Here is a 115,343-nt window from a genome sequence, read left to right on the forward strand (position 1 = left end):
GATCTTCTTGGAAAGGTCACCGTTGGCGACCGCGGTGGCGACCTGGGCGATGTTCCGCACCTGCGACGTCAGGTTCGACGCCATGAAGTTGACGTTGTCCGTCAGGTCCTTCCACACCCCCGACACGCCGTGTACCTGGGCCCGGCCGCCGAGCTTTCCCTCCGTGCCGACCTCGCGGGCCACCCGGGTGACCTCGTCCGCGAAGTCCCGAAGCTGCTGCACCATGCTGTTCACGGTGGTCTTGAGTTCCAGGATCTCGCCGCGCGCGTCGACGTCGATCTTCTTGGAAAGGTCACCGTTGGCGACCGCGGTGGTCACCAGGGCGATGTTCCGCACCTGCGACGTCAGGTTCGACGCCATGAAGTTGACGTTGTCCGTCAGGTCCTTCCACACCCCCGACACATCCCTGACCTGCGCCTGACCGCCGAGGTTGCCGTCGGTGCCGACCTCGCGGGCCACGCGGGTCACCTCGGAGGAGAACGCCGAGAGCTGATCCACCATGGTGTTGAGGGTGGTCTTGAGTTCCAGGATCTCGCCGCGCGCGTCGACGTCGATCTTCTTGGAAAGGTCACCGTTGGCGACCGCGGTGGCGACCTGGGCGATGTTCCGCACCTGCGACGTCAGGTTCGACGCCATGAAGTTGACGTTGTCCGTCAGGTCCTTCCACACCCCCGACACGTTCTTCACCTGCGCCTGACCGCCGAGCATGCCGTCGGTGCCGACCTCCCGGGCGACGCGGGTGACCTCGTCGGCGAACGCCGAGAGCTGATCCACCATCGCGTTCACCGTGCTCATGAGCTGGCGGATCTCACCGCGCGCGTCCGCCGTGATCTTCTGGCTGAGGTCGCCGCGCACCACGGCCGTGGTCACCTGGGCGATGTTGCGGACCTGGGAGGTGAGGTTGGACGCCATCAGGTTGACGTTGTTCGTCAGGTCCTTCCACACCCCCGACACGTCCCTGACGTGCGCCTGACCGCCGAGCATGCCGTCGGTGCCGACCTCCCGGGCGACGCGGGTGACCTCGTCGGCGAACGCCGAGAGCTGATCGACCATCGTGTTCACCGTGAGCTTCAGCTCCAGCAGTTCCCCCGCGGTCTCCACCGTCACCTTGCGGGTCAGGTCGCCGCTGGCCACCGCGGTGGTCACGGCCGCGATGTCGCGCACCTGCTGGGTCAGCCGGGAGGCCATGGTGTTGACCGCCTCGGTCACCGCGCGCCACGAGCCGGACAGCCCCCGCACACTGGCGCGGCCGCCGAGGCGGCCCTCGGTGCCCACCTCGTGCGCCACCCGCATCACCTCGCCGGTGAAGGTGGACAGGTGGTCCACCACACGGTTGAGCCCCACCCCCAGGCTGCGCAGGTCGCCGTGGAGCTGCCGGGTGCCCACCCGCAGCTCCATGTGCTGGTTCAGGTCCCCCTCCGCCACCGCCTCCAGCACCCGGGTGGCGTTCGTCATCGGCAGGGCCAGCGCGTCGAGCAGGTCGTTCGTGTCGTGCACGACCTGGGCCCAGTCGCCCAGCCCGGTGCTGGCGGAGATGCGCTCGTCCAGTACGCCTTTCCGTGTCACCACCCCCCGTACCCGGCGCACCTCCGACGCCAGGTGTTCGTTGCGGGCGGCCGTCCGGTTGAACGCCTCGGCCACCTCGCCCAGCACGCCGTCGGCGCCCTCCGGCAGGCGCGCCGAGAAGTCACCGTCGCGCAGCGACCTGAGCGCGGTCAGCAGCGGGCGCAGCTCGGCAGTGGGTACCGACTGCTTCTCACGGTCGTCCATCGCGCCCATCCCTGCACGTCCATGGCCCTGCAGCCGGTGGGCCCTCCGGGCCGCCTCTTACCCTGAAGTGGCTTTTGTCTACTATATTAGATTTTGTCACGATGAGGACGTGGAGGGCGTCGCGGGTCCCGCACCCGGGCCCCGGCAGCCACCCGGTCAGGAGCCATCAGTGCAGGCCGTCTCCGAGGACAGGCCCGGCGCGCAGGACGGGCCTGGCGTACGTACCAGACTCCCGGCAAACCGGCAGTCGCCGGCGCGGGCTCGCGCATTCGTGCGAGCCGTGATCACCGAGCGGGCGCTGGCGACCTCCTCGCCGGGCCCGCGCACCGAGGAGCTGGCGGACGACGCCGCACTGCTCACCGGCGAGCTGGTCACCAACGCGCTCATCCACGCCGGCACCTCGATGGAGCTGATCTGCCTGGTGGAGACGGACCCGGAATCGGACACCCCGCTGACCGGCGCCCGGATCGAGGTCTACGACCGGCAGCCGACCGCCACCGTGCCGGGCGCCGCGGACGGCACGGGCACCGGCCGCGGTCTGGGACTCCAGATCGTGTCGACCCTTGCCGACTCGTGGGGGGTCATCTACCGGCACACCGAGAAGGCGGTGTGGTGCCGTCTCGCCCTCCCCACGCCGGGTGAGACGAAGGTGCCGGTCGGCTCGCTCAACCCGGTGCTCTACCAGCAACTGCAGGCCACGGAGCTGGCCCACCCTCTCGCCCGCACCGAGTACCGCGGCCAGGCCGGCGGGGGCGGCCGCGGCGGGACGCTGCTCGCCGAGGCCAGCGAGCTGCTGGCCGGACAACTCGACGAGAACATGGTCGCCGCCCTCGCCACCCAGCTCATGGTGCCCCGACTCGCCGACTGGTGCGCCGTCTGGCTGCTCGGTGAGGACGGCGGCATGCGGCTCACGAACGTCTGGCACGTGGACGAGCAGCGCATCGGCCCGCTCCGCGGCGACCTGGAGCCCGAGGCACCGCCGCCGAAGCTGTGGACCACGGGGACCCCCTGGCCGTGGCCGCAGAGCGCCGGCACGGACGACGGCGGGTCGGCACTGGCGTTCTCCCTGGTCTCCGGCGGAACGTACCGGGGCACCCTGCTGATCGGGCAGGCCGGCCCGCCCGAGATCACCGATCCCGTGGCGCACATCGTGGAGGACGTCTCCCGCCAGGTCGCCCAGGCCCTTGCCACCGCGCGCCAGTACACCCGCCAGACGAGCATCAGCCGGGCCCTCCAGCGCCGGCAGCTCCCGTCCACACTGGGCAGGCTGCCCGGCATGGAATCGGCGATCGTCTATGAGCCCCACGCCAGCGGGCAGACCGTCGGGGGCGACTTCTACGACCTCTTCCCCACCGGCGACGGCCGCTGGTGCTTCCTCCTGGGCGATGTGCAGGGCAAGGACGTCGAGGCGATGTCGGTGACCGGTCTGACCCGCCACCTGGTGAGGCTGCTCGCCCGGGAGGGCCACGGCGTGGAGTCCGTGCTGCGCTGGCTGAACGCGATGATGGCGGAGGACGCCGCGGAAGCGGTGAGCGCCAGGGGGGAGGGGGCCCGGCCCCGCTTCCTCAGCATGGTCTACGGGGAGCTGACCCCCGACCCGCGCGCGGGCGGCGCCCAGTGCCGCCTCGCCAGCGCCGGCCATCCCCTGCCGCTGCGGATGACCGCCGAAGGGGAAGTGGGCTCCGTGGTCCGCTCCCAACTGCTGCTCGGCATCGACGAGGACGCCGAGTTCAGCGCCGACACCTTCCGGCTCGCCCCCGGCGAAACCCTGCTGTGCGTCACCGACGGCGTGACCGAACGCCGCGACGGTCAGCGGCTCCTCGACGACGGGAACGGCCTTGCCGACATTCTGCGCGAGTGCGCGGGCATGGGCGCGATGGCCGTGGCCGAGCGGGTCCGCCAGGCCACCCACGACTTCAGCCCCGAACCGGTGGAGGACGACCTCGCCGTGGTGGTGCTGCACGCGGAGGCACCGGCGTGGTGAGGCGCGATCCACGCCCCGGTTGAGGGCTGTTCGGCCGAAACCTTCACCGGACCCACGGGGCGTGTCCGAAGGCGGTTAGGGTCGCCGGAGAGGGTCGGGCCCGACTGGGCTTCGTCGGCGGGGGGTTGGGGCGGGCGGTGAAACGCCGGGTGGGGACGGAGTCGGGAGTGGGTGACGTCTGCCGGTTCTTCCGGGGTCGCTCGGGGGTCCTTTTCCGCTTCCCTCACTTCTTACCGGAGCGCCGCATGCCGATCCCGGCCGGAGTGGGCGGGTGACCGGCCGGGCCGCGTCCGCGGTGCTCCACCCGTCGATGCGTGCGTGGCTGGGGGTGATCGCGGGCCTTTCCGCGCTGGTGGTCGCGGCGATCGGGGTGCTGGTCGCCGGCGGCGGTGAGGCCGGTGCGGTGGACCGGTGGGTGCAGTCCGCCGTGGGGGATGCGGCGGCACCGTGGCGGAGTGTCGCGCTGGCCGTGGACTTCTGGGGGGAGCCCGCCGGGGCGGCGACGTTGGTCGTGGTCGCCATGAGCTGGTGTCTGGCGGCCGGACAACGGCGCGCCGCGGTGGTCACCGTGGCCGGCGGTGCCGTCACCGTGGGGGCGACGACGCTGCTCAAGCCCCTGGTGGGGCGCACCATCCACGGGGGGAACCTGTCCTACCCGAGCGGGCACACCGCGTTCTTCACCGCGATCGCCCTCGCGGTGGCGCTGCTCGTCACCTCCCGCCGTCGCGGCGGGAGCGCCGGCACGCTGCTCGTACTCGGCGCGGCACTGGTCGCCGGCACCGCGATGGGCTGGGCGCAGGTCGCCCTGGGTGCGCACTACCCGACCGACGTCGTCGGCGGCCTGTTCGCCGCCCTGGCGGTGGTACCGGTGACCGCCCACCTGGTCGACCTGGCCGCCGACCGGATGGGTGCCGGACGCGCCGGCGGCGGCCGCGCCGCGCGCCGCTGACGGCACGTCACGCCCGGCGGCGGAAGACCGGCCGCACCGGCCGGCCGCCCAGCCAGGGCGTCGGGTCGGCGGCGTCCAGCGCCTTGCGGTACACCGCACACGCCCGGCCCACCACGTCGACGGTGCGCTCGATGGCGGCGTCGTCCAGCGCGCTGCTCACCACGAACGACGGCGCCAGCACCCCGCCCGCCAGGAGCTGACGCAGGAACAGGGTGCGGTACGGCTGCGACGGCTGCCCGTTCTCGTCGAGCGTGGCGAAGACCAGGTTGCTGGCCCGGCCCCGTACGACGACGTGGTCGCCGACGCCCGCGCCGGCCGCGGCGTCGCGGACGCCCGCGGCCAGCCGCTCGCCGAGGGCGTGCAGCCGTGCGGTGGCGCCCTCTTCGACGTAGACCCTCTGCACGGCCATCGCCGCGGCCAGCGCGTGCGTCTCCGCGCCGTGCGTGGTGGACAGCAGGAACACCCGGTCGCCGGAGTGCCGCAGTCCGCCCCGCTCCATCAGCTCGCGGCGCCCGGCCAGCGCGGAGACGGCGAAGCCGTTGCCCAGCGCCTTGCCGAACGTGGAGAGGTCGGGGACCACGCCGTACAGGCCCTGGGCGCCCGCCTCGGACCAGCGGAAGCCGGTGATCATCTCGTCGAAGACGAGGACGCATCCGTACCGGTCGGCGAGTCGGCGCAGACCCGCGAGGTACCCGGGGGGCGGCTCGGTGTGGCCGGCGGGTTCGAGGACCAGGCAGGCCACCTCGTCCGGGTACCGGGTGAGAAGTTCCTCGGTGGCGGCCAGATCGCCGTACGGGAACGCCACGGTCAGCTCGGTGGTCGCCGCCGGCACACCGGCCGACAGCGGTGTGGTGCCGATGAACCAGTCGTCGACGGAGAAGAACGGATGGTCGGCGCAGATCGCCACCCGCGGGCGCCCGGTGACGGCGCGGGCCAGGCGCACCGCGGCGGTGGTGGCGTCGGAGCCGTTCTTCGCGAACTTCACCATCTCGGCGGTCGGCACCGTGGCCAGGAAGCGTTCCGCGGCCTCGGCCTCCAGGATCGAGGGCCGGACGAAGTTGCTCCCGCGGTCGAGTTCGCGCCGCACCGCCTCGGTCACCCGCGGGTGGGCGTGGCCGAGGCTGACCGACCGCAGCCCGGAGCCGTACTCGATGTAGCGGTTGCCGTCGACGTCCCACACGTGGGCGCCGCGGCCCCGGCTGATGACCGGGGCCAGGTCTTCCGGGTACTGGTCGTCGCCCTTGGCGTAGGTGTGCGCGCCCCCCGGGATCACGGCGTGCAGCCGCTCGTTCGCCAGCCGGGACCGGGGCAGTTTCCCCTCTTCCGTGTGCATGCCTACCTCACCCTTCCCGTTGCTTCAGAACGTCGGCCAGCCGCGGCGCCTCCCGGTCCCGCCGGGACATCGACGTGACGGGCAAGGGCCAGGGAATGGCGAGTTCCGGGTCGTCGAAGACGATCGTCACGTCCTCCGCCGGATCGTGCGGCCGGTCGATCCGGTACGCGGTGTCGGCGGTCCCGGTCAGCGCCTGGAAGCCGTGCGCGCACCCCGCCGGGACGTACAGCGTCCGCTGCGTCTCTCCGGACAGTTCGAAGAAGGCCAGGCCGAGGTAGGTCGGCGAGTCCGCCCGCAGGTCCACGACGACGTCGAAGATCCGCCCGTACGAGCACCGCACGAGCTTCGCCTCCCCCGCGCCGGAGCGCAGGTGGAGGCCGCGCAGGACGCCCCGGGCCGAGCGGGAGACGCTGTCCTGGACGAAGGCACCGGGGTCGAGGCCCACCGAGCGGACCACGTCGGCGTCGAAGGTGCGGCAGAAGAAGCCGCGTTCGTCGGCGTACGGAGTGGGCTCGAAGAGGTAGGCGCCGGCGATCTCCGGGACCTCGGTCGCTTTCATGAAGCCTCCCGCGGGGCGTGGTCGGTCGTCGGGAACAAGACCGCCGTCAGGGCGGTGAACTGGTCCTCCAGGCGCCGGGCGACGGCCGCGTTCCGGAGCGCGAGCGTGCGCCGCACCTCCGCCGACCGCCGCTCCAGCTCCCGGAACCGGCCGAGCAGCCGGTCGGCGTCGACCTCGCGCGCCGGGTGGCAGAACGCGCCCAGGCCCATCAGGTCCATGAGCGCGGCGCTCTTCGCCGCGTAGCCGAGCGCGAGGGTGGGCGTGCCGGTCCTCAGCGCGCAGACGAGATTGTGGTAGCGGGTGGCCACGACGGCATCGGCGGCGGCCGTCTCCTTCATCAGGTCGGCCAGCGAGGCCGCTTCTGCGGCGGTGACCAGCGGCGAGTCCACGGCGTCCAGGATCGCGGCGACCACGGGGGCGTCGACGTCGTCGCCGGTGAGGAGCCGGACCTGCCGGCCGTCCTCGACGAGAGCACGGACGAACCGGGTCGTGCCGTCGAGGTAGCGCCGGTGGATCTCCTCCGCCCGGGCGCGGTCGTCGTTGCCGCCGTGGAAGGCCATGACGCCGACGCAGACCGGGCCGGGTGGTGCGAAGGGCACTGCCCCGGGCTCGGCGGCGGACTCCGCGCGGGGAACGCCCCGTTCCGGCGGTGCGGGCAGGGCGAAGGCGAGGTCCGGGTAGACCTCGTCGCGCGCGGTGTCCACGCCCATCGACCGCATCGCGTCGCGCGACTGCTCATCGCGGTACGAGCGGTACACCGCCAGCCGCGCCGACCAGCGCACCAGGGCCCGGGTCGGCCGTGCGCCGATCGCGCCGGCGCCGACGCCGACCAGCGCGACCGGGGTGCCGACCAGCCGGCCGGTCGCGCAGAGCAGGAACAGCGAGTAGGGGAAACCCCACGGCCGCAGCGGCAGCGTGGCCTCCAGGACGCCCATGCCCGGCACGACCACCAGGTCGTGCCGGCGCACCCAGGCGGCGGTGCGGACGGCGTCGACGAGCTTGCCCAGGCCCTTCCCCGCGATCGCACCCGCGCGCGACGCGGTCCGGTACTCCCCGCGGTACCAGTGCAGCCGCGTCGCGGGGATCCCGTACCGGGTCGTGACGGCCTCGGGGCCGCCGCACAGTGCGTCGACGACCGCCTCCGGGTGCGCGGCGCGGAGGTAGCCGAGCAGGGCCTCCAGCGACCCGTCGTTGCCGAGGTTGCCGGAGCCGAGCAGGCCGAACACCCCGACGCGCAGCGGGGGTTCGGACACGGGGGTCACGCGGGCCGCCCGTCGGGGCGATCATGTCCTTCGCGCCCGTCGTGTCCTTCGCGCCCGGCGACGAGGGCGTCGACGGAGACGGCGAGCCGGCCGGGGTCGACCGGGGCCCGGTCCTCGACCCGCTCGCCGGCGCCCGGCCGGGCCCGGCCGGCCATCCAGGCCGCCAGGTGGCGGTAGCACGCGCGCCGGTCGGCAGACGACAACGGCGCCCGCCGGATCGCCGCGACGAAGCCCGCCACGTACTCGGCGAGCAGCCGGGGCGTCGGGTGCAGCGGGCCCGCCCGGCGCGGGTCGAGGTTGACGCACCGGGAGCGCTTGGACGGATTCGCCCGCTCGGCCCGGGTGGGGTGGTCGCGGCGGAAGTACAGCAGCTCCGGCACCTGGTGGAACGGCCCGTGCAGGCCGATCTCGGCGACGAACGTGCGGTCTGCGTGGTGATAGCTGTCGTGCGGCTTCACGCGGCGCAGCACATCGGCCCGCATCACGCCGTAGAAGTCGTCGCCGCCGGGCTCGAAGAGCATGCTGCGGAACCGCTCCGGCGGATGGGGGGAGGCGGTGGCGAGCCCGTACTCGTACGGGACCTTCACCCGTCCTTCGGCGTCGACGACCGCCTGGTCTGCGTGCGCGAGGATCACGTCCGGCCGTGCGTCCAGCGCCTCGACGCAGCGCCGCAGCAGGTCCCGGGCGTACAGGTCGTCGTGCGAGGCCCATTTGAAGAGTTCGCCCCGGCACTCGGTGAACACGTGGTTGTGGTTCGGCGCGGCGCCGATGTTCCGGGGCAGCCGGAGGTAGCGGATACGTGAGTCCCGCGCGGCGTACCGGCGGCAGATGTCCTGCGTCGCGTCGGTCGAGGCGTTGTCGGAGACGACCAGTTCGAAGTCCTCGTAGGTCTGGCCGAGCAGGGCGTCGAGCGCCTCGGCGAGGTATTCCTCGCCGTTGTGGACGGGCAGGCCGATGCTCAGCCGGGGTCGGGCGGTCATGGCGTCCTCACTTCGGGGATCGGGTTGCGATGGCGCGCGCGCAGCGCGGACCGCAGGTGCAGCCACCACAGCGCGGAGCCGCTGACGGTTGCGGCGGCGACGCCCCAGGCCGAGCCGACCGCGCCGGCCGCGGCCGCCCCGCCGAGTCCGCCGCCCGCGTAGCACACGGAGGCGAACAACTGGGCGCGCAGGCTGCGCCGGGCCGCGGCGAGCGCGCGCAGCCCGGCCGCCGCGCCGGCGCCGAGGCCCGCGCCCGCGACGCCGAGGGTGGCCGGGACGATCAGCTCCGAGGCCGGGTACCAGACGGTGCCGAGGACGTGTTCGCCGAGATGGTCGGGGACCAGCAGCAGGGCCGCGCCCCAGAGCAGCGCGGCCGCGGCCTGCCCCGCGCCGAGCAGGAGGCAGAACCCGGCGAGCCGGTGCGGGGCCTGCCGCAGCACCCGGGCCGCCTCCGCGACGGTGACCAGCGAAAGCCCCATGAGCACCGCGAGAAAGGGGCCGAGCAGGAGTTCGGCACCGCGGACCACGCCCACCGCGCCGACCCCGACGATCGCGCCGAGCCCGTACATCCGCAGTTGGGCCGCGCCGCTGACGCCGACGTTCTCGACCAGATACCGGTAGCCGAGGTCGCGGTGCGCGCGCAGCCACGCGCGCACGCCGGCCGGGCGGGGCCGGATGCCGGACTGGAGGCAGCCGTACGCCGCGGCCACCGTCGCCGACCCGCCCCAGGCGAGCACGAATCCGGCCACGCTGCCCGCGCGGGCCGCCAGCACCAGGCCCGGGACGCACGCGACGCCCCAGACCACGTCGTTGACGAACGCCTTGCGCCCGGTGCCGGCGGCGAAGAACGCGAACCGCCAGGCGTCCTGGAGCAACAGCCCCGGCAGCACGACGCCGAGGCAGACGAACGCGGTGCCCAGGTGGCCGCCGGCACACGCCCCGGCCACCAGGCACGCGGTGCCGAACACCGCACCGACGCCGAGCGCGGTGCCCGCCGACCGGGCCGTCGCCGTGCGCCAGGACGCCTCCGGCGCCCCGCTGAAGCGCACCACGAGCGGGTCGGTGGCCAGCCCGCGGGAGACGCCGAGCACCACGCCGTACGTCACCCAGGCCAGGCTGAACACGCCGAAGGCGGCCGGCCCGAGCGAGCGGGCGACGTACATGCCCACCAGGAAGTTGGACGCGCTGGAGGCCGCCTGGTCGGCCAGTCCCCAGGACAGCCGCCCGGCCATGCCCCGCTTGGCGGCCCGCCGGGCGGGGCTGCCCCGGGCGGGCGGTGCCGTCTTCTCCCCCTCGGTGGTCACCGACGTCACGCCTTGATCAGCCCGGCGCCCTCCAGGGCGCGGGCCGCGTCGGCGACGGTGTCGAACGGCAGCCCGGAGCGCTCGGCGACATCCAGCAGGCTGTGCTCCCCGCAGGAGAGGTTGAGCACCCAGAGCATGGCCGTCTGGGCCTGCTTGGCGTCGCTGCGCCCACCGAGGGAGTCGTACAGCCCGCGCCGGCCCAACTGCGGCTCGCCGTAGGGGCTGAGGTTGCGGTACCGCCGGTTGCGGTCCAGCACGGCGAACGCCTCGCGGCAGACGGCGAGCGTGTCCGCCATCGCCTCGGCGGAGACGAAGTCGAGGTTGTCCGCCGAGGTGTGGTACTCGGGGTAGCCGGCGTACGGGGTCCGGGTCAGCGAGCCCACGCCGAGGTCGAACCCGGGCGAGCAGAACTGCCGCTCGTCGTAACCGTAGGGGGTGAACTCGGTGATGCGGTGCGGGCGTTCAGAGGCGGCCAGCACATGCCGCAGCACCCGGTCGATCTCCGCGTCGCCGCGCCTGCTCCGCTTGTACGTCAGCGGGCCCGGGTCACCCGCGCAGGCCAGCACCAGCCCGTGCTTGACCCGCTCCACCCGGTCCGCGTTGCGGGCCAGCCAGGTGATCGCCCCGATGGTGCCGGGCGCGAAGAGGAACCGGTACGTGTAGTACGGCGTGCTCTCGCCCAGCGCGCGGGCCAGGTGGGTCGCCACCGCGATGCCGGCCAGGTTGTCGTTGGCCAGCGACGGGTGGCAGACGTGGCAGGAGACGATCACCTCGTCGGCGACCTGCCCGGGGACCACGTGCTCGGCGTAGGTGAGGTGGCCGTCGGCGAGTGTGGAGTCGACGAGGACCTCGTACTCGCCGTCCGGCAGCGCGTCCAGGGTCTCCTGGGCGAGGCAGAATCCCCACTGCGGCTCGTAGTAGCTGGTGCGGTACGGCACCCAGGACGGGTGCTCCGGCAGGGTGTGCAGGTGTCCGCGCAGCTCGGCCAGCGGCAGGGTCGCCGACACCGGCACGCTGTAGCCGAGCACGTGCAGGCTGGACGCGGCGAAGTCGACGACCCGGCGGCCGTCGGCGTCCGCGATGTACGCGTCCCGGACGTTCCACTCCTGCGGCACCGTCCAGTCGAGCACCTGCGTCCCGGTCGGCACCTCGTGCACCCGTAACGGGACGTACTCGCCGACGATCTCCAGGGTGGCGCGGACCCCGTCGCCCGTGATGCTCCGGCACAGCGGGTACAGCCGCTCCACCAGGGCGTACATCGCGTCGCCCGCCGCGGTCACGGGCGCCGCCGCAGGGTGTCGTCGACGGCACCGGCCCCGGTCGCCGCGCGCAGCACGGCCAGGCGGGTGAAGCGCCGGTCGAAGTCCGCCCGGGTCAGCCCGTGTTCCCGGTAGGCGTCGGCGAGTTCGAGCGCGCCCTGCTTGACCGTCCAGTCGCAGTCGAAGCCCGGTACGGCGGCGCGGAAGGCGGAGAAGTCCACCCGGTACGAGCGCGGATCGGCTCCGGTCTCGCCGGTGATCACCACGCGCGAGCCGGACACCGCCGCGGCGACCTGCTCGGCGATCTCGGCGACCGTGACGTTGTTGATCTCGCTGCCGATGTTGAACGCCCGGTCGTGCACCGCCGCCCGCGGCGCCGTCAGCGCGGCGGTGAAGGCCCGGGCGATGTCGGCGGCGTGCACCAGCGGGCGCCAGGGGGTGCCGTCGGAGAGCACCAGCACCTCGCCGGACAGCAGCGCGTGGCCCACCAGGTTGTTCAGGACGATGTCGGCGCGCAGCCGCGGCGAGAAGCCGAAGGCGGTGGCGTTGCGCAGGAACACCGGGCTGAAGTCGGCGTCGGCCAGCGCGTGCAGGTCGTCCTCGACCCGCACCTTGGACTCCGCGTACGGCGTCACGGGGCGCAGCGGGGCGTCCTCGCCCACCAGTTCGCCGCCGCCCGCCGCGCCGTAGACCGAGCAGGTCGAGGCGTACAGGAAGCGCTTCACCCCGGCGTCACGGGCGAGCCGGGCCAGCCGCACCGAGGCGTGGTGGTTGATGTCGTAGGTGAGCTGCGGTGCCAGCGACCCCAGCGGGTCGTTGGAGAGCGCAGCCAGATGGATCACGGCGTCCACCCCGGCCACGTGCTCGGCGCTCACGTCGCGCAGGTCCACCCGCCGCCCCGGCGGGTCCGCGGGCGGCGGGCCCAGCACGCAGTCGGCGAACAGGCCGGCGTCGAGGCCGGCGACCTCGTGTCCGGCGGCCGCGAGTACCGGAGCCATCACGGTGCCCAGATAGCCCTGGTGTCCGGTCAGCAGTACGCGCACGGTTCAACCCCCCAGGTTGAGAGTGAGTTTGGTGACGGCGAACGCCTCGGCGTAGCGCTCGTGGCATTCGATGCCGCGGATCCGCGCAAGGCCGAGGAAGGCTTCCCGGTCGTACCAGGGGCGGTGGTGCTGCGAGGGGTAGTGCTCCTCCAGCAGCCGCGCCTTGCGCTCCGCGGTCTCCGGTGACAGCGGCTGGTACGCGACCGGCCGGCCGAGGTCGCCGTCCCACTTGGCGATCTCGTAGCCGAGGACGAGGTGGTCGCGAAACGCGGTGGTGACCAACCGCGCCAGCCCGCGGTGGTCCTGGTGCGCGTCGTCGGTACGGGGAGCGAGCACCAGCTCCGGCTCGATCCGGCCGCGCAGCTCCTCGACCGCGGCCTTGGCCTCCGCCCAGTGCGCGGGCAGCCGGCCGTCCGGCAGCCCTCGCACGGCCGGCCGCAGGTCGGCCCCCGGGCAGAAGGCGGCGAGCGCGGCCCGCTCCTCCTGCTCCCGCTCACCGCCGGCGCCGGAGAGCACCAGGGCGTCGACCCGGATACCCGGATGAGCCTGACACAGCGTCAGCAGCGTGCCGCCGGCGCCGATGGCGATGTCGTCGCAGTGCGCGCCCACGGCGGCGATCCGGTCCGGGCGCCCGGCCCCGAGCCGGATCACGCGGTCCCCGCGCCGGCGCCGACCCCGCCGCCGGTCACGCCTGCGCCCTGGCCGTCCCGTTCCCACACGGCCCACGGACGGTCGCCGCGGGCGTAGGCGGCGTCGAGCGCGGCCCGTTCCTTCACGGTGTCGGTCGGCTTCCAGAAGCCGCGGTGGCGGTACGCCACCAGCCGGCCGTCCTTGGCCAGCCGGGCGCAGCCGTCCGCGACCAGGTCGCCGTTCTCCGGGATGTGGTCGAAGACCTCCTGGCGGAGCACGAAGTAGCCGCCGTTCTCCCACAGCGGCAGTTCGCTCACCGCGGTGATGCCCCCCACCAGGCCGTCCTCCCCCAGGTCCACGCAGTGGAACGAGGACTGCGGCGGCACCACCATCATCGACGCACCGGCGTCGCGCCGGGCGAACCGGTCGGTCATCTCCCGCAGCGGGGCGTCGGTGAGCACGTCGGCGTAGTTGGCGAGGAACATCTCGTCGCCGTCCAGGAGATGCCGTACCCGGCGCAGCCGCTCCCCGATGGGCGACTCGATGCCGGTCTGCGCGAACGTGATCGTCCAGGAGGCGATGTCGGTGGACAGCAGTTCGGCCCGGCCGTTGCGCAGCACGAAGTCGTTGGACGCCGTCTCCTCGTAGTTGAGGAAGAAGTCCTTGATGTGGTGCGCCCCGTAGCCGAGACACAGGATGAACTCCGTGTGCCCGTAGTGCGCGTAGTAGCGCATGACATGCCAGATCAGCGGCCGGGGACCGACCATCGCCATCGGCTTGGGCATGTCGTCGGCGGCGCCGCTGCGCATACGCAGCCCGTAGCCGCCGCAGAACAGTACGACCTTCATGGCTTGACCTCGACAATGCTCAGTTCCGGGATGGGAAAGACCAGCCGGGCGCCCCAGTCGTGCACGAAGGAGAGCTGCCCGACCAGTTCCTCCCGCAGGTTCCACGGGAGGACGAGCACGTAGTCGGGCCGGTCGGCGGCTATCCGCTCGGGCGGCAGGATCGGTATGCGGGTGCCGGGGGTGAACCGGCCGTGTTTGTAGGGGTTGCGGTCGACCGTGTACGGGAGCAGGTCGGGCCGGATGCCGCAGTGGTTGAGCAGGGTGTTGCCCTTGCCGGGCGCGCCGTAGCCGACGACCGTCTCGCCGCGCTCGGCCGCGTCGACGAGGAACCGCAGGAGGTCCCGGCGCACCCGGGCCACCCGGGCGGAGAACGCGGCGTACCCGGACAGCTCCTGGAGTCCGGCGGCCTTCTCCCGGGCCAGCACGTCGGCCACCCGGGGGGTCGGCTCGCCGGCCGCGTCGGCCGGCCGGGCCCACAGCCGGATGGAGCCGCCGTGCGTCGGCAGCAGTTCGACGTCCACGAGCGCGAGTCCGCCGCTCGCCAGCGCCCGGATCGCGGAGGCGACCGTGTAGTACTGGAAGTGCTCGTGGTAGATCGTGTCGTACTGGTTCTCGGCGATCAGGGTCAGCAGGTGCTGCACCTCGATGGAGACCCAGCCGTCGTCGGCGACCAGGGCGCGCAGCCCCCGGGTGAACCCGACCACGTCGGGGATGTGCGCGTACACGTTGTTGGCCACGACCAGCTCGGCCGGGCCGTGCTCGGCGCGGACGGCCGAACCGGTGGCCTGATCCAGGAATGCGGTGAGGGTGGGCACACCGGCGTCCCGCGCCGCGGCGCCGACGTTGACCGACGGCTCGATGCCCAGGCAGCGGATCCCGCGGTCCACCACGTGCCGCAGCAGATACCCGTCGTTGCTGGCGACCTCGACCACGAAGGCGCCCTTCTCGCCGCCGCGGAGGTCGAGACGCCGTACGGCGTCGGCGACGAACGTGCGCGCGTGCTCCACCCAGGAGGTCGAGTACGACGAGAAGTACGCGTACTCCCTGAACGTGTCCTCCGGCGTGATCAGCGGCGGGATCTGCGCCAGCCAGCAGTCGGTGCAGACCCGCAGGTGCAGCGGGTACGCCGGTTCCGGCAGGTCGAGTTGGTCCGCGGCGAGAAAGCTCTCGCACGGTGGTGTCGCGCCGAGATCGACGACGCTCTCCATCGCTTCCGAGCCGCAGAGTCGGCATCGTGTCATCTGCTCTCCCCATCCCCCCTGCCCGGGCGGGTGTCCCCGCCGCGAGTCAGCGCTGACCGGCCCGCGATCGCGGTGCGGTACTCCTCCACCAGTCGCTCCAGCCCGACTTCGGGGCTGAAGCCCTGCTCGTAGCGGCGCCGGGCCGCCCGGCCCATCTCCCGGTTGCGGTCGGCATCGTCGGCGATACGGCGCACGCAGGACGCGAGCGAGGCGGAATCGCCCGGCCGGTGCAGCAGCCCCGTCACCCCGTCCTCGACGAGTTCGACGAAGGAGGCGTGACCGGCGGCCACCGCCGGGACTCCCGCGGCCATCGCCTCCACGACCACCAGACCGAACGTCTCCAGGGCCAGCGAGGGCGCCACCACGGCGACCGACCGTGCCACGGCCCGCCGGCACTCCTGCGGGTCGTACAGACCGACGTACCGCACGTCCTTGCGGCCCGCCGCCCAGGCGGTCACCTCCCCCTCCAGCGGTCCCGAGCCGGCGATGACGAGCGGCACGCCCACACCGCCGCTCGCGGCGATCTCGTCCCACGCGGTCATGAGCAGCCGTATGCCCTTGGCCTCCGCGAGCCGGCCGAGGAAGAGCAGATGCTCGCCCGCTCCGGCCCTGCGGGCACCGGGGTCGGGGACGAAGTTGTGCTTCACCGCCAGCCGCCCGGGGGGCATGCCGGAGCGCACCAGGACGTCGCGCTGCGCCGCGGAGATGCAGAAGAACCGCTCCACGCCCGACCACCACCGGCGCCGGTTGACCGACAGACTGACCGCGAGCGGCACCGTCGCCAGCCGGGAGTTGCGGTAGCAGCCGTGCCGGACGGCGGGCAGCGGCGTCGATGCGACGCACTCGGTGCACAGCCGGCCGTCCCGCCGCAGTGTGCCGGGCGGGCAGATCTGGGTGTAGTTGTGCAGCGTGGCGACGGCGGGCACGCCCGCGGCGGCGCAGGCGGCCAGCACCGCGGGCGACAGGAGCGGGAAGACGTTGTGGACGTGCACCACGTCCGGCCGCTCGGCACGCAGCCGGTCGGTCAGCTCCGCGCGGACCGCCGGGTTCCACGGCACCAGCAGCGGCACCGCGGCCTTGCCCAGCAGGGACCGGGAGGCGATGTCGTCGCTGCGCCGCTCGAACACCTCGACCCGGTGGCCGGCCGCGCGCAGCAGCCCCACCTCCTGGTCGACGACCCGGTTCTCCCCGCTCGGCTGCGCCGAGACGTAGCGGTTGTGCACCACGAAGACATGCATGGTCATCTCCGCTCCCGGGCCCAGCGCGGGACCCGACGTCGGGACACGGGGTCCGCAGGAAGGGGCGTTGCCGCGGGGGGTGCCGCCAGCAGCGAGGCGGCCACGGCCAGGTGCAGCAGGTACGGCGAGGCGTCCCCGAGACCGGCCTCGGTGTACGACGAGATCGCGCAGTAACTGATCAGGAAGATCGCGCAGGCCCTCGGCAGCGACGGCGGCCGCAGCAGCGCGACGCCGCCGAGCACCGCGATGATCGCCGCCACGATGGCGGTGCCGGTCAGACCCTGCTCGTGGTAGACGGCGAGCCAGCTGTTGTCGATCGGCAGCCCGTCGTACGACTTGTCGCCCAGGCCCGTGCCGAACAGCCGCTCCGAGGTCGTCCGGGGCGCCGCCAGCAGGGCGTCCCAGACCTTGGCCCGGCCGGTGAGGCTGGAGAAGTTCTCCTGGCTCTGGCCGCGCAGGAACCACGACTGCACCGCCGAGGCGAGCCACACCGTTGCCACCGCGGCGCACAGCACCGTCCAGGCGAAGAACCGGCGGGCGGCGGCGCTGGTCAGGAGGAGCGAGCCGATCGCCAGGGTCAGCCCGACGAGCAGGCCGACCGTCGCCGTCCGGGTGTGGCTGAGCGCCAGCAGGACGCCCGCGGGCACGATGACCACCGCCGCGCCCGCCCCGGTGGTCCTGCGGCCCAGCGCGAGCAGCGCGGTCAGCCCGATGATCACCGCGGCGTACTGTCCGATCTGCGGCGGGGTGAGCGGCCACCACGCGCCGACCAGCCGCCCGCCGTAGAGGTCGGGCATGGCCGTCCCCGGCGAGACGGCCAGACCTGCGGCGACCGACCCGAGCACCGCGTAGTACATCCGGATGTGGCTCCGGACGAACGTGAAGCCGCCGTCCCACCAGCGGCTGAGCAGCCACAGCGTGCCGACGAAGAGAGCCAGCCGGGAGCAGCGGAACAGCGCGCCGAACCCGGACTCCAGGTCCACGCTGGAAATCACGCTGGGAACCAGCAGCAGGGTGAGCAGCGACACGAAGGCGCTGGGCCGGATACGCAGCCGGAGGTTGACCGCCAGCGCCAGCGCGAACGCGGCGACCAGCGCGCCCATGGTGACCATCTGGATGAGGGAGCGGGGCAGGGAGACGATGGTCTCGGCCCCGGCGGAGCCCAGGGTGTTGAGGCCCAGCAGCCCCCAGGCGATCCCGACGGTCCTCGGTGTACGGGCGGGACGCGGTGCGGCGCCGGGCGGCGTGCCCGTCGCGTCCGGCCCGCCCGGCGGCCCCCCGTACGTCACGTCCCCGCTCATCTCAGCCACCGGCCCGCGGGTCGAGGGTGCTGCCCGTGTCCTGCCGGTACGGCATGCCCTGCCACTGCACGAAGTCGAGCACCCGGCCCTGGTCCCCGGCGACGAAGCTCCACGGCCCGCGGTAGGTGTTGCCGTGCCAGCGGTTGTGCTGCTTGCCGGTGATCGCCTCGGCCACCCGCCGGCCCTTGTACGGCGACCAGTCCGGGTAGGTGCCGTAGTTGGCGAGCACCGCCATGCGCCCGCACGCCTCCGTGCACTCGACGACCGACGGGTCCAGCACGAAGCGGTTGTCGTGGATATCGACCCGCTGGGTCTTCCACCGGCAGTCGGCGTAGAGCGGTGCGGTGGCGATCGCCGGCCGTTCGCAGCGGTCGGTGTCCGGCACCAGCAACGTGCATTCACCGGTCGAGGTGTTGGCCGGGCTGTTGCAGAACCGGTCGGCGTTCTCCCACAGGGTGATCCCGGACCAGTTGTCCTCCAGCACGTTCCGGTAGATCTCGATCTTGTCGGTACGGGCCGGGATCCGTGGTTCGCCCCCGGACTCGGACACGTAGACGGCGGCGTACGGGAAGTCGTCGCCGCGGTCGGCGTTCTTGCGGCCCTCGGCCCAGTTGTTCCGCCGGATCACGTTGTTCCTGATGACCGCGTTGTAGCTGGTCTCGTACATCAGCGCGGCACCGTCGTTGGCCTCCAGCACGTTGTCCTCGATGCGGAAGTCGTTGTTGTTGTTGTCCGCCCACAACCCGGTGCCGCGGTTGTCGTGCACCCAGTTGCCGCGTATGTCGGCGCCGTCGACGGCCCAGAACTTCACCCCTCCGGTGCAGCCGCAGCCCGGCCTGCGCCGCTCCCAGTCGCCGGTGTTGTTGCCCGTGATCTCGTTGCCCTCGACCACCAGGTCGCGGATGCCGTCGCCGGCCTGGTAGGCGTTCATGCCGTACTGGCCGTTGTCGCGCAGGCAACTGGCGCGGACCTGCTGGCGGGCACCGGCCATCAGCCCGGCGCCTGAGTTGTTCCGTATCGTCGCGTGCTCGATCACCCACCCGTCGGCCGAGTCGTGGTTGACCACGCCCTCGTTGTGCGGCGCGACGAAGCCCCGCACGGTCAGGTGGCGGATGGTGACGTCGGGGGCCTCACCGCCGAAGGCGTACTGGTTGGTCCTGCGGCCGTCGAGCACCGCGCCCGGCGCACCGAGGTAGGTGTTTCCCTCCTTGGGGACGACCTGGGCGTAGCGGTCCGGCTCCAGCCGGTGCGCGCCCGGTCGCAGCCAGAAAGTGGTGTCCGGAGGGCTGCTCGCGGTCTTCGCCGCCAGCTCACCGACCACCGCGGGGTCGACCGTCACCGCGCCCGCCGGCGCCCGTTCGGGTCCGGGCGCGGGCCTGGCGCACACCCGGGCCACGGACGTGGACGACGGCGCGGCGCTCGGCTCCTCCCGGGCGTCCGGGCTCTCCTCGCAGCCCGACGCCAGCAGGACCAGCGCCAGCGGCGCCACCGACCACGCCCGTGCCCGCCACTTGATCACCGCGCGTCCTCCCTAGCCGCGGAACGTGAGTACGGTGGTGAACTCCCCCGCCGGCGCGGTGCCGTCGGCGGGGTCGGAGCCGACCAGGGTGGTGGTGGGCTCCTTGCGCCCGAAGCCGGCCGAGTACCAGCCGAGCGGCGGTTCCGTCTCGCCGCGATGCGCGCGCCAGCGCAGTCGCCCGGGCAGATCGAGCACCGCGGAGCGGTCCTCGCCGTCCCGGGTCCAGGTGAGTACCGCCCTGCTCCCCACCAGGTCCGCGGTGATCGCCGGGCCGAGATGGAACGCCAACTGCACGGCCCGGCGCGGGCCGTACACCTCGTCGACCACCCGCAGCTCCCGGCTCGCGCCGGTCAGCTCCACCCGGCGGCGGTGGACGGAGCGCCCGTAGCCGTCGTGCTCGGCGCACCAGCGGGCCGTCCCCGTACCGGAGGCGTCCGCGACCAGGACGCGGGTGCGGGCATGCCGGGTCCACAGGAACGGGCCGCCGGAGACGGACTGGTCGGCGCCGCCCATCCGCAGGGTGTTGTGGGCGAGGGTGGACCGGAAGTACTGCCGCCACTCGGGCTGTCCGTGGTAGCAGAACGTCCCCGGGTCGGCGAGCACGTCGACCCCGTCGTGCCGGACCTCCACGGACAGGGCGTCCGCGTGGGCGTGCGCGGCGATGGACAGGAAGCCGTGCGGGCCGCCGTCGCAGCGGCACCAGATCCCGCCGGGACCGCGCAGGACGGTGAGCCCCGCGTCGGCGAGGTGCGCCGGCCGGCTCGCCGGGCGGGCCGCTTCCGGTGCGGCCTCCTTCCGGAGGAGCGCGGCCAGCAGCGGGGTACGGACGTCGGTTGCCGGCACCGCCGGCCACCAGGCGAGCCGGCCGAACACGGCGTCCCCGGTGGCCAGCAGCGAGGCCCAGCGGTCGGTGCCCGCCCCGTCGACGACCAGTCCGTGCCCGTCGTCCGCATCCCCCTGGCGCGGCGGCCGCAGCCGGTCGTCCACGACGGCCGCGAGCGCGTCGGTCATCCGCAGCAGCACCAGCCGGAGGGGCGCGGGTACGTGCACGCCCGCGGCATCCGCCTCGGCCACCGCGGCCAGGCCGAGTTCCAGTACCAGTCCGTGGTATTCGGTGGCCAGCTCGCGGTTGAGGCCGGAGTCGAAGGTGTTGGCGCGCAGCCCGCGCTCCAGCGAGGTGAGCGCGCCGGCCCGCCAGCGCGCCGAGGCGGGGAACCACCCGAAGGCGCAGGCCGCGGCGAACTGCCCGGCGGCCTCCGCGATGGCGTGGTTGTTCGCCGAGGACCCCCGGCTGGGGAAGCCGGCCAGCCAGCGCTGGTGGTGCCAGATCTGGTGCAGCGCCGCCGGGTCCTCCTCGAACAGCCCGGCCGCGCCCGGCCAGCCGTCGAGCAGCCGGCGTATCCACACCCAGGACAGCAGCCGGATGCCCAGCTCGATGCCGCTGGTCCAGTGCACGCCGATGAGCGGCGGGTTGGCCGCCCACCACGACCGCAGATGTGCCGCGACCCGCTCGGCGTACCGGTCGTTCCCGGTGATCGCGTACGCGGCGGCCAGCACGGTGAGGTACTGGTGCCGGGACGGCTCCCAGATCTGCTTGATGTCCCCGACTTCCGCCTCGTCCCGGTACGGCACGTCGAAGGCGTGACGCGACGGAGCCCGGCGCCCGGTCCTCGGGTCGTACCACCAGTCCGGGTCGGCGAGGTCGTCGCGGGCCACCCCGAAGAACTCGGCGCGCCCGTCCATCAGCCGGTCCGCCTCGGCGAGGAGACGTTTCACGGCGTCCGGGGGCACGGCGGCGAGCGTCCCGGCGGGCAGTACGGCGGTGAACCGGGCCCCCGTCACCCGCGGCGGCTCCGGCGGCGCCGACCGCCACCGCCGTCTGCGTACCGCGTCGCCCACCCGGCCGCCGACCTCCCGCGGCCCCATCCGGGACAGCCGCCGGAGATACCAGCCCGCACCGCCCGCGATCCCCGTCATCGCGCCCTCGCCAGCGTCACCGGGGCGCCGCCGGCGAGGCCGGCCGGCACGGCGAGAGTGGCCGCCGTGGTGGCGACCAGCGAGTCGAGCGGCACCGGCATCGGGCCGCCGGTCCGTACGGCGGTGAGGAACGCGTCCAGTTCTGCCCGCTGGCCCTTGTCCCGGGCCCGCGGCAACCGGGAGCCGACCCACCGCTTGCGGCGTCCGTCGTAGACCGCGGCGCGGACGAAGTCGTCGAGCCGCAGCACCTTGCCGTCGGCGACCAGGTCCAGCGTCTCCTTGGGGAAGCCGGGCGGGCCTGTGGTGACGTAGCTGAGGGTGGCGGTGGATCCGTCCGGGTAGCGCAGCACGGCCTGGAGGTGTTCGCCGCCGGGCGGGGTGTCCGCGTGCACCGAGACGGGATCGGCGCCGAGCAGCCAGCTCGCCGTGTCGATGAAGTGTCCGCCCTCGCCGGCGAACCGCGAGCCCTCGGTCTCCTGCCGGAGGTACCAACTGCCCTTCTCCAGCCGGCCCGCGTTGACCAGGTAGCGAAGGCTCGCGGGGCCGCTGCGGACGCCGAACTGCTTCCGGGCCTCGCGCAGCAGCGGCGCGAACCTGCGGTTGAAGCCCACCTGGAGCCGGTCGTTGCCGGACTCGTCCACCGCCGCGAGCACAGCGGCCAGCTCGTCCTCGGTCAGGGCCAGCGGCTTCTCGACGAACACCGCCTTGCCGGCGAGCAGCGCCCTCACGGTCAGGTCGGCGTGCGAGCTGTGCCGGGTGACGACGAACACCGCGTCGACGGAGGGGTCTTCGAGCACGGCGTCGAGATCGGTGGTCGCCTCGGCGAAGCCGAACTTCCGCTGCGCGTTGACCGCGGACAGCGCCGTCGTGGTGACGACCGAGGACAGCTCGACGCCGTCGCGCCGCGCCAGGTGCGGCAGCAGCATCGACGTCGCGTAGTTCCCCGCGCCGACGAACGCGAGCCGCACGGGCGTTCCGGCGGGCCGGGCGGGGGCGGGCACCGCGCCGTCGCGTCGTGCGCGCACCGCGGGCACGGCCGGCGCCGGTGGCGCCGTGTCGCCCGCATGCCCGGGGTAGCGGAACAGCACGGCCACGGCCTTGAGGCCGCCGTCCTTCAGGCGCCGGTACGTCTCGACGGCGTCACCGAAGTCGGCGACGTGGGAGACCAGGGGCTCCACGTCGACGCGACCGCGGGCGAGGAGATCGAGGAAGCAGGCCAGGTTGCGGCGCTCGGTCCAGCGCACGTAGCCGATCGGGTAGTCCCGTCCCTCCAGTTCGTACTCCGGGTCGTATCGCCCCGGTCCGTACGAGCGGGAGAACCGGACGTCCAGCTCCTTCTCGTAGTACGCGTTCCACGGCAGGTCCAGGCGGCACTTGCCGATGTCGACCACCCGGCCGCGGTCCCGGCTCAGCCGGGCGGCCAGCTCGACGGGCTGGTTACCGCCGCCGGCGGCGGCCAGGTACACCTGGTCCACACCGTGACCGCCGGTGAGTTCGGCGACGGCGGCGTCCAGGGCGGCGGACCCGGGATCGCCGCAGGCCGCGGCGCCCAGCCGGGCGGCGAGGTCGCGGCGCACCGGATCGGGGTCCGCCCCCACCACGCGGACCCCCGTGGCGGCCAGCAACTGCACCACGAGCTGCCCGATCAGCCCGAGGCCGACGACCAGCGCCACGTCGCCGAGCTGCGGTTCGCCGCGGCGGACGCCCTGCAGCGCGATCGACCCGACGGTACCGAAGGCCGCGTGCCGCGGCGCGAGACCGCCGGGCACGGGGGCGTAGAGGTTCTTCGGCACCCAGTTCAGCTCGGCGTGCAGCGCGTGCTCGTTGCCGGCGCAGGCCACGAGGTCGCCGGGCTTGACCTCGTCGATCCCGGCACCGGCCTGCTCGACGACCCCGCACAGCGAATAGCCCAGCGGCGTGTACGAGTCCAGCTTGCCCATCACCTTGCGGTACGTCGCGGGCACCCCGTTGGCGGCCACGCTCTGCACCACCTTGGCCACCTGGTCCGGCCGGGAACGGGCCTTGCCCAGCATCGACATGCCGGCCTCGGACACCTTCATCAGCTCGGTCCCGGTGGAGATCAGCGAGTAGGCGGTCCGTACCAGCACCCCGCCCGGTCTGCATCCGGGCGCCGGCACGTCCAGCAGCGCCAGCTCACCGCTCTTGTAGTTCTGAACAACCTGTTTCACCCGAACTCCCCAGAGGTCGCGCCGCGATACCAGTACTCGAGTGTCAGCACGTGCCACAGATGCTTGGAGAAGTCCCGCCGCCCGGCGGCGTCCTCCGCGACGAGCCGCGCCAGCGCGTCACGGCGCAGGAACCCGGAACGGACGAGCACGCCGTCGTGCACCACCTCGCGCACGAGCGGTGCCAGGTCCCGGCTCATCCAGGCCCGCAGCGGGGCGCTGAAGAGCCCCTTGGGCCGGTAGACGACCTCCCGGGGCAGGACCGTGGCGGCGGCCTCCTTGAGGACGGCCTTGCCCTGCCGTCCGACGATCTTGCGGTCGCCGGGCACGGTGAACGCCGCCTCGACCACGTCGACGTCCACGTACGGCACCCGCACCTCGGTGGACGCGGCCATGCTCGACCGGTCCGTGTAGGCGAGGTTCAGGCCCGGCAGGAACATCCGGGCGTCGCCCAGGCACATGCGGTTGACGAAGTCGTCGAGGTCGTTGTCCCGGTAGACGTCCGCGTGCTCGGTGAGCACGTCCTCGACCGTCCCGGCCAGGTCCGGATCGATCAGGGCGAGCAGTTCGTCCCGGTCGTACATGGTGTAGCTGCGCCGGAACGCGGTCTCTTCCGGCAGCTCGGCGAAGGAGAGGAACCGCTGCGCGAAGCGCACCGACCGGTAGCCGCGGCGGGCCGTCGCGACCGGCAGCCGGTTCACGGCCGCGGCCACCCCGCGCCGCAGGGGCGCCGGGACGCGCTGGTAGCGCAGCGCGATCAGGTTGGCGAGGTGCTTGCGGTAACCGGCGAACAGTTCGTCGGCGCCCATCCCCGAGAGCATCACCTTGACCCCGGCCTCCCGGGCGGCCGAGCAGATCAGGAAGGTGTTGATCGCGGCCGGGTCGCCGATCGGCTCGTCGAGGTGGTACGTCATCCGCGGCAGCAGGTCGAGTACGTCCGGGGCGATCTCGATCTCGTGCAGGTCGACGCCGAACCGCCGGGCCACCGCCCGGGCGTGGCGCAGGTCGTCCGGCATCGCCTCGAACCTGGCGTCCTCGGCGCGGAACCCGATCGTGTACGCGGAGATCCCGGGCCGGTGCCGGGCCGCCAGCGCGGTCAGGAAGCTGGAGTCGAGACCGCCGGAGAGGAAGGTCGCCACGGGCACGTCGGAGAGCAGATGCCGCCGGGTCGACTCCTCGACGATCGCGGCCAGATCGGGCCGCTCACCGCTGCGGGCCCGCTCCCGGCCCTCGGCGGCGACGTCCTTCAGATGCCAGAACCGGCCGCGCTGCACCCGGCCGTCCGGCCGGCACCTGAGCCAGCTCCCCGGCGGCAGCTTCTCCGCTTCGCGGAAGGCGCAGCGCGAGTCCGGCACCCAGTAGTACAGCAGCGAGGCGACCAGCGCCGCGGGGTCCACCTGGAGCGAGCCGCCGGTCACGGCCGCCAGTGCCTTCAGTTCCGAGGCGAACACCAGGCCCGTACCGCGGCGGAGCAGGAACAGCGGCTTGATGCCGAGCTGGTCGCGGGCGAGCACCAGGTCGCCGCTGCGCTCGTCGAAGATCCCGAACGCGAACATGCCGCGCAGCCGGGGCAGGCAGTCGGTGCCCCAGTGCCGCCAGGCCGCCAGCAGCACCTCGGTGTCCGAGGTGCCGCGGAAGCGCGCCCCGGCGGCGGCCAGTTCGGCACGCAGCTCGGGCGCGTTGTACAGCTCGCCGTTGTACGTCAGGGCGAGACCGTCCGAGACCATCGGCTGGGCCCCGGTCCCGGACAGGTCGACGATGGCCAGCCGGCGGTGTCCGAGGTGCACTTCGCCGTCCCCCACGGGGCGGCTGTACCGGCCGCTCCCGTCCGGACCGCGGTGGGCGAGGGTCTCGGTGAGCCGGTCGGTGACGGCCTTCCCGTCCGGCCACCGGTACGTGCCTGCGATGCCACACATGTCCTACCACGCCTCCTGGCCGCTGTCCGGGAACCGTGCGGCCGGTATCGACCGCCGCTCCGCCTGCCGCCCGCCCGCTCCGTTCCGGGGGGCCGGCCGCGGGTACGTGCCGCGCAGGGCGGTCTGCCGTCCGTCCCACAGCGTGCCGTCGGTCCTGTCCCCCGGATCGGGGTCGATGAGCACCACGCCGATCACCGGGATGTGCAGGTCCGCGAGCTGCCGCGCCACGGTGTGCAGCCACGCGGCGCTGCCGTGCCCGGCGCGTACGACGAGCACGCTCCGGGCGCCCAGGTGCCGGAGATCCGTCCACGCCGTGCCGGGCGCGACCGAGCCGACGCCGATCCTGCGCTCCTCGGGCGGCGCGGCGCCGGCCCGCTCGCCGCCGACCACGGGCGGGTCCCCGGGCCGCGGGCTGCGGGCGGCGAGCTGCCCGCGGGGCAGGCCGTCGACGATCACCACCGGCCCCTCCTCCGCCAGTGCCCTGGCGACGTCCAGCGCGATCGCGATCGCGCTGCGCGCACAGCCCAGTTCCAGCAGCGACACCGGCTCCGCCGAACCCCGCACGGTGCGGGACAGCGTCGTGGTGAGCCGTGCGCGTGCCGCCCGGGTCCGCCGGCGCTCCCACCGGCTCAGCGGCCGGCGGCGGGTACGGGGCAGCTCCGCGATGACCGAGGCGCCCAGGTTCGCCGCGATCTCCCGGCGCAGCACGGGGCGGTCGGCCACCACGGAGCCGACGGCGGCCAGCGCGAGTCCGAGGACGAGCCCGAGCACGAGACCGATCCCGGCATTGGTGGCGGCCGACCGGAGCGGGGAGTGCCGTACCGCGCGGGCGGCGTCCACGATCTGCGTGCCGGCGACGAGTTGCGGGGTTCCGATGTGCGCCTCCGCGGCGCGCTGGTCGAAGTCGTCGATCCGCGAGGTGAGTTCGGCCCGGCGGGCGAAGAGCGACTCCATGGCCGCCGACGTCTCGGGGGCGCTCTGCGCCGGTTGCTCCCCGATCTCCTCGTTGACCTCGGCGAGTTGGTCCCGCAGCTTGTCGCGCTCGTCGAGCAGGGTCTTGGCCTCGGCGTTCGCGGCCTCGCGCAGCCGTCTGACATGGTCCGCGACGAACGCGTCCGCCAGCGCCTCGGCCCGGGCCACCGCGTCGGCGTCGCTGTCGCCCGTCACGTCGATCCGCAGCAGGTTGTTGGTCAGGCCGGCACCCCGGTAGTCCTGCATGAAGTCTTCCGGGCGTGCCGCCGAGCCGAGTGTGCCCAGGGCCTTCTCGGCGATCCGGGTGGTCTGCAGCAGCGCGACGTCGGTACGGATCAGCGTGCCGGGATCGGTCGGCTGATCCTGCTTGTGTGCGACCAGCACCGTGGTCACCGCGGTCGGCGGCGGGGGCAGCAGGACCGCCGACGCCGCGCCCGCGAGGAGCCCCAGCAGCGCCAGGGCACCCCAAAGGCGGCGGCGCCTGCGCACCGCCACCACCAGCGCGTGCAGATCCAGCAGCGGAGCGGGCGCCGCCTGCTCCGCGGGCGTGCTCTCCGTCACCCCTGACCCCCCATGGCGCTCTCGCCCACCGCGACCGGCGTGGGTACGTCCGCGTGCCGCGCGGCGGAACGGGCCGGCCGGACCCGGACCGCGCCGGCGACGACGACGCCGACGACCTCGTGCCCCGCGTCGGCGCACGCCTCGGCGATGCCGGTCAGCTCAGCCGCGGTCCGGTTGCCCGCGCCGAGCACGACCAGGGCACCGGACTCGGTCGTGCGGTCCGGCACGGTCGGCCGGGCCACCGAGACCTCCACCAGGTGCGGCACGGGACCGCCCTCGTCCGCCGAGTCCGGGGAAGGACCGCCCGCGCCCCCGGTGACGAACCGCTCGGCGGCCCGGCGGGCGATCTCGTCGTCGTCGGGGACCACGACCAGCAACTGCCGGCCGGCGGGCAGCCGGTCCCGTAGCCGGGTCCGCACCCGCCGGTAGCGGATCTGCCTGCTGTGCTCGTCGCCGGACGTCTGCGGGAGCGGTATGTCCCAGCGGGTGTCGGTGCCCAGCAGCCGGCGGATCCCGGCCCGCGCGCCACGGTCTTCCGGCCTGCGCCGCGCGGCCTGTTCACCGGGTACGTCGACGGTGCCCAGCAGCTCCGCGCCGAGGGCCGCGGCGATCTCCGGTGCGGTACGCAGCCGGCGGCTGGCCCGTGCGGCGGCGAGATGGCCGACGACCGCGGCCAGGACGAACAGCAGCGCCCCGGCGCCGACGAGGTGCGTCCTCGTCGGCGGTGCCGCGGCGGTCGGCCGGGCCGCAGGGCCCATGACGACCATGGTGGCCCGGTCGGTCTTCGAGCCGGACTGCTCCAGCTTGAACATCGCCTCCTCAAGCGACGCACGCAGCCGCTCGAGTTCGGTGCGGGCCTGGGCACTCTCCACGGTCTGCCCCGGGTCGGTCGCCTCGGCCAGTTCGGTGATGCGGCGGCTGGTCCGCACCACCAGGTCCCGCAACTCCTCGGGCTGCTGCGCCGCGGCGGAGCCGGTGCCGTCGCCCGCGATCCGCGCCGCGTACGCGACGAACTGCTGCGCCACCTCGTCGGCGAGGCGCTGGGCGCGCTCCGGGGATTCGGCCGTACCCGAGACCTCGATGATGTTCCCCTCCGCGGTCCGGGCACTCACCCGGTCCCGCAGGTCGGTGCCGCTGACGCCGGACCAGTCGAGCGCGCCGGCCGCGCGGTCGACCACGACGGAGCTGGTCGCGATCTCCGCCTGCGTCAGCAGTTCGCGCTCCTCCCACTGCCCCGGCAGCAGCACGGACGCCGACGTCGCGTAGCGCGGCGGAAACAGCAGCGAGACGCCCAAGCCGACGAGGGCGCCCGCCGCGGCGAGGACGACGAGCAGCCGTCCTCGCCGGCGGAGGATCCGCCCGATCGTGGCCAGACGTATCGTGTCCTCGCTCAACGGCGCGGCCTCCTCCCGGCCGCCGGCGAGTCGCCCTCCGGCACCGGAGCGCGGTCGCGGCAGGCGGCGGCGTAGGCGGCGAGCAGCGCCTGCTGGGAGTTCCGCCAGGAGAGCGGCCCGCTGATCCGCTCCCGGCCGGCCTCGCCCATACGGACCCGCCGCCGGGGATCGTCCAGTAACTCCGCGACGAGCCCGGCGAACGCGGACTCGTCGTCCCCGGGCGCGTAGAGGGCGGCGTCACCGGCGGAGACGCGCGCCTCCCGCAGGTCGAAGGAGACGATCGGCCGGCCCATCACCATGTACTCCAGGACCTTGTTCATGGTCGACACGTCGTTGAGCGGATTGCACGGGTCGGGCGAGAGGCACACGTCCGCGGTGGACAGGTAGCGCACCAGGTCGGCGTCCGGCACCCGCCCGGTGAACTGCACCTGTTCCGACAGCCCGAGCCGCCGGGACAGCGCCACCATCGCGTCGAAGGTGTCGCCGCCGCCGACGAACACCGCGTGCCAGTCGGTCCGCCCCTGCTCGTCGCGCAGCTTCGCCAGCGCCCGCAGGGCGTAGTCGACGCCGTCCTGCGGGCCCATCACGCCGAGGTAGCACAGCAGATGGGGCCTGCCGCGCTTCAGCTCCGGCTCGGGCGGCACCGGGTGGAACCGCTCGACGTCGGGCGCGCTGCGGACGACGAAGACGTCCTCCGGCCGCAGGCCGCCGCGGCGCAGGGCGACGTCGCGGTAGCTCTCGTTCGTGGCGAGCACGACGTCCGCGGCGCGGTAGGTCCGCCGTTCCAGCGCGCACACGGCGCGGTAGAGCCGGTCTTCGCCGCGGCCGAACCGGGAGAGGTACAGCTCGGGCACCAGGTCGTGCTGGTCGAAGACGAACCGCGCGCCGCGCCGCTTCAGCCACAGCGCGGGCAGGAACAGCAGGTCGGGCGGGTTGCAGGCGTGGACGACGTCGACCGGGCCGACCTTGCGGGCCAGCCGGAGCGTATGCCACAACGCCGTTCCGTACTCCCGCAGATAGCCGGCCGGACCGCCGGTGGCCGCGCGCAGCGGGTAGCGATGGATCCGCACCCCGTCGATCTCCGCCTCCGCCTCGGTGTCCCGGCCGCTCCCCCGCGGACAGATGACGTGCACCTCCCAGCCCGCGTCGCGCAGCGTCGTGCACTCCTGCCACACCCGCCGGTCGAAGGGCACCGAAAGGTTCTCCACGAGGATCAGCGCGCGACGGCCCTTCCCGTCGCCGCCGGTTGCGTCACCAGGCAAGGCCCACGTACTCCGGTTCGGCCCGGCGCTCTTCGGCGTCGGGGAGGCGGACGAGGTCGATGAGCACCGGTCCTTCGCCGCGGGGCAGCGCCGACAGCACGGCCGGGTCCCTGGTCCCGACCAGGCACACCTCGGCGTGGTCGAGCACCTCGCCGACGGAGTCGGCGAGCAACTGCGCGAGATGCGGCAGCCGGGTCTCGATGTACTCGCGGTTCGCGCCGAGCAGCCGGGAGAGGTTCACGTTGGCGTCGTAGATCCGCAGGTCGTAGCCCTTGCCGAAGAGTCTCTCCGCCAGCTCGACCAGCGGACTCTCGCGCAGGTCGTCGGTGCCGGGTTTGAAGGACAGCCCGAACAGGCCCGCCCGGCGCTTGCCGGTGCGCTCGACCAGCTCCACCGCGCGCTGCAGATGGTCGGAGTTGGAGGGCAGCACGTGGGCGAGGATGGGGACCGAGACGTCGGCCCGCTGCGCCGCGTACACCAGGCTGCGCAAGTCCTTGGGCAGGCAGGAGCCGCCGAAGGCGAAGCCGGGCCGCAGGTAGGCCGGGCTGATGTTCAGCTTGCGGTCGGCGAGGAACACGTCCATCACCTGGTGCGAGTCCACTCCGAGCGCCTGGCAGACCGCGCCCAGCTCGTTGGCGAAGCCGATCTTGAGTCCGTGGAACGCGTTGTCCGCGTACTTGATCGCCTCGGCCGTCGGGATCTGCACCCGGAACACCTCGCCGGGCAAGCCGTCGTACAGCGCGGCCACCACGTCGCCGCTCGCCCGGTCCAGCTCGCCGATGACGGTCTTGGGCGGGTCGAAGTAGTCCCGCACGCTCGTACCCTCGCGCAGGAACTCCGGGTTGACCGCGACCCCGAAGTCCGCCCCGGCCGTACCGCCGACGTACTTCTCCAGGATCGGCACCAGCAGGTTCAGGCAGGTGCCCGGGAGCATGGTGCTGCGGAACACGACGGTGTGCCGCCCGCGCCGCCCGGCGAGAGCGGCGCCGATCTGTTCGGTGACCCGCTCCAGATACGTGGTGCACAGGCTCCCGTTGGGCTCAGACGGCGTGCCCACGCAGACGAGCGACACCTCGCTTTCCATGATCGCTTCGCGGACGTCGACGGTGGCGCGCAACGCCCCGCTGCGGACGACGTCGGCGACGAGATCACCGATCCGCTCCTCGACCACCGGGGCTGTGCCGTCGTTCACCAGGTCGACCTTCGCCTGGTTCACGTCCACCCCGATGACCTCGTGACCCTGGCCCGCCAGGCAGGCGGCCGACACGCAGCCCACGTAGCCGAGCCCCAGGACGCTCACCCTCATGACTCGTTCCTCCCGCCGGGCAGGCCCTTCGGGCCCGCGGTCCGGGCAACCACCGGACGACCACCCCCGCGCATCAGTAGGCCCCCTGTCCCTGGAGCACCGCACGCAGCGTCTTCCACAAGATCACCGTGTCGAGCGCGAGCGACCAGTCCTCCACGTACCGGAGGTCCAGCCGGACGGCCTCCTCCCACGGCAGGTCGCTGCGTCCGCTGATCTGCCACAGGCCGGTGAGCCCGGGCTTGACCAGGAGCCGCCTGCGGATGTCCGGGCCGTACGCGGCCGACTCCTCCGGCAGTCCCGGCCGCGGGCCGACGAGCGACATCGAGCCGCCCAGCACGTTGAACAACTGCGGCAGCTCGTCGAGCGAGTACCGGCGCAGCACCATGCCCACCCGGGTCACCCGCGGATCACGGCGGAGCTTGAACAGCAGGCCGGCGCCCTCGTTGCGGTCGGCCAGCCCGGCACGTGCCCCGTGGGCGCCGGCGACCATGGTGCGGAACTTGTAGATGGTGAACTCGCGGCCGTCCTTGCCGACTCTGCGCTGGCGGTAGAAGACTCCGCCCCGGCTGTCCATCAGCACGAGCAGCCCGACGAGCACCATCAGCGGCGCGAAGAGCATCAGCAGGGCCACCGCGCCCAACCGGTCGACGACCACCTTGACCGCCCGGCGGCCTCCGGTGAAGGCCGGCATGCTGACCCGCAGCAGCGGGATCCCGAGCACCGCGTCGACGTGCAGCCGCGGGCCGGCCACCTCCATCAGCACAGGGGCCACCACCATCTCGGCGTCGCTGCCTTCGAGATCCCAGGCCAGCCGCTGCAGCCTGTCCGGCGACCAGTGCGGGTCCGGTGTGACCGCCACGACGCGGTAGCCGCCGTTGCGGACGTGCTCGGCGACCTCGGTCAGCCGGCCGACGACCGGCACGCCCTCCAGCCGGTCACCGTCGAGCCCGAGTCCGTCGGGCGTGCACACCGCGTCCACCCGCCAGCCGAGGTGCGGGAACTTGCGGACGCGGGTGATCAGGTCGGTCACGGTGGCCTGGCTCCCGGCGGCGAGCACCGGTCGCAGGCAGCGCCCTGCCTTTCGCTGTTTGTACAGCCACAGGCGCAGCAGATAGCGCTGGGTCAGGGTCGTGAGCGCGATCGCCGGGATCGCGACGAAGATCCAGAGCTTGATGTTGCGCGACGTGAGGGCGATCCCGCCGAGCGCCAGCACGACCACCGCCGTGGACAGTGCGCGGCCGAGCCGGCGGAACTCCTCGGCGCCCTGGCCGAGTACGGCCGGGGCCCATGCCCTGCCGACCGCGAGCGCTCCCAGCACCAGTAATTCGGTGCCGAAGGCGAGAACCACCCATTTCTCGTGCCAGTCGGCCGCGTCCCGCACTCCGAATAAGCCGCCGATCGCCGCCACCACGAATGCGGTGGCCACGGTATCGCCGGTGATCACGGCACGGCGGTAACGCTGTTCCCAGTGGATCGCGGGCCGGTTCCCTTTTCCCGTCGCCGGGCGCCCGCGCGCCGACGGAAAAGGGCTGACGAATTCGACCCCCCGGCTGGACCCTTCCAGATCGCCGGCGGGTTCCACGTGTTCGTTCAACACTGATACCCCCCCGGGGAGGCTTGTCTGCCTCCCGCGATGGTTCTCCCCCCGGAAGCCTTCGCTCCCCACGAAGGACATCCCGGTATTTCAGCGCTACTTGAACAACTCACCCGGGCGGCGGACGTGCGTGTCCCACCGGACTCCCGGGGCATCCGGAAACCCGTCGAAGCCCTGGGTGTTCCCCCCACCCCAGGCCCCTCTCGGGCCCCAGAACTGATCACCTCCCCGGCATACGCCGGAGACGCAACTGCCGGCCGGCCGCGGCACGGGGCAGATGGATCGACATTGCCCGCTTCGCGTCCAACCGGTTGAAGCATCGTTAATCTAGACCATCGAGACCAGTATGCGGAGAGGTTGTATGAAATATGTGCTCAGACTTTGAGTAACCGTCAGGTGCCCGATGCCCGCCCTCAGGGCGATGACGGCGAGGAAGCGCGCGGTGACCTGCGGTGACGGGCCCTCTCCAGGCTTCCGGCCGCCAACGGGCCCGGGCGTACGGATCCCGGAGCCGCCGCCGGGTCGTTGCGGCGTTCCGGTGGGAGGTGGCGGGCGGGGCCCGTCAGTTGGCCGCTGCGGCGACCGGACGGCGGCGCTCACTCCGCGGGCACCGGAGGGGGCCGGACGCGGGGCCCCGGCTCTCCGTCCGCCCCGCGCGCCCCAGGGGCGACAGGCGTCGATGAGCAGGGCCAGATGCTTGCCCGCGACCAGCAGCGGGGTCTCGGTCCGGAAGACCTGGGCGGTGAGTTCGGCGCCTTCGAGGGTGTTGATGACGGTGATCGCCAGCTCGCGCGCGTTGTCCTCGTCGAACCCGGCGGCACGCAGGGTGTCGGCGACCAGGTCCTGCCCATGCCGGAAGACCTGCGCGACCGCGTCCTCGATCGCGGGGACCCTGCCCGTGGTCTCCAGTGCGGTGGCGCTGATCGGGCAGCCGCTCACCCAGCCGGACGCCTCCAGGTGGTCGGCGAGCGCGCGGGCGCAGGCGTCGACGGCCCTGGCCGGGTCGGCGTCGCCCGCCATCGACGTCGCCAGGTACTCACCGGGCAGGTCCCGGCGGTTCATCGCCGCCGGCGGGGAAATCCCGAGCACGGGCAGCATGACACCGTTGGGCCGTACGCCAGGACGAGAATCCGGATCGCGCGGTCGCGTCACGACCGCAGGTCCTGCCCCCACCCGAGCGTGGTGGACAGCGTGCTCGGCCGGCCGGACCGGCTCCCGGACCCGGGGTGCCACGGACCCCGTGGGCACCGTCCCGCCGTGACCGCCCGCGCGGCGGTCACGCCTCAACCTGCACGCCGGCGGGCGCGGCCTCAGGGGTGGCCGGGGGGATGTTCTGGTTGAGGTGGAAGACGTTGTGCGGGTCCCAGACCCCCTTCAGCGCGGCCAGCCGGGCCAGCTTGGCGGCCGGAAAGGCGCGGCGGATGCCGCGGTGGCCGTCGTGGGCCGTGAGGGAGTTGACGTAGACGCCGTGCGCGTACGGGGCGAGCGCCGAGCCCGCGGCGCGGGCGGCGGTCATCCGGGCGTCGTCCTCGGCCGGGTCGGTCCAGCGCGACCCGGCGCCGAACTCGAACATCGTGCCGCGGTGGCCGAACGCCGCGTCGGCGTCGGGGACGTCGGCGATGGCCCCGCCGTGCGCCTGCAGCCCGACCCCGGGCAGACCGGCACCGGAGCCGGCGGCCCGCAGGTCCGTTGCGCCGCGCAGCAGGAACTGCTCGACCGCCGAGGTCGGGAAGCCGCGCAGATAGTGGGCGGCGGAGTAGCGGCGGTAGGCGTGGCCGCCGCTGGAATCGTCCCTGCACTGCAGTTCCAGGTACGACGGCGTGGTGATCCGCGTCGCGACCGGCCGGCCCAGCGCGCGCAAGGCCGGCAGCAGCCGGCGCCCCCGCTCCGGGTCGCCGACCCACACGAACCCGACGGTGGCCACCGGACCACCGCCCGCCGGGCCGTCGGCGACGGACGCCGAGAAACTCGCCTCGCGCGGTGCGACGGCGTTCAGATCCCGCCAGCCCTCCAGCACCGGCACGGCGTCCTCGGCGGGGAAGTCGAACTCGGCGACCAGCGTCCGCGTGCCCGTCCGGTGCAGCCGGAACTCGAACTCGGTGACGACGCCGAAGTTGCCGCCGCCCCCGCGAAGTCCCCAGAACAGCTCCGGGTGCTCGGTCCTGCTCACCGTCACGACCTCGCCGTCCGCGGTGACCATCGTGTACGACTCGACGTTGTCGCACGCGAGCCCGTACTGCCGGGCCAGCCACCCCATGCCGCCGCCGAGGGTGAGCCCGCCGACGCCGGTGTGCGAGACGTTGCCCGCGGTGGTGGCCAGGCCGTACGGCTGCGTGGCCCGGTCCAGCGCGCCGAGCAGCGCGCCGCCCTGGACGCGGGCCCGCCGCCGCACCGGGTCGACGCGCACGCCGCCCAGGGGGGTCAGGTCGATCATCAGGCCGTCGTCGGGGACGGCGAAGCCGGCCACGTTGTGCCCGCCGCAGCGGATGCCTGTCTCCAGGTCGTGGTCGCGGGCGAAGCGCACCGCGGCCTGGACGTCGGCGGTGCTCGCGGCCCGGACGATCATCCGGGGGCGGCGGTCGACCATGGCGTTCCAGACGGTACGGGCGGGGTCGTACCCGGCGTCGCCGGGAAAGAGGAGCCGGCCGTCGAGGCGGGCGGCGAGGCGTGAGGCGGAGTGGCCGGTGCGGGTGTGTGTCTCTGTCGTCATGCTCAGAGCCTGACGCGGATCGGTACCCGCGGTAAGGTCCGATTCCATGCCCCGTATACGGACCAATTCCAGCACCGCCGAGGACCTGCTCATCGAGCTGGACCGGGACCGCACCCGCGCCGAACCGCTGCACCGGCAGGTCGCGGCGTCGATCCGGGAGAGCGTGCGGGCCGGCCGGCTGCGGCACGGCGCGTCGCTGCCGCCCACCCGGACGCTGGCCGCCGGCCTCGGGGTGTCGCGCGGGGTGGTGGTCGAGGCGTACCAGCAGCTCGTCGCCGAGGGCTACCTGACGAGCCGCGCCGGCGGCTACACCCAGGTCGCGCTGGAGCAGGGCGGCAAGGCGGGCGCCGCGGCCCCGGCCGCCCCCGCGCGGGCGCACGGCGCGGCGCCGGCCGTCGACTTCGGCTACGGCCACACCGACGTCTCCACGTTCCCCCGCGCCGCCTGGCTGCGCTCGGTGCGTACCGTCTTCGCCGCCACGCCCAACGAGCGGTTCGCCTACCTCGACGGCCGCGGCGTCCCCGAGCTCCACCAGGCCCTCGCCGACTACCTCAACCGCGTCCGCGGCACCTCGGCCCGCCCTCGGCACACCGTGGTCTGCAACGGGTTCGGCCAGGGCGTCTCGCTGCTCATCCAGGTCCTCGCCGCCCGGGGCGCCCGCCGGCTGGCCGTCGAGGACCCGTCGCCCGACGACGATGCCCGCCCTCTGGCCGCCGCGGCCGGGCTGGACGTCGTCGGCATCCCGGTCGGTCCCGAGGGCATCCTCGTCGAGGAGCTGGAGAAGGCCGACGCCGACGCCGTCGTGCTGACGCCGTCGCACCAGTGGCCCACAGGCGGGGTGCTGTCCGCGGCGGCCCGCGCCCGGGTGATCCGCTGGGCGCAGCGGCGCGGGGCGCTGGTGATCGAAGACGACTACGACGCGGAGTACCGCTACGACCGCGCGCCCGTCGGCGCCATCCAGGGCCTGGCGCCCGACCGTGTCGTCTACTGCGGCACGGCCAGCAAGACCCTCGTACCCGGGCTGCGCCTGGGCTGGATGCTGGTGCCGCCGCACCTCGTGGACGACGTCGCGCAGGCCAAGCTCCTCGCCGACCGCGGCTCGGGGGTCATCGACCAGTTGACGTTCGCCGACTTCCTCGCCCGCGGCGAGTTCGACCGTCATCTGCGCCGCATGCGGCCCGTCTACCGCCGCCGCCGCGACGCCCTGCTGGCGGCGCTCGACGCCCATCTGCCGGAGCTGGTCCCCACCGGGGTCGCGGCGGGACAGCACGTGGTGGCCTGGCTGCCGCCGGACCTCGACGAGGCGGCGGTCGTCGCCGCGGCCGCCCGCAGGGGCGTCGCACTGCGCGGCGTCGCCCGCTACCGCCTCGACCCGGCGGGTCCCGGCGGCCTGATCTTCGGCTACGCGACCCTCTCCGAACGCGCCGTCGCCGCAGGCATCGCCACCCTGGCCCACGCGGTCGCGGACGTCCGCGCCGCGTAGACCGCCCCGGTCCGCGTGTTTGACCTTGCCGCGACGTCAACGTCTCTACTGGTCACAGGCAGCCGGCACGTCCGGCCACCTCTCTCAGAAGGGACGCACACTTTTGTCAGGGGAGCATCGATGGCCAAGCGGAGTTATATCTGCGGACTCGACGCCGCCATCGCGGTCATGGGCGGCAAAGGGAAAGGGCTGATCCTGTTCTCCCTCGGCGAAGACGGGCCACTGCGCTTCGGGGAGTTGCGGAGGTCCGTGCCGAGCATCAGCGAGCGGATGCTGATCCTTCAGTTCCGGGAGATGGAAGCCAGTGCCCTGGTGCACCGCGAGGTCTATCACCAGGTTCCGCCCAAGGTGGAGTACTCGCTGACCGAGTTCGGCAGGTCCCTCAACGCGGCGCTCGCACCGCTCGGAGAATGGGGTGAGGAGCACATGGAACGCATCGAGGCCATCCCCTAGCGGGCGCCCGGCGGATACTCCGTGATCCGGCGCCACACGCCGCCCGACAACGAACCGGCTGTCCCGGGCCGCTCTGCGGAACCGGTCGCGTCACAGGTATCCGGAGCGTCGGTCCGGGTCGGCACCGCGGCCGCAATGACGGCATCCAGGGTGTCCCGTGCGGCCAGCAGGCCCGCCACGGCCGCGTTGATGCGGTCACGCCCCGGTTCGGCTCGGGCAGCATGCCGGGACGGCTGCAACAGTTACCTGGCCGTGTTCGAAGTCTTCAGGAACGCGACGCGGCTCCGTGACCCGACCCGCCGGCCGGCGCCCCGCCGCCCGGCGTCGGAACGCTCCTCGGTGGCACCACACCGGCTTCGACCGCTCCCGCCCACGGAGCCACGGCCTGCGCGGGCCGTCGCTCCCTCGCGGCAGTGCTCCGGGTCGACGTCGCCCGCCACGCCTCGCACGCATGCGCACCCTGCTGCCCCGCCGGCCCGAGGCGACCCGGCCGGCCGGAGACATCCGGTGGCCGCCCCCCTCCGCTCACCCCCGAACGCTGCGCATCGACGGGCGCAAGTACTGGGTGAGAACGCCAAACAGGGAGGCGACGTGGAATCCGATGAAGAGCTGCTGAGCCGGGCGGCGGATGACCCCGGGGCTTTCGAGCCGCTCGTCGCCCGGCACGCGAAGGCGCTGCACGGCTACTTCGCCCGGCGGGCGTCCGATGCGGCGGACGACCGGCTCGCCGAGACGTGGCTGCGGGCGTACTCCGCACGGGCCGGCTTCGACGCCGCCCGGGGCAGCGCCCGCGTGGCTGTTCGGGGTCGCCAGGCACGTGCCGGCGCACCACTGGCGGACGCCGGGGCCGCACCGGCCACCGGCGGCGGACCAGGCGACATGGGACACGGACACGACGATCGCCCCCTGGCATGCGGTGGACCAGCGCCTCGACGCCATGGCCGTCGCCTGGTCGCTACGGGCCCGGCTGGCCGCCCTGCCGACGGCGGAGCGCGAGCTGTTGCTGCTCGTCGCCTGGGAGCAGCTCACCCCGGGGGGAGGCCGCGGCCGTGGTCGGCATCCCGGCGGGCACGGCCCTCTCCCGGCTGCACCGTGCCCGGACCCGGATGCGCGCCACGCTCAGCAACTCGCAGAGACCCCCGCGCCCGGCGTGCGATGCACGTGCCCGTTCGGCCCTCGAAGGCGATCACGTCCCGGTACACGACGACGAACAGGAGACCCCGTATGAACACCCACGACGAACCGCTCGACTTCCCCGGCGCCGACGAACTGGTGGGCCGCCGGCCGGGTGGCCCCGCCCGGTGCCGATGCCGTCGCCGCGGCACGGACGGCCCTCCGCGAAGCGGTCCGGCATGACATCGGTCTGCGGTCGGCGGGGGCACCTGCGGTCGGCAGGCGCCGCCCCGCCCGGCGCCGGGGGCTCTTCCTCGCGGCCGGCGCCGTCGCCGCCGCCACCGCGACGGCCGTGGTCCTCCCGGTCGTCGCGCTCGACGGTGGCGCCCCGCCGGCGCACGCCTCGGCCGCCGGATTCCTCACCACCATGGCGGACCAGTCCGCCGCCGACGGCGCAGGTACGGCCGACTACTGGAAGATCGCGTCGAAGTACGTACGCTACGACGGCTCGGGGGGCGAGGACTCGGTGGTCCTCAGCCCCGCCCCCGTGGGCGAGAAGCCCCTGCAGATGACCTGGCTGGTCGGCGAGGAGCGCGTCGACTGGGCGGGCCTGGCCGGCCCGCCCACGGATCCGGCGGCGCTGCGTGCCGAACTCGCCGAGGGCGCCTCGGGGGACGGGGCCGAGAGGCAGGTCGTCACCCAGGCGGGCAACATGCTGACCTTCTCGCCCGCGTCCGCCGAACTGCGTGCCGCGCTCCACCAGGTCCTGGCGGACTCTCCCGGACTGCGGCTCGCCGGTCCGGCAGAGGACGGCGAGGGCCGTACCGGGATGCAGGTCCTCTTCAGGCCCGACGGCGGATTCCCGGCGACACAGACCCACTGGATCGTCGACGGGGACGACGGCCAGGTTCTGGAGACGGCGCCGCTCACCACGGAGGACTTCCCCGGAGACCCGGACTGCAAGCCGATGGACGACGTCGACACCGAGTGCCACCCCGCGTACGACGAGAGCGGCATCGTCGACCGCGAGACGTACGTCTTCAACGGCCCGGTCCCGGGGCCGGACGCGAGCGGGTCCGCCGACTGACCCGTCGTGACCACGGCTCACGCCGGGCAGGGCCGCCGGGGCCCCCTCGGCGGCCCTGCCCTGTCCCGTGGTCCCTCCCCTAGGATGACGGGCGTGGGACCTGCGGAGATGCCCGGGGATGCGCCCCGTCGGCCGCTACACCAGGACGGGGATCCCGACCGGTACGAGCCGGAGACGCTGGGAGTCTCGGCGGACGGCAGGGTCGAGACCGCGCTGCGCGTCGCCCAGCAGTACTACCTCCAGCGCGCGACCATGGGAGCCATCGCCAAGGAGCTGGGGACCTCGCGTTCCACGGTGTCCAGGCTCCTCAGCTACGCCAGGGACACCGGGCTGGTGGAGATCCACATTCACCGTCCCCAGCCCCGGGTGAGCGTGGTGGAGCGGCGGTTGCGGGAGCAGTTCGGCGTCCGGGCCCACGTGGCCCGTGTCCCCGCCGCGGCCACCAACGTCGAGCGACTGGAGCTGACGGCCCTCCAGGCCGCCCGGGTGATCAACTCCGTCTTCGACTCCGACATGGTCATCGGCCTGTCCTGGGGCACCATGGTCAACGCCATCAGCCGGTGCCTGATCCCGAAGCCGGTCCACAACTGCCAGTTCGTGCAGTTGAACGGGGCCGGCAACTCGCGTGCCACCGGCACCCACTACTCCCACCAGATGTTCTCGGCGTTCGGGGCGGCCTTCGACGCCGTCGTCCAGCAGTTGCCGGTGCCGCTGTTCTTCGACTCCGCGGAGACCAAGCGGGCGCTGTTCCGTGAGCGCGTGGTGCGCAGGGTCACCGAGCTTCAGCAGACCGCCGACGCGGCCCTGTTCAGCGTGGGAACGGTGGCCGACGGGATGCCCAGCAGCCCGTACATGGCGGGCTACTTCCTGGACGAGTCCGACTTCGCCTCCCTCACCGAGGACGAGGTGGTCGGCGACATCGCCACGGTCTTCATGCGCGCCGACGGGAGCCATCACGGGGTGCGCCTCAACGAGCGTACGAGCGGCCCCGATCTCGACCGGCTCCGGGACGTGGGCCACCGGATCTGCGCCGTCTCCGGCGACCACAAGATCGGTGCCCTGCGCGCCGCCCTGGCCGGGGACTACATCACCCAGTTGGTGATCGACGAGCGCACCGCCGTCCTTCTGCTCGACGGCCTCGCCGCGCCGTCCGCCTGACCGCACCGCTCCCAACTCCCCGCCCGCCCACCGCTGGTGGCCGTACGCGCTGGTCAGACGCACAATCGACTCACGGTGCACATGTGTGCACCGCCCTGGTGAAACGTGCACGGAAGCAGGCATGGTGGCGGGCACCACCGGGCCCGTGAGCCGCAAAAGAAGCGGGCCCCTCTCCCGTACCCCCTGTCACGGAGGTCTGTTCACCATGCCCAGCCACACGTACACCCGTCAGCTCCCGGTGGGTGAGCCCACCGACGTCCTCGTCGTGGGGAGCGGGCCCTCCGGACTGGGCGCGGCGCTGGCAGCCGCCCGCAACGGGGCCTCGGTCCGTCTCGTGGAGCGGTTCGGGTTCCTCGGGGGCAATCTGACCGCCGGTCTCGTCGGTCCCTGCATGACCTCCTTCTCGCTCGACGGCACGACCCAGCTCGTCCGCGGGATCTTCGACGAGTTCGTCCAGCGCATGGTCAAGGTGGGCGGCGCGGTGCACCCCTCCGAGACCCGTTCCGGCAGCCCGTACTCGGGATTCATGGTCTACGGGCACGAGGCCGTGACCCCCTTCGACCCGGAGGCGGCCAAGGTGGTCGCGCTCGACATGTGCCAGGAGGCCGGGGTCGAACTGCTGCTGCACACCTTCGTCGCCGACGCCCTCACCGACGAGCGCCGGGTGACCGGTGTGGTGGTGGGCAACAAGAGCGGCCTCGGCGTGCTCCCCGCCACCACGGTCATCGACTGCACGGGGGACGGGGACGTCGCCGCCCGCGCGGGGGCGGGCTTCGATCTGGGCCGGGACGGGGACGGCCAGATGCAGCCGATGACCCTGTTCTTCCGGGTGGGGGACGTCGACGACGACGCGGTACGGGCCTATCAGGAGGCGCACCCCGACGAGCGGTTCCCCTTCCAGGGGCTGGTGGAGCAGGCGAGCGCGGACGGCTCCTTCACACTCCCCCGCCGGGGCGTCCAGTTGTTCAAGACCCTGGAGCCGGGGGTCTGGCGCATCAACACCACGCGGGTCCTGGGCCTGGACGGCACGGACGCAGGCGACCTCACCACCGGTGAGATCACGGCCCGCCGCCAGGTCGTCGAGCTGATGCGGTTCTTCCGCGAGCGGCTGCCCGGCATGCGGAACTGCAAGCTGCTCGACACGGCCGCCACCATCGGAGTCCGCGAGACCCGGCGCGTACAGGGCGAGCATCTGCTCACCCTCGACGAACTGACCTCGGGGCAGGCCTTCGAAGACACCATCGCGGTGGCCGGCTATCCCGTCGACATCCACAGTCCGACCGGGCCGAACGGCCCCTTCGACGACGGCATCCCGCCCACCGCCAACATCTACGAGATCCCCTACCGCAGCCTCGTTCCCCGGGACCTGGACAACCTGCTGCTGTCCGGGCGGTGCGTCTCGGCGACCCACGAGGCACTCGCCGCGATCCGCGTCATGCCCCCGTCCTTCGCGATGGGCGAGGCCGCGGGGGTCGCGGCCGCTCTCGCCCAGCACGACGGGGTGCTCCCCCGCGCCGTCGACGTACCCGCGCTCCAGCGCCGGCTCCTCGCTCAGGGCGCCTACCTGGGCCCCCGTTTCGAGTCCGCCCCCCTCAGCTGACCGTGCCGCTCCGGCCGGCACACCCTCAACGAAGGGACACGCCATGATTCGTCGCGTTGTGAGCGCCAGCACCGTGGGCACCGCCCTGGAGTGGTACGACTTCATGCTCTTCGGGACCGCCGCCGCGCTGGTCTTCGACGAGGTCTTCTTCCCGGGCCACGACCCGATGGTGGGGACGTTGTCCGCTCTCGCCACGTTCGCCGTCGGCTTCTTCGCCCGGCCCTTCGGCGGCCTCCTCTTCGGGCACTACGGGGACCGGATCGGCCGGAAGAAGGTCCTGGTGATCACGCTCTGCCTGATGGCGGTGGCCTCCACTCTCATGGGCCTGATCCCCGGTTACGCCAGCATCGGCGTCGCCGCCCCGGCGCTGCTGGTGTTCCTGCGCATCCTCCAGGGACTCGGCGCCGGGGCGGAGTACGCCGGCGGCGCGCTGATGGCGGCCGAGCACGCACCGCCCCGCAAGCGCGGTCTGTACGCGGCCATTCCGCCCACGGGCAACGGGGTCGGCGTCATTCTGGCCGCCGCCGTCTTCACCCCGTTCACCATGCTCCCGGACGACCAGTTCACCACCTGGGGCTGGCGGATCCCCTTCCTGCTCAGCATCCTGATCCTGCCGGTGGGCCTGTACATCCGTATGCGCGTGTCCGAGACACCTGCGTTCGACCGGACCAGGGAGCAGGGCGAGCGGACGTCGACGCCGGCCCTGGACCTGGCCAGGAACGAGCCGAGGACGCTGCTGCGGTGTCTGCTCGCCAACATCGGCCCGAACGTCGCGACCTACGTGCCCAGCGTCTACGCCCTCACCTACATCGAGGACGACCTGGGCATGGCAGCCAGCGTCGGCACCATCGGGCTCCTGATCGCCAACTCCGTCAAAGTGGTCACCCTTCCGCTGTCCGGAGCGCTCTCGGACAGATGGGGCCGGAAGCCGGTCTTCGCATCGGGGGCCGTGCTGTGCGCCCTTCTCGCGTTTCCCTTCTTCTGGCTGCTCGACACCGGCCACTCGTGGGTGGTGTGGATCGCGATGACCCTGATGCTCACCTTCGCCAACGACCTGATGCTCGGTGCCCAGGCGGCGATGCTCCCCGAGCAGTTCGACACCCACGTGCGGTACACGGGTGTGGCGGTGAGCCGGGAGTTCGCCGCCGCGATCGCGGGAGGCACCCTGCCGTTCATCGCGGCCGCCCTGACCGCGGTCACCGGCGGCACGTGGGCACTGTCCACGCTGATGATCTTCATGTGCGTGCTCTCCCTCATCGGGGTGTCCGGCCTCCGGGACGGCCGGGAACTTTCCTTCGTCGAGGAAGGCCCCCGACCGGACAAGGAGACCGCCTCCGCGCCCTAGCCCGGCCTTGAAACCGGGAGTCGCATACGGCCTGATCTCCACGTGCAAGAGGCTGAATCCCCACTGGATCAAGCCCCGCAGTGCACGTTTGCCTGCCCCGCTCAGGGCCCGATAGCTTGTCGGCGACGGAGCGCACCGAACCGACATTCGGAGATCACTCCGCGTTCATCAAGACATCGGGGGATTCATGCAGAGGAATTGGCGTTTCGCCCTGCCCGTAGCCGCTGTGCTGGCCACGTTGGCGTTAGCCGGATGCGGCGACGAGGACAAGGACGCGGGGGCCGAACAGGACCCCGCGGCCCCGGCCACCTTGGTCCCGTCCAAGGAGGGGACCAAGGAGCCCGACCCGGGCACCTCCCCCTCGGACACCAGCCCCCCGGACGGCGGCGACGTGGGCGACCTGCCCGTCATCGGAGGCGAACTTGAGGGCACCTGGGCCGCCGGCGACACCTCGCTGACGTCCAAGTCGGCACAACTGACGTACCGCAGCGCGGAGACCGGGGAGTGCACCGGCGTGGCCACCGACCGCGACATCGCGCTGACCTCCTGCGACGCGCTCGACATGGCCGACCCGAACGCGTTCGGCGCGATGAACGCGGTCTGGTCGGTGAAGGGCGACACGGTCACCGTCAAGTGGATGAACGGAAAGTCCCAGGAGCTCACCCGTCAGTAGCCTGACCTGAGCACCTCCGCCGACGACGCACGCGCAATCGCACCGAAATCGCGGCCCGGCCGCAGCCCTGCGGGGCTGGGGCCGGGCCTGCGACCGGCACCCCGACGTGGGCGACGATGCACCTTAGAGTGGTCCGGTGCAGTGCCGGGAGCAGGTGTCCGCGCGGGAGGCGGAGGTGCTGGCGGCGATCCGCGGCCACCAGTCCAACGCCCGGATAGCAGCGCGCCTTCACCTGTCCGTCCGCACCGTGGAGAGCCACGTGTCCTCCTTGCTGCGCAAGGCCGGCGTGCCCGACCGCCGGTCCCTGGCGGCCCTCGCGGACGCTTCGGCCGGAGACCGCGGGCTGCCGGCATACCCGACGTCGTTCGTGGGGCGCGCACATGAGCGAGCCGAGGTGTCCGCCGCACTGCGCGACTCGCGGCTGGTGAGCTTGGTCGGGCCGGTCGGGGTGGGCAAGACCCGGCTGGCCGTGGAGATCGCCGCCGACCTGGACGGCGGCGCCGCGTTCGTCGCTCTCGTTCCGGTGCGCGCCGGTGAGGTGGCGCGGACGGTGGCCCAGGTGCTCGGCGTCACCGAACGGCCGCCGGGCACGCCCGCCGACGCGGTGATCGACCGACTGCGTTCGGCCCCCGCGATGCTGGTGCTGGACAACTGCGAGCACGTCATCGACGAGGCCGGCGCGCTGATCGCGCGGATTCTCCGGTCGTGCCCGCACACGACGATCCTGGCCACCAGCCGGGAACGGCTGGCCGTGCCCGGGGAGCGGTTGCTGGTGGTGCCGCCGTGGGGGAGCGAGGCGCAGCGGCTCTTTCTGGACCGTGCTCGTGCGGTCGGTCCCGATCTCCTCGCCGAACGGGCGGTGGTGGCGCGCTTGTGCACCGCGCTCGACGGGATGCCGTTGGCGATCGAGTGGGTGGCCGCCCGAACGGCGTCGTTGGGCGTGGACGGTGTGCACGCGGCGCCGGACGACCGGTTGCGGCTGGTCTCCGGCGGTCGCGGTCCTGATCAGCGGCACCATTCGCTGGCAACGGTGATCGGCTGGAGCCTGGATCTGCTGGACGACGAGGAGCGCGTGCTTTTCCGTCGGCTGGGCATGTTCGTCGGCGGGTTCGACCTGGACGCCGTCACCGCCCTCGACCCGGAATGCGGTGTCGGCGCGATCGCCGACCTGGTCGGCAGGCTGGTCGACCGGAGCCTCGTGGTGCCCGGGCGGCCCGGCGCGGGTGCGCGCTGGTCCTTGCCGGCGACGGTTCGCGCGGTCGCCCGGCGGGAGCTGGCGGCCGGCGGCGAGGACATCCGGCCGCGGTACGTGCGCTGGGCCGCGGATACCGCCGCCCGGATGGAAACGCGGATCGGCCGGCTCATGTCTGCCGAGTTCGACGCCGTCGCCGACGACCTGCGGCACGCACGCGCCTCGGCGACCGAGGGGGACACCGCGTACCGGCTGGCGAAGTCCCTGGCACGCCTCAGTTTCGGCCGGGGACATGTGGTGGCCGCACGCGTGCACTACCGCACGGCCGCCGACCTGGCGCCGGACCCGGCCGCCGCGGCCGGGGATCTCGGTACGGCCGCCGCCGTCGCGCTGACCGTCGCCGACGGGGAGACCGCCTTCGGTTTGCTGCTGGCAACTGCCGACCGGGCCGGGCAGGCGGGCGAGAACGCAGCGCGGGCCGTGCCCCTCGGTTCTGCGGTGATCACGGCCACCCGGTTCGCGATGTGCTTCACCGAACAGGTTCCGCGTGATCGCGTGGTGGCGCTGCTGGAGGAGGCGACCGCCCTGACCGACCCGGCCGATGAGCGGGCCCCCGCCGTGGTCGCGACGGCGCGGGCGTGGGCGGCGGGACGACGACCGCTGGAACCGGATCTGGAGTTGTCGCGGGCGGCGGTGGCGGCTGCGCGGCGGACAGGGGACGCCGCGCTCGTTCTGGGCGCGCTGGACGCGCTGGGCACCGCACTGGCCAACGCCGGACGCTTGCGCCGGGCCCACCGGCTGTCGGACGAACTGGCGGTGGTAGCCGGGCTGCCCGATGCCGCCCGGCGGCTCGCCGACGCCGAACCCGCGGCGGCCGAGAACGACTGGGCTGCGGCCTGCCTGGCCCGCGCGACCGCACGGCACACCGGTGACCGGCGGCTGCTGACCGAGTCGGTGGCTCGGTGGGAGCGTATCGATGCCCGGTTCGAACGCGCCGTCACGCTGGTGCTGATGCCGGACCGGGCCGCCGAGGGACACGCGGAACCGGCCGACCTGAAGGCCACGCCGCCGGCCCCTTCGTCGGTTCAGCGGTGACCACGGATGTCACAGGGGCGGGCCCCGAGAAGACTCGTGGTCACCGGAAACAACCTTGAGGAGCAGTCATGGGGAAAGTCGCGTCGAGCATGTCAATGTCGCTGGACGGATACGTCACCGGACCGCACGACAGCCGGGAACAGCCGCTGGGCGAAGGCGGTGAGGTCCTGCACCGGTGGCTCGGACCGGCGGGGACCGAAGCCGACCGGGCGGTGCTGCAGGAGATGCTGGACGGCGCCGGCGCGGTCCTCATGGGCCGCCGCTCCTACGACTTCTGCGTCGGCGACGGCGGCTGGGGCGACGGCGGCCCCGTAGGCGACACGCCGTGCTTCGTGCTCACCCACCACGCCCCGGACCCCGCGGGGGTTCCGGAGGTGTTCACGTTCGTCACCGACGGTGTCGAAAGCGCGATCGCGCAGGCGAAGGCCGCCGCGGGTGACCGTGTCGTCGGCGTGCACGGAGCGACCGCGGCCCAGCAGGCACTCGCCGCCGGGCTGCTCGACGAGATCCAGGTGCACCTGGTGCCGGTGTTGCTCGGTGGCGGAGTCCGGCTGTTCGACCTGCTCGGGGCCGACCCGGTCGACCTGGTGCGCGATCGCGTCATCGAAGCCGGCAGCGGCGTCACCCACCTGCGCTTCCGCGTAAGCCGGCCGTGAGCGGCAGCACGGCGGCCACCGTCACCCTCCGTCCGTGAGGAACCGGCGGCCGTCGGGCCGGCGGTGGGTGTGGCCGGTCTCGTCGAGGGTTTCCAGGAGCGGGATCGCGACGCGGCGGCTGATGGCGAGGGCACGCGCGGCCTCGCCGACCGTGAACGGCTGGGGCAACCCGGCGAGTTCACGGGCCGCACGGACCACGGACCCGGCGGGGAGGTAGACCGCGCCCACGCGCTCCAAAGCGCCGCGGCGCACCAGCAGGGTCAACGCCTCGGCGGTGAGGCCCAGTTCGTCCAGACGCCGCCGGGTGGGGGCCTGGAACGGGGCGGACCGCAGATCGTCGAGCAGCCCCGTCAGCCCGGCGGCGACCGCCGCGGGGAGCCGGTCCGCCTCGTCCGCGCGATACAGCCTTTCGTCGCGCAGGATCAGGTCAACGCCGGACGCGGCGGCCAGGCCGTCCCAGGCGGTGTCCGGCGGCAGCGCGAGGAGTCGACGGGCCTGGGCGAGCGGCAGTCCCGGGTCGGCGGGGTGGGCCTCGGCGTGTTCCCGCACCGCCGCGGCCAGGGTGGCGCCCAGCCGCTCTGCGTGCCCTCGGTCGAACAGCCAGCGTTCGCCGCCCGCTTCCACGGCGTACCCCTGGGCGGCAAGCCGGCCGCGTTCGCCCAGGCCGGCGGTGGCCAGACGGACGGCGGGGTCGGTCGGCTCGGCGATGTCGGCCAGTCGGCGTGCACGGATGGCGGCGGCTCCGCGGCCGGTCAGCGGCGGCGGCTCCGGGTCCAGCACCGTTGCGCCGACCAGCAGCCGGGACCCCGGGTCGCGTAGCAGCAGCCGGTCACCGACGTGGAGCGGCAGCGGAGTGCGCAGCGTGAGGCGTGCGGCGTCCCTGCCCAGTGGCCGCAGCCGTGCGCTGGTTGCGGCGGTGCCACAGTGGACCAGAGGCTCGGCCGGCAGGCGCGGAGGTCTGCCGCCGTCGTCCGTCCCGCCCGTGGGTTCGTAGCGGACGTCCACGCGGTCCGTGGTCCACCACCGCCCGGGGGTGAGCAGCGCGTCGCCCCTTCCGACCTGGTCGGCGGCGATGCGGCGGAGGTTGACGGCGACGCGGGCGGGGCCGGTCACCCGGGGAACGGCGTGGCCGAGGCTGTGAAGGCCGCGTACCTGCACCGTGCGGCCGGCGGGGGCGAGGTGCAGGGTGTCGCCCTCGGCGAGGGTGCCGGCGGCGAGGGTGCCGGTGACGACCGTGCCGACGCCCGCCATGGTGAACGACCGGTCCAGCCACAGCCGGACGGGGGCCGCCGGATCGGGCGACGGCCGGTCGGCGGCCAACGCGTCGAGTTCACCCAGGAGGAGGTCGAGCCCTTCTCCGGTGCGAGCGCTGACGGCGACGGCCGGCGCGCCGGCGAGGCCGGTGCCGCAGGCCCGTTCCACCGCCTTTGCGAGGGCCGGCGCGGGGTCGGCGAGATCGGCGCGGGTGACGACCAGAAGCCCGGTGCGCACGCCGAACGCGTCGAGCGCGACGAGGTGTTCTTCGGTCTGCCGACGCCAGCCCTCCTCGGCGGAGACCACCAGCAGCACGGCGGGCGCGGTGGCGATCCCGGCGAAGGTGGTGGCCAGATAGCGGTGGTGGCCGGGCACGTCGACGAAGGCGAGGGCGCGCCCGCCGGGTGCGGTGGTCCAGGCGAAGCCGAGGTCGAGGGTGAGGCCGCGCCGCCGCTCCTCGGCGAGCCGGTCGGGGTCGGTGCCGGTCAGGGCGCGCACCAGCGTCGACTTGCCGTGGTCGACATGGCCGGCCGTCGCGATCACCAGGCCGGGGGCCGCGATCACGCCTCCCCCGGCGCCGCGGTGACCGTGGCGAGAACGGCGGCGAGCAGTCTCGCGTCGTCCTCCTCGGGTACGGTCCGCAGGTCGAGCAGCAGCCGGTCGCCGTGGACGCGGCCGACCACGGCCGGATCGCCGGCGCGTAGCGGCCCGGCGAGGGCGGCGGGCAGCGCGACGGCGGCGCTGGGCAGGGTGACGCCGGGCGCTCCCCCGCCGCCGACCCGGGCCTCGCTGGGCACCGCCTCGGCGGCAACGCCCCGTTCGGTGAGCCCGGCCGCCAATGTCCCGGCGCGGGAGGCGAGTTCGGCTTCGCGGGCCGCCAGGGCGCGTTCCACCGGGGGCCGGGGGCCGAGAACGGTGGCCTCCAGGGCCGCGAGGGTCAGTTTGTCGACGCGCATCGCGCGGGCCAGGGGGTGGGTGCGGAGCCGTTCGACGAGGTCGCGCCGGCCGAGCAGCAGGCCCGCCTGAGGGCCGCCGAGCAGCTTGTCCGCGCTGGCGGTGACCAGGTCGGCGCCCTGGTCGAGGGAGGTCGCGGCGTCGGGCTCGTCCGGCAGCGCGGGGTGGGGCCGCAACAGCCCGGAGCCGATGTCGTGGACCAAAGGGATGCCCAGCGTGGCGAGTTCGCCGATCGGGACGGATGAAACGAAGCCGGTGGTGAGGAAGTTGGAGGGGTGCACCTTGAGGACGAGGCCGGTGTCGGGGCCGATGGCGCGCGCGTAGTCGTCGAGGTGGGTGCGGTTTGTGGCACCGACCTCGACCAGCCGGGCGCCGGTGCTCTCGACCAGCTCGGGGAGACGGAACCCGTCGCCGATCTCGACCAGTTCCCCCCGGCTGATGAGGATCTCGCGCCCTGCGGCGAGGGCGGTGGCGGCCAGCACCAGTGCGGCGGCGTTGTTGTTGACCAGATGGACGGCCTCCGCGCTCGGGACGGCTCCGGCGAGGGCGGCCAACGCGCCCCTCCCCCGCCGGGCCCGGCGCCCGTCGCTCAGGTCGAACTCGACGTCCGTGGGGCCGGACGCGGCCCGCAGCGCCTCGACGGCGGCCGAGGAGAGCGGCGCGCGGCCGAGGTTGGTGTGCACGACGACACCGGTGGCGTTCACCACCGTGCGCAGTGAGGTGGCGTTCCGCGGCAGGGCGGCGACGGCCGCGTCGGCGGCCTCTTCGGGGGCCAGCACGCCGGCTCGTACCCGATGTTGGGCCTCGGCGACCGCGCGACGGACCAGGGTGCGCCCCAGCCGCCGTGCGGCGTCGGCCAGCCGGGTGTCGGTGAGCAGGGCGTCGGTGCGGGGTACGCGGCGTCTGGCGTCCGTCAACGCCGGCCTCCCCGGTGGCCTCGGAACAGCGTCGGAACTTCGTGGGGGCGTGTGCTCCCGCGGTCGCCCGCCCGTTCACCTGCGGCGACGCGACGGGAGGGCCGGGCTCAACCTACGTGAGAACGACGCCTGTCGCCAGGGCAGCCGCCCGAAGCCGCAGCGGCGGGCGGGATCCGCCTTCTCGCGCCGGTTGGGAGGCGGCGTCCGCCCGTTCGGCCACGTTCTGGACGCCGGGGCACAGGCGGCCGGACGCTCGGGCGTCCCCGCGGGCACCACGTACCGCGTGCGGGGCTTGCTGGCGGAGGCGTATGGGAATCGAACCCACCCGGCCGGGGTTCCCGACCGCATCGGTGTTGAAGACCGTGGGGGCCACCAGGCACCCGCCCGCCTCCGGCACGGAGTCTACGACCCCGTTCGAGGCACCCGTCCCCCTGTCGGAGCAAGGGGGTTCGGGCGTACCGTCCCGCGGATGACCGTTCGACTGACCCAGTACGCGGGCGGCGGTGGCTGCGCCTGCAAGATTCCCCCCGGCGAACTCGACGCCCTGGTCTCCTCCCTGGCCGGGACGAGCAGCCATCCGAAGGATCCGGCCGCGGAGGTGCTGGTCGGCCTTGAGGGCGGCGGGGACGACGCGGCCGTGGTCCGCCTCGACGGCGAGCGCGCGGTCGTCACCACGGCCGACTTCTTCACTCCGGTCGTGGACGACGCCTACGACTGGGGGCGGATCGCGGCGGCCAACGCGCTCTCCGACGTCTACGCGATGGGCGGCACCCCGTGGGCGGCGATCAACCTCCTCGCCTGGCCCGGGGACACGCTGCCGATGGAGCTGGCCGCCGAGGTGCTGCGGGGCGGCCGTGACATGGCGCACGCGGCGGGCTGCCAGGTCTCGGGCGGCCACAGCGTGACCGATCCGGAGCCCAAGTACGGGATGTCGGTGGTGGGGATGGTCCACCCCGAGCGGATGCTGCGACAGGACGCGGCCGAGCCGGGGCGGGCGTTGACCCTCACGAAGCCGCTGGGCAGCGGGGTGCTCAACGCCCGGCACAAGGCGACCGGGGAGGTCTTTCCGGAGGCGGTGGCCGTGATGGCCGCGCTGAACCGGGACGCCTCGGTCGCGGCGGTGGCCGCGGGCATCCGGGCGGGTACGGATGTCACGGGGTTCGGACTGCTGGGCCACGCCTACAAGGTGGCGCGCGCCTCCGGTGTGACGCTGGCGATCCACGCGGCGGCGGTTCCGTTGCTGGCGGAGGCGGGGCCTGCGGCGGTGGAGGGCTTCGTCAGCGGAGGCACCCGGCGCAATCTGGCGTGGGTCGAGCCCTGGGTGGATTTCGGCGGCCTCCCCGAGGTCGAAAGGCTGCTGCTGGCCGACGCGCAGACCTCGGGAGGGTTGCTGCTGGCCGGCGAGGTGCCGGGGCACCCGGTGATCGGCGAGGTGCTGCCGCCCGGCGAGGCGCCCGTGGTGGTACGCGGCTGAACGGTGCCGCCCCGGGGCGGGGCCGGTGCCGGTGCCGGGCGACCGAGGCGCGCGGACCCCCGGAAAGGCGATCGGCTTGTATGTACACCGTCATTCTATGCGGGTAGAGTTAACCGCCGTTCAGCGCACCAGGTTCGGGACACCGTTCTCAGGAGGACCACGTGGCGTCATCCACTGCCGTTGAGCACCGCGCGTTGGACGGTAGCGCGTACCGCCTCGCCGCCGACCTCGACCTGACACGGCCCGCGACCTCCGTCGTCGAGGTGATCGCCGACGGCCGCCTCCACGAGCTCACCGCCGGGCCGGCCGACCTGGCCGAGTCGGTGGCGGCATCCCTGGGGATCACCGGCTTCGACAGCGAACTCTCCTTCCAGGGCGGCACGTTGCGGACCGCCACCACCAGCGACTACGACGCGCAGTCGCAGCAGGTGGAGAACCCGACGCTGGTGGTCTGGCAGGGCCGGCGGTTCAGCCTGATCACCCGGCTCTACCGGGCCGCGCTCAGCGACGTGTTGCTGCTCCTGCGCACCCTCGGCATCGCCGAGCACGCCGACGGCATCACGCTCACCCCGGACGCCTCCGCCGGCACCCGCCTGGCCCGGCCGGCCACGGTGCTCAAGGAAGTGCCGACGCTCGGCCTGGTCGAGATGAGCCGGCCCACCCGCGAGCACACCGTTCAGCTCCCGCCCTGGCAGGGTGCGCCGGTGTCCTCGGGCGAGCTGTTCCGCGACTCGCTCTCCGACGGGCGCCCGTTCTTCGTGCTCTCCGGCGAGGACGTGTGGGCGACCATCGTTCCGCTGGCCGACACCTCCGCCGACCGCGTGCCCACGCTGGTCGACGCGCTCGACCTGCGGGCCGTGGGGTGACGTCCCTGATCGCCGCCACGGCGACGGGCGTGGTGCTGCTGGCCCTCGTCGCGGGCGGCGCCGCGCACCTGAGCCGACCCGCCGCACTGCCCGACGCGCTGACCACCCACCGGCTGCTGCCTCGGCGCGCCGTGGCGCCGGTCGCGCGAGCGGCCACGGCTGCCGAGATCCTGCTCGCCGTCGCCGGTGTCGCCGCGCTGCTCGCCGGCCACCGCGCCGCGCTCGCCGCCGCGCTCGGCGCTGCGGCGCTGATGTTCGCCTGCTACGCCCTCTACACCGGATACGCCCTGGCCGCCGGACACGGCGGCCCCTGCGGCTGCTCGCGCACCGACGTCCCGTTGAGTTCCTGGGTCGCCGGCCGGGCCTGGGCGTTCGCGGGGCTGGCCGCCATCGGCGCCACGCTGGCCGCGGGTACCGGCAACCCGCCCGGGGGCGCGGCCGAGTGGACCACGGCGGCGCTGGCCGCCGTGACCCTGGCGGCCCTGCTCTGGGTGCTGCCGGCCGCCATGGGCCGACCCGTCGCCACAGCACGGCCGCCGGCCCACACCGGCGCCGTACCCGCCGTCGAAGGAGGCCACTGAAAGTGGACTTCACCACCAGCGCCCTGATCCTGTCCTGGGTCGCCATCGCCCTGCTCGCCCTGGTGGTGTCCGGGCTGGTACGGCAGGTCCACCAGCTCTCCCGGGGCGCGGTGGTCCGCTCGCCCGGGCGGCTGGGCGTCACGCCCGGCAGCGCCGCGCCGCACGCGGACGAGTTGCTGGCCGAGGACCGCGAGACGCTGCTGCTCTTCCTGAGCGCCGAATGCCGCACCTGCGCCGAGGTGCTGGCGGCGGCCGGCCGCCTCGACGGGCCGCCCGCGGTACGCGCCGTCTACGCCGGCGACGCACCCCCCGCCACGGAGGCCGGCGTGCCGGTCACCGGGAACCGGCCCGACCTCTTCACCGCGTACGACGCGATCGCGACCCCGTTCGCCGTGCTCGTCAGCACCACCGGGCGCGTCGTGCGCAGCGAACCGCTCGGCTCCGCCGACGCGTTGGGCGACCTGGTCGCCGCAGCCCCCCACCACACCAGTCAGCCGAGGAGCGCGTGATGACCACCCTCGACGAGGTTCCCCAGCTTCGCCGTTCCGGCGCCGCCGACCGGCCCACCCGCCGCCGCAGCACCTCCTCGCTGCCGAGCCTGGCGCCCCGGCGGCGCACCGTACTCCAATCGGCGACGGTCGTGGGCTTCGCCGCCCTCGGCGTCTTCGGGGCCGCCAGGGAGGCGTACGCGGACGGCTACGACATCTGGGAGGGCGCCTGCCCCTCCTACGCCTCGACGCACGACTGCTCCCCCGGCTGCGGCCCGAGCACGGTGCACGCCGCCGCCTGTGAGACGAGCGGCCCGCACGAGGGCTTCCACCGCAACGACGGCGTGACCTGGACCCTGCGGCCCAACCAGTGCTACTCCGGCTCCTACGACGGCTGGCTGTGGGCGTTCAGCGGCGCGTGCGGCGCCTGCGGCTGCGGCATCGAGCGGCGTTGCCACGACGGCTACTTCAACTCCGGCTCCGGCTGGGTGCGGTCCATCTGCCGCTGGACCACCGACTGCGGCTGCGAGGGCGCGATCACCTGGCCCACGCTGCGGGACGGCTCGCGTGGCCCGGACGTGTCCACGGCCCAGCACCTCCTGGGCCACCACCAGTTCGCCACCGAGCCGGACGGGATCTTCGGGCCCAACACCGCGACCGCGGTCACCGGCTTCCAGGAGGCCAAGGGTCTGCCGGCGACGGGCACGGTCAACGCGACCACCTGGACCCACCTGGTGGTCACCGTCCGGCAGGGCGACGCCGGCGACGCCGTCAGCGCCGCCCAGGTCCAACTCGTCAAGCACGGCTACCCGTTGACCGTGGACGGCAAGTTCGGAACGCTCACGGCGAACGCGACCCGGGAGTTCCAGCGCGGCGCCGGGCTGACCGTCGACGGCATCGTCGGCCAGCAGACCTGGCGCACCCTCGTCGGCGGGGCGTGACTTGGGGCAGCTCGGTACGGGACCGGCCAGGCCGGCGTGGCGCGGTCGGCTGACCGACCCGGCGGTGCCGATGCTCGTGCTGAGCTGCGGTGCGGTGGCGGCCAGTTGGTACGGTCCGCTGCTCACCTGGACGGTCCTCGGCGGTCTGGCCGGCTACTCGCTCTCCGGCTCCGTTTGAACGCGGAACAGCGCGCACGCGCTTGCCTCGCCAGGTTGGCGGGCCGTTCATCGACAGACCACCGTGCTGGGGGTCTTCTCCACCGGGCTGCTGCTCGGCGCCCTGCTGTCGGCCACCGTGCTGTGGCTTGCCTCCGGGCTGGTCGCACCGGTCCCGGCGGACTGGCGCGCGGGGGCGACGGTCGCCCTCGGGCTGCTCGCCGTCGCACGTGACGCCGGGGTGCTGCGCCTGCGGCTGCCGCAGAACGCGCGGCAGGTCCCGCAGGACGTACTGCAACGGCATCTGGCCCGTGGCGCACTCCAGTTCGGGTTCGAGATGGGCACCGGGGTGCGGACCTACGTGTCGGCGAGCCTGCCGTACGCCCTCGCGCTGGGAGTGCTGCTGGGCAACGACGCGGGCGTGGCGCTGGCGGCCGGCCTCGGCTTCGCACTGGGCCGCGCGGCCACCCCGGCCCTGCGGTTCGCCTCCGGCACCGGCGAGGAGTGGGACGACCGCCTGCTGACCCGCCTCACCCTCCTCAAACTCGGCGCCGCGACGGTGGCGACGGCCGCCTGGACGGTGCTGTCCCTGCGGGCGTAGACACCGATACCCCGGGGCAGCCGGCGGCGGGCAGAACCGCACCACTCACCAAGCGGGGCGAGCGCCCTACGCCGACGCGGGCAGCGCAGGGAACACGACCACCGAGCCGTCCTTGTTGCGGGCGATCTCAATCGCCACGTCCGTCGTGGCCTCGGTGAGCCCCATCGTCGAGGAAATCGTCGCCGCCTCGGGCGGCACCGGCGAGGCCGGAATGCTGTGGTGGGCGTTCGCCCTGGGGGCCGACCTCGGCGGCAACGCCACCGTCATCGCTTCCTCGGCGAACGTCGTCGTCATCGGCATCGCCGAGCGCGAAGGCCACCACATCTCGTTCTGGAAGTTCAGCCGCTACGGCCTCGTCGTCACCGCCCTCACCGTCTCCATCGCGGGTCTGTACGTGTGGCTGCGCTATTTCGCCCTGGCCTGAGGCCGACGGGGAGGCCCGGACCGTCCTGTCCGCCGTCGGGTGGACAGGACGGTCCGGCTTCAGAAGTGGTTCGGATGCTGCTCGTGGCGCTTCAGGGGGCGATGGCCATGGCGAAGACGTGGATGCCGCCCTGCCCCGGCAGCACCACCAAGTCCACCGTCCTGCCCGCCTGGAGCGGCACGGAATGGGCGAAGACGCTGTACGTGACGCCTGCGTTGCCGTAACCGTCCTGGCGGTTGCGGCCGTTCGAAGCGGCTATCTGGGTCGCGCCGTGGTCGGTGACGTTCTGGAACGACCAGTTGGGGAAGCCGAAGCTGCCACTGCTGCTCGTGCCGTCGGAGTAGAAGACCCGGGCGCTGCCCACTGCATTGTTGCCGACCCCCGAGCCGAGGAAGACCAGCCTGCTGCCGGATCCTCTGAGGGAGATCGCCTGGCCGCCGCTGGACACGTTGTCCCTGGCCCCCGGCGTGACGTCCGGCCAGGTCAGATCGGCGCCGAGAGCGGTGACGGACGCGCCCGGGACCAGGCCCACGTCGGCGAGCTTCTGGGCTGAGAAGCTGTTGCCGCCGCCGTCGAAGTCGCCTGGCGTGGTGTTCGATTCATCGGTGATGCCGACGTTGTTGTACGCCGCCGCGAGCGTGGGCAGCGGCTCACCGCGTCGCTCCGTGCGAGTGACGGTGGCGGAGGCGAGGCCGTCGCCGCCTTCGTAGCACGCGGTCGCGGTGAAGTTGAGCAGTTGGAAGCCGGAACTCGGTGCCGGGACCAGCAGTTCGAAGGTCACGGTGGCGGAGGCGTTCGGGGCGATGCCGCCCTTGACGGTCCGTAGCTCCGGCTCCACCACCCAGCCGACCGGCCCGGAGAAGCTCACCCGCAGGTCACGCACTCGCTGGGGAGAGGTGTTGCGGACGGTGACGGTGACGGTGGTGACGGCCGGTCCGTCGAGGTCGAGGGGAGAGACGGTGACCTCGGTCTGCGCGGCGTCGGCGGCGCGGGCGGCGCCCGCGAGGACGGTCGCGGGCAGCAGCACGGCCCCCGCTCCGGCCACGGCGAAGGATCTTCGGGACAGGGCGGCGCGGGATGGCTCAATCGGCATGAGCGTTTCCTCTCCTCCGGGGAGACTGGGCCGATGGGCGGCCTGAGGTTGAGTGGGATCGATCCGGGGCGACGTGAGCGAGCACTGCTCAGGGCACGGGCGGCATGTCCGAGTCGCGCGTGTCGAGACCGAGACGGATGTTCACCCAGGATCCGCGGGTGAAGTCCGGCACCGGGACCGGACGCCCCTTGTTCTCCAGCGACATCACGCTGAGCGGCACCGGTGAGCACCACACCGCCGCGTCGTACACGTCCATGTCCGGCACCAGGCCGGCGCGCATGCACTGGACCGTGCGCCACTGCAGCACATAGTCCATGCCGCCGTGCCCGCCGTTGTTGGCGGCGTCGTCGCCGATCTTCTTCCACAGCCAGTGGTCGTACTCGTCCCGCATCGCCTTGAAGTCCCGCCAGGAATGGCCGCCGTGGTCGGGCTCGACGTAGACCCGGCCACCGGTCGGAGACGGACCGGCGTAGTCCTCGAAGATGCCGCGGCTGCCGGCGATCGTGTTGATCCTGCTGTAGGGCCGAGGCGAGCTGACATCGTGCTCGGCCCGGATGATGCGGCCGTCGGCGGTGTCGATCAAGCAGGTGACGAGATCGCCGTTGACGTACGTCTCCTTCCACGCCGGGTGGCCCTCGGGCACGAACCGGGCTCGGTAGTCGGCCAGTCCCTTGGGCTCGGTGGCCGTGGCGCGCAGGGTGACCATCCGGTCCCCGCGGTTGATGTCCATCGCGGCAGCGATGGGGGCCAGGCCGTGCATCGGGTAGAAGGAGGCGACGGAGCGCGTGTGCCACAGCCGCCGCCAGGAGTCGGTGTAGTACGTGGTGGAGAACAGCAGTTCCCGCAGGTCGTGGAGGTATCCGCCGTGGCCGTTGGTGATGTCGCCGAACACGCCGTCGTGGGCCATACGTAGCATTGCCAGTTCGTTGCGGCCGTAGGAGACGTTCTCCGAGAGCAGCAGATGGCGACGGGTCCGCTCCGAGGTGTCGACCAGATCCCACAGCTCGTCCAGCTCGGTGGCGATCGGCAACTCGACCAGCACGTGCTTGCCGGCGAGCAGCGCGGCCTTGCCCTGCTCGTAGTGGAACTCCCAGGGGGTGGCTATGTAGACGAGGTCGATGTCGTCGCGCTTGAGCATCTCCTTGTACGCATCCTGCGAACCGCCGAACTCCAGGGGCCGCGGCTTGCCGTCCGCCACGAGCTGATCGGCCTTGGCCTTCGCGCGTGGGGCCCGCACATCACAGACCGCGCGCACCACGCATCCGGGTACGGCGGCCCACCCGTCGGCCATCCCGCTTCCGCGGTTGCCGATTCCTATCACCCCGACCCGCACGGTCGGGTACACGTCGAAGGGCTGCTTCACCATCGAGGTCTGCCCCGCGGGCCGACCGGGCGTCCCGGCCGTTCCGGCCGTTTCGGCGGCCCTCGCGGTGCCCGCAGTCCCCAGGGCGGCCATGGCTCCCGTGGCCGCCGCTCCGCCCAGTACTGCCCGTCTTGAGACTCCAGATGCTTCCTGCATGCGTTGCTCCCCGGCTTGGACATCGCTGGTGCCCAAGAATCTCCCGGAGGCGGAACAGCGTGTCAAGATGTGCGCGAAAGCTGCTGCTTTCAAGCAACTTCAAGCAAAGCGGGGGTGCGGGGTGCGGGACACGCCTCGGCCACGGCCGGCGGAGACCAGTGCAGTTGTGCACGCACCTGCACCGGCGTCTGTGCCGGTGGTGCGGCGACTGAGCCGACGTGCTCCTGGAGGCGTATCCGGAGGGCGCGAGCAAGCCGGGCCGGCGCCCCACGCAGGGGCGCCGACCGTCGTTGTCCGCGCAGCCGCTTCTACCGGCAGATGCGGACTTCACTGCTGGGCTGGCTGGCCTGCTGCCACCTGCTGCTGGTACTCGACCAGGTGTAGCCGATGGAGGTGGCGCCGATCGTGATGCCGGTCACGTTGGTGGAGTTCCACGTGTGGCCGTACTTCGAGAACCCCTGAATGGTCGTGCAGCCGGTCGATGCCTTCCTGAAGGTGATACCGAGTTCACCCGTCAAGCCCTGCATGTCCGCGATGACGGGCCCGGTGATCCTCGGTCCTTCGTTGAAGATGAATCCCGACCCGCGGGTGTGGGAGGTCTCTGCCTGACTGGTCGACTTCCAGCCGAGGTTCTTGCCCCGGTAGCGGAGGACGTGGGACACGGGGGCGACCTTTTTGCTGAACCTGAGGCTGAAGCCGTCGTACCCCTTGACCTTGTCGGGAACCTTCATCCACTTCCAGGCGGCGCGGCTGAAGTACTTGTTCGTCCCACTGACCTTGTAGAAGACCGGCTTCGAGATGGTGATCTCGTCGTCCGGGTTGGCGCGGGTGCCGACCTCTCCGCCCTGGTCAACTCGCTCCAGGCAGTCGTCCTCGGCCAGCTTCGCGTCGATCCGGGCCTGCGTCAGGCCCTGGCTCTCCAGCGTGTGGATGCGGGTCAGGAAGTGATTCGTCGCCGCTGTGGGATCGTCCGGGAGGTCTGCGGAGCAGGTCCGAGTGGCCTCCGCGGCCGATCCCGTCGACGCGGATTCACCGAAGGCGGTGGACGCCCCGACGGGCAGCAGAACGGCCCCCGCCATGGCGGCACCTGCCACTCGTGTCTTCATGCGCATGTACGTGTCCCCCTCGTTGGTGATGAACGCTGTGATGTGCCCGGTCGGCAGGATGCCGATCAGCGTTCGGGCTGCGTCGAATGTGCCACCAAGTACTGGTACGTGACCTTGCAGGAATCTGACGGCCGGCCTGAGCATCGTGCACAACCGGAGCCCGGATTTGAGCACCGTGCACATTGCCCGATGGATGGGGCGTCTCCTACGGTGACGGTCCATCTGTTGCACGGTGAGCGGTGGTCCCCGTCCGGCGAGTGGGGTCTGTCCATCGAAACGAAGAGTGAACTGGTCGGCGTACACCGTGTTCAAGCAGCTTTCGCGACGAACCCTCGACCTCGAAACCTTCCACCGTGCCGCGCATTCTTCTTTGGTCGCGGCTTCCTCGTACCCGGGTGCGTCTCGACCCGGGTACGGATTTCACGGGTGACCCCCGCGCCCGACCTTTCCCCTCCGTTCACCGCCGTGACCCGATGAGTCGTAGCAGAACAAGTGGAGGATCGACGGAGTGAGCGAGTTACGACTGCTGGGCCCGGTGGAACTTCGCGGGGCGGACGGTCGGCAGTACCCGCTGGGGCCGCCGCAGCAGCGGAGTGTGCTGGCGGTGCTGGCGATGGCGCCCGGCAGACCGGTCATGGTCGAGACGTTGATGAGGCATGTCTGGCGCGACGAGTCGTCCGGCGCCCCGCGTGACGTGCTGTACACCTACGTCTCCCGGCTGCGCCGGCTGCTTCGGGAGGCGGCGCAGGACCGTCCGCACGCTCCGGTGCTGCGCCGCGGCAACGGCGGATACGTGCTGGACATCGCCCCTGAAAGCGTCGATCTGCAACGTGCTCGCGCACTGGCGGGTCAGGGAAGGACGGAGCGGGCCGACGATCCGGAGCGGGCCGCCAAGCTGTTCGGCGAGGCGAGCGCGCTGTGGCGCGGCACACCGCTGGCCGGGCTGCGCGGTGAGTGGGCGGAGCAGGTGCGGGCCGGATTGGAGCGTGAGCGGGTCACGCTGCTGACCGAGTGGTACGACCTGGAGCTGGAGCTGGGCCGGCATGCGGAGTCGGTGGCGGGTCTGTCGGCGGAGGTGGTGGAGCACCCGTTGGCGGAGCCGCTGGCAGGGCAGTTGATGCTCGCGCTGTACCGTTCCGGGCGGCAGTCCGACGCCCTGGAGGTGTACGCCCGTGCACGCGCGTCCCTCATCGAGGAGATCGGTGAGGAACCGGGGCCGGAGCTGCGCCGGCTGCACGAGCGGATTCTGCGTCGGAGCCGCGATCTGAACCGGCGTCAGGAGCCGCACAAGCCCGGCGCGGGACAGTCCGAGGCCCCGCCCGGCGATGCCCCGCAAGCCGTACGGCCCGCGCAACTGCCGCCCGGTGTCGCCGGGTTCACCGGGCGGGAGGCGTATCTGCGCCGGTTGGACCGGTTGTTGCCGGAAGCGGACGGAGACTCGCCGGAGGCGACGATCTGTGCCGTGGTCGGCACCGCCGGGGTGGGGAAGACCGCGCTGGCGATGCACTGGGCCCACCGGGCGGCGGAGCGGTTTCCCGACGGGCAGTTGTACGTGAACCTGCGCGGGTTCGCCGCGGCGGACCGTCCCACCGAGCCGGCCGAGGCATTGAGGGCCTTTCTGCAGGCCCTGCGGATCCCGGACAGCCAGATCCCCGAGGGCACCGACGCCCGCACGGGTCTGTTCCGCAGCCTGCTGACGGGCAGGCGGGTACTGGTGGTTCTCGACAATGCCCGCGACGACGGTCAGGTGCTACCGCTGCTGCCCGGCGCGCCGGGATGCGCCACCCTGATCACCAGCCGGCACCGGCTTCCCGGTCTCATTGCCGCGACCGGTGCGGACCAGATCGTGCTGGAGCCGTTCAGTACCGAAGAGGCACGGCAACTGCTCATCGGGCGCCTGACAGCCGAGCAGTTGGAGGGCCGGCGGGGTGCGGTGACGGACCTCGTGAACGGATGCGTGCGGCTGCCCCTGGCCCTGGCCCTGGCTGCGGCCCACCTCGCCGCCCGCCCTGGCATCACGCTCACCGCGCTGGCCGACCGGACGCCCGATTCCGGTGGGTGCGAGCTCATGGCGGACGTACGGACGGTGTTCTCCTGGTCGTACCGCGTCCTCAGCCCTGCCGCCGCCCGGCTGTTCCGCATGCTCGGTCTCCACCCGGGGCCGGAGTTCCGCACCGGCGCGGCGGCCGCCCTGGGCGGTATCGGGCCGCCGCAGGCCCGCGCCCTGCTACGAGAGTTGACCTGGGCCAGCGTGCTCGACGAGCGGGCGCCCGGCAGATTTGCCATGCACGATCTGCTGCGCGACTACGCCGCCGAACTGTCGCGCGAACAGGATGACGAAGAGCAACGGCAGGCAGCCGTGTGCCGCACGCTCGACTACTACCTGCACTCGGCCCACGCCGCGTGCCGGACCCTGTGGGCACACCGCGACCGGCTCACGGACCTGGGCCCACCGCCGTCCGGCATCACCCCCGAGGCCTTCGAGGAGGCGGCACCGGCCTACACCTGGTTCGCCACCGAGCGGCGTGCCCTCGCCGAGGCCGTACGACTCGCCGTGACGTCCGGCCTCGACGGGCACGTCGTCCGACTGGGCCGCAGGCTGGGCGCCTACCTCGACCGCGATGGGCGCTGGATCGAGCAGAACCGGCTGCTGCAAACGGTCCTCGCGGCAGCGCTCCGGACGGCCGACGACCCCGCAGGCGACCCCGAGCTGGCTGCCGCCCTGTGCGACCAGGCCCGCTCCGCCTTCCGCCTGGGCGGCATCGAGCAGGCCCGCGAGCATCTGGAAACCGCCTACGAGCTGTGCCGTAGCCATGGCGACCTCGCCGGTCAGGCGGAGGTCCACCACTACATGGCCGTCCTGCACGAGGTACGCGACGAGCCGGAGCCGGCCCTGAAGCACGCGCGCGAGTCCCTCGCCCTCTACCGTCAGGCCGGTGACCGCCGCGGCGAGGGCCGCGAGCTGAACATCATCGGCTGGATCCACGGCCTGCTCGGCAGGCCCGAGTCGTCGCTGGCGCTCTCCCGGCAGGCGCTGGCCGTGCAGGAGAGCGTGGGCGACCGGTACTTCATGGGCATCACCTGGGACAGCCTCGGCCGCGCCCACCACCGCCTGGGCGATCCGCACGAGGCGATCCGCTGCTTCCGGCGCGCGATCGAGCTGCTGGAGTCCCCCGATGCGGCAGATCTGCTGAACGCCGCCAAGGCCCACACCGCTCTCGGCGACGCGCAGGACGGCATAGGCGACGCCGAGGCCGCCCGGGCGTCGTGGACGCGGGCGCTGCGCATCTTCGAGGACCTCCGCCACCCGGCCGCCGCCGAACCCCGCTCCCGGCTGCACGTCGCGTAGAGGGCCTCTCTGCCGTCCGGGCCCCGGACCCGGTCATGTCCAGGTTCCGTCAAGACGCTCCCGCCAGAATGCCGGTACCGCTTCCGCCCGGCAGGGTGGGGCGCGAATATGGCTGTGCGGACCGCCGCGGGCCGGGTGCGAGCGGTGGCCGGCCGTTCGCAGGCCGGCGGTGTCCTGGCGAAAGCGGAGTTCAGGGGCCGGTAGAGGCGGGTGGGGGCCGGGTGGACGCGGCAGAGGTGCGTGGGGACACTGCAGGGCTCGAAGGGCTGCTGCGTGAGGTGAGACGCCAGGCATCACGCCCGGACGGGCCGGATGCGCGGGAGGTCCTTCACTGGCTGCACCGGCACACCGGCGCGGACTTCGCGCTGGTCACGGAGGACGGGGACACGGTGGAGTCGTCCACCGCGGGCTTTCCCCGGGAGATTCTGCGTTCGCTCGCTCCGCTGCTCGCGCGCATGTCCGGCGGGCAGTTGGCCGCGGCCGCGACCCAGGCCGACGAGTGGAACGTACGCTGTGAGGTTCTCGGTGTGCACGATTCGCGCCCTGTACTGGTGGCTGCCGCTCGGTCGGCGCTGAGCCCGGAGGCGGTTGCGCTGATCCCGCACGCCGGCAGCGTCATCACACTGCTCCGCCGCGCCATGGACGGCGATCGGGCCTGGCGCGGCTTCCAGTACAAGGCGCGCCAGGTGAGGTTCGGCGTGCTCTCGGCACTGCTCGTCGCGGGGCCCGTGCTGGCCCGCCGCATGACGACCGGCGCCGTTCCACCGTTGCTGGAGGCCGACCGGCTGCGTGTCCATCTGCTGCATTGCCTGCCTGCCGACCGCGACAGGATCGTGCGGGCCTACCAGGATCCCTCCGGCTACCACGGTCCCGATCTGCTGGTGCACTGCCCGGTCTTCAAGGAGCACGTGATCTGTCTCATCGCGGACGACGCCGGTACCCGGGACGGGTACGGCTCCGGCGGGCACGCCGGTGGCCTGGGCGCAGAGCTGCACCGCCTGGTACGGGACAACCCCGGTTATGCGATGGGTGTCAGCGATCCGCATCCGCTCAGCTCCACGGCTGAGGCGTACGGGCAGGCCGCCCACGCCCTGGCCGCCGCCCGGGCCACCCCCGGGCGCGTGGTCTCTCACCGGGGGCAGACGCCGTTGGGCGAGGTCCTGCCACGCCGGCCCGCTCTCGCCTGGGCCCGTGCGCTCCTGCACCCGCTGGACTCCCTTCCGAAGACCACCGTCGACATCACCCGCCTCGTGACGAGCATGCCCCGAGCGGCTGTGGCACGCCTGCTCGACCTCAGCCGCAACACCGTCACCGCCCACATCAAGCGTGCGGAAGCGGCCCTCGGCCTGGATCTCGCCGATGCCCGCTCCCGCGCGGCCGTCCACCTCGCCCTCGCCCTCACCAGCGGCTGCACCACGATCGAACCCGACGAGCCCCCAACGCCTCCCAGCCTGGCGGACTTGCTGGATTCCGAACCCGCCGCCGCCTGGGCCCGCACTTTCCTGCTGCCTCTGCAGGCCCCGCAGCGCCGCACCCTTCAGGCGTGGATCGACGCCAACACCGACGGCCAGCAGGCCGCCCGCCGCCTCGGCATCAGCCGCAACACCGTCCGTGCCCACCTGCGCACCGCCGAAGCCCTCCTCCGCCGTGACCTGCTGACCGCCGGCACCGGCGTTCACGACGTCGTCCACGCTCTCCACATCGCAGGCCAGTTACCCGTGGGACTCGACCTGCCCGACAGCCCGGCGTCGATCCCGACGGCACGCACTCCTTGAGAGGGGAGCACCAAGTCGCCGAATGAACGCCCCGCGCCCCGGTCAGCTCCCGGGTCGGCGGCCCGTCCACGGCTCGCTGGGGCACCCCGCCGGCGGTGGGACTCTACGGGGTCGCCGGCTTGCCGAGGGCGACGCCGTTCCGCAACACCTTGATGCGTACAGGCGCCCGCAGCTCCCACTCGTCGGTGCTCACCACTCCCCTGATCGTGTGGGTGCCGTCGGATGCGTTCTCCGGGATGGTGACGACGAAGTCGGCGGTGGCCGACCGCCCCGGGCGGGACGGCCTGAGCCGTACGCTGCCGGGGTCGGCAGACCAGCCTTCGGGAAGCTCGACGGCCGCGCGGGACGCGGGCATCGGGGTGCGGTCCGCCGCAGCGAGGGTGACGGAGAGCGGTATGCGGGCACCGGGGCGCTGCACCTCGTCGGTGACATCGAGCGTCACTGCGGCCTGCGGAACGATGCGGTACTTCGCCCCGGCCCCCGTCGGGAGCGTGAGTGCGTCGCCGTCGGTGGAGAAGTCGGCGGGCCTGCCGTTGTCACGGTAGACCCGGACCTTTCCGCGGAACGCCTCGTGCCGCAGCACGGCGTCCCCGCCCTTGGCCGAGGCGAGCCGGATCTCGGTGGGGTTGCCCGAGCGCCAGGTCGCGCCCACGGTGAACGCGCCACGGGCCTTCAGCCCGTCCACGCTCCCGTCCTCCCAGGCGCTCGGCAGGGCGGGCAGGACGTCGATCGTGCCGAGGTGGCTCTGCAGCAGCATTTCGGCGATCCCGGCGGTGGCGCCGAAGTTGCCGTCGATCTGGTACGGGGGATGCGTGTCCCAGAGGTTGGGGAGAGTGCTGTGCTCAAGCTGCTGGGTGAGCAGCTTGTGCGCGCGGTCGCCGTCGAGGAGCCGCGCCCAGAAGTTGATCTTCCATGCCTTGCTCCAACCCGTGCCGTCGTCCCCGCGGGCGTTCAGCGAGACCTTGGCGGCTTCGGCGAGCCCCGGCGTGGTGGTCGGGGAGATCTGCCGGCCGGGGTGGACGGAGAACAGATGCGAGACGTGCCGGTGGTGCTCGTCCGGGTCGTCCCGGTCGGCTTTCCACTCCTGCAACTGCCCCCACGAGCCGACCCGCAGCCCCGGGTCCAGCTTGTCCAGGACGGTGGCCGCCCGCTTGGCGAAGGCCTTGTCGCCGGTCTTGGCGGCGGCTTCGGCGGTGTCCGTGAAGAGGTGCCAGAGGATCTGCTGGGACATCGACGCGCCGGCGGTCGCCGGACCGATCTCCGGGGAGCGGCTGGGGGTGGCGACCAGGGTGCCGTCGGACGGGTCGGTGCGCAGGTTCCCGATCCAGAACTGCGCCGCCTCCTTCATCACCGGGTAGGCGACCTCGGTGAGGTAGTCCTCGTCGAGGGTGAAGCGGTAGTGATCGTAGAGCTGGTCCGCGAGCCAGGCACCGGACTCGGGGAAGAAGTACGCCGGGTGGTCCCAGGCGCCGGTGTGCCCGTAGATGTTGGAGGCGTGGTGGGCGACCCACCCCTGCCCGACCCCGAACATCTGCTTCGCCGTCACCCGTCCCGGCTCCCGCAGACCGTCGACGTAGGCGGACAACGGCTCGGCCGTCTCGGACAGATTGGCGACGTCGGCCGGCCAGTAGTTCATCTGCAGGTTGATGTTGAGGTGGTAGTCGGCCTGCCAGGGCGGGGCCTCCATGTCGTTCCACACCCCCTGCAGGTTCGCCGGCAGCGAGCCCGGGCGGGAGGAGGCGGCCAGCAGATAGCGGCCGTACCGGAAGAACAGTTCCTCCAGCGCGCGGTCGGCCGCCTCCGGCCCTTCGCCGTACCGGCTCAGCAACTCGTCGGTCGGCACATCGGGCATCTCTCCGCCGAGGTCGAGCGCGACGCGGTCGAACAGCTCGGCGTGGTCGGCCTCGTGGTCGCGCAGGAGTGCGCCGTAGCCTTTGGCCGCCGCGTCGTCGACCAGCGAGGTCACCCGGGCGTGCGGGTCCTCGCCCCGGTAGTCGGGGTAGTCGGCGGCGTAGTCGGTCCCGGCCGCGAGAACGAGTGTCACCTCGTCGGCATCCCGTACGTGCACCGTGCCGTCGTCTCCGTCGGTGCGCGAGCCGCCGTCGTTGAGCACCTGAAGCTGGGCCTCGTACGCCAGGCCGTTGCTGTCGAGCGCGCCGCTCACGGTGATCCTCCCGTCGTCGGCCCCGGCCGCGCTCGTCCGGTTGGGCGGGACGCCGATCCGGGAGGTGAGGTCCACCTGACCGGGCCGGTCGGCGCTGATGCGGGCGGCGATGACGCCGTCCGCCGCGGTGGCGAAGTACTCGCGGGTGAACCGGACGTCGCCGGACCGGTAGGAGACCCCCGCGACGCCCCGGCCGATGTCCAGGTCCCTGCGGTATCCGGTGACCGGTGCCGCCTGATCGGGGAAGTCGAGCCGCAGGTCGCCGAAGCTCTGGTAGGCCCCGAAGCGGCGGTGCCGGGGCGAGTCGGAGGCGTGGCCGAGCTTGTCCCGCACGTACTCCGGGGTCACCTGACCCTCGTCCTGGATCCGCTGCCGGACCTCCTCCAGCGCGCCCGGCCGGGGCTCGTCCCAGTTGCCGAAGTTGTAGTCGGCCACGCCCGGCCCGCCGGTCCACAGCGTCTTCTCGTTGAACTGGAGGCGCTCGGCCTCGACACCGCCGAACACCGACGCACCCATCGCACCGTTGCCGATCGGCAACGACCGCTGCTCCCAGCCGTCATGCGTATCCGGGGCGGGCTCGTCATACCAGAGAACGGAACCGGGGTCGGACCCGGCCGCCGCGGCATGCGCAGCCGGGAGATCGGATGACGGTGAGGTATCGACTGCGGCTGAGGGGATGGTGAGTGCCGCGCACAGCGCAAGCATGCTCAGCCCGGTCATGGTGCGTCTGCCCATCTGACTGCTCCCCACACCCGGATACATCGGAGGTGTTTCGGGAGTGTAGCCAGCAGTTGACGGATCGAACAGCCTTGGCGCGGATGAGATCGGATGTCTGTGAGGCTCCACTCTCGCTGAACGTCGGCGGGCTGCTGCCGGCGCGGGGCGGCGGATCAGCGCAGCGCGTGCAGCCGCCGGGCGAACTCCACCGCCCGCGCCGCCCGTGCTCGCGGGGTGGCGAACGAGGTGAGGTCCGCGTACGGGTGGAAGCGGCGTACGGTGACCGACGCGGGCGCGGCGAGCGCGCGCAGCCCTTCGGCGCCGTGGATGCGCCCGTACCCGGACAGCCCGCTGCCGCCGAAGGGCAGCGCGGGGACGGCGGCATAGCCGAGCACCGAGCCGACCGAGACCGCGCCGGCGCGCAGCCCGGCCGCCACCGCCAGGCCCTCGCGGCGGGTGCGCGTGAAGACGGCGGCGCCGAGAGCGTACGGGGAGTCGTTGGCGCGCAGGACGGCCTCGTCCAGGTCGGCCACGGCGTTGACCGCGACGACCGGGCCGAAGGTCTCCTCGCGCATGGCGGGTGAGTCCTCCGGCACGTCGACGAGCACGACGGGGCGGACGTAGGGCCGCTGGGCGGACCCGGGGCCGCCCAGGAGCGCGCGGGCCCCCGCGGTCACGGCCTCCTTGACGTGGTACTCGACCGTGCCGAGCTGCGAGGGAAGCGTCATGGCGCTGTAGTCGGCGGCCTTTTCACGGCCGGAGGTGCCTGGTTCGAGCCGGCGGGCGCGGCGAATGATGGCTGTACCAGCCGTTCGTGCACGTCCTTGACCGCGTACACCCGCTCGACGCCGGCGCAGGTCTGCCCGGCGTTGGCCATGGCGCCCCACACGATCGCCTCCGCGGCCCGCTCCAGCGCGGCCCGGCCGAGACGGGGACCCACGATCGCCGCGTCCTTGCCACCGCCCTCGACGAGGACCGGCGTGAGGGTCTCGGCGCACACGGCGGCGACCTTGCGGGCGGTGTCCGGCGAGCCGGTGAAGGCGACCTTGTCCACTCCGGCGCGGGCCAGCGACTCAGCGGCAGGCGAGGCTCTTGATCCGCGTGGCGGCGCGCTACGTTGATTGCACGTCCTTGCCGGTCAGCCCTTCCGCGGGGGATGGTGAGCAGGTCACTTCCCGAGACGGGAACCACACATTGTTTCGCTCCTCTCGCACGGTGTGCTTGCGACTCCTGACGACCACCGCGTGCACGTCGCGACAGCTCGCGATGGTCGCGGTCGCTGTCGAGAGGAGGTGCCGATGTGCCAGGTCCCCCGATCGGACGATCCGAGCGAGAACGCGGAGGGCGACCGACCCGATGCGTCCGGACGACGGTCGGCCGAGAGGTGGCACCCGCGAAAGAGCGACTCGTGGTGGTCGGGAGTGCGCGCCATGCTGCAAGCCGTAGAGGCGATGGCGGGCCTGAGACACGACGAGACCCTTGCCGTGTGGGCAAGGGCTCTCATCGCGGTCGGTGACATGATCGTCGACGCTGGCGAGCCCGAGCGGTCGTGACACCCGAGGGGCCTGGCCGTCGAGAGACGGCCAGGTCTCTCCAACCAGGAGAACATGGGCTGTCGGCGGCGGCCAAGGGGCACTCACGGAATCGCACCCGCCGGGTCGACACGAAAGTGGTTTCGTGCCCGGATCGCCGCGTATCGAAGGAAGGGGCCGTGAGTGGGGGCGACAGTCGCCGACTGCCAAGGGTGCGGCGGGCCGTTGCCGCCGACTGCACGCACGGGACGGCCGCGCCGATACTGCTCGGATGCCTGTCGGTCGGCGGCTCGGCGGGTCCGGCAGCGTGACTTGGCGTCCGCCGCCGCGGCGGCGTCTCACGTGTGCTCGACAGCCATCGCCGACCGATCGTGCGGCCGGCGTGCGCGGTACGTCCTGTTGGTGGAAGGCAGGGAGGTGCGCGCCTGCACCGCGTGCTACGAGATGACCGTTTCGTTCCTGATCGACCGCGGCGTGACCGCAACTGCGGTCGAGGTACGCCGCTTACCCGACGAGGCCGGTGAGGGCGAGCACGACGACAAGGCAGGAGAGAACGTGTCGCCCCGCAACAGCGTGCAGCCGTCCGCCGCACCGGGGTCGGTCGCTCCCCCTCGCAAGAATCGGCTTCTCCTCATCGAGGACGATGAGAACGTATCCCAGCTCTTGTGCATGGTCCTGAACAGGAAGGGCTACGCCGCCACCTACGAGCGCGACGGGCAGGCCGGGCTGCGTGAGGCGTACGCTCAGCGACCTGACGTGGTATTGCTCGACCTGGGTCTCCCCGACATGGACGGCAGTCAACTCCTCCACCGCCTGCGAGCAGTCAGTGATGTCCCCGTGATCGTCGTGACGGCCCGCAACGATGTCCAGACGCGTGTGCATCTGCTGAACACCGGTGCAGACGACTACCTGGTCAAGCCGTTCCACGCCGAGGAGCTCATCGCCCGAATCGAGAGAGTGCTCCACCGGCACGCCGCACCCGGCAAGTGGGCGGATCAGATCTATGACGACGGCCTGTTGCGGCTGGATTCCCTGCGCAGGGAAGCAAGCGTGGCCGGCGTGCCCCTGATGCTCACGCCCACCGAATTCCGCGTACTCGACCTCCTCGTGCGCAACACGGGCGTCGTCCAGTCCTTGGCCAAGCTGCTGTCGAGGGCTTGGGACGAGCCCGTCAAACAGGACACCGCCAAGGTCAAGTTCGCGATCTCACGGCTGCGCCGCAAGCTGGACTCCACCGCCCTGGGCAGCGAGTCGATCGTCTCGGCACGCGGCGTCGGCTATTTCTTCCGTGCACCGGCCGAACCCACGCCGGCGCCTTCGACGACAGACGGTCCGCGACCGCCTCGGTCGGGTTACGGACACGCAGGCAACGTCCTGCGCATTCTGGAGTCCCGGGACCAAGAGGGCTCCGGGTGAGTCCGGGACCGAGGCATCCCCGGAGCGGGCTCCCCTTCTCGCCCAGCGGGGTGGAAAGGCGCATCACTGCGCTGCCTGGAGCCGTGAGCCGCCGCCCTACCGCTGATGCAGCACTTGCACCACGGGGGTGTCGCCGCCGCCGATCAGGGGGATGAACAGCGCGGTGTCGCGCAGGGGGCGGAACGGGAGGTCGGTGCCGGCGGGCAGCGCCTCGGGCTCGCCGCCGGCGAGGTCGACCTGGACCCCGGTCTGGGGGCCCTCGGTCTCCTCGGTCACGTACCCGTAGCCGATCCCGTCGTTGGTGACGGACAGCAGGTGCATCTCCTTGCGGTCGCCGTCACCGGCCACGCAGACACCCTCGCCGGTCTCCAGATCGAACGCCGCCGGACCCGCCGTCGCGTAGCGGCCGTCGGGCGACACGGACAGCTCCGGCGTCCCGCCGGCCCCCCGCTCCCGCAGGCTCCCCTGCTCTGCGACATCCTCCGCGTCGCAGTCCACCTGTGCCTGGAGTTCCCCCGTCCGCGCGTCGTGCACCGACCACTTCCACCGGGCATCGAACCCGGCCTCACCCACCCGCCACACCGCGGCCACATGCGCGGGGGACGCGGCCGTCACCCGGCCGTTGATCTCGTCGCCGTACGGGTCCTTCCACACCCCTTCGGGCGCGAAGTCCTCGTTGAACCAGCGCCCCGGGATGCCGAAGCCGCCGGTCTCCATGCTCACCACGGGACCCTCGTCGCCCGCCCCGACGACCTTCCCGCCGCCGATGCACGACGCCGGGCCGCACTGCGGCATCTCCAGGTCCTCGTAGCCGAATGCGGTGCGCTTGCCGGTCGTCAGGTCCACGGACACGCCGTAGGTGTCCGAGCCGACGGGATCCCAGGTGACCAGCGCCCCGTCACCGCCGTCACGCACCTGCACGCCTGACGGGGCGTCCACCGGCACGGAGACCTGCCGCGCGGGCGCCTTCCCGTCGCCGGAGCCGTCCGCGGGAAAGACCGCCAGGCGCACGACCTCCTTGCCGTCGTGCAGTTCGTCCTTGCCCTCCATGCCGTGGGCCCACACGACGACGTACTCGCGGCCGTCCTGCTCCACCGTCGCCACACTCGGAGGCTCCGCCACCCCGTCCGCCGACGGCTCCTCGACCGGCGGCGGGGTCCACGACTTGCTCGACCAGCGCAACTCGCCGGAGCCGGCGGCGCGGGCCTCGACGGTATAGCCGCCGGAGGAGCCGAGGAGATACGCCACGGTGTCAGCCCGCGGCGCCACGGTCACCGGCATCGCCTCGGCAGTCGACCCGGACATCCACTCCAGCGGCTGCGACCAGCCCCTGGCCTTGTCATAGGCCTGCGGCACCGGCGACTCTCCCACCGGCCCGGCCGCCTGCCCGCCTTCCGCCCCCGCCTTGCCCGAACCGCCGGGGCCGTCCTCGTCGCCCCCGGAACCGGAACTGGACCCGCAGCCCATCATCAGACCCAGCACCGCCACGGCCCCGACCGCCGACACAACTCGCATAAGCGCCCCCATGATTCGTCGATCCCACCGGTCCAGCGGGCCACCCTACAGATGACGAACGGCAGCCGCTCAGAGGATGATCAGCGCCGCCGCGGCGATGAACACCACCTGCAGTACGGTGCGCCGGCCGATCGGATCGCCCTGCGCGGTGTGGCGCCGGGCTGCCGACACGTTCGCCGGGAACATGACCACCATCAGGGCGATCAGGCATCCGGCCGCAAGGGGCACCGTGGCGGGGACGAGGACGCCGACGGCACCCGCGGCCTCAAGGATTCCCGTGAGCGTGACCAGCATGCCGGGACGGGGAAGCGCCGGCGGGACCATGGCGATCAGGTCCCCGCGGAGCTTCGGGAAGGAGTGGGCGAACGCAGTGGGGGTCCCAGTAGTTCTCGCCGAAAAAACAACGGAGTAGCCCTTGACCTGGCCCGTTGCTGTGGAGCCGGTGGCTCGTTGGGCTGATCGGGTGAGTGGTCTTGGTCCCCCGCTGAGGCCGCTCACTCGTTGGTGATCCAGGCGAGGGAGAGGCAGGCGGATGGCGACGCGGGTGTTCTCGGATGAGGAGTTGGAGGCGCTGCGGTCGTTCCCGGCGATCGGGAAGGACGAGTTGATCCGCTACTTCACCCTCACCTCGGCGGATGAGGCGTTCCTGCGGACGTTCCTGCGTCCGCAGACGGTGCTGGGGGCTGCTGTGCAGTTGTGCACGCTGCCGTGGCTGGGTTTCGTGCCGGACGAGGTGTCGGCGGCTCCGTCGCTGCAGGTCGGGCTGTTCATCGGGGGCCTGCTCGTGTCGGCCAGCATCGATCGGGCCGACTGGCCGCTCGACCCCTACCGGATCTGGCTGGTGGCGGGCACGGCCGCCGTCGCCGTGGGCCTGGCGTCGCCCGCCTTCCGCCTGCCACCGTCGAGCAACTGGGCCGTCCGACCGCGCAGTTCATCGACCTTCTGTGAGGCCGCAGCTCTCCGTCACCCGAGAAGGACAGTCTCGGAAGGAGGTGGACGTCGACTCGGCCGCCCCTCTGTCGCGTCGGCATCCTGGCTGCGGTTGAGGTGTCCTTCGACGGCCGACGTCCCAAGGTGGGGCGGGGCGGCGTGGGCCGGGGTCACGAGGTCGGGGTGGGGGAGGCCGTTCGAAGCTGGTTCCTGAGGCGGTAGGCGATGCGCACGCGCTCGTAATCCACTCCTTCCGATACCGGGCTGGGAAGGTTTGTGCGGCTGCTGCTCGTCGATGACCGGCTGCCCGGGGCGCCGCTGAAGCGGACCTCGGTGTGCGGCGGCGCGCGGAAGCGCAGGCGGTCCGCCTCGACGGTGGAGCTGAACGCGATGTCCGCAGGCGCGACTAACGCGGACTCTTCCTCGGTACCGCCCTCGCCCTCCCCTTCGCGGCACCGGTGGCCGGAACCCTCGGCATCCGACGGTGACCCGCCTGGCTCCTCGACCCCGCTGGGGAGTGCCTTACCGACCTTGTCCGCCGCCTTCCGGGTGCGCCCGCCGGCGTCCTTGGCCGTCGCTTCCGCGCCGTGACCCAGTTCGCCCGCCAGGCGGCCCGCTTCGCCGGCCACGTCCTCCGTCGCTCCTCCGACTCCGGAGGCGACCTGCTCCAGGATCTGCGGATTGTGGTCAATCGTCGTCAGTACCCTGCCGATGATCTCCGCGACATTGTCCAGCCGGACCTTCAGCAGGGCCTGCGCCTCGACGCCGTGGATGTCCAGGTGGACACCGCCGAGGCTTACGTCCGCACCCACGTTGAGCCCCATCAGGCTGAGTACCTCCGCCCGCAGCGACACCCGGGCCCGCAGGTTCTCGACGTCGAGGGTGATCTGGTCGACCTTGAGCTGCGGCACGTCGAGCAGGACGTCAGGGTCCGCCGACGATCGCTCCGGCGGCCCGCTGCCGCCGTCCTCGGCATACGCGTCATCGTCATAGTCCTCGTCGTTTACCTCGTCCGACGTTTCTTCGTCGTCCACGTCGTCTCCCGAACGCGCTGGCGAACTCACTCTCCCATTTCTCACTTTTTATCACATTGCGGAATTGATTGGTTTGTTCTTGTGGCGTTCTGTCAGCGCTTGTGTCATCAGCCGCCAGGTCGGAGGACATCCCCACCCTGATGGGGGAGTATGGCCCTGCCCGGCACACAGTGCGGGAGAGGCGTGCACGCTCAGGAGACCACGTTCAAAGAGCTCGTTCAGAGGGGGTCGTCGGTGGTTGCGCCCTCGTCGAGAACTACTGGGACCCCTTTCACGGGGGGCAGGGCGACGCCGAGTCGTTGACCAGGTGGCTGCGACCGCCGCGTTCAGCCGTTGACGAAGGTGAGGCTGGTCGCGTCGTAGCGGTCGCCGGCGATCTGTCCGGTCGGTGCGGCGGCCTCGACGGCGGCGAAGTCCTCGGGGGTCAGCTCGACGTCCAGGGCCGCGAGGTTCTCCTCCAGGTAGCGCCGGCGCCGGGTGCCGGGGATGGGGACCACGTCCTCGCCCCGGTGCTGCACCCAGGCCAGGGCGAGCTGGCCGGCGGTGATGCCCTTGGCGGCGGCCAGTTCTTCCAGCCTGCCGACGATCGCCAGATTGCGTTCAAGATTGCCGTCGGTGAACCGCGGCTGGCTGCGCCGTACATCGTTGTCCGCCATGGTCTCGACCGAGGAGTAGCGCCCGGTCAGAAAGCCCCGGCCGAGCGGGGAGAACGGGACGATGCCGATACCGAGTTCGCGGCAGACAGCGGCGCTCTCCGCCTCCAGGTCGCGGGTCCACAGCGACCATTCGCTCTGCAGCGCGGCGATGGGGTGCACGGCGTGGGCCCGGCGGATGGTCCGCGCGCCCGCTTCCGACAGGCCGAGGTGGCGGACCTTGCCCTCGCGTACCAGCTCGGCCATGGCGCCGACGGTCTCCTCGATCGGCACCTGCGGATCGACCCGATGCTGGTAGTACAGGTCGATGTGGTCGACGCCGAGGCGCCGCAGCGACGCCTCGCAGGCCTGGCGCACGTAGGCGGCGTCCCCCCGGACCCGGGTGGGCTCACCCAGGCGGTTGGCGAACCCGAACTTCGTGGCCAGCACCACCTCGTCGCGCCGCCCGGCGACGGCCCGCCCGATCAACTCCTCGTTGTGTCCTGAGCCGTAGAAGTCGGCGGTGTCCAGGAGTGTGACACCGAGGTCGAGGGCCCGGCCCAGCGTCGCGATCGACTGTGCGTCGTCCGTGGCGCCGTAACCGTGGCTCATTCCCATGCACCCCAGTCCCTGCGCGGAAACCGCCAGTGCGCCGAGGTGCCGGGTGGGGATATCCGTCATGATTCCTTCTCATCGGTCGGAGGGACTTTCTGATCACGACGCTAAGAACTGGAGTGCGCTCCAGGTCAAGCAGCTGTGAACGGCATCACAGATTCCGTGTTGCCATCGAGGACCTCCAGAAGTTCAAGGGCGGTAGGACCGGGATTTGACCTGGAGTGAGCTCCAGGTTCTACGGTTCTTGTATGACGGAGAACAGTGCTCCCGAGCCCAGAGAACCGACCCTGACGATCGCCCAGGTCGCAGAGACGACCGGGCTCTCGCCCGACACCCTGCGTTACTACGAGCGCTCCGGCCTCATTCAGCGGGTCGGGCGTACCACCGGCAATCAGCGCCGCTATGCGGCAGCGGACCTTGCCTGGCTGGAGTTTCTGCTGCGGCTACGGGAGACCGGCATGTCCATCGCCGACATGCAACACTTCGCCCGGCTACGGGCAGCCGGTGGCGGCACGATCGCCGACCGCCTTTCCATGCTGCGCGTACATCGCAGCGATCTCGCCACGCGTATCAGCCGCCTTCGCGCCAACGCCGCCGCGCTGGACGAGAAGATCCACCACTACGAGCAGGTGCTCGCTGAGCAGCCGGAAAAGGACGGATCCGGGTACCCCAAACCCTCGACCGCCTGACCGGTGATGGGTTCCGCCCGCTTTCACTCCTCGCGCATAGGCCCATTTGCCGAACTTTCGAGGGGTCAGGAAGCGCGCCGCAGGTCGTAACCGTCGATCTCGATACGGTCGTCGCCGATCGTCCCCTCGACCGTGATCCCCGAGGTGGTGTTCAGGCAGAGCATGGAACCTTCGACGGTATAGCTTCCCTCGTACGCGGCCTTCTGCCCGTTGAAATCCTCGACGAACGTTCCGTCAGCCCTCAGCCCTCTCCGCAATTGCCCGTCGTCGGTCGCCCACACTCCGGTTACCGCCTCCGCCCCGGAGCTCTCCTTCGGCGCCTGCGATGACATCGGCGTATCGGCGGAAGAGGAGGGATCAGCGGACGACGAGGACAATTTGTCGACAGAGGAAGAAGTGGTGGATGTCGGCGCGGTGTCCGATGACGAGCATGCGGTCAAGGCGAGCACCATACCCAGCAGTGCCACCGGCAGCCTGGCGTAATTTGCTTTCATACCGGCCACATTGCCACGCGTACGCGCTTCCACCCAGAGTCCTGATTTTCCTAGGCGTGAGTAACCTATGCATGCCAAGACCACCATGGACACCGGCACGATCGGAATGACCCGAACAGACAACCGTGCCGCGCTTACCGGCTTTCTTCGCAGCCGCCGCGCTCGGCTCAAGCCCGAGGACGTCGGCCTGACACAGGTCACGGGCCGCCGGCGAGTGGCCGGGTTGCGCCGCGAGGAGCTGGCCCGGCTTGCCGGGATCAGCGTCGACTACTACGTCCGGCTGGAGCAGGACCGCACCCTCAACGTCTCGGCCGAGGTGCTCGACGCGGTCGCCGGCGCCCTGCGGCTGGACCGGCACGAGCGGAACTACCTGCTCAACCTCGCCCGACCCACGCGGTCTCGTCCCCGGACCACGGGCAGGCAGGAGCAGGCATCCTGGCCTGGAACCGGCTCGCCTGCGCACTGTTCACCGACTTCGGCCGGCTGCCGGTCGAGGAACGCAACTGGGCGCGGCTGATCTTCCTCGACGAGGAGATGCGGTCCCTCTTCGCCGACTGGTCGGGCAAGGCCCGCGACACGCTCGCTCATCTGCGCGCGAACGCCGCCGACCAGATCGCGGCTCTGGTCGATGAGCTCTACGTCCGAAGCGAGCACTTCGGCCGGTGGTGGGCGGACCATGAGGTACGGGAGCGAAGCCATGGGCGCAAGACCTTCCATCACCCGGTGGCCGGCGAGCTGGAGCTCGATTTCGAATCACTCAGGATCCCGGAGGAGCAGGGCCAGACCCTGATCATGTACACCGTGGAGCCCGGCTCGGCCTCCGAAACGGCACTCCGCAGCCTGGGCACATAGAGCTCAGCCGACTCCGGGCCGGTTCCTTCCGTCGGGGCACGTGGAGTCCGTGAGGACCATGGCCTTCACCGCGCGTTCTGCTTGGTCTTGCCGGAGACGAATTGGTCCCGGTCCTTGCGGCCCGCGGCCGGACGTCGCACACGGATCTCCGTGCCGTCGGCGACAATCCGGAGTTCCTGATCACGGAAGGTCACCAGTGGGCTGGACCCTCCGGGGAACTGGCGACGGTCGAACACGCGAGCCCACCAGTATCAGCATCGTGCCGGCCGCACACGCCTGGGCCCGCAAGATCGCCCTCTGCAGCGGCGCACCCAAGCAGCACGGGCTGGTGGCCGTCCGTCTGTCTGGCGAGATCGTGCGCGACCGCCAGGAAATAGCGCGCGGATTGCTCCGTATAGGTGAAATCCGCGGATTCACCGGCGCGTCGAACCCGAATTACCCTGCATTTCGGGTGAGGAATAGAAAGTTCCGTTGCTTTCTGATCGAGGAGGGTGTCCATGGCTGAACGCATCGTTCGTCGACGCGGGTATCGAGAAGGACTCGGCGGCGAGATGGCTGCCGAGTTCCTGGGCACGTTCGTCCTGATTCTGCTGGGTGTCGGGTCGGTGGCTGTCGCAGTCGCCGGTCTGCCGGGATCAGGCCGGCAGACCGGGGACTTCGGGCCCGCCAACTGGCTCATCATCTCGTGGGGATGGGGCCTCGCCGTGGTATTCGGCGTGTATGTGGCAGGAGGTGTCAGTGGAGCCCACATCAATCCCGCAGTGACCCTCAGCTTCGCGGCTCGACGGGATTTCCCCTGGAGGAAGGTCCTGCCCTACTGGCTGGCGCAGGTCCTGGGCGCCTTCGTCGCCGCCGCGCTCATCTACGCGACCTACAGATGGGCCATCGACGCGGCCATCAAGAAGGAGGGTGTCCCGCGAGACGAATCGCTGCCCACATTCTCGATCTTCGCCACGTTCCCCGCCGAATACTTCGGAGACTCCTGGTGGGGTCCCTTGCTCGACCAGATCGTGGGGACCGGCATCCTGCTTCTACTGATCTGCGCACTCATCGACAAGCGCAATACTGCTCCGATGTCCAATCTCCATCCGTTCCTCATCGGTTTGGTGGTCGTCGCGATCGGTTTGTCCTTCGGCACAAACGCAGGGTACGCAATCAATCCCGCACGCGACCTCGGCCCCCGATTGTTGACGTACTTCGAAGGCTGGGGATCTATTGCTCTCCCCGGTACGTTCGACTGGTTCAGCGGCTATTGGTGGATCCCCATTGTCGGCCCGCTCATCGGCGGACTCGCCGGTGTCGCGGTGTACGACCTGCTGATCTCTCCGCTGATCAGGGCCAGGGGTGTAGAGCCCGAAGAAGGTCCCGCCACCGAGGAGCCGTAGAACACGGAGCAGGCTCCGTCCGGCAGTGAGGGCACTCGCCATGGGAACGACGCTCACTCCGCGCCTCGGTCGCTGGATGAACGTACTCCACAGGTGCGCGCATCGGAATCATTCGATAAGCCCTCCGACGACTTCAGCGTCACCACCAATCGCCGGGCAGCGCCGTACGGTGCAACGAGCGCGGTGGTGCCGCGGAGCGGTTCGGCGCGAGCCGGGCTTTCTACCACGGTGAGTGCTCCTTGTCCGGGGTAGGACCGGCAGGGTTTCGCGAGAACTCCTGCTGGGGTGTCCAGGCCTCGGCCCGGCCCTGCCCGTTCTCTGTGCGTACGGGGCGTGACCCAGATTCCGACCCGCCACGGGATCTTGGTCGGTTGGTGTTCTCGCGGCCGTCACCCATTCGGTCCAGCGCCGTTGGTGGAGAGGTCGGGTGGGGCGCCGTTCGAGGGCGAGGGAGAGGTATAACCGAGATCGACGCCGACAAAGGCTGAGGCGGTCGCCCCCGGAGCCCCACCACCTGCTCTCCGGCACGATCCCCCTCCGGCGTGTCGGGGTGAACCCGGATTTCTGCTACCCCGTCGCGCTGTCTGGGGACGTACTGAAAAACCGATGCGCCCATCGGCAAATGCCGCTGAGCATGGGCGTCGTGGAGGGCGAGACGCTCCGCTGCTGCTGTCACGCGTGGGCCTATCGCGACGACGGCCGCATCTCGCAGATCCCGTACCTGTCCAAGGGGAGTGCGCGCGGGTGGCGCCGGCGGCGGCTTCCGTGGTGGCGGCCCAGTCGGCGGCGGTGAGCGTGCCCAGTGAGGCGATGACGAAGCCGCGTCGGTCCCGCGGGTCTCCTGCTGCGTCCTCCAGGGCTTTCGCGGTATTCGCCAGTGTCCGGGGCAGATTGTCCCGGACAGACGGTGTCCTGGTGCTGCACACGCGGTGGGGACGGCGCCAAGGACACCGGCCCACCACCGCAAGGACTTCCCTCCGCGGGACATGAGTGAATGGGCCCTGGTTGCGGCCGGACGTGAAGTCCCTGGCAGGACAGGTCGCACCGCGAGATCATGTCCATTACCGCCAGCGGCTTCACGTCGGTCACCGACGTCGGCCCCACTCCCCACCCTCTGAGGAGAGATCCGATGGCCGGGCGCCGGCCCGGGCCCTCTGGTCTGCGATCCTGGCCATGGCGAACGAGTCGGCTATTCGCACCTATCGCGGCACATCATGGTTCACCAGGCAGTATTGGACGACCACGCACCACGACTGCATCGAGGTGGGCCTCCCCGTGGAGACGAGGCGAGTGGCCTGGAGCGACATCCAGGACTTCGAGATCCGCAGGAACAAGTTCAGCGGCGAGTTCGTCGTGTTACGCCTCAGCTCCGGGCGTCGGCTCGGCTTGCCGTCCGTCGACTCGCGATCCGTATCCTCGGTCGAGGAGGAGGTACAGGCCCTGCGCGAGCTGTGGGAGCAACTGCGGGGACCTGACTGGACTCCACTCAAGCGCTGACAGACCTGCGACGAGTCCCAGCGAGGCAGGGGGAGCTGGGCCAAGGCGACATCCAGGGTTGGCCGGGTCCGGGTGGTAGCAACACCAGATCACCCGGATCGCATCTTTGCGCTCTCGCCGTACCAGCGGATGTCCTGTTGCGGCTGGAGTTCCGCCGCATTACGTTGAAGCGGGAGACGTATACGGCCCCCAGTCTGGTATTGAGCTCTTTCGCAGCTCGGACACATCGACCGGCTGCGGCGAGCATGACAATTCCGCCACGCGGTGATAATGCGATTCTCTGGCGGAGTGACGCCACCCCGACAGGCGATCAGATCCTCGATATCCAGAGCTGGACCGGCTCACCGGGCCTTCATCCTGGGGCCGGGCCTGTTCGGCGGCTCCTGGCTGAGGAGCGCCTCTGTCACATCCCGCTCGATTGCCAGGATCCCCGGGCGGTAGTGCTGGGAGGTCGGACAATGGGCAGTGAGACTGGAATGACCATGGGAGAGCCCGGTGCCGGTACGCCCCGCTATCTTCCGGTCGCCGAGCACGGGCTGATCGGTGATCTGCGCAGTGCGGCGCTGGTGGGCTCGAACGGTACGATCGACTGGTACTGCTGCGCGCGCTTCGATGCTCCCAGCGTCTTCGCCTCGCTCCTCGATGCCGATCGGGGCGGTTCGTTCGAACTCGCGGCGGACGTTCCGACGCGTAGGAAGCAGTTCTACTTCCCCGACACCAACGTGCTGATCACCCGCTTCTCCTCGGACGACGGCGTCGGGGAGATCCAGGATTTCATGCCGGTGGTCGACGATTCACGCGAGGCCGACCGGCACCGGCTGATCCGCCGTGTGGTGTGTGTCCGCGGATCGCTGCCGTTCCGTGCCCGCGTAGCACCCCGCTTCGCGTACGGGACGCAGCCGCACACAGTGCACGCGCAGGAACGTCAGGTGATCTTCGAATCGCCCTCACTGACTCTCGCACTGACGTCGAGCGTGCCGATCGAGGTTGCCGGCCAGGATGCCTGGTCGCTGTTCAAGCTGCACGAGGGCCAGTCGGCCGTCTTCGCGCTCGACCGGGTCGGCGGCGATGTGCTGCCCCGCCACTGCCCCGTGGCCGAGGCGGAGGAGCAGTTCAACGCCACCGTCGGCTACTGGCGGCGGTGGCTGTCCCAGTCGCGCTACCGCGGTCGTTGGCGGGAGGTGGTGCACCGCTCCGCCCTCACCCTGAAGCTTCTGACCTACGCCCCGACCGGCGCCATCATCGCCGCGCCGACCACGAGCCTGCCCGAGCACATCGGCGGACAGCGCAACTGGGACTACCGCTACGTATGGATCCGTGACGCGGCCTTCTGCGTGTACGCACTGCTCAGGCTCGGTTTCACCGACGAGGCCGAGGCGTTCATGGGATTCCTCTCGGAGCACGTCCGCCTCGAAGCGACCGGCGGTCCCGGCCCACTGCAGATCATGTACGGCATCGACGGGCGACACGACCTGCCCGAACGGGAGCTTCCGCACCTTGAGGGCTACCGGCGGTCGGCCCCCGTACGCGTAGGCAACGGCGCCGTCGACCAACTGCAACTGGACATCTACGGAGCGCTCGTCGACTCCCTCTACCTCTACGACAAATGGGGACGGCCCGTCTCCAGCGCGTACTGGGACGGCATCAGCGCACTTGTCGACTGGGTGTGCACCCACTGGGACCAGCCCGACCGGGGGATCTGGGAGAGCCGCGGCGGATCCAGGAACTTCCTCTACTCACGGCTGATGTGCTGGGTGGCGATCGAACGCGCGATGCGCATGGCCCAGCATCGCGGACTGCCCGCCGACCTGGTCCGGTGGGGAAAGTCCCGGGACGACATCTACCGCCGGATCATGCGCCACGGCTGGTCCACCGAACGGAACGCCTTCGTCCAGTGCGAGGAAAGCGACCTCCTCGACGCATCCCTGCTGATGATGCCCCTCGCGAAGTTCGTCTCCCCCACGGACCCGAAGTGGCTGGCCACCCTGGACGCCCTCAGCGAGGACCTGGTGTCCGACTCGCTGGTCTACCGCTACGACCCGCAGGTCAGCGCGGACGGACTGCCGGGCGAGGAAGGCACGTTCTCGATCTGCTCGTTCTGGTACGTCGAGACACTCACGCGGGCAGGCCGCCTCGACGAGGCCCGGCTCGCGTTCGAGAAGATGCTCACCTACGCCAACCACCTCGGCCTGTACGCCGAGGAGATCGGCCACACAGGAGAGCAACTCGGCAACTTCCCCCAGGCATTCACCCACCTCGCCCTGATCAGCGCCGCCTTCAACCTCGACCGCACCCTGGGCTAGCTCCCGCCAGAGCGGCCGAGGACCGGATGCGCGTAGGGGCCACTACCTGGCCTGCGAGGCGTCACCCCGCGACCCGCGCGATGACCGCGGCACCACGCGAGTCCCCGTCCCCTGAGCGCACCGTCATTCTCTTCGGTCTGAACGGCCGCGCTTCACCGCGCCGGCGTCCGGTCGGCGGCGAAGACGTACAGGTACGGGAAGTGCGGCCGCAGCGTCCCCGCCGACGCCGCCCGGGCCAGTGCCAGGGCGCCGTCGGCGGAGGTGCCGCACGGCGGGGTGAAGCGGGCGTCGGGGAGCAGGGTGCGGACGGTGCCGCGGAAGGGCTCCAGGAGCAGGTCGGCGGCGTCGAAGAGGCGGCCACCCCAGGAGAAGACCGGGTCGAGCCCGGTGGCGGCGGCCACCGCGGTCTGGCCGAGGTGGCGGCCGGCCTCGGTCCAGATCCGGGCGGCGACAAGGTCCCCGGCGCGTGCCGCGTCGCTGACCGACGGGGCGAACGAGGCGAGGTGGTGGGCCGCCGTGTTCCCCTCGTAAACGAGGGCGACGAGGTCCAGGGGGTGGCCGAAGCGCGCCGTCATGCGCTCCAGCAGGGCGGTCGACCCGCCGGGCCGGCCGTCGTGCGCGCGCAGCGCCGCCTGCAGGCCCTGCCGGCCGATCCAGGCGCCGCCGCCGTGGTCGCCGAGCAGGTGGCCCCAGCCGTCGGTCTGGTTCCAGACGCTGTCGAGGTCGGTGCCGAGGGTGATCACGCCCGTACCGGCGGCGATGACGACGCCCGGCTCGAACCCGAGCGCGCCGACGTGAGTGGTCACCGCGTCGCCCGCGACGACGAGCGCGCCGAGGCCGAACCGCCCGCGCAGCGCGTGCCAGAGTTCGCCGGGCTCGCTGACCAGGCCCGGCAGCCCTGTGATGCCGACGGCCATGCCGGCGAGCCGCTCCACGGGCGGCCCGGGGTCCGCCGCGCTCCGGACGACGCCGGCTATCCGCACGGCGAGCCGGTCGAGGTCGACCCGGCCGTTCGTCCGGGGTACGGGCGCCACGTCCTCCCCGTACGCGCGCCCGCCTCCGGACTCGATCCGTACCCTGATCCCGCCGCCGCCGACGTCGACGCCCGCGAAGCCGGCTGCGCTCATCGGACGTTCCCGCTCAGTGCGGCGACGGCCGCCCGCACGCCGGGGTGGCCGGCGAGCGCGGCGTGCGCCTGCTCCGGCGAGCAGCCGGTGAGCAGCCGCACGAGTGCCTCCGGCAGCCGGCCGTCGGCCTCGGCCAGCGCGGCGCGGCAGGTCGCCTCGGCCTCGTCGGTGGCGGCGACGAGCAGGGCGACGGCGCGCTCGCGGAGCTTGGCGTTGGTGGCGACGAGGCCGACCATGAGGTTGCCGTACGTACGGCCCGACTTGATCATCAGCGCGGTCGAGAACGAGTTGAGGATCACCTTGGTGGCCGTGCCCGCCTTGAGCCGGGTGGAGCCGGTCAGCGCCTCGGGTCCGGTGGCGGCGACAACGCCGATGTCTGCCGGATCGAGCAGCGGGGCCTGCGGGTTGCAGGTGACCAGCACCGTGAGCGCGCCCACGGCGCGGGCGGCGCGCAGTGCGCCGGCGACGTAGGGGGTGGAGCCGGAGGCCGTGATGCCGATCGCCACGTCGGCCTCGTGGAGCGCGGCGGCGTCGGTGGCGCCCAGCGCGTCGGCGTCCTCGCGGTCGATGGAGGAGTCGGCGAGGGCAGCGGGGCCGCCGGGGAAGTGGGCGGTGAACAGTTCGCGGGGGGCGCCGAACGTGGGGGTGATCTCGGTGGCGTCGAGCACGGCAAGGCGTCCTGAGGCACCGGCGCCGAAGTAGTGCACGGTCCCGCCGCGGCCGAGCCGCAGGTGCGTCTCGTCGACGGCCCGGGCGAGTTCGGCGGTGGCCGGGCCGACGGAGGTGACGGCCCAGGCGTCCTCGTCGTGCAGCCGCCGGAGTACGTCGGGGGTCGGCAGGGTGTCGATGTCGGCGGTGCGTGGGTTGCGGCGCTCGGTGGGTGGTACGGCCGGGGTCATCGTGCTCCTCGTCGGTCGTGGGCGTGGTTGTGGTCGGTCGGCGGCCGGGCGAGCGCGTGGGCCTGGTTCGCGTACGCGGTGAACAGCCGGCGTGACTCGGCGGCGAGGCCGCCGAGGTCCGCGGGCGGGGGTGGCGGGCCGTGGCGGAGGAACTGTTCGGCGCGGTATCGCAGTTCGTCCTGCAGCTCGCGCTCGGCGGCTACGCCGCCGGGCTCGGCCAGGGCTCGGTCGAGGCCGCGTGTCCACAGCGCCCAGCGGTCGCGGTAGTAGCCGCCGACGAGCCCGCTCCAGTGCCGGCCGGCGTAGTCGTCGAGAGTCCCGCCGGCCGCGGCGCCCCATACCGTGACGATGCGGCGGGCGTTGTCCCGCAGTACGTCGGCGTCGGCGGGCCCTGCGGCCCAGGCCAGCGCCTTGGACTCCCAGTGGCGGAAGGTGTATTCGGGCCGGCAGGCGAGCATCCGGTCCAGGTCGTCGAAGACGCGCAGGAACCGGTCGAGGTGCGGTCCGCTGCCGGCGCCGCGGTGCACGGACTCCGCCACGGCGTCGAGGTGGTACCGGTCGGCGACCCGGGCCATGAAGGCGATGCCCGTCTCGACGAGGTCGTGCCCCAGTGGTCCTGCGGTCAGTCCGGGGTCGCGCTCGGCAGCCTCGACGAGCCGCTCCCAGGCCGCCGCCAGCGCGGCCGGCCGGTACCAGAGGGTGCGGGCGACGTCGGCGCGCAGCTCCGGCAGTCCGCCGTGCACGGGCGCGTACGACGGCCGCGCGGTGAGGATGCCGTTGTACTGCTCGGGGAAGATCCGCAGGCCCCGGGCGTCGTAGACGGTGTCCAGCAGGCCCCGCCAGGCGGCCCGCAGGGTGCCGGTATCGCCGCGCCCGCCGTAGCGCCGGTCCACGAAGTCGTCGAGCCAGGTGCCGACATCGGCCGTCCGGCGCCAGAGCTGATCGGCCGTCAGCTCGAAGAAGACGGGGTTGTTGCGGGTGGCCTCCATGGCCAGTCCGAGTCCCGCCGGCGGGTGCGGCGCCGCCAGCGCTGCGTCCACCGCAGCGGGCACCCCGCGCAGGTCGGCGACCGGGTCGGTCCGGCCGCCGAAGTTGAGCAGCGCGCACCACAGCCAGGGCTTGCCGGAGAAGCCGTCGAGGCGTTCCCACTGCGGGTCGTACTCGGCCCACAGGTCGGCCACGACCATCCGGTCGTCGGGGATCGCGTCGAGGAAGGCGGCGACGCGGTCGCCGGTCCAGAAGTCCCGCTGGTACGAGAACGGCCAGGCCTGCATGATCCAGACCGCGTCCGGGTCGGCGGCGCGCAGCCCGGCGAGCGTCGCGTCCGCCACCGCGCCGGGGAAGGCGGGGTCGGCGTCGACGGGGGTCATCTCGATGAAGGGATCGGCCGCGTACCGGTGGTCCGTGCCGTACAACTCGGCCTGTGCGCGGGCGACTTCGGTGCACAGCCTGGCGTACAGCGGGTCGGCCGGGTCGAGTACCCGGGTGTCGAACCCCTGCCAGCCGCGGCGGTGGGCGCGGGCCGAGGCCGCGAGCGCCTGCGGGACGTGCCCGGTGAAGGCGGGCAGCACCGGAGTCATGCCGAAGGCGCGCTGGCGCTCCAGGATGCGGGCGCCGAGGTCGCGGTGGCGGGTGATCCAGGAGGCTGGCAGCGGTCCGGCGAAGCCGTCGAGGCAGCCCATGTACTGGAAAGGCAGGTAGCCGGGCCCGCCGAGGAAATCGCGGATCGTGCGGTCGTCGAGGCCGGTGCGGGAGTAGGCGGCGTGCAGCGCGGCCTCGTGGCCGGTCACGGCGAGCGGCATGGTGATGCCGTGGAGCGCCATCCAGTCGATCTCGCGCTCCCAGTCGGGCCAGTCCCAGTAGGGCGTCGTGTAGCTGAACGTGCAGAAGTTCAGGTAGTAGCCGTCCTGCACGCGCGCCTCGCCGCGCCGTCGCGGGCTGTCCGGGAGGGACGCCACGGGCAGCGGCAGCTCGGTGTCCCAGCCCACGGTCAGGCGGCAGCGGTCCCGCAGGTAGTGGTGGAGCCCGACGGACGCGCTCACCCCGTCCGTCGCGGAGACGGTGAGCACGCCGCCGGCCGCTTCGTACACATAACTGCGCAACTCACTATCTAGCGGGGCAAAGGAGACGGCACCGGCCGCCCGTGGGCCGAGGACCCGCTCGACGAGGCCGCGGACGGCCCCCGCCCACTCCGGCGTTACCCGCTCGTCGTCTGCCGTCGGCATCGCACGTCAGCTCCTTGATGAATTAGTTACGTACGCATCATAATTAATCTGCTAGCGTACCCGCCACATCGTTCACCTGCTCGAAGCAGGGGGTGCCGGGAGAGGGGCGTCATGAGGGACCAGCTGGTCGCCGCAGGAACACGGTTCATGCGGGAGGTCAACGCCGCCGCGATCCTGCGGCAGTTGCGCACCGAGCCCAGCATGAGCGTGTCCGCGCTGGCCAAGGCGGTGGGCCTGTCCCGGCAGGCAGTGAGCCGTTCGCTCAACGCGCTGGTCGACGAGGGGCTCGTCGAGTTCGGCTCCCTCGACCGCAACTCCGCCCGGGCGGGGCGGCCCGCGCAGCTCGTCCGCTTCCGGGCCGAGGCGGGGTACGTGCTCGGCCTGTCGGTCAGCCCGCAGGACCTGCGGGTCGCGGTCTCCGACCTGGCGGGAACCATCGCCGCGAGCAAGGTGGTGCAGCTCGGCACCGGGGTCAGCGGCGAGGTGGCGGTAAAGGCGCTGCTGGACACGGTGGCGCGGACGCTGGCCTCGACGGACGTCGCGGCCGGCGACGTCTGGTTCGCCTCGGTGGGAGCTTCCGGGATCGTCGACCCGGCGACGGGGGTCATCAGGCTGATCCCGAGCATGCCGGGGCTGACCGGCGACATCCTCGTACGCCGCCTGAAGGACGCCCTCGGCTGCCCGGTCTACGTGGACAACGACGTCAAGCTCGCCACCCAGGGCGAGCGCTGGCGGGGTTCGGAGCGGCGCGAGGACTCGCTGGTGATGGTCCACTGGGGCGAGCGCGTCGGGGCCGGCATCGTGCTGAACGGCGAGCTCCACCGCGGCGCCTCCAACGACGCCGGGGACCTCGGCTTCCTCGACCTGTTCGCGGACGAGCCGGCCGCCCGGCCCGCCGGCGAGGCCCGCCATCCGCACGGGCTCGGCCCGTTCGAGGGCTGGGTCGGCGGCGCGGAGATCGTGCGGCTCGCCACCGAGGCGGCGGAGCACGCCGGCGACGACGCCTTCCGGGACCGCCTCGACGCCGCGGGCGACCGGGCGTTCGACGCCGTGCTGGACGCCGTCTCCGACGGCACGCCGGCGGCCCTGGAGACGGTCGACACAGTTGCCCGCCGGTTCGCCAAGGGCGTCGCGGCGATACGGGTGATCCTCGACCCGCGGCTCGTGGTCATCGGCGGGCCGATGGCCCGGTGTGGCGAGGCACTGCTCACCGCCGTCCGCAGGCATCTGTCCGACCACGAGCTCGACCAGCCGGCATTGGCGGTCTCGACACTGCGGGAGGACGCGGTCGTCCACGGCGCGCTGCACCACTCGCTGGACGAGATCGAGCGGACGAAGTTCGGCCTCGTGCCCGGCGCCCGCCAGGAGGCCCGTTGAGCACGCGCCACCCCCACACCCACACGCCCGACGCCCCCCGGCGCCGGTGTCCGGCAGCACCAGAAAGAGGAACACAGAGGAGGACGGTCATGCGGATGACGGCACCAGCCCGGAAGCAGGCGCTCGCAGCGCTCGGCACCGCGGCGGCACTCGCCCTGACGGCCTGCGCGGGAAGCGGCGGAGCGGAGCAAGACACGAACGATGACGTCGACGCGTCGACAACCCTCACCGACGACCCCGTGACGCTCACCCTCGCCTTCACCGACGACCCGCCCACCGAAGCGCTCATCGACGGCTTCGAGAAGAAACACTCCAACATCACGATCAAGACCCAGCAGACGCCGTTCAACGACTACGTGAAGTCCATCAAACTGGGCATGTCGTCGGACAACCCGCCGGACCTCGCGCAGTACAACCCCGGCGCGATGAACTCCCTGGTCCCCGCCGGGCTCATCCAGGACCTCGGCCCCTGGTCGAAGGTGTACGGCTGGCAGGACACGTTCCCGCCGGCGAGCCTGGAGGTGCTGAGCTCCGACAAGTCGGCCAAGCAGTTCGGCACCGGCAACCTCTACGCCGCGCCCGGCGCCCTCTCCGTGCTCGGCGTGTTCTACAGCAAGTCGGCCCTGGCCGACGCCGGCGTGCAGGACGTGCCGGCGACGCTGGCGGACTTCGAGGACGCGATGGTGCGGGTGAAGGACACCGGGCAGACCCCGCTGAGCCTCGGCGCACTCCAGGTCGGCGGCTTCCAGCTGTGGAACGCGCTGCTCAACGTCACCGGCGACGTCGCCTCGTACCGGGACTGGGTGTACGGCAAGCCGGGCGCCACGATCGAGAACGAGGACGCACGCAAGGCCGCCGAGAAGCTCGCCGGCTGGGTGGAGGAGGGCTACGCGCGCGAGTCGGCGAACGCCACGGCCGACACCGACGCGCAGGCGGACTTCGCCGCCGGCAAGAGCGCGTTCCTCGTCACCGGCAACTGGGCCGCCGCGGCGCTGGAGGCCGAGATGGGCGACGACGTCGGCTTCTTCCCCATGCCCTCCCCCGAAGGCGGCACACCGAAGGTCGCCTCCGGCGCCAGCGTCGCGTACGCCATCTCCTCGAAGTCGGAGCACCCCAACGAGGCCGCCGCGTTCCTCGACTACCTCAGCTCGCCGGAAGCGGCGAAGATCCAGTTCGACACCGGGTTCATGCCGGTCGACACCGAGGCGGAGCTGGGCGCCGAGGGCGTACGGAACGAGATCGCGACCGGCTTCGCGCCGGTGGCGCAGGCCGACGGCATCGTTCCGTTCCCCGACTTCGCCTCCCCCGGCATGATCGACAAGCTGACGCCCGGCATCCAGGGCCTCATCAACGGCAAGACGACCGCCGACGACTTCCTGCGCTCGCTGCAGGAGTCGTGGAACGAGCACCATGGCTCATGACCTGAGCACGCCGGCCACCCTGCCGCGGGCCGCAGAGGCCCGCGGCGGGCGCCGCGCCGCGACCGGGCGCGCACGCCGCGCCCCCGGGCGCGGGCGGCGGTGGCGCGGCTGGCTGTACGTGCTGCCGGCGCTCGGCATATATCTCGGGTTCGCCATCTGGCCGGCGCTCAACACGCTGCGCCTGTCCTTCTTCGAGTGGGACGGCGTGCTGGCGCCGACCTGGGCGGGGTTCGACAACTACACGCGGATCTTCCAGGACGAAGCGCTCTACGAGGCGATCCTGCACAGCCTGGTGCTGATCGTCTTCTTCTCGTTCGTGCCGGTGGTCGTCGGGCTGCTCATGACGGCCCTGCTGCTGGGCAAGGTGCGTAAGGGGATGACGTTCTTCCGGATCGTCTTCTTCCTCCCCCAGGTGCTGCCGCTGGTCGCGGTCGGCGTCACCTGGCGGTGGCTCTACAGCGAATCCGGCGTCGTCAACCAGCTCCTCGACCTGGTCGGCCTCGGCTCGCTGACCCGGCCCTGGCTCGGCGACTACGACCTGGCCCTGATCGCGCTCGGGCTGATCGGGACCTGGACGATGAGCGGGCTGTGCATGATGCTCTTCCTCTCCGGCGCGCAGAAGATCGACACGGCGCTCTACGAGGCGGCCGTCCTCGACGGCGCGGGCCCGTTCCAGCAGTTCCGCCACGTCACCCTCCCCGGGCTGCGGCAGGAGATCACGATCGCCGGGGTCATCACCACGATCGCGGCCCTGGCCAGCTTCGACCTCGTCTTCGTCACGACGAACGGCGGCCCGGTGGGGCAGACGAACGTGCCCGCCCTGCTCGTGTACCGGCTGGCGTTCAACGAGGGGGACATCGGCGGCGCCAGCGCACTGGCCGTCGTGCTGACCGTGCTCGTCGTCGCCGTCGTCAGCGCCATCCGCTATCTCGCCAGGGACAGGAGTCGAGCATGAGCGGCGGTGTGAGCGCCCGGCCCGGGCCCAAGGCCCGCGGCACGCGCACCCGGAGCGGGGTGACGGCCCGGGGCACGAGCCTGCGCTACGGCGTACTCGTCGCGCTCGCGGCCATGGTGCTGCTGCCGTTCGCCGGCATCGTGCTGGCCGCCCTGCACCCGCAGGGCGAGCAGGTCAGCGGGCTGAGCATCCCCGGCGAATGGTCCTGGGGAAACTTCCAGCAGGCCTGGGAACGGGGCAACTTCAGCAACCTCATGCGGTCCAGCCTGCTGATCGCGGTCTGCGTGGTCCCGCTGGCGGTGACGCTGGCGACGCTCGCCGCGTACGGACTGACCGTGCTCAAGGCGTGGGGGAACCGGACGCTCTCTGCCGGGTTCGTGCTGGGGCTGACGCTGCCGGTGGAACTCGTGGTGGTGGCCCTCTACTACAACCTGCGCGAGGTCGGCCTCACCGACTCGTACACCGGCATCGTCCTCGCCGAGGTGGCACTGTTCATGCCGTTCGGCGTGTACTGGATGCAGGCGCACTTCTCCGCCGTTCCCCGGGAACTGGTCGAGGCGGCGCACATCGACGGCGCCCGGGACCTCTCGGTCCTGGTGCGGGTGCTGCTGCCGATCTCGTGGCCGGCGATCACCACGTTGTCGGTCCTGTACTTCATGTGGTCCTGGAACCAGTTCCTGCTCGTACTGGTGATGATGCAGGACCCGGACCGCCGCACCGCGCCGACCGGTCTCGGGCTCTTCGTCGGCCAGTACTCGACGAATATCCCCCTTCTGGCCGCCGCCAGCCTGATCGTCATCGCCCCGATCGTGCTGGTCTACCTCACGTTCCAGCGCAGCTTCGTCAACGGCATCACACAGGGCGCGATCAAGAGCTGAGGATTACCGGGCCGACGCTTCCGGGAGGGCGCCCGGCGGATGCCGGCCGCGCCGTCCAGGACCTCGTTGTCCCGGACCGCCTGCTGCAGAGCCCGAGCCACCCCGGACGGCAACGCCGCACGGCCTCGCCGTGCCGCGCAGGCGCAGCCGCTTGAGCCTCCGTCCCGCTGACACTGTTTACGCGGAGAGACAGGTCCTCGGGGGCGTCCCACCGCGGGGAAGCCGGTCTGCTGTCTGGACGCGGATCAGCAGGAGGTGCGAGAGAGAGTGCCGCTTGCTGTGTTCAGGACGAACTCCAGACGGACAGAGGCAGTGCGCGGGATGACCAGAGCAACGCTCTGCCGCGGCTCCCAGTTGCGAGGGAGCAGCACGTATTGGTCGGCGGATTGGATGACGAGTACGAGGCCTTCGTAGCGGTACGGATATCCCGATTCGGCGTCAGCGCAGCGCAGTTCCCGTACACCGGGTGCGTCGATGCTGAGGCTGCGCTCGGTGCGCAGTACGGCCGTGGTGGAGGTGGGCAGCCGGGCCACCAGTTGTTGTGCGCGCGCCCGGCCGACGGAGGCGGCGTAGTCGGTGGCGGCCCAGATCAGGCTGAGGCCAACGAGCACGAAGACGACGGCCCATTCGGCGACGGCGGCCCATTCGGGGCGAGGAGCGGGGTGCTGTGCGGGCGGCTGAGGCCGAGGGTCCCGTGGCCCGTCACCTGGTTCATCGGGATCCTGAGTCGGGGTCGACGGGTGGGAGTGCAGGGCGTCGGGGGGCAGTGTGCGGCGCAGTTGCAGGGCGTATGCCAGCAGGATGACGCCGATGGCAAGGCTCAGCGGCGCCACCGCGAGGTAGTGGTGCAGGAAGAAGTCGTTGTCGAGCACGGTCCAGAAACCGCTCAGGGCAAACAGGGCGCCGGTGGCTCCCAGCGCGGGCACCAGGATGCGCAGGGCCGGGGGGCGGGCGCCCGCGGCGAGGCGGGCGCGCAGCAGGTCGTGGCCCCAGAAGGCGGTGAGGCCGGCGGCGGCCGTGACGACCATGGGCACGAACAGGGCGTCCACACTGATGACCAGGTAGTCGGTGGTGCCCAGCCCGAGCAGGGTGGCGTCTACGCCGAAGTAGGCGTAGAACCACCAGGCCTGGTTGAGGCCGAAGTAATACATCAGTCCGGTGACGAAGCTGGTGGGGGCGACGACCGCGCCGAACAGGGCGCCGAAGCGGCGCATGCCGGGGAGCGGTCCGGCGTCGCTCGCGTCCGGCGCCTGGCCGTCACCCGGCTCGCTCATGACGGCGAGGCCGGCGAGGAGCCACCCTGCCCGGCATCCTGTCCACCCGTGTCCTGTCCGCCGTTGCCTTGGCCCGCGTCCTGCCCGGCGTCCTGCCCTTCGGAGTCTTGGCCTGCGTCCTGGCCGCCGTTTTCCTGCCCGGCGTCCTGGCCCGCGTTGTCCCCACCGTCGGCGGTGGTTCCAGCGGACGTGTCGGTCGGCGGGGAGCAAGGAGCCTGGATCTCGATGGGGATGATGTCGCCTGCGTAGTACGGGTCGCGGGGAGGCACCGCCTGGAGAAACACGCAGGGGGCCGATCCGTCACCCTCGACGGGGCGCCGGACGAGGGTGACGCAGTCCGTCCCACCGCACTGAGGCCTGAAGTAGGTCTCCTTCAGGTCCTCCCACCCGCCCATTCCGTCTTCGTCGTAACCTAAGTTGCGGCCCGTGAAGTAGATCTCCGGCAGTGTCATGGGCGAGCCTTGCCCGACCTCGCCTCCGCTCCCTCCGGTGCCACCCCCGCCGTTCGTGCTGCCGCCACCTCCGACGACACCATCCCCGCTCCCGCTCCCGTTGCTGGAACCGGAGTTGGTGCTGCTGCCTGCTGCGCTCGCGCTACCCGCACTCGCCCCTCCGGCACTACCCCCTCCGCCGGAGGACAGGCCGGCCCCGCCCGGGCCGCCTCCCGCTTCGTCACCGTCTCCGTTGTTGCAGGCGATCAGCGAAACGCACAGGAGAAGCGGCACGCCCCAGCGTGCCGCTCGCCTCCAAGTCGCCATTTCTCCCCCGTAGCCTCGAAAAAGTAGCTGTACCGGAAGAATGGCACCCTATTTACCGATGGTCCATCCTCGTGCAGGGTCGCAATCCGCCGAGGGTTCGGGAACCTCCGCCCGCACCCTGCACTGTCCGGCCCGTGCACCGAATCCTTCGCCAGGAGACGATCTCCCCGTCCGGCAAGACCTCCCCGGACAGGTCCGCGGCGGCTGCCGAGGGCCACCATCCGGGCAGCGACCATTCCGTGCGGCACGAGATTGCTTGCCCCGGTCGGCGGTGTTCAGACACATCCCACCGCGACCGTGCACGACATCTCCGGCACGCGCCTTCGTGTGCGCGGCGGGGCCGCCACGGCGACGTAACCCGCCCTCTTCATGCTTCTGCGCACGATCCCCCTCCTGTCTGAGGTCTGGTCAAGGCATGGGGACCGGGCACGGCTTTGGCATCTTGCTGTCCGTCCATTCGGTCTTCTCGACCGACTCGGCGGAGATGATCGCTCCCGCCCTGTAGTCGGCGTAGTCGCCCGCGGGGTCGACCACGACGGTGTCGGCGGTAAGACCGCGGGACGTGGCCTCGTCGAAGATGAGCCGGTCCTGCAGCGTCCCGCCGTTCTCGCCCGGGGTGGTGAGGGCAGCGGCGGTGCCCTTCCGACCGGTGACATCGGTGACGTCGCCGATCACGGTGACGCCCTCCAGGCCGGCGAGCATCCGGAAGGCCGCCGCCTGGATCTCCCCGCTGACCGGCACATCGAGGAGCAGAGTGCGCGCGGCGTCGAAGAGGAACTTCTCGCGCGACCCGGCCGCCGCCTTGTCCTTGCCCGTGTAGCCGGTGAGAAGTTCGTCCCGGAGCGCTTCGGGGTCGGTCGGCAGGGCGTTCAACTGCTCCAGGCCGAGGCCCCGGCCGCCGAGGAGGAAGGGCGCCTCGCGTGTCGGCTTCAGGTTCGGGCTCCCGGCACGCGGCCAGATTTTCACGAAGGAGCCCATGCTGTCGGCGTCGCCCCAGAGCGGCATCCTGTCGCCGGAACCCACCTTGAACACCCTCGGCACGGCCGTGGCCAGGTCGATGGTGACGGAGACGGGGTTGGGCGATCCATCCTTCTCCCACACCTCGCGGTCGTCGGAGGAGGCGGGCGCGAAGGGGAAGTTCTGGCCCGATCCGCAGAACTCACCGGTCTCGGTGTCCGTCGAGTGGGTCTCGCGGGCACCGCCGGCGACCCCGTACTTCTCGGCGCTGTCACGGGCCGCGAACTGCTGCCACATCTCGTAGTCCACGCGCCAGTAGCGGCCATCCTGCGCGAGGTCCTGCGTCGCCGCCGTGTTTGCCGCCGCGAGCAGGACGGAGTCGGCAGCGGCGCCGGTCCGCGGCGCCACCGCGTCCAGCTTCCAGTGGCCCGGCTGCCCTGCCGGACCGGAGCCAAAGGTGGCCGAGATGACGAGCAGGGTGACGGCGGTGGCGGTGGCGAGGAGGCCGCCGCCCCACGCGTAGGGCCGCCGCACCACGCGCTGCGGCGGGACGGGGGCAGCGGCGAGCGCGGCCGGTGCTGCCATGGCCCTGCTCAGCTCGGCCGCGCGGGTGGTGGCGGGCACGGGGAGCTCCGGGTCCAGGTGAGCGGGGCGGGCAGCGGCCAGGCGCCGCATCAGCTCATGGGAGTCCGTACGGCTCATCGGGGGTCCTCTCCTGCGATACGGGCGGCTGGGGCGGTACGGGCAGGGCGGCTGGCCGGTCGGACCCGCCGCCCGTCCGGCACGGCCGGTGGTTCGGTGCGGTGGGCGTGGTGCACGACGGTTTCTTCGTGCACGATGCTCTCCAGGGCGCGGGCGAGCCGCCTGCGGGCGCGGTGCAGCCGCACGCGAAAGGCGACCGGTGCGCAGCCCAGTACGCGGGCGGCGGCGCGCTGGTCGAGGCCCTGCCACGCGATCAGAACCAGTACCTCGCGATCGTCCGGATCGAGCGCGGCCAGGGCGCGCAGCATCGTCATGCGCTCGGTGACGACGTCGGCGACGTCCGCCGTCACCAGCTCGGCCTGCGGCTGCAGCAGCGCCTCCCGCGCGGCACGCTGCACAGCCTCACGGGCAGTGCTGCGCACCTGCATGCGGGCCACGCCGAGCAGCCACGGCAACGGCGGCTCCGGAACGTCACGAATGCGTCGCCACGCCACGGCGAAGGTCTCGCTGACCACCTCGTCGGCACGCTGCTGCCCGGCACGCGTCGCGGCGTAGGCCCACACGCGCTGGCGACAGGCGTCATATATCGCGGTGAAGCGCTCTGCATCGTCGGACTCACCCATGATTCACCATCGATCCCTCCGGCGGCGTGTTGCAGTGCTGTCGCGAGGTAATGGTGCGAGCCGAGCGCATTGTTACCGACGGCGGCCGCGGTTATTCGCCCTCCGCGGCGCGGGTGCTCGGTCGTGGCACGGTCACGTGCGGGCAGCGTGAGCATCCGCGCCCGCCCGGTATCGCGCACCGCGCCCGCACATCCGGCGGCTCATCTCGCTCCTCGACGCGCACGGTGCCCGGTACCGCGTCATCGACCACGTCCCGAGGGACGCACCGAGGTGGTCAGCCGGCTCCGCGGCCACCCGTGGCCTACGCGGCGAAGTGCCTCGTCGTCATGGTGAAGACCGGCAAGCGCACCAGGCGGTACTTCCTCGCCGTCGTCCTCGGCGATGCCGGGGTCGACTTGGAAGGGCTGAAGAGCCTCGCTGAGGGCACGTACGTGTCCTTCGCATCGACGGGCAAGGCCGAGGCTCTCTCGGCAGCGTCAGCGGTACCATCCTGCCGTCAGCTTCCATCCGGATCTCGAACTCGTCGTCGATCCACGGCACTTGGAACATCCCGAGATCTTCTTCAATGCCGCACGGCTGGATCGCTCCCTGGCGCTGAACACTCAGGACTACCAGGATCATCTGCGTCGCATCGGCGCGCAGATCCGGCCGATGACCGCCGAGGATGCCTGAGCGACCACCTACCCAACAAGCGAGAGGTTCGACGGATGACATGGACCGCCCCGAAGCCCGGCCTCACGCACACCTCCCGACTGCTGGTCGACGATGACCTGACCGTTCCTGAGGTATCGGACGCACTGCCGGGCTTCGCCGGCATGCCCCGCGTCTTCGCGACGGCGTATCTCGTCGCGTTCGTGGAGAACACCTGCATCGAGGCGGTCGCTGGGCTGCTCCCGAAGGGGAGCAAGACGGTGGGGACTCATGTGGACCTCAGCCACAGCGCGGCGACCCCGGTCGGCATGGAGGTCACCGCTTTCGTCGAACTGGTCGAGGTGGAAGGGCGGCGGCTGCGCTTCGCCGTCGAATGCCGGGACGCCCAGGACGTCATCAGCAGTGGTCACCACGAGCGGCACGTCATCGACGCGTCGAAGTTCGATCACCGCATGGCGGCCAAGGCGGCCGCGGTCCCCTGATGCCGCCGAGGACGGATCCCGGACCGTCGGCTGACCAGCGCCCCCTCCGCCACCCGGGGACGGGCACACCACAGTGCACCCGTCCCTCACTCCAGGTGAGAGCCGGGTGCCGAGGAATCCTGCCCGCAAATCGGCGAGCGCGGGGTAGTTGTGTGTCCGAGGCGAGTCGACCACTGCACCCACGCCCTCACCCGGCGGACATCACCGCCCTTGGGGTGATCGCCCCCTCGCTGCCGAACCCAACCTGGACGGTGGGGTTGCCGCTGCGGGCGACGCGAGTTCTCCACGCAGCCACGTGGCGTGGCGCACCCGTCGCGCCTTCACCGCGCGGACCGGTCTTCGGCGTCCAGCGCGGGGCGCGGTTCAGTCATCCGCCGCCCCGCCCAGCAGACCGGCGGTCTTGATGTGCAGGGGCGAGGTGATCGCGCCGTGGAGCAGCGGGTCCTCTGTCCGCCGCAGCCACGCGTACAGACGCCGGGAGAGGTCGGCGAGGAGCTCGGCGTGCTCAGGGTCCCCGGCGAGGTCGTTGAGCTCGGCCGGGTCCTCACGCAGGTCATAGAGTTCCAGGGCGGCGTGGCTCGACTTCGGTCCAGCGATCTGCACCCGGGGGATACAGCGCCGGTTCCAGGACTGGCTCGGGTCCATGAAGGCGTGCGCGGAACTGAAGTTGGCGATCAGCTTGTGGGTCCTGGTGCGCAGACATCGGCGGGGGTCGTAGTAATCGTGATAGGTCATCTCACCGTAGACCTCGGCGTGCGGAGTGTACGGCTGCCCGCCGTCGAGCAGCGGCAGGAAGCTGCGGCCGTGCAGGTCTTCGTCCGCGGGCTGCTGGAGGAGCTCAAGCAGCGTCGGCACGAAGTCGGTGTTGGAGAGCAGTTCGTCGTGGACGCGCCCGCCGGTCCAGCCGCGTCGCGGGTAGCGGGCGATAAAGGCGACCTCTAGCCCGGGGTCGTACAGGGAGCACTTGGCACGCGGCAGGGCGACCCCGTGGTCGGTCGTGAAGATCACCAAGGTGTCCTCGGCGATGCCGAGCTCGTCCAGGTGGGCGAGGACGCGGCCCGCGGCAGCGTCCATGTGGCGGACGGCGCCCTGGAGCTCAGCCAGCTCGGTGCGGGCGGCCTCGGTGTCCAGCAGATACGGCGGCACGGCCACGCCCCGGCTGTCGTCGGGCTCGACATGGTTGCCGAGGAAGCCCTGGACGCCGTGCGGGTCGCGTGTGCCGGGGATGCGGTGCGGCTCGAAGAAGCCGAGCTCCAGGAAGAACGGCTTCTCACCGGCGAGGAGTTCACTGAGGTGGGCGATGCCGCGATCGGCCACGGGATCGGCGAGTACCTCCGACTTGTCGACGAGGTCGAAGCCCAGCTGCTCGGCGATCTCCTGATCCGGGAGGGTCCGGGACTCGTGGTGGACGCCGAGCAGCACGCTACGGTAGCCGGCCTCGCGCAGGATGCCGCCGAGGTGGCGCTCGCCGGGGTGCAGGTCCCAGGCGAACTCGTGGTGCGTGAGTCCGAGGACGCCGTTGGCGTGCGGCCAGCGGCCGGTGAAGAGCGCCGCGCGCGACGGGCTGCACTGCGGGGCCGCCGCGAACATGCCGTCGAAGCGGATCCCGTCGGCCGCGAAGGCATCGAGGCGGGGCGTGTGCACGGTCGGATTGCCGTAGCAGCTCAGCAACCTGCCCAGGTCGTGGCAGTGCATCACCACTATATTCGGGCGCGGCGGCGCTGACTCGGTCAGGTCCGTCCTCGCAGCCGTCCCGGCCATCCGCGGGCTCCTCTCGGGGGGTGTCGGCACAGGATGCGTTCGTTGACTGCTGCTGCGGGCCGCCGCCCGGTAGCGGTTGCAGTACGACTCATGACACATGTACGAGCCGCCACGTACCACTCCGGCCCGGCCCCGCGGCGGGCCTCCGCGCCACCAACGCGACGGCCCAGTACAGCTAGGGCACCGCGGCGAGCGCTTCGGCGAGGGCCCGGAGACGAGGGCCGTCCAGTACCGCGGGGGCGAGGGCGGCCAGGTCCCGCAGGGTCAGGTGGCCAAGGGTGGCGATCCGTGGGTTGCCGAACAGCCCGGGGACCGCCTTCTCGATGGCTTCGGCGGCTGCCGGTTCCGCGAGGAGGGTGGACAGCGGGCTGCGCAGATCGATGCGGCTCCGGGGCAGATCGTCCTCGGTGGGCAAGGCTGCGGCGGCCCGGTCTGCCGCCTCGCGTTGTGCGCGTACGAGCAGGTGCCGGCGGCCCACCTCGCCCTCCGAGGGGAGGCCCATGCGCTGGAACTGGTCGACCGGGGCATCATTGGCGCGCAGCAGTGAGACCAGCAGGCCGGCCATACGCAGTTCCAGCTCGTCGTCGAGGAGCGGGTGTTCCTGCCGGGGGTCGGCTTCGAGGTCGAAGAGGAGTGAGCCATGGTGGTGGGTGTTGCGCTGACCGTGGACGGGCACCTGCAGCACCGGGCAGTCTTTGGTGAAGGAGAACGGGGCGGCGAGCTCGGCCGCCCGGAGTGACTCTGCCGAGAAGTGGCCCTTCATACGCGTGGGCATCAGCGTGTACTCGTAGAGCGGCGCGTTGTCCTCGCCCGCGCTCGCGCGCATGTAGACGTAGCGGCCGTCCGTGACGTTGACGTGGCCGCCGAACGAGCCGAAGAGCGCCGCCTCCCGCACCGGGGCATCGCTCACGGTCGTGTCGCGCAAGGGTGCACCCTGCATGTCCGGCGGCCGATCGACCCCGAAGTACTCCAGCAGGGTCGGGGCGAGGTCGATGGTCTGCACGAGACTGTCGCGGCGTTCGCCGCGGACCCCGGTGCGCGGGTCCCAGACGAACAGCGGGGTGTGGATGTTCTCGTCGTACCAGGGCTGGACGTTCTTGCCCCACCAACCGTGCTCGCCGAGCAGGAAGCCGTGGTCGGTGGCGACAATGAGCATCGTGTCGTCCCACATCCCGTGGGTGTCCATGGCGTCCAGCACCCGGCCCAGCGAGCGGTCGCACATGCTCAGCAGCGCGGCGTATTCGTAGCGGACGTGCTCCACGGCCTGGGGGCGTTCGGTGGTGCGCTTGTACTCCGGCCAGTCGAAGTGCGGGCCGTCGTACGGGTGCGGGTACAGGTCCTTGTACTGCTTGTACGTGTAGAAGGGTTCGTGCGGATCGAAGGTCTCGATCTGCAGGAACCAGTTGTCCTGGGCATGGTTCGTCTCGATGAAGTCCAGGCCCGCGGCAAAGGTGCGCGACTGCGGGTGGTCCTCCTCGCGTTCGAGGTGGCCGCGGTTGACCCAGTCCTGGCGCCAGAGCGCGTGGCGCTGCAGCCGGGCCGCCTCGGGGATGTCCGGCTCGGCGAGTTGGCCCTTCCAGGGGTCGCCTTCCTGGCCGCGGAAGAACTCCCAGGTGGTGTAGCGGGTGTGGTACGTCGCACCGCCGTCCTCGAAGTAGTGCTGGTGGTCGGTGGCCAGGTGGGAGTGGATACCGTGCTCCCCAAGCAGCCGCGGCATCGAGTCGTCGAACGGCTCCAGCGGCCCCCAGCTGCGGTGCAGGAAGTTGTACCGGCCGGTGTGCAGTTCCCGGCGGGCGGGGACGCAGGGCATCGAACCCCCGTAGCAGTTGCCGAAGGTCGCGCTGCGCTCCGCGAGGCGGCGGAAGTTGGGGGCGTGCACCCAGTCATTGCCGTACGGGGGCAGGAAGCGCCGGTTCAGGGTGTCGAAGAACACCAGAATCGCCCGCGTCGGGCGCCCACTTCGGTCACTGTCCGGCATGCCGCTCCTTGGGTGCCAGCTCCGCCCCGACCGTACCGAGGCCTTCGATCTCGCCGCGGATCGCAAGGCCGGACTCGTACGCCTCCCGGGAGATGCGGAGGTACGCCGCGGTCCGGCCGAGTGTGATCACGTCCCCGGGGAACATGGTGATCACGCGCGAGATCGTGGTGATCAGCTCGTCCGGGCCCGCGATGTACTGCGACGTGTTGCCGTGGACTACCTGATCGCCGATTTCCAGCGACATGGCCCGGCCGCTCCAGTCATGCTCGGGCAGCGGCACGAGCGGCTCACCCACGATATTGAAGCCGTCCGCCCACCTGCCGTACACCGCGGGAATGCCGCGCTCGCCGAGCCGCGCCGGTTCGACCACTGCGTCGGCGAAGGACAGGTCGCACAGCGAGAGGAGCGGTGCGTAGCCGAGGATGACCGAACGACCGTCTTGGACATCTGCCGACAGCTCGCTTACCACCGCGGCCAGTTCGATGCCCACGACGATGTCCCCGGCGCGCGGCGGGACTTCGACGACCGATCCGCCGCCGGTGAGCGAACTGGCCGGACCGTTCAGGAAGCGCGGCACCTCCAGCTGCGCCAGGCCGTCCTGCGCCTCCGCCGATCGGGCGTTGCCGAACGACGTGTAGAAGTGGCGCGCCCCGCCCGCCGTCCACTCCCCCGGCGAGCCCGGCACGCGCGTGCCCGACACGGCCACCTCCCGGATGGCGTACGCGGGATGGGACTCCATCGGTACTCGCGGGCGCTCACCCGCGCCGGCGATCCGGATCGGGTTGACCAGGGTGCCGACGTTCTCGATCTCGACCTCCAGCCGGGTGTCCGGGTCCTCCGCGTCGTCCGGGAGGACCGGCAGGCCGTCGACGCCCATCGTGCCGAAGTGGATGACGTCGCCGGGGTACAGGGAGGCGAACGACGAGTACCAGTGGATGACGCGCTCGATCCCCATCAGGCTCGCCGCGCTGTGGGCGCGGTCGCGGGTCCGGCCCGACTGCCGGGTGTACATGAGCAAGTTGTACGGGTCTCCCACTTCGTCCTTCGTGACGAGGTACGGGCCCATCGGGCACAGGGTGTCGGCCTTCTTTCCGGCCCAGGACGCGGTGGCCTGGTACAGCCAGTCGTTGTAGCGGTCCGGGAGTCCGTAGCCGTCGTTGCCGGGGACCGCTCGGTAGTAGTAGCTGCCGGAGACGTCGTTGACCACGGTGTAGCCGGCGACGTGGTCCATCGCCCGGTCGAGGGGGATGTAGCGGCCGGCCTTGCCGATCACGATCGCGAGTTCGACGTTGTAGGCCATGTGCGGCAGGTGGTGGTCGTGCTTCATGGTCACCGGGCTGCCGGGGCCGATCGCCGCGCCCTGGGGCCGCTGATGTCCGAGGGGGAAGAGGTTGAGGTGACGGATGCCGGGCTTGTTGCGGATGAACGACGGGGAGTTGGTGACCAGCCCCCAGTAGAGGCGCGGGCGGGGGATGGGGGCGAGTAGTTCGACCTCGTCGACGGGATACCCGGAGCGCGGCAGCACGGTCGCGTCCGTGTGGGCCGCGAAGCGCTCGACGTACGCGACCAGCCGCGACAGCGCCGCCATGCCCGGCTCCTCCAGCGCCAGGAAGCCGGTCAGCGTGCCCGGCCACGCGTCCCCGAGGAACCGGGGACGCGCGGCCACGAGGCCGGACGACGGGATGGACGCGTACGCCGTGAGGAACTCCTCGGCGCGGCCGGGTTCGAGCACCCACGGCGTCCCGGGGGCCGGCTCGATGACGAAACCCCACCGCTCGGTGCCTTCGAACAGGTAACTGGCCAGTCTCACCGTGTCGTGTCCTTCGAGGGAGAGAAGAGAAAAGGGATGGAGGCGGTGGCGGGCTAGGTGGTCGCGATCGTCGGGCCCAGCGGCATCCGGCGCCAGCTCCCGCCGTCCGAAACGGCAAGCACCGATCGGCCAGCCGCGTCCTTCACCATCACCACCGCGCCGGGGGCCGGTTCGGGCAGGTCCGCGGCCGACACGGTCGCCAGTTGCAGTTGGTGGGCGTAGACGGTCCGCATCCTGTTCTCCGCCGAGCCGACGTCCCGCGCGTTGTCGGCCGTCGGGACGAGCCCGTTGATGTCCACCCGCAGGGCCGCGACCCCGTTGGTGCTGTTCGTCGCGCATAGCAGCTCGACGGCCGCGGCGCCGGACTCATTGGCCGGCACGACCCGTACGCCGCCCTTCACGCCGGGGCCCGCACCCGCCGTCCGGTCCGAGGCGGCGACGAAGCTGCCGTACGCGTCGGAGCCGACGGCGGGGACGCCGGTGGCGGTCGCCCGGACGACGAGGGCACCGTCCTTCGCCGCGGTCAGCTCATGCTTGTTGGCACCCGAGCCGCGGCGCTCGATGTAGTTCCCGTCGCCGACCGTCTCGGCGTACAGCACGCCGGCGGTGTGGGCGAAGGTGTTGCCGACGATCGTGGACCCGGTCAGCTTCCCGATCACGCGCACGGGCGGCGACGCGGCGACGGGATTCTCGCCGAAGGCGTTGCCCATGACCGCGACGCCGGCGGCGTCGCCGTTGATCCGGACCGCGCTCCACCGCTCCTCCTTGAGGAGATTCCAGTTCTCGAAGGAGTTCGACGAGACCGTGACCTCGGACGCCGTCCCGCCGAAGTAGATCGGCGAGCCCTCGATCCAGTGGAAGCCGTTGCCGGTGATCGTGACGTTGCGCGCCTTCGCCTCGGGACGGAACTCGATGGCGTGCGGAGGGCGGGCGCCGCCGCCGGGGTCGCCGCCGCCGAGGATGTTGCCGGTGAAGGTGAGGTTCGTCCCGCCGGAGGTGACGGAGACGATCGCTCCGCCCGTGCCGTTCTCGACGACGTTCCCCGCGAAGGTCGAGTTGATGATGCCGCCGGTGAACAGTCGCTTACCGATGTCGAGGACGTTGTTGGCGATCACCGCGCCGCGGAAGTTGTGGGCGTCGGCACCGCTGGTGATGATGGCAGTGCCCATGCTGTGGAAGTGGTTGCCCTCGATGAGCCACTTGCGCATCCCGTACGGCAGCACATGGACCCCGTCGCCGCCGACACCGGAGGTCGGCCACGAGATCTCCAGGCCCACGTCACCGACCGCGACCAGGTTGTTCGTGAACACCAGGCCGCGCCCCACCTGCCGCACCGCGGTGTAGAACTCGATGAACGTGCACTCGGTGACCGTCGCGTCCGTGTCGTCGGTATTCGGCGGCTCTGCCCCGGGGTCCCGGGCGATGCGCAGACCGATCGTGTTCTTCAGGCTCGGCGGTGCTACGAAGGCGAGGCCGCGGACCGCCGCCAGCGGGGCGCGCACCTCCATCGCCGTCCCGTCGAAGTCGACGTCGATGATCGAGGTCCGCGAGCCCATGGTGCCGGCACCGGCGAGGACGAGGCGGTTGAAGTGCGTGTCCCCCGCGCTCTCCACGTCGGGGACGACCAGCGTCCTCGTGATGCGATACGTGCCCGGCGGAAAGTAGACGATCTTGTTCTGCCGCTCGCGCTGCGCGTCGATGGCCTTCTGGATGGGGCCGGTGTCATCGGCGACGCCGTCGGCGACGGCGCCGAAGTCCTGCGGCGTCGTGGCATTCGCCACGTCGACCGTCTCCGCCGGCCTGGCCTGCGCGGGCGCGCTGATGGCGCCGGCCGCCGCAGTGCCGACGCCCGCGATGCCCGCGGCGCGCAGGAGATGACGTCTGTTCACACTCGTGCCCATGCTGCTATCCCTTCGGCGGGTGGAGTAGCTGGTTCTGGTGCGCTGCGATGAACTGCTGGAAGGCGTCGCGCTCGGCCGGCTCGCTGCGGAGCAGGGGCGGCGCCACGTACGGGGGACACAGGGCCAGTTGCGCAAGGATCTCCTTGACGCCCGGCGTCCCGCGGCGGATGGCGTGGAGCTCGGTGAGCTCGGTGACAAGCGCCTGCAGCCGGTCCGTCTCGTCGCGGTCGCCGGCATCGTGAGCAGCGACCAACTGCAGGGACAGACCGGGGCCGATGTTGGCGATACCGGGGACGATGCCGTCGGCGCCGAGGTCCAGGGCGGCGGCGAGATGGGTCTCCGCGCCCTGGCTGACGGCGAACCCGGGGCGGGTGCGGGCCCGTTCGACGAGGTGGCCCAAGAACTCGATGTCGCCGGAGCTGTCCTTGATCCCGACGACGTGATCGAGGCCCAGCAGCGCGTCGAACAGCTCGCGGGTCAGCGGGTTGCTGTACCGCGGCGCGTTGTACGCGACGACCGGCAGGCCGATCTCGGCCAGCGCGGCGTAGTGGGCGACGATCTCGTCGTCGCGGTGGTGGAAGTAGATCGGCGGGCTCATGACCAGCGCATCGGCGCCGGCTGCTGCCGCGATCTCGGCGCGTTCGAGCGCCTCAAGCGTGCCGGCCGCGGTCACGTTCACCGTGACCACGCCGCCGTCTGTGAGCGAACGCCACTTCCTGATCACGCCGTTGAGGAACGCCCCGATGGCACCCGTCGGCAGCAGCGGCCCCTCCCCGTTGCTGCCGAGGAGCATCAGCTTCTCGACCCCCGCGCCGGCGAGGGCGTCGAGCAGGTCGTCGGCGGCCACGGGGCGGCCGGTCTCGTCCATCGGGGTGATGAGCGGGACGGTGACCCCGCCGAGCAGCGCTATCCCCTTGGCCCTCATCAGTAGCCCTTCACCTCGGGCCAGGCGAGCTCGAAGCCGTCCTTCACGAGCTCGTTCTGGAAGGACCCGAGGTGCCGGGCACCGGTCCTGACCTGCTCCGGCGTCAGGGAGTTGGCGAGGCAGTGCGCGGCCAGGGCGCCCGCGGCCTCGCCGATGTTCCACTCGACCGGGTGGAGCCGGTAGCAGCCGTTGGTGATGTGGGTGGTGCCGATGTTCTTGCCGGCGGCGAGGAGGTTGCGCACCCGGACGGGCAGCAGGGCGCCCAGGGGTATCTGGAACGGGCTGCTGGGCACGTCGATGTAGTTGTCGCCGCCGGTGGAGGGGTGGAGGTCGATGCGGTACATGCCCACCCCGACCGAATCCGGGTACTTAACGGCGCCGGCGTCGCCCCGTACCGCCATGGACAGGTCCTGCTCGACGATCGTGGTGTGCGCCCGGATCCGGCGGGACTCGCGGATGTACGGCGCCATGGCCAGGCCGTCGGCGGTGCCCATCACGTCCGGCCGCAGGCGCAGGCCCGGCCAGCCGGTGCCGCCGTCGGGCCGCGGCGCCTCGGTCTGCAGCCAGTACAGCATGCTGCGGGAGAGCTGCCGGGCGCCCTGGAGGTGCTTGTCGCGCTCGTCGTCGGGGACGCCGACCAGCGGGCCGGGGAGGTAGTCGATCATCGGCCAGTTGACGACGGTGACGTCGCTGGCCGCGAAGCCCGGTTCGTACTGCTCCCGCGCGAAGATCCGGCGGAACTGCCACAGGTCCCGGTCCCCCGGGTCGGTGCTCTGGTCGGCGACGACCGGTCCGGACGGCGCGTGCGGCACGAAGGTGCGGGTCAGGGTCTCCAGGGTCCGGGGGTCCGGCGCGGTGAGGCTGAGCAGCCGGTCCGGCCAGTAGTCCGGCCGGTACGCGCGCCAGAAGCCGTACTGGGCGGGACGGTCGATCGTGTGGTCCTCACCGTCGAGGTGCTCGACCGCGAACACCCAGGAGAACGCCTGCTGGTTGAGCGGCTGTGCCTCGCTGGGCGCGCTGGGCTCGCCGGTCTCGGCGGCGGATTCGAAGCCGATGACGTGCTCGACGTCCGCCAGCGGCAGGAGGTCGGACAGCTCGGTGGCGTCGAGGACGTAGGGCGCCTCAATGGTGCGCTCATCGCCCGTACGGGACGCGACGGTCACGGCGGTGATCCGGTCGCCGTCGACGTGGGCGGCCACGGCCCGGTGCCCGGTCAGGACGCGCAACGTGCCCGCGGACCGGTACGGCGCGAGCATGCCCTCAAGGACGGCGAGGGCGACGCGCGGCTCGTGGCACAGCCGGCTCACCCGGCCCAGGCCCGGGTTCAGGTCCGGTTGGCGGCGCGCGGCCGACGTCAGCGGGTACCTGGTGCGGTAGTACTCCCGCACGCCCTCGCGGAAGGCCCGGAAGGTGCGGGTGCAGCCGAACTGCTCGATCCAGGCGTGCTCGTCCGGCGGGACGGCCTGGCTGGTGAGCTGGCCACCGAGCCAGTCGTACTCCTCGGTCAGGACGACCGACCGGCCCCGGCGCAAAGCCGCCAAAGCCGCGGCCACGCCGCCGACACCTCCCCCGACGATCAGGATGTCGGTGCGGAGGCTGTGCTCGGTACTCAACTGATCTGCTCCTGTTTCTTCCTGACCGGCGCCTCAGCGCCCTCCAGGTCGTAGGCGGCGCTCAAGAGTGCCTGCGTGTAGGGGTGGGCCGGCGCGGTGAACAACTCCTCGGCCGGGGCGCACTCGACCAGCTCGCCCTTGCGCATCACCGCGACCCGGTCCGCGATCTGCCGTACCACCGCCAGGTCGTGGGTGATGAACAGGACGGTCAGCTCGCGCGTTTTCTGCAGGTCGACGAGGAGCCGCAGGATCTGCGACTGGACCGACACGTCCAGCGCCGACACCGCCTCGTCACACACCAGCAGCCGCGGCCGCAGCGCCAGCGCCCGCGCGATGCTGACCCGCTGCCGCTGTCCTCCGGACAGCGCCGAGGGCCGCCGGTCGGCCACTCCCCCGTCGAGCCCGACGTCGGCGAGCACCTCCCGCAGCGCCTGCACGCGGTCGCCGGCCGGCGCCACGGAGGGGTGGACCTTCCACGCCTCGCGGATGATCGAGCCGACGGTCATCCGCGGGTTCAGCGACGAGCCGGGGTCCTGGAAGACCATCTGAACGGCGCGCTGCAGCTCGGGCGGCCGCTTGTCGACCGGTCCCAGCGGCCGGCCCTCGTAGGAGATCGTGCCCGCCTGAGGGCGTACGAGCCCGAGGATGCAGCGGGCGACGGTCGACTTGCCGGAACCGGACTCGCCGACCAGAGCCAGCATCTCCCGGGCGCGGACGTCCAGGCTGACGTCGTCCACGGCCCGGACCGCCGTCCGGGGTGCCCGCAGCGACCGTCGCGGACCGGAGAACGACACCCGCAGGTTGCGGATCTCCAGAATGGTGTCCGCCGACGTCATGAGCTCACCTCGGACGCGTAATGGCAGGCGCTGAAACGGCCCGGCGAGGCCTCCCGCAGCCGGGGCACCTCGGTCCGGCAGCGCTCGCGCACCATCGGGCAGCGTGGATGGAAGGCGCACCCGGACGGCCGGTCGAACGGATTGGCCGGCGCGCCCTGCAGCGGCTCGGCGATCGCCGTCTTCGTGCTCACGGCGGGCACGTTGTTGCCGAGCGCCCGGGTGTACGGATGCCGGGGCTGCTTGAGCACCTCGCGGGCGGGGCCGCGCTCGGCGACCCGGCCCGCGTACATGACGACGACGTCGTCCGCCACATGGGCCATCACCCGCAGGTCGTGGCTCACCAGCAGCATCGCCACGCCCTCCTGCTCACGCAGGTCCGCCAGCAACTTCAGGATGCGCGACTGGGTGGTGACGTCCAGGGCGGTCGTCGGCTCGTCGGCGATGATCAGCTGGGGCCCGCCGGCGAGCGCCATCGCGATCATCACGCGCTGGCGCATGCCTCCGGACATCTCGTGCGGGTAGGCGTCGATGCGCTGCCCGGGATCCGGGATGCCCACCCGGTCGAGGAGCTGCAGCACCTTCGTACGGACCTCCCGGCGCCGCATGCCGCCGCGGCGCAGGATCTCGCCGACCTGGCGCCCGACCGGCTGGATCGGGTTCAGGGCCGCGAGCGGGTCCTGGAAGATGACGCCGATCTCGTGCCCGCGCACCTGCCGGAGCCGGCGGGCGGGCGCGTCGAGCAGGTTCTCCGACTTCCACGCGATCCGGCCCGAGGTCCTCGCCCCGGCCGGCAGCAGGCCGACGATGGACAGCGAACTCATCGTCTTGCCGCTGCCGGACTCGCCGATCAGCCCGGTCGTGCGGGCGGCGGCCACCGAGAAGGACACCGAGTCGATCACCGTGCCCTCACCGGCGACCCCGGCGACGGTGACCTGGAGATCCTCCACCTCGAGCAGCGGTGTTCCCGGCGCGGTGGCGGCGTCGTCTGGCACGGACGGCATCGCGGTGGGCGGGTGCAGGTCAGTCATCCGAGACCTTCACGTGTGCGAAGGTGGGCATGCCGTCGGGGGCCGGCTCAAGTCCCTTGACGGACTTGCGCCACGCGTAGGGCTGCTTGACGAACATGGGGTACATGCCGACCGCGTCGGTCCAGATCGTCTTGGTCGCCTTCGCGTAGAGGTCCTTCCGCTCGGCGGTGTCGGTGGTCGCCCCCGCCGCGGCCAGGTTCTCGTCCAACTCCTTGTTGCAGTAGCCGGTGCGCTTGGCCGCGCAGGGGTAGAGCCGGCCGAGGTTGGTGGCCGCGTCGTAGCCCTGGGAGCCGATCTGCTGGATGTTGATGTCCCACTTCATGGCGAGCAGGTCCTCGAGGAACACCGCCTGCTCCTTCTCGATGGGGTCGACCTTGACGCCGACCTTCGCCAGATCCGACGCCACGGCCTCGACGAACTGCCGGAAGGCGGGCTGCGAGTACTGGAAGCGCAGCTTTGTGCCGAAGTCGAATCCGGCCTTCTTCAGCGCGGCCTTCGCCGCGGCCGGGTCGTACTTCACCGGTTGCTGCTTCGCGTAGCCGAGGACCGCAGGGCTGACCACCGAGTCAGCGGGTGACCCGGTCTCCGGGTACAGCGACTCGATGATCGACTCGAAGTCGACGGCCTGCCACAGCGCCCGCCGGACGGCCGGCTTCCTCAGCGCCGGGGTGGAGCTGTTCATCCACATCGTGTTCACGCCGGGGCTCGGGACGGCGTCGACGGAGAGGTTCGTGTCCGACCGGAGCTGTGCTATCTGGTCGTCGGGCATGCCCCAGGTGACGTCGACCTCACCGGTCTTGAGCGCCGTCATCCGGGCCGACACCTCGGGGATCGACATGAACTCCACGTTCTTCAGGTCCGGCTTGCCGTCCCAGTAACCGGGGTTCGCGGAGAGCTTCAGCGACTGACCGGGTTCGAAAGACTCGACCTTGAAGGGTCCGGAGCCGATGGGCTTCTGGAAGAAGCCGTTCTTCTCTGCCTTCTTCGGAGTGACGAAGAACGACGTGATCTTCCCGAGGAACGCGGCGTCCGGCGTCTCGGAGGTGAAGACCACCGTCTTCTTGTCCGGCGCGGTCACGCTGTACCCGCCGAAGTTGCCGGCCAGCGGCCCCTGCGCGGCGAGCACCCGCTCGAAGGAGGCGACGACCTCCTGCGCGGTCACCGGTGTGCCGTCGGTGTACTTCACCCCCGAGCGCAGCGTGAAGGTCCACCGGGTGGCGTCCTTGTTCGGCGCCCACTCGGTCGCCAGGTCGCCCTTGAACTTGCCGGGTCCGGTGGCGGTGACCAGCGGGCTGAACAGCGCCCGGGCCGCGAGCTGCGTCCCGCCGTCCATGCTGGCCGTACCGTGCGGGTCGAGGTTCTCGATCGGGAGCGGGCCGGCGACATTCAGGGTGCCGTCACCACCGGCCCCGGAGGCAGGCGTGTCCGACCACGAGCATGCGGCCGTGACCATGAGGAGGCTGATCGATACGGCGGCCGCCACGAGCGGTTTCCGGGTGCGGATATCCATGCCGGGTTTCCTTTCGAATGCTGGGGTACGGGACACCGCGCGCTAGTCCCGGGTGCGGGTGTATCGCCGCGTGAGTTTGTCGCCGACCAGGCCGATGCAGATGACCAGGACGGTGAGGGCGAGGCCCGGGAAGACCGTGATCCACCAGGCGGTTGCGAGATAGTCCCGGCCGTTGGCGATGTTCTGGCCCCACGACACGACGTCGGGCGGGAGTCCGAGACCGAGGAAGCTGAGCGCCGCCTCGGCCAGCACGGCCGAGGCGAGTTCGATGGTGGCGAGCGCGATCACCGACCCGGCGAGGAACGGCACGATGTGCCGGGTCAGTGTCGCCGGCTTCGACACGCCCATGATCCGGGCGGCGTCGACCCAGTCCCGCTCCCGGGTGGACATCGTGATGCTGCGCGACAGCCGGGCGAAGCCTACCCAGCCGCCCACCGACAACGCGATGATCACGACGTGCATCCCGCGCTCCAGCAGGCCCGAGATGACGATCGCCAGCAGGATGCCGGGGAAGGCCATCAGCACGTCGATGATGCGGGACACGGCCATGTCCGGGAGCCGCCCGAAGTAACCGGCGATCGCGCCGAGCCCGACACCGATGAGGCCGGAGAGCAGGACCACCGCGATCCCGATGATGAACGAGGTCCGGGCCCCGTAGACGACCTGGGCCAGCACGTCGCGGCCGACGCCGTCGGTGCCCAGCCACGCGGTGCCGGACGCGGTTTCGGATCCGGGTGGCAGCAGCCGGTCCTTCACCGTCGTCGCCACGGGGTCGTAATCGATGAGCAGCGGCCCGAAGATCGCGGTGAGCAGATAGATGCCGATGATCACGTAGGGCAGCGCGGCGAGTGGACGACGTCGCCGGCGGCGAACCGGGGCTGTCTCGGGACCGGGCTTCGGATCGGCAACCAGAATGTCCGACCGGGTCATCGACGTGCCTCCACACGGATCCGGGGGTCGAGCTTGGCATTGACCAGATCAGCGGCCAGGTTGAGGACGATCACGCAGATGGCGATGAGGAACGTCGCGCCCTGCACCACCGCGTAATCGCGATTGCCGACCGCGCTCACGAGCAGTTGTCCGAGCCCCGGCCAGGCGAAGATCGTCTCGATCACCACGGCGCCGCCGAGCAGCGTCCCGATCTGGAGGCCCACGACCGTGACGACCGGGATCAGCGAGTTCTTCAGCACATGCCCGCCGAGCACCTGGGTCTCGGTGAGCCCTTTCGACCGGGCGGTCTGGACGAACGCCTCGGTCATGGTCTCGGCGACGCCGCTTCTCGTCATACGGGCGACCAGCGCCGTGAACGGGATCGACAACGTGATGGCCGGCAGCACCAGATGGGGGAAGCTTCCGCCGCCCGCACTCGGCAGCATTTTTGCCTGCAGCGCGAAGAGCAGGATCAGCATGATGCCGACCCAGAACGGCGGCACCGCCTGCAGCCCCAGCGTGAACGTCGACACGGCCCGGTCCACCAGGCTGCCGGGCCGGTGCCCGGACACGATCCCGAGCACGAGGCCGACGAGAATCGCGATCACCGTGGCGGCGACGGTGAGTTCGATGGTCGCCGGGAACCGCTCAAGGACGGCCTGCATCGCCGGTCGCCCGTAGCGGTACGACTGGCCGAAGTCGAGCGTCGCGACATCGCCCAGGTACGAGAAGTACTGGACCAGCAACGGGTCGTCGAGACCCAGGGAGTGGCGCAGGGCCTCGATCTCCTCGGCCTTCGCCCCCGGCCCCAGCGCGACTGTGGCCTGATCACCCGGGGCCAGCCGGATCACGACGAACACGGCGCTGACGACGCCCCAGATCGTGAGGAGGCCGATCGCCAGCCGCTTGGCAAGATAGTGGATCACTGCGGCAGCCCTTCCAGCGGTATGAGCTCATCGGTCATGACCGGCGGCCCGCGGGCGGTCCGGCGACGGTCTCTCCGGCGATCGGCCTGCAGTCGACGAGCAGGTGACGTGGCCGGCCCTCCTCGTCGTCGAGCAATTCCAGGAGCAGCCGGACGGCTTCGCGGGCCATCTGCTCCCGCGGGGGCGTGTACCGAGTCCAGTCACGCGTGCTCTCGCTCAGTGGCGGATCACCGAGGAGGACCACCGAGCAGTCCTCCGGGATGCGGATCCCCGCCTCGGCGGCGGCGCGTTCGACGGCCGCGACCGCGGCATCGTCCTCGCTCGGCTCGACCAGCAGCGCGGTGATCCCGCCGTCGAGCCACTCCTGGAGCAGTTCGCCGGTGATAGCGGCCGGTTCGCCCATGGCGTGGACGAGGACCTGGTCTTCGCCGATCCCGGCGTCGGCGATCCCCTGCCGGAAGCCCGCCGCACGGTCACGCGTGGGTTCCTGGTCATCGGCCAGCTTCAGGTAGGCCAGGCGCCGGTGCCCGAGGCCGGCCAGGGATCGCACGGTGTCCCGGGTGGCCCCGACGTTGTCGGGGGCGACGTACGACAGTTCCTCGCCGGGGACCTCACGTCGTCCGATGAAGACGAACGGGAACTCCTCGCGGACGAGTTCGGCCAGTTCGGCGCGGTCGATGTGGCGACCGAGGAGGACACATCCGTCGGCGACCTTGAGCCGGTTGGCCCCACTGGCGTAGATGCTGCGGTCACCGCGCGCGGTGACCGAGCTGAACAGCAGAAGGTCATAGCCGCGCTCGGCGGTCGCCTCCTCCACACCGAGCAGGAACGGGAAGTAGAAGTCGCGCCGGTCGACCGGGAAGACCGGCTCGAACGTATACAGGCCGAGCAGCCGGTTCCGGCCGCCCTTGAGGCTGCGAGCAGCGGCGTTGACCGTGTAGCCGAGCTCGGCTGCGGCCTCCAGCACGGCCCGGCGGGTTTCGTCCGCGACCTGGAAGCTCGCAGGCCCACCGCTCACCACAAGCGACACGGTCGCCTGCGATATGCCGAGCCGACGGGCGATGTCCACCTGGGTAGGACGCCGTCGCTGTGCTGCCATTCCGGGATCCTTAATACGTATGAAGTGAAGATGGCGTGGACGCTACGTACAGGTCTCAGAGACCGTCAAGGGGTCGTCGTGAAGAAATATTCGCCGTTGACAACCCGGCGTGCGGCGGTCACGATCGACGTCGCCGCGCCCCGGGACGTGCGTCACCACCAGCCCTGTTGCAGAAAGGTGAGCCGCTTCGTGGAAGCACCGAACGAGCCGCAGCAGCTGCGCGGGATCCGCGGCGACGACCCTGCGCTGCTGTGGGCCGGCGCCATCGAGGTGGAGCACACCCCGGATTTCTCCCGTCCGTGGCGCCTGCCCCACAGCCGGATCTCCCTCTTCCCCGGCGACGTGCTGCGCCGCCGCGCCGCGATGGCGGCGGGGGTACGGATCGTGCTCGGCACCGACAGCACGTGCCTTTCCGGCCGGTTCCTCCCCGTAGGGCAGGACGAACTCTCCCCGGTCGACCTGCTGGTTGACGGCGAGCCCGTACGCACCCAGAAGCTCACCGCCGAGGGAGCATTCCGCTTCGCCGGACTCCCGCCCGGCGACCACACCCTCGAACTATGGCTGCCGCAATTCGGCGAACTGCGCCTGCGTGGGCTGTCCGTCGACGCCGACGCCCGAGTCTGGCGAGCCGCCCCGGCCGCCCGGCCCGCGCTGATCACCTACGGCAGTTCCCTCACCCACGGCAGGCAGGCCGCCTCCCCCACCCGCACCTGGCCCGCACTCACCGCCCGGGCCCTCGGATACGAGCTGACCTGCCTCGGCTACGCCGGCGAGTGCCACCTCGACCCCATGGTCGCCCGCCTCATCCGTGACCTCCCTGCCGACCTCATCGTCACCTGCCTCGGCATCAACGTCCGCAGCCAGGGCACGTTCACCGAACGCTCCTTCCTGCCAGCGGTGCTGGGCCTCCTGGCCACCATCCGCGACGGCCACCCCGGCGTGCCGCTCGCCGTCATCTCCCCCCTCGTCTCCCCGGCCAAGGAGGACACCACGGGCCCAGGCGGGATGACCCTGTCCCGGATCCGCCACACGGTCGCCGAGGCGGTGACCCTGCTGAGCAGCCACGGGGACACCGGCCTCCACCTCATCGACGGCCCGGACATCCTCGGCCACGCGGACGCCGGGCTGCTGACGGACGGCGTCCATCCAGGCCCGGAAGGGCATGAGTTGATGGCCCGCAGGCTGACCCCTGCACTGAGGGGACTGCTCGCCGTCCAGTGACACCCGGGGACGCTGCGGGCAGCAAGCCGTCCGTCAGCGGGTCCAGCGCTCCGGTGGGCCGGGCATCGCGTCCATGCGTGCGACGGCCGGGTGCGCTCCTGGGCCGGGGCCAGGTTCTCGTAGAAGCACGCGAGCCGGCCCGGTCATCGGGCGCGTTGGCGAGGCTTCCGCGCACGCCCGGGAAGCAGCCGCCCGGCTCCGCGGCGCAACGGCTATGAAACTCGCCGAGCCCCTGGGCGTGACCCAGTTGTCGAAGTCCCGGGTCTCGGCGATGGCCAAGCATCTGGACGAGCGGTTCGCCGCATTCCGCAGCCGGCCGCTGGATCCTCGGTGACCACCAGGGGCAGCGGATGACGTCCGAATCCCCAGAATTTTGTCATGCCCACTTTAAGTTACGCGCGTAGCTTGCTACAACAGTGGTCCCGATCCCTGCCGATGGAGCGTCCGTGAGACTGACCAGACCCGCTTCTGTCGTATCACTCCTCGTGTCCGCCTTCCTCCTGGCCATGCTGGGCGCGTCCCCGGCCCAGGCCGCGGGGTCCGCCTATGTGGCGCTCGGGGATTCGTACTCGTCCGGCAACGGCGCCGGAAACTACATCGAGGCCAGCGGGAGCTGTCACCGCAGCAACAACGCCTACCCGGCGCGGTGGGCCGCCTCGCACCAGCCGACGTCCTTCACCTTCGCCGCCTGCTCCGGCGCGGTGACGACCGATGTGATCAACAAGCAACTCGGCTCAGTCGGCACGTCCACCGGACTGATCAGCATCACCATCGGCGGCAACGACGCCGGCTTCGCGGACACCATGACGACGTGTGTGACCGGCTCGAACAGCACCTGCCTGAACCGAATCGCCACCGCCCGCTCGTACATCTCGAATACGCTGCCCAGCCGCCTCAACGCGGTCTACTCCGCCATCAATTCCAAGGCCCCCAACGCCCATGTCGTCGTGCTGGGCTACCCGCGCTTCTACATCGAGCCCTCCGGACTGTGCCTGGGCCTCAGCCAGACCAAGCGCGAGGCCATCAACGACGCCGCCGACCTGCTGAGTTCGGTGATCTCCGCCCGTGCCGCCGCGCACGGCTTCACCTACGGCGACGTCCGCCCGGCGTTCGACGGGCACGAACTGTGCTCCGGTGACGACTGGCTGCACGACCTGTCCCTGCCGACGTGGGAGTCGTACCACCCCACCAACCGCGGCCACACCAACGGCTACCTCCCGGTCCTCAACGCCAAGGACTGACCGGCGACA

90 protein-coding genes, 1 tRNA gene and 7 pseudogenes are annotated in these 115,343 nt (G+C 71.8%); 40 read left to right on the forward strand and 58 right to left on the reverse strand.

Annotation, left to right across the window (positions count from 1 at the left end; translation table 11 throughout):
• Window positions 1-1,770, reverse strand: a 1,770-nt coding sequence (locus tag ABGA99_RS10335) for a HAMP domain-containing protein (protein ID WP_347582493.1), incomplete at its 3' end; no start/stop codon positions are given.
• A 169-nt stretch (window positions 1,771-1,939) separates the two neighbouring features.
• On the opposite strand from ABGA99_RS10335, the gene ABGA99_RS10340 reads away from it, so the two are divergent.
• Window positions 1,940-3,754 (forward strand): SpoIIE family protein phosphatase, encoded by a 1,815-nt coding sequence (locus ABGA99_RS10340; RefSeq protein ID WP_347577068.1) that lies wholly within the window; start codon window positions 1,940-1,942, stop codon window positions 3,752-3,754.
• A 271-nt stretch (window positions 3,755-4,025) separates the two neighbouring features.
• A complete protein-coding gene (locus tag ABGA99_RS10345; protein WP_347582494.1) occupies window positions 4,026-4,703 on the forward strand; it encodes a phosphatase PAP2 family protein in 678 nt (225 codons plus the stop codon).
• Window positions 4,704-4,710: 7 nt separating this feature from the next.
• Here ABGA99_RS10345 and ABGA99_RS10350 read toward each other — a convergent pair whose 3' ends face one another.
• The 23 genes from ABGA99_RS10350 to ABGA99_RS10460 form a co-directional block, all read right to left on the reverse strand.
• Window positions 4,711-6,036 carry a glutamate-1-semialdehyde 2,1-aminomutase gene (locus tag ABGA99_RS10350; RefSeq protein ID WP_347582495.1) on the reverse strand — a complete coding sequence of 442 codons (1,326 nt, stop codon included), beginning with the start codon at window positions 6,034-6,036 and terminating at the stop codon, window positions 4,711-4,713.
• A gap of 7 nt (window positions 6,037-6,043) precedes the next feature.
• A complete protein-coding gene (locus ABGA99_RS10355; protein WP_347577071.1) occupies window positions 6,044-6,595 on the reverse strand; it encodes a dTDP-4-dehydrorhamnose 3,5-epimerase family protein in 552 nt (183 codons plus the stop codon).
• Window positions 6,592-7,857: a polysaccharide pyruvyl transferase family protein gene (locus ABGA99_RS10360; protein ID WP_347577072.1), complete on the reverse strand. Its 1,266-nt coding sequence runs from the start codon at window positions 7,855-7,857 to the stop codon at window positions 6,592-6,594. Before ABGA99_RS10360 ends, ABGA99_RS10355 begins: the two co-directional genes overlap by 4 nt.
• Window positions 7,854-8,837 carry a glycosyltransferase family 2 protein gene (locus tag ABGA99_RS10365; protein ID WP_347582496.1) on the reverse strand — a complete coding sequence of 328 codons (984 nt, stop codon included), beginning with the start codon at window positions 8,835-8,837 and terminating at the stop codon, window positions 7,854-7,856. Before ABGA99_RS10365 ends, ABGA99_RS10360 begins: the two co-directional genes overlap by 4 nt.
• Window positions 8,834-10,150 (reverse strand): hypothetical protein, encoded by a 1,317-nt coding sequence (locus ABGA99_RS10370; protein ID WP_347577074.1) that lies wholly within the window; start codon window positions 10,148-10,150, stop codon window positions 8,834-8,836. Before ABGA99_RS10370 ends, ABGA99_RS10365 begins: the two co-directional genes overlap by 4 nt.
• Complete coding sequence (locus ABGA99_RS10375) at window positions 10,147-11,400, reverse strand: DUF4910 domain-containing protein (protein ID WP_347582581.1); 1,254 nt, start codon at window positions 11,398-11,400, stop codon at window positions 10,147-10,149. Before ABGA99_RS10375 ends, ABGA99_RS10370 begins: the two co-directional genes overlap by 4 nt.
• 17 nt (window positions 11,401-11,417) lie before the next feature.
• Window positions 11,418-12,443, reverse strand: a complete 1,026-nt coding sequence (locus tag ABGA99_RS10380; RefSeq protein ID WP_347577075.1) for an SDR family oxidoreductase — start codon at window positions 12,441-12,443, stop codon at window positions 11,418-11,420.
• A gap of 3 nt (window positions 12,444-12,446) precedes the next feature.
• Window positions 12,447-13,094, reverse strand: coding sequence for a PIG-L deacetylase family protein (locus ABGA99_RS10385; RefSeq protein ID WP_347582497.1), 648 nt, complete (start codon window positions 13,092-13,094; stop codon window positions 12,447-12,449).
• A complete protein-coding gene (locus ABGA99_RS10390) occupies window positions 13,091-13,921 on the reverse strand; it encodes a glucose-1-phosphate cytidylyltransferase (RefSeq protein WP_347577077.1) in 831 nt (276 codons plus the stop codon). Before ABGA99_RS10390 ends, ABGA99_RS10385 begins: the two co-directional genes overlap by 4 nt.
• Window positions 13,918-15,162 carry a class I SAM-dependent methyltransferase gene (locus ABGA99_RS10395; protein WP_347577078.1) on the reverse strand — a complete coding sequence of 415 codons (1,245 nt, stop codon included), beginning with the start codon at window positions 15,160-15,162 and terminating at the stop codon, window positions 13,918-13,920. The genes ABGA99_RS10390 and ABGA99_RS10395 overlap by 4 nt, the downstream gene beginning before the upstream one ends.
• On the reverse strand, window positions 15,159-16,400 hold the full coding sequence (locus ABGA99_RS10400; protein WP_347577285.1) for a glycosyltransferase: 1,242 nt from the start codon (window positions 16,398-16,400) through the stop codon (window positions 15,159-15,161). The genes ABGA99_RS10395 and ABGA99_RS10400 overlap by 4 nt, the downstream gene beginning before the upstream one ends.
• Before the next feature lie 2 nt (window positions 16,401-16,402).
• A complete protein-coding gene (locus ABGA99_RS10405) occupies window positions 16,403-17,701 on the reverse strand; it encodes an O-antigen ligase domain-containing protein (RefSeq protein WP_347582498.1) in 1,299 nt (432 codons plus the stop codon).
• Between the two features lies 1 nt (window position 17,702).
• Window positions 17,703-19,220 (reverse strand): right-handed parallel beta-helix repeat-containing protein, encoded by a 1,518-nt coding sequence (locus ABGA99_RS10410; protein ID WP_347582499.1) that lies wholly within the window; start codon window positions 19,218-19,220, stop codon window positions 17,703-17,705.
• 12 nt (window positions 19,221-19,232) lie between these two features.
• On the reverse strand, window positions 19,233-21,188 hold the full coding sequence (locus ABGA99_RS10415) for an alginate lyase family protein (RefSeq protein ID WP_347582582.1): 1,956 nt from the start codon (window positions 21,186-21,188) through the stop codon (window positions 19,233-19,235).
• 5 nt (window positions 21,189-21,193) lie between these two features.
• The gene (locus ABGA99_RS10420) at window positions 21,194-23,386 is read right to left on the reverse strand and encodes a bi-domain-containing oxidoreductase (RefSeq protein ID WP_347582500.1); all 2,193 of its coding nucleotides are present in this window, start codon (window positions 23,384-23,386) and stop codon (window positions 21,194-21,196) included.
• Window positions 23,383-25,299, reverse strand: a complete 1,917-nt coding sequence (gene asnB / locus ABGA99_RS10425; protein ID WP_347577082.1) for an asparagine synthase (glutamine-hydrolyzing) — start codon at window positions 25,297-25,299, stop codon at window positions 23,383-23,385. The genes ABGA99_RS10420 and asnB overlap by 4 nt, the downstream gene beginning before the upstream one ends.
• Window positions 25,300-25,302: 3 nt before the next feature.
• The gene (locus ABGA99_RS10430) at window positions 25,303-26,832 is read right to left on the reverse strand and encodes a Wzz/FepE/Etk N-terminal domain-containing protein (protein WP_347577083.1); all 1,530 of its coding nucleotides are present in this window, start codon (window positions 26,830-26,832) and stop codon (window positions 25,303-25,305) included.
• Window positions 26,829-28,226 (reverse strand): polysaccharide biosynthesis protein, encoded by a 1,398-nt coding sequence (locus ABGA99_RS10435; RefSeq protein ID WP_347577084.1) that lies wholly within the window; start codon window positions 28,224-28,226, stop codon window positions 26,829-26,831. The genes ABGA99_RS10430 and ABGA99_RS10435 overlap by 4 nt, the downstream gene beginning before the upstream one ends.
• The gene (locus tag ABGA99_RS10440; protein ID WP_347577085.1) at window positions 28,223-29,488 is read right to left on the reverse strand and encodes a glycosyltransferase family 4 protein; all 1,266 of its coding nucleotides are present in this window, start codon (window positions 29,486-29,488) and stop codon (window positions 28,223-28,225) included. The genes ABGA99_RS10435 and ABGA99_RS10440 overlap by 4 nt, the downstream gene beginning before the upstream one ends.
• A complete protein-coding gene (locus tag ABGA99_RS10445) occupies window positions 29,478-30,794 on the reverse strand; it encodes a nucleotide sugar dehydrogenase (protein WP_347577086.1) in 1,317 nt (438 codons plus the stop codon). Before ABGA99_RS10445 ends, ABGA99_RS10440 begins: the two co-directional genes overlap by 11 nt.
• A 73-nt stretch (window positions 30,795-30,867) precedes the next feature.
• Window positions 30,868-32,358: a sugar transferase gene (locus ABGA99_RS10450; RefSeq protein ID WP_347577287.1), complete on the reverse strand. Its 1,491-nt coding sequence runs from the start codon at window positions 32,356-32,358 to the stop codon at window positions 30,868-30,870.
• Window positions 32,359-32,715: 357 nt separating this feature from the next.
• Entirely contained in the window at window positions 32,716-33,477 is a 762-nt protein-coding gene (locus tag ABGA99_RS10455) for a hypothetical protein (protein WP_347582501.1), read from the reverse strand.
• A gap of 187 nt (window positions 33,478-33,664) precedes the next feature.
• Complete coding sequence (locus tag ABGA99_RS10460) at window positions 33,665-35,098, reverse strand: FAD-dependent oxidoreductase (RefSeq protein WP_347582502.1); 1,434 nt, start codon at window positions 35,096-35,098, stop codon at window positions 33,665-33,667.
• 46 nt (window positions 35,099-35,144) lie between these two features.
• Here ABGA99_RS10460 and ABGA99_RS10465 point away from each other — a divergent pair, with 46 nt between their 5' ends.
• The 9 genes from ABGA99_RS10465 (at window position 35,145) to ABGA99_RS10505 (ending at window position 46,953) form a co-directional block, all read left to right on the forward strand.
• The gene (locus ABGA99_RS10465) at window positions 35,145-36,581 is read left to right on the forward strand and encodes a PLP-dependent aminotransferase family protein (protein WP_347577089.1); all 1,437 of its coding nucleotides are present in this window, start codon (window positions 35,145-35,147) and stop codon (window positions 36,579-36,581) included.
• 120 nt (window positions 36,582-36,701) lie between these two features.
• Window positions 36,702-37,034, forward strand: a complete 333-nt coding sequence (locus tag ABGA99_RS10470; protein ID WP_347582503.1) for a helix-turn-helix domain-containing protein — start codon at window positions 36,702-36,704, stop codon at window positions 37,032-37,034.
• A gap of 1,288 nt (window positions 37,035-38,322) precedes the next feature.
• Complete coding sequence (locus tag ABGA99_RS10475) at window positions 38,323-39,234, forward strand: hypothetical protein (RefSeq protein ID WP_347582504.1); 912 nt, start codon at window positions 38,323-38,325, stop codon at window positions 39,232-39,234.
• A gap of 93 nt (window positions 39,235-39,327) precedes the next feature.
• The gene (locus ABGA99_RS10480) at window positions 39,328-40,392 is read left to right on the forward strand and encodes a sugar-binding domain-containing protein (protein ID WP_347577093.1); all 1,065 of its coding nucleotides are present in this window, start codon (window positions 39,328-39,330) and stop codon (window positions 40,390-40,392) included.
• 205 nt (window positions 40,393-40,597) lie between these two features.
• Complete coding sequence (locus tag ABGA99_RS10485; RefSeq protein WP_347582505.1) at window positions 40,598-41,992, forward strand: FAD-dependent oxidoreductase; 1,395 nt, start codon at window positions 40,598-40,600, stop codon at window positions 41,990-41,992.
• A 58-nt stretch (window positions 41,993-42,050) separates the two neighbouring features.
• Window positions 42,051-43,337: an MFS transporter gene (locus ABGA99_RS10490; protein WP_347582506.1), complete on the forward strand. Its 1,287-nt coding sequence runs from the start codon at window positions 42,051-42,053 to the stop codon at window positions 43,335-43,337.
• A 238-nt stretch (window positions 43,338-43,575) separates the two neighbouring features.
• A complete protein-coding gene (locus ABGA99_RS10495; protein ID WP_347577096.1) occupies window positions 43,576-44,010 on the forward strand; it encodes a hypothetical protein in 435 nt (144 codons plus the stop codon).
• Window positions 44,011-44,146: 136 nt separating this feature from the next.
• Window positions 44,147-46,297 carry a LuxR C-terminal-related transcriptional regulator gene (locus tag ABGA99_RS10500; protein WP_347582507.1) on the forward strand — a complete coding sequence of 717 codons (2,151 nt, stop codon included), beginning with the start codon at window positions 44,147-44,149 and terminating at the stop codon, window positions 46,295-46,297.
• A 68-nt stretch (window positions 46,298-46,365) separates the two neighbouring features.
• Window positions 46,366-46,953 carry a dihydrofolate reductase family protein gene (locus ABGA99_RS10505; RefSeq protein WP_347582508.1) on the forward strand — a complete coding sequence of 196 codons (588 nt, stop codon included), beginning with the start codon at window positions 46,366-46,368 and terminating at the stop codon, window positions 46,951-46,953.
• A 21-nt stretch (window positions 46,954-46,974) separates the two neighbouring features.
• Here ABGA99_RS10505 and ABGA99_RS10510 read toward each other — a convergent pair whose 3' ends face one another.
• The 3 genes from ABGA99_RS10510 to ABGA99_RS10520 all read right to left on the reverse strand — a co-directional run bounded on the left by ABGA99_RS10510 (window position 46,975) and on the right by ABGA99_RS10520 (window position 50,470).
• Complete coding sequence (locus ABGA99_RS10510; protein WP_347582509.1) at window positions 46,975-48,771, reverse strand: SelB C-terminal domain-containing protein; 1,797 nt, start codon at window positions 48,769-48,771, stop codon at window positions 46,975-46,977.
• Complete coding sequence (selA, locus tag ABGA99_RS10515; protein WP_347582510.1) at window positions 48,768-50,078, reverse strand: L-seryl-tRNA(Sec) selenium transferase; 1,311 nt, start codon at window positions 50,076-50,078, stop codon at window positions 48,768-48,770. Before selA ends, ABGA99_RS10510 begins: the two co-directional genes overlap by 4 nt.
• A 296-nt stretch (window positions 50,079-50,374) precedes the next feature.
• A tRNA-Sec gene (locus ABGA99_RS10520) sits at window positions 50,375-50,470 on the reverse strand.
• Window positions 50,471-50,547: 77 nt separating this feature from the next.
• On the opposite strand from ABGA99_RS10520, the gene selD reads away from it, so the two are divergent.
• The 8 genes and pseudogenes from selD to ABGA99_RS10560 all read left to right on the forward strand — a co-directional run.
• Window positions 50,548-51,552 (forward strand): selenide, water dikinase SelD, encoded by a 1,005-nt coding sequence (gene selD / locus ABGA99_RS10525; RefSeq protein ID WP_347582511.1) that lies wholly within the window; start codon window positions 50,548-50,550, stop codon window positions 51,550-51,552.
• Between the two features lie 161 nt (window positions 51,553-51,713).
• Entirely contained in the window at window positions 51,714-52,418 is a 705-nt protein-coding gene (locus ABGA99_RS10530; RefSeq protein WP_347577102.1) for a hypothetical protein, read from the forward strand.
• Window positions 52,415-52,999 carry a MauE/DoxX family redox-associated membrane protein gene (locus ABGA99_RS10535; RefSeq protein WP_347582512.1) on the forward strand — a complete coding sequence of 195 codons (585 nt, stop codon included), beginning with the start codon at window positions 52,415-52,417 and terminating at the stop codon, window positions 52,997-52,999. Before ABGA99_RS10530 ends, ABGA99_RS10535 begins: the two co-directional genes overlap by 4 nt.
• A gap of 2 nt (window positions 53,000-53,001) precedes the next feature.
• Window positions 53,002-53,508 carry a hypothetical protein gene (locus ABGA99_RS10540; RefSeq protein WP_347582513.1) on the forward strand — a complete coding sequence of 169 codons (507 nt, stop codon included), beginning with the start codon at window positions 53,002-53,004 and terminating at the stop codon, window positions 53,506-53,508.
• Window positions 53,508-54,428, forward strand: coding sequence for a peptidoglycan-binding protein (locus ABGA99_RS10545; protein WP_347582514.1), 921 nt, complete (start codon window positions 53,508-53,510; stop codon window positions 54,426-54,428). Before ABGA99_RS10540 ends, ABGA99_RS10545 begins: the two co-directional genes overlap by 1 nt.
• A gap of 1 nt (window position 54,429) precedes the next feature.
• The gene (locus ABGA99_RS10550; RefSeq protein WP_347577106.1) at window positions 54,430-54,606 is read left to right on the forward strand and encodes a hypothetical protein; all 177 of its coding nucleotides are present in this window, start codon (window positions 54,430-54,432) and stop codon (window positions 54,604-54,606) included.
• A gap of 63 nt (window positions 54,607-54,669) precedes the next feature.
• Entirely contained in the window at window positions 54,670-55,185 is a 516-nt protein-coding gene (locus ABGA99_RS10555; RefSeq protein ID WP_347577107.1) for a hypothetical protein, read from the forward strand.
• Between the two features lie 145 nt (window positions 55,186-55,330).
• Window positions 55,331-55,609 (forward strand): annotated as a pseudogene (locus tag ABGA99_RS10560) (ArsB/NhaD family transporter); the annotation flags it as partial.
• Window positions 55,610-55,700: 91 nt separating this feature from the next.
• Here ABGA99_RS10560 and ABGA99_RS10565 read toward each other — a convergent pair.
• From ABGA99_RS10565 to ABGA99_RS10575, 3 genes are all read right to left on the reverse strand, one after another.
• Complete coding sequence (locus ABGA99_RS10565) at window positions 55,701-56,636, reverse strand: NEW3 domain-containing protein (protein WP_347582583.1); 936 nt, start codon at window positions 56,634-56,636, stop codon at window positions 55,701-55,703.
• A gap of 154 nt (window positions 56,637-56,790) precedes the next feature.
• Window positions 56,791-58,221, reverse strand: coding sequence for a Gfo/Idh/MocA family oxidoreductase (locus ABGA99_RS10570; RefSeq protein ID WP_347577108.1), 1,431 nt, complete (start codon window positions 58,219-58,221; stop codon window positions 56,791-56,793).
• A 308-nt stretch (window positions 58,222-58,529) separates the two neighbouring features.
• The gene (locus tag ABGA99_RS10575; protein ID WP_347577109.1) at window positions 58,530-59,510 is read right to left on the reverse strand and encodes a hypothetical protein; all 981 of its coding nucleotides are present in this window, start codon (window positions 59,508-59,510) and stop codon (window positions 58,530-58,532) included.
• A 325-nt stretch (window positions 59,511-59,835) separates the two neighbouring features.
• On the opposite strand from ABGA99_RS10575, the gene ABGA99_RS10580 reads away from it, so the two are divergent.
• Both ABGA99_RS10580 and ABGA99_RS10585 read left to right on the forward strand, forming a co-directional pair.
• Window positions 59,836-62,676, forward strand: coding sequence for a BTAD domain-containing putative transcriptional regulator (locus ABGA99_RS10580; RefSeq protein WP_347582515.1), 2,841 nt, complete (start codon window positions 59,836-59,838; stop codon window positions 62,674-62,676).
• 236 nt (window positions 62,677-62,912) lie between these two features.
• Window positions 62,913-64,451 (forward strand): helix-turn-helix domain-containing protein, encoded by a 1,539-nt coding sequence (locus tag ABGA99_RS10585; protein WP_347582516.1) that lies wholly within the window; start codon window positions 62,913-62,915, stop codon window positions 64,449-64,451.
• A 103-nt stretch (window positions 64,452-64,554) separates the two neighbouring features.
• On the opposite strand, the gene ABGA99_RS10590 is transcribed toward ABGA99_RS10585, so the two are convergent.
• The 3 genes and pseudogenes from ABGA99_RS10590 to ABGA99_RS10600 form a co-directional block, all read right to left on the reverse strand.
• Window positions 64,555-64,893 carry an NEW3 domain-containing protein gene (locus ABGA99_RS10590; RefSeq protein ID WP_347582584.1) on the reverse strand — a complete coding sequence of 113 codons (339 nt, stop codon included), beginning with the start codon at window positions 64,891-64,893 and terminating at the stop codon, window positions 64,555-64,557.
• Window positions 64,894-64,896: 3 nt separating this feature from the next.
• Window positions 64,897-67,350 (reverse strand): annotated as a pseudogene (locus ABGA99_RS10595) (glycoside hydrolase family 95 protein); the annotation flags it as partial.
• Window positions 67,351-67,505: 155 nt separating this feature from the next.
• Window positions 67,506-68,407 (reverse strand): annotated as a pseudogene (locus ABGA99_RS10600) (aldehyde dehydrogenase family protein); the annotation flags it as partial.
• 355 nt (window positions 68,408-68,762) lie between these two features.
• On the opposite strand from ABGA99_RS10600, the gene ABGA99_RS10605 reads away from it, so the two are divergent.
• Both ABGA99_RS10605 and ABGA99_RS10610 read left to right on the forward strand, forming a co-directional pair.
• On the forward strand, window positions 68,763-68,885 hold the full coding sequence (locus ABGA99_RS10605; RefSeq protein WP_347577112.1) for a hypothetical protein: 123 nt from the start codon (window positions 68,763-68,765) through the stop codon (window positions 68,883-68,885).
• Window positions 68,886-69,266: 381 nt separating this feature from the next.
• On the forward strand, window positions 69,267-70,280 hold the full coding sequence (locus ABGA99_RS10610; RefSeq protein WP_347582517.1) for a response regulator transcription factor: 1,014 nt from the start codon (window positions 69,267-69,269) through the stop codon (window positions 70,278-70,280).
• A 96-nt stretch (window positions 70,281-70,376) separates the two neighbouring features.
• Here ABGA99_RS10610 and ABGA99_RS10615 read toward each other — a convergent pair whose 3' ends face one another.
• Both ABGA99_RS10615 and ABGA99_RS10620 read right to left on the reverse strand, forming a co-directional pair.
• Complete coding sequence (locus ABGA99_RS10615; RefSeq protein ID WP_347577114.1) at window positions 70,377-71,795, reverse strand: hypothetical protein; 1,419 nt, start codon at window positions 71,793-71,795, stop codon at window positions 70,377-70,379.
• A gap of 69 nt (window positions 71,796-71,864) precedes the next feature.
• Window positions 71,865-72,089 (reverse strand): hypothetical protein, encoded by a 225-nt coding sequence (locus ABGA99_RS10620; protein WP_347577115.1) that lies wholly within the window; start codon window positions 72,087-72,089, stop codon window positions 71,865-71,867.
• Window positions 72,090-72,327: 238 nt separating this feature from the next.
• On the opposite strand from ABGA99_RS10620, the gene ABGA99_RS10625 reads away from it, so the two are divergent.
• Window positions 72,328-72,939 (forward strand): DUF4158 domain-containing protein, encoded by a 612-nt coding sequence (locus ABGA99_RS10625; RefSeq protein WP_347582518.1) that lies wholly within the window; start codon window positions 72,328-72,330, stop codon window positions 72,937-72,939.
• Here ABGA99_RS10625 and ABGA99_RS10630 read toward each other — a convergent pair.
• Window positions 72,896-73,759, reverse strand: coding sequence for a hypothetical protein (locus tag ABGA99_RS10630; RefSeq protein ID WP_347582519.1), 864 nt, complete (start codon window positions 73,757-73,759; stop codon window positions 72,896-72,898). The two genes, ABGA99_RS10625 and ABGA99_RS10630, sit on opposite strands and share 44 nt — an antisense overlap.
• A gap of 326 nt (window positions 73,760-74,085) precedes the next feature.
• Complete coding sequence (locus ABGA99_RS10635; protein ID WP_347577118.1) at window positions 74,086-75,072, reverse strand: aldo/keto reductase; 987 nt, start codon at window positions 75,070-75,072, stop codon at window positions 74,086-74,088.
• A 182-nt stretch (window positions 75,073-75,254) separates the two neighbouring features.
• On the opposite strand from ABGA99_RS10635, the gene ABGA99_RS10640 reads away from it, so the two are divergent.
• A complete protein-coding gene (locus ABGA99_RS10640; protein WP_347582520.1) occupies window positions 75,255-75,695 on the forward strand; it encodes a MerR family transcriptional regulator in 441 nt (146 codons plus the stop codon).
• 65 nt (window positions 75,696-75,760) lie between these two features.
• Here the strand turns inward: ABGA99_RS10640 and ABGA99_RS10645 are convergent, their stop codons facing one another.
• Window positions 75,761-76,222 carry an Atu4866 domain-containing protein gene (locus ABGA99_RS10645; RefSeq protein WP_347582521.1) on the reverse strand — a complete coding sequence of 154 codons (462 nt, stop codon included), beginning with the start codon at window positions 76,220-76,222 and terminating at the stop codon, window positions 75,761-75,763.
• Window positions 76,223-76,295: 73 nt separating this feature from the next.
• Between ABGA99_RS10645 and ABGA99_RS10650 the strand changes: the two are divergent.
• Window positions 76,296-77,041 (forward strand): annotated as a pseudogene (locus tag ABGA99_RS10650) (helix-turn-helix transcriptional regulator).
• A gap of 45 nt (window positions 77,042-77,086) precedes the next feature.
• Here ABGA99_RS10650 and ABGA99_RS10655 read toward each other — a convergent pair.
• Window positions 77,087-77,217: pseudogene (locus tag ABGA99_RS10655) on the reverse strand (transposase); the annotation flags it as partial.
• An 83-nt stretch (window positions 77,218-77,300) separates the two neighbouring features.
• Between ABGA99_RS10655 and ABGA99_RS10660 the strand changes: the two are divergent.
• From ABGA99_RS10660 to ABGA99_RS10680, 5 genes and pseudogenes are all read left to right on the forward strand, one after another.
• A complete protein-coding gene (locus ABGA99_RS10660) occupies window positions 77,301-77,546 on the forward strand; it encodes a hypothetical protein (protein ID WP_347577121.1) in 246 nt (81 codons plus the stop codon).
• Complete coding sequence (locus ABGA99_RS10665) at window positions 77,539-78,426, forward strand: MIP/aquaporin family protein (protein WP_347577122.1); 888 nt, start codon at window positions 77,539-77,541, stop codon at window positions 78,424-78,426. The genes ABGA99_RS10660 and ABGA99_RS10665 overlap by 8 nt, the downstream gene beginning before the upstream one ends.
• Window positions 78,427-78,910: 484 nt before the next feature.
• Window positions 78,911-79,159, forward strand: a pseudogene (locus ABGA99_RS10670) (Rieske 2Fe-2S domain-containing protein); the annotation flags it as partial.
• 542 nt (window positions 79,160-79,701) lie between these two features.
• Window positions 79,702-79,923 carry a hypothetical protein gene (locus ABGA99_RS10675; protein WP_347577123.1) on the forward strand — a complete coding sequence of 74 codons (222 nt, stop codon included), beginning with the start codon at window positions 79,702-79,704 and terminating at the stop codon, window positions 79,921-79,923.
• A 476-nt stretch (window positions 79,924-80,399) separates the two neighbouring features.
• Window positions 80,400-82,226, forward strand: coding sequence for a glycoside hydrolase family 15 protein (locus ABGA99_RS10680; protein WP_347582522.1), 1,827 nt, complete (start codon window positions 80,400-80,402; stop codon window positions 82,224-82,226).
• A 152-nt stretch (window positions 82,227-82,378) separates the two neighbouring features.
• Here the strand turns inward: ABGA99_RS10680 and ABGA99_RS10685 are convergent, their stop codons facing one another.
• Genes ABGA99_RS10685 through ABGA99_RS10695 form a run of 3 tightly spaced genes read right to left on the reverse strand, consistent with a single transcriptional unit; the run spans window position 82,379 to window position 86,477 of the window.
• Entirely contained in the window at window positions 82,379-83,353 is a 975-nt protein-coding gene (locus ABGA99_RS10685; protein ID WP_347577125.1) for a BadF/BadG/BcrA/BcrD ATPase family protein, read from the reverse strand.
• Window positions 83,350-84,252, reverse strand: a complete 903-nt coding sequence (locus ABGA99_RS10690) for an N-acetylmuramic acid 6-phosphate etherase (RefSeq protein ID WP_347577126.1) — start codon at window positions 84,250-84,252, stop codon at window positions 83,350-83,352. The genes ABGA99_RS10685 and ABGA99_RS10690 overlap by 4 nt, the downstream gene beginning before the upstream one ends.
• Window positions 84,249-86,477 carry an alpha-N-acetylglucosaminidase TIM-barrel domain-containing protein gene (locus tag ABGA99_RS10695; protein WP_347582523.1) on the reverse strand — a complete coding sequence of 743 codons (2,229 nt, stop codon included), beginning with the start codon at window positions 86,475-86,477 and terminating at the stop codon, window positions 84,249-84,251. Before ABGA99_RS10695 ends, ABGA99_RS10690 begins: the two co-directional genes overlap by 4 nt.
• Before the next feature lie 111 nt (window positions 86,478-86,588).
• Between ABGA99_RS10695 and ABGA99_RS10700 the strand changes: the two genes are divergently transcribed.
• From ABGA99_RS10700 to ABGA99_RS10715, 4 genes are all read left to right on the forward strand, one after another.
• Window positions 86,589-87,854 (forward strand): ROK family transcriptional regulator, encoded by a 1,266-nt coding sequence (locus ABGA99_RS10700; RefSeq protein WP_347582524.1) that lies wholly within the window; start codon window positions 86,589-86,591, stop codon window positions 87,852-87,854.
• Between the two features lie 95 nt (window positions 87,855-87,949).
• Window positions 87,950-89,275, forward strand: a complete 1,326-nt coding sequence (locus ABGA99_RS10705; RefSeq protein WP_347582525.1) for an extracellular solute-binding protein — start codon at window positions 87,950-87,952, stop codon at window positions 89,273-89,275.
• A complete protein-coding gene (locus ABGA99_RS10710) occupies window positions 89,265-90,230 on the forward strand; it encodes a sugar ABC transporter permease (RefSeq protein WP_347577130.1) in 966 nt (321 codons plus the stop codon). The genes ABGA99_RS10705 and ABGA99_RS10710 overlap by 11 nt, the downstream gene beginning before the upstream one ends.
• Window positions 90,227-91,108: a carbohydrate ABC transporter permease gene (locus ABGA99_RS10715; protein WP_347577131.1), complete on the forward strand. Its 882-nt coding sequence runs from the start codon at window positions 90,227-90,229 to the stop codon at window positions 91,106-91,108. Before ABGA99_RS10710 ends, ABGA99_RS10715 begins: the two co-directional genes overlap by 4 nt.
• Before the next feature lie 245 nt (window positions 91,109-91,353).
• Here the strand turns inward: ABGA99_RS10715 and ABGA99_RS10720 are convergent, their stop codons facing one another.
• From ABGA99_RS10720 to ABGA99_RS10735, 4 genes are all read right to left on the reverse strand, one after another.
• The gene (locus ABGA99_RS10720) at window positions 91,354-92,382 is read right to left on the reverse strand and encodes a hypothetical protein (RefSeq protein ID WP_347582526.1); all 1,029 of its coding nucleotides are present in this window, start codon (window positions 92,380-92,382) and stop codon (window positions 91,354-91,356) included.
• Window positions 92,379-92,834 (reverse strand): hypothetical protein, encoded by a 456-nt coding sequence (locus tag ABGA99_RS10725; RefSeq protein WP_347577133.1) that lies wholly within the window; start codon window positions 92,832-92,834, stop codon window positions 92,379-92,381. Before ABGA99_RS10725 ends, ABGA99_RS10720 begins: the two co-directional genes overlap by 4 nt.
• 714 nt (window positions 92,835-93,548) lie before the next feature.
• The gene (locus tag ABGA99_RS10730; protein WP_347582527.1) at window positions 93,549-94,799 is read right to left on the reverse strand and encodes a CU044_5270 family protein; all 1,251 of its coding nucleotides are present in this window, start codon (window positions 94,797-94,799) and stop codon (window positions 93,549-93,551) included.
• A complete protein-coding gene (locus ABGA99_RS10735; protein ID WP_347582528.1) occupies window positions 94,796-95,422 on the reverse strand; it encodes a sigma-70 family RNA polymerase sigma factor in 627 nt (208 codons plus the stop codon). The genes ABGA99_RS10730 and ABGA99_RS10735 overlap by 4 nt, the downstream gene beginning before the upstream one ends.
• A gap of 540 nt (window positions 95,423-95,962) precedes the next feature.
• On the opposite strand from ABGA99_RS10735, the gene ABGA99_RS10740 reads away from it, so the two are divergent.
• A complete protein-coding gene (locus ABGA99_RS10740; protein WP_347577136.1) occupies window positions 95,963-96,094 on the forward strand; it encodes a hypothetical protein in 132 nt (43 codons plus the stop codon).
• 35 nt (window positions 96,095-96,129) lie between these two features.
• Window positions 96,130-96,555, forward strand: coding sequence for a thioesterase family protein (locus ABGA99_RS10745; protein ID WP_347582529.1), 426 nt, complete (start codon window positions 96,130-96,132; stop codon window positions 96,553-96,555).
• 363 nt (window positions 96,556-96,918) lie between these two features.
• On the opposite strand, the gene ABGA99_RS10750 is transcribed toward ABGA99_RS10745, so the two are convergent.
• From ABGA99_RS10750 to ABGA99_RS10805, 12 genes are all read right to left on the reverse strand, one after another.
• On the reverse strand, window positions 96,919-98,250 hold the full coding sequence (locus tag ABGA99_RS10750) for a sulfatase (RefSeq protein ID WP_347582530.1): 1,332 nt from the start codon (window positions 98,248-98,250) through the stop codon (window positions 96,919-96,921).
• A gap of 241 nt (window positions 98,251-98,491) precedes the next feature.
• On the reverse strand, window positions 98,492-100,294 hold the full coding sequence (locus ABGA99_RS10755) for a sulfatase-like hydrolase/transferase (protein ID WP_347577139.1): 1,803 nt from the start codon (window positions 100,292-100,294) through the stop codon (window positions 98,492-98,494).
• On the reverse strand, window positions 100,281-102,104 hold the full coding sequence (locus tag ABGA99_RS10760; protein WP_347582531.1) for a fumarylacetoacetate hydrolase family protein: 1,824 nt from the start codon (window positions 102,102-102,104) through the stop codon (window positions 100,281-100,283). The genes ABGA99_RS10755 and ABGA99_RS10760 overlap by 14 nt, the downstream gene beginning before the upstream one ends.
• 53 nt (window positions 102,105-102,157) lie before the next feature.
• Window positions 102,158-104,005, reverse strand: a complete 1,848-nt coding sequence (locus ABGA99_RS10765) for a glycosyl hydrolase family 28-related protein (RefSeq protein ID WP_347582532.1) — start codon at window positions 104,003-104,005, stop codon at window positions 102,158-102,160.
• Between the two features lie 4 nt (window positions 104,006-104,009).
• On the reverse strand, window positions 104,010-104,930 hold the full coding sequence (locus ABGA99_RS10770; protein WP_347582533.1) for a dihydrodipicolinate synthase family protein: 921 nt from the start codon (window positions 104,928-104,930) through the stop codon (window positions 104,010-104,012).
• Window positions 104,930-106,543, reverse strand: a complete 1,614-nt coding sequence (locus tag ABGA99_RS10775; RefSeq protein WP_347582534.1) for an FAD-dependent oxidoreductase — start codon at window positions 106,541-106,543, stop codon at window positions 104,930-104,932. Before ABGA99_RS10775 ends, ABGA99_RS10770 begins: the two co-directional genes overlap by 1 nt.
• The gene (locus ABGA99_RS10780) at window positions 106,540-107,379 is read right to left on the reverse strand and encodes an ATP-binding cassette domain-containing protein (protein WP_347577144.1); all 840 of its coding nucleotides are present in this window, start codon (window positions 107,377-107,379) and stop codon (window positions 106,540-106,542) included. Before ABGA99_RS10780 ends, ABGA99_RS10775 begins: the two co-directional genes overlap by 4 nt.
• Entirely contained in the window at window positions 107,376-108,407 is a 1,032-nt protein-coding gene (locus ABGA99_RS10785; protein WP_347582535.1) for an ABC transporter ATP-binding protein, read from the reverse strand. Before ABGA99_RS10785 ends, ABGA99_RS10780 begins: the two co-directional genes overlap by 4 nt.
• Window positions 108,400-109,917 (reverse strand): ABC transporter substrate-binding protein, encoded by a 1,518-nt coding sequence (locus tag ABGA99_RS10790; protein ID WP_347577146.1) that lies wholly within the window; start codon window positions 109,915-109,917, stop codon window positions 108,400-108,402. Before ABGA99_RS10790 ends, ABGA99_RS10785 begins: the two co-directional genes overlap by 8 nt.
• A 42-nt stretch (window positions 109,918-109,959) precedes the next feature.
• A complete protein-coding gene (locus ABGA99_RS10795) occupies window positions 109,960-110,847 on the reverse strand; it encodes an ABC transporter permease (protein ID WP_347577147.1) in 888 nt (295 codons plus the stop codon).
• On the reverse strand, window positions 110,844-111,773 hold the full coding sequence (locus tag ABGA99_RS10800) for an ABC transporter permease (protein WP_347577148.1): 930 nt from the start codon (window positions 111,771-111,773) through the stop codon (window positions 110,844-110,846). Before ABGA99_RS10800 ends, ABGA99_RS10795 begins: the two co-directional genes overlap by 4 nt.
• A gap of 34 nt (window positions 111,774-111,807) precedes the next feature.
• On the reverse strand, window positions 111,808-112,872 hold the full coding sequence (locus ABGA99_RS10805) for a LacI family DNA-binding transcriptional regulator (RefSeq protein WP_347577149.1): 1,065 nt from the start codon (window positions 112,870-112,872) through the stop codon (window positions 111,808-111,810).
• A 189-nt stretch (window positions 112,873-113,061) separates the two neighbouring features.
• Between ABGA99_RS10805 and ABGA99_RS10810 the strand changes: the two genes are divergently transcribed.
• From ABGA99_RS10810 to ABGA99_RS10820, 3 genes and pseudogenes are all read left to right on the forward strand, one after another.
• Window positions 113,062-114,093 (forward strand): SGNH/GDSL hydrolase family protein, encoded by a 1,032-nt coding sequence (locus ABGA99_RS10810; protein ID WP_347577150.1) that lies wholly within the window; start codon window positions 113,062-113,064, stop codon window positions 114,091-114,093.
• 217 nt (window positions 114,094-114,310) lie between these two features.
• Window positions 114,311-114,418: pseudogene (locus ABGA99_RS10815) on the forward strand (transposase); the annotation flags it as partial.
• A gap of 121 nt (window positions 114,419-114,539) precedes the next feature.
• A complete protein-coding gene (locus tag ABGA99_RS10820; protein ID WP_347577151.1) occupies window positions 114,540-115,334 on the forward strand; it encodes an SGNH/GDSL hydrolase family protein in 795 nt (264 codons plus the stop codon).
• Window positions 115,335-115,343: the final 9 nt, after the last annotated feature.

The organism is Streptomyces sp. B5E4 (genome assembly GCF_039871555.1).
Classification (GTDB): Bacteria; Actinomycetota; Actinomycetes; order Streptomycetales; family Streptomycetaceae; genus Streptomyces.

Coding starts and splice junctions, on each gene's coding strand:
- ABGA99_RS10350 (WP_347582495.1), bottom strand. CDS start 6,036: ATGCACACGGAAGAGGGGAAACTGCCCCGGTCCCGGCTGGCGAACGAG.
- ABGA99_RS10355 (WP_347577071.1), bottom strand. CDS start 6,595: ATGAAAGCGACCGAGGTCCCGGAGATCGCCGGCGCCTACCTCTTCGAG.
- ABGA99_RS10365 (WP_347582496.1), bottom strand. CDS start 8,837: ATGACCGCCCGACCCCGGCTGAGCATCGGCCTGCCCGTCCACAACGGC.
- ABGA99_RS10375 (WP_347582581.1), bottom strand. CDS start 11,400: ATGTACGCCCTGGTGGAGCGGCTGTACCCGCTGTGCCGGAGCATCACG.
- ABGA99_RS10390 (WP_347577077.1), bottom strand. CDS start 13,921: ATGAAGGTCGTACTGTTCTGCGGCGGCTACGGGCTGCGTATGCGCAGC.
- ABGA99_RS10395 (WP_347577078.1), bottom strand. CDS start 15,162: ATGACACGATGCCGACTCTGCGGCTCGGAAGCGATGGAGAGCGTCGTC.
- ABGA99_RS10400 (WP_347577285.1), bottom strand. CDS start 16,400: ATGCATGTCTTCGTGGTGCACAACCGCTACGTCTCGGCGCAGCCGAGC.
- ABGA99_RS10405 (WP_347582498.1), bottom strand. CDS start 17,701: ATGAGCGGGGACGTGACGTACGGGGGGCCGCCGGGCGGGCCGGACGCG.
- asnB (WP_347577082.1), bottom strand. CDS start 25,299: ATGTGTGGCATCGCAGGCACGTACCGGTGGCCGGACGGGAAGGCCGTC.
- ABGA99_RS10445 (WP_347577086.1), bottom strand. CDS start 30,794: ATGAGGGTGAGCGTCCTGGGGCTCGGCTACGTGGGCTGCGTGTCGGCC.
- ABGA99_RS10460 (WP_347582502.1), bottom strand. CDS start 35,098: ATGACGACAGAGACACACACCCGCACCGGCCACTCCGCCTCACGCCTC.
- ABGA99_RS10465 (WP_347577089.1), top strand. CDS start 35,145: ATGCCCCGTATACGGACCAATTCCAGCACCGCCGAGGACCTGCTCATC.
- ABGA99_RS10470 (WP_347582503.1), top strand. CDS start 36,702: ATGGCCAAGCGGAGTTATATCTGCGGACTCGACGCCGCCATCGCGGTC.
- ABGA99_RS10485 (WP_347582505.1), top strand. CDS start 40,598: ATGCCCAGCCACACGTACACCCGTCAGCTCCCGGTGGGTGAGCCCACC.
- ABGA99_RS10505 (WP_347582508.1), top strand. CDS start 46,366: ATGGGGAAAGTCGCGTCGAGCATGTCAATGTCGCTGGACGGATACGTC.
- selD (WP_347582511.1), top strand. CDS start 50,548: ATGACCGTTCGACTGACCCAGTACGCGGGCGGCGGTGGCTGCGCCTGC.
- ABGA99_RS10545 (WP_347582514.1), top strand. CDS start 53,508: ATGACCACCCTCGACGAGGTTCCCCAGCTTCGCCGTTCCGGCGCCGCC.
- ABGA99_RS10570 (WP_347577108.1), bottom strand. CDS start 58,221: ATGCAGGAAGCATCTGGAGTCTCAAGACGGGCAGTACTGGGCGGAGCG.
- ABGA99_RS10575 (WP_347577109.1), bottom strand. CDS start 59,510: ATGTGCACGGTGCTCAAATCCGGGCTCCGGTTGTGCACGATGCTCAGG.
- ABGA99_RS10605 (WP_347577112.1), top strand. CDS start 68,763: ATGCTGCAAGCCGTAGAGGCGATGGCGGGCCTGAGACACGACGAGACC.
- ABGA99_RS10615 (WP_347577114.1), bottom strand. CDS start 71,795: ATGCGAGTTGTGTCGGCGGTCGGGGCCGTGGCGGTGCTGGGTCTGATG.
- ABGA99_RS10620 (WP_347577115.1), bottom strand. CDS start 72,089: ATGCTGGTCACGCTCACGGGAATCCTTGAGGCCGCGGGTGCCGTCGGC.
- ABGA99_RS10625 (WP_347582518.1), top strand. CDS start 72,328: ATGGCGACGCGGGTGTTCTCGGATGAGGAGTTGGAGGCGCTGCGGTCG.
- ABGA99_RS10635 (WP_347577118.1), bottom strand. CDS start 75,072: ATGACGGATATCCCCACCCGGCACCTCGGCGCACTGGCGGTTTCCGCG.
- ABGA99_RS10640 (WP_347582520.1), top strand. CDS start 75,255: ATGACGGAGAACAGTGCTCCCGAGCCCAGAGAACCGACCCTGACGATC.
- ABGA99_RS10665 (WP_347577122.1), top strand. CDS start 77,539: ATGGCTGAACGCATCGTTCGTCGACGCGGGTATCGAGAAGGACTCGGC.
- ABGA99_RS10680 (WP_347582522.1), top strand. CDS start 80,400: ATGACCATGGGAGAGCCCGGTGCCGGTACGCCCCGCTATCTTCCGGTC.
- ABGA99_RS10685 (WP_347577125.1), bottom strand. CDS start 83,353: ATGAGCGCAGCCGGCTTCGCGGGCGTCGACGTCGGCGGCGGCGGGATC.
- ABGA99_RS10690 (WP_347577126.1), bottom strand. CDS start 84,252: ATGACCCCGGCCGTACCACCCACCGAGCGCCGCAACCCACGCACCGCC.
- ABGA99_RS10695 (WP_347582523.1), bottom strand. CDS start 86,477: ATGCCGACGGCAGACGACGAGCGGGTAACGCCGGAGTGGGCGGGGGCC.
- ABGA99_RS10700 (WP_347582524.1), top strand. CDS start 86,589: ATGAGGGACCAGCTGGTCGCCGCAGGAACACGGTTCATGCGGGAGGTC.
- ABGA99_RS10705 (WP_347582525.1), top strand. CDS start 87,950: ATGACGGCACCAGCCCGGAAGCAGGCGCTCGCAGCGCTCGGCACCGCG.
- ABGA99_RS10710 (WP_347577130.1), top strand. CDS start 89,265: ATGGCTCATGACCTGAGCACGCCGGCCACCCTGCCGCGGGCCGCAGAG.
- ABGA99_RS10715 (WP_347577131.1), top strand. CDS start 90,227: ATGAGCGGCGGTGTGAGCGCCCGGCCCGGGCCCAAGGCCCGCGGCACG.
- ABGA99_RS10720 (WP_347582526.1), bottom strand. CDS start 92,382: ATGAGCGAGCCGGGTGACGGCCAGGCGCCGGACGCGAGCGACGCCGGA.
- ABGA99_RS10725 (WP_347577133.1), bottom strand. CDS start 92,834: ATGACACTGCCGGAGATCTACTTCACGGGCCGCAACTTAGGTTACGAC.
- ABGA99_RS10730 (WP_347582527.1), bottom strand. CDS start 94,799: ATGAGCCGTACGGACTCCCATGAGCTGATGCGGCGCCTGGCCGCTGCC.
- ABGA99_RS10735 (WP_347582528.1), bottom strand. CDS start 95,422: ATGGGTGAGTCCGACGATGCAGAGCGCTTCACCGCGATATATGACGCC.
- ABGA99_RS10745 (WP_347582529.1), top strand. CDS start 96,130: ATGACATGGACCGCCCCGAAGCCCGGCCTCACGCACACCTCCCGACTG.
- ABGA99_RS10750 (WP_347582530.1), bottom strand. CDS start 98,250: ATGCACTGCCACGACCTGGGCAGGTTGCTGAGCTGCTACGGCAATCCG.
- ABGA99_RS10755 (WP_347577139.1), bottom strand. CDS start 100,294: ATGCCGGACAGTGACCGAAGTGGGCGCCCGACGCGGGCGATTCTGGTG.
- ABGA99_RS10765 (WP_347582532.1), bottom strand. CDS start 104,005: ATGGGCACGAGTGTGAACAGACGTCATCTCCTGCGCGCCGCGGGCATC.
- ABGA99_RS10770 (WP_347582533.1), bottom strand. CDS start 104,930: ATGAGGGCCAAGGGGATAGCGCTGCTCGGCGGGGTCACCGTCCCGCTC.
- ABGA99_RS10780 (WP_347577144.1), bottom strand. CDS start 107,379: ATGACGTCGGCGGACACCATTCTGGAGATCCGCAACCTGCGGGTGTCG.
- ABGA99_RS10785 (WP_347582535.1), bottom strand. CDS start 108,407: ATGACTGACCTGCACCCGCCCACCGCGATGCCGTCCGTGCCAGACGAC.
- ABGA99_RS10790 (WP_347577146.1), bottom strand. CDS start 109,917: ATGGATATCCGCACCCGGAAACCGCTCGTGGCGGCCGCCGTATCGATC.
- ABGA99_RS10795 (WP_347577147.1), bottom strand. CDS start 110,847: ATGACCCGGTCGGACATTCTGGTTGCCGATCCGAAGCCCGGTCCCGAG.
- ABGA99_RS10805 (WP_347577149.1), bottom strand. CDS start 112,872: ATGGCAGCACAGCGACGGCGTCCTACCCAGGTGGACATCGCCCGTCGG.